Raw genomic sequence first — 95,981 nt, forward strand, 5'->3', positions numbered from 1 at the left:
TTAGGCGCGCCGCCAGCGTTCATCCTGAGCCAGGATCGAACTCTCCGTCCAAATATTCTGGGCTTCGAGCCCGTCCGGTCCTCACAACTGTTACGCTGATCGGTTCCGTTCGATTCATATGGTTTTAGTATAGGAAAAGGAATTTCTCGGGGCCGCCTCTCGGCGGCCTTGCGAAAAACAAATCCAAGTTAGACCATTTCAAATGGTTCGATGTCTGCCCGGATGCGACACTCGTAAGTGTCCATCCTCGCAGTATCCGGTTCTCAAGGTGCACGCTCTGCGGTCCATCCGGTCCGACCGGGCCGCGCGGCAAGGAGATATATTGCCAGACCGGAGGGCCCCCGGGGGCGGGAATCTGGGCGTACACATTTCCTACACATATTAAAACCCTGCTTACGTTTGCCAGCCGTTCTCTACCGCTCACCGAGCATCTCTTTATATAAGGCAGTCTCATGGTTAAAGCGGATACGTTCCCCTAGCTAAAGCACAGCCAGCATCGAGCAACTCATCACGTTCTTCCACCGAGAACCCCTCGGCGTAGACGCGCACCACTGGTTCGGTCCCGCTAGGACGGACCAGCAGCCACGTGTCATCCTCGAATGCTAAACGCAAGCCATCCATATGACTAACGTTTTGCGGCACCTTGCCACAAATCGACTTGGGGTTTACGCCCGGCAGCAGGGTTCGTAACGTTTCGGCATCTTCGGCCTCAAGGCGCAAATCGCGTCGACCGTAACTCGTCTTACCAAAACTGTCCTCGAGTTGGTCGACCAGAACGCCCAAAGGCGCGTCCGTCTTTGCCATAAGCTCACACAGAATCAGACAGGCGAGGATTCCATCGCGCTCGGGCATATGCGCGGCGATGCCGATACCACCGGCTTCCTCGCCGCCTATGAGGACGCCACCCTTCTTCATCTCTGCCGCTATATATTTGAAACCGACTGGTTTGACGGTCACGCGGCAGCCAAGCGCCTCGGCAATGCGACGCACGAGCGTCGAGCACGAAAGATTGACGACGACGCGTCCCTCCAAATTACGAAATTGAACCAAGTCGCCCAAAACGAGCGCCATGATCTGATGCGGATGTATATATCTGCCGCGCTCGTCAACCGCGCCGATACGGTCGGCGTCGCCGTCGGTCACCAGGCCAGCGCAAGCTCCGTCCTCGATAACCGTATGCTCGCAAGCGTCCACCCACGGCTCAACGGGGTCGGGGCAGATATCTTCTTGGTCAGGCGCCTGCCCGGCGTGAATCTCGTGCACCTCAACGCCAAGCTCGCGCAGCAAGTCGGCTAGATAGCCCTGGGCTGCGCCGCCCATGGGGTCAACAACCACGCGCAGGTGCGCGGCGCGGATGGCTTCGGCATCGACAAACGATGCCACCGCTTGCATATAGTCAGGAATGATATCCGCGGTGCGATATTGCCCCTCGATCCCCATTGGCTCGGGAGCCATGGTCTCTTCGAGCTCTTCGATGACATCCTGGTTGGCGGTCGAGCCGTCACCCATGCGAATCTTGAGGCACAGATAACCCTGCGGATGATGGGACCCCGTCACCATGAGCGCGCCGCACGCCTCACCGTCATAAGCCGCCGCCCACGTAAGGGCAGGGGTCGGGACAGGCCGCGAAGCAAGCACGGCGTCTAGCCCGTGCGCTGCTAGCACACCCGCCGCAAGCTCAGCGAACTCGCGCGCTAAGGGCCGAGTGTCGAACCCTATATATACCGTTTTGCCCGGATTGGTCTTTTGCCACAACTCGCCGACGGCATCGGCGATACGGGCAACGTTATCGGCAGTGAAGTCCTCATCGACGCGAGCGCGCCAACCGTCAGTTCCAAAATGAATTATCGCGCACACGCGCAGACACCTCGCAGTGTTTGGATCATGGTACGCATGAGGTATACCCGCAGCACGCACCCGGCAACCTGCCGGTACCAGCATTCACCATTTGGGCAAATGCTGCCGAGGACATGCAAGCAATAAAAAACCGCCCCGTATGGAGCGGTTTTACCCTTTATATATCGAGCGCCTCGGCCATCGCTGCCGTAGTGACTGCCGTGGTTCCACAGCAACTGCCCACCATTGCGGCACCGGCATGTCTCCATTCGATGCATGCGCGCGCGAAAGCCTCGGGGTTCTCGTGCCATACGGGGCCATCCTGAGTCTGGACCGGATCGCCCACGTTGGGACGCACCGTGACGGGAGTAGTCGCCGATGCAACCATCCTGGGCACTGCCGCGTTCGCAGCCGCAAGCGAACAGCAATTAACACCAACCGAGTTTGCGCCGTGTTTTTCGGCGTACAAAACGGCTGCCTCGATGTTGAGGCCATCGCCCAACAGGTCGCCTTTATCGTCAACGACAAAACTCACCAGGACAGGCATGCCGTCGGCGGCATCTCGGGCGCCGGCAAGCGTGGGCTGCAAATTACGGATAGACGTCACCGTCTCGATCAGCAGACCGTCAACACCAGCATTGAGCAAGGCGTGCGCCTGTTCGCGCGCAATGCCTCGGATTTCACGATACTCGACAGAGTCTTCGGCAAACCACTCAATACCGATCGGGCCCATCGAGCCCAGTAGCAGCTGAGGGTGCGCCTGGCGGGCATCGTCGACGGCCCCGCGATTGACCTCCGCCACGGACGGCGCAATCTGATCGTGCTTGAGGGCATAGCTTGATGCCTGAAAGGTGTTGGTAATGAGCACCTGCGCGCCGGCGGCGACATACAAGCGATGAATACGAGAAACGGTCTGCGGCTCTGCCAGATTCCAAAACGCCGGTGGAATGTCGGCGGCATCGTACTCACTCAACAGAACACTGCCCATGGGGCCCTGCGCCAACAAGGTCTCGCTCGACAAGCGGCGCGTAAGTTCCTCGGCACCAAAGCGGTTGTAATAACTCGTATCCATATATATCCCGCTATTCCTCGACGCTGATTCCCTGCTTTTCGAGATAGGCGAGCCAGCGGTTCATCGTGTCCTCGGATAGCGCATGCTCCATCATGCAGGCCTCGGAATCGGCTCGCTCAAATTCGACACCGAGCTCCTGAACCAAAAACGTGCGGATGAGGCGATGACGGTACCAGATAGCCGTACCAACCTCGCGGCCGCGATCGGTCAGGACTACCTTGCCGTAGTGCGATTGCTCGACAAGTTCGGATGCTTTGAGCGCCGAAACCGCTTTATTGACCGATGCCTTGGAGACGCCAAGGCGCTGCGCGATGTCGACCGATCGCACGCCGTTGGTTTCCCCCTCTTCGCTTTCAATGCGAACCATGCACTCCAAGTAGTCTTCGTTCGCCACCGTCAGATGTAGTTCGCGCGAGCTATTTGTCGTATCCATGATCTTCCGTCCCTTCTGCATTCATTGGCTGATTCTACCCCATCCAAGCGTCGCGGTATGCCGTGGCATACCGTGCTAGAGTTCTTGTTGCACACGACGACCAAGATTGGAGCGGTCTTTATGGAAAACACCACCACGAACCCCGATGTCCTCGAGCGCTTTTTGCGCTACGTCCAGATCAACACGCAGTCCGAGGATGCAAACTGCGACCAGGTACCCTCGAGCGCCGTTCAGTTTGACCTTGCCAACGTGCTAGCTGAAGAGCTGCGCGAGCTTGGTGCGAAAGATGCCCACGTGACCGAGCACGCCTATGTCTGCGCGCATATCCCCGCAAGTGTGGGCGCTGAGGACAAGCCCGCCCTGGGCCTGATCGCCCATCTCGACACCACCGAAGTTGCACCGGGCGCCGGCGTGAAGCCGCACATCGTGCACTACGAAGGCGGCGGCCTGGTCTGCGGCACGGTTGACGGTAAGCCCGTTGCCATGAGTACCGCCAAGCTTCCCGCCCTGAACGACCTCGCGGGTGAGGACCTGGTCTGCAGCGATGGCACCACGCTGCTGGGCGCGGACGACAAGGCAGGCGTCGCCGAGATCATGTCGCTTGTCGCGCGTATCGCTCAGGACCCTTCTCTGCCCCATCCCGCACTCGGCATTTGCTTCTGCCCTGACGAGGAGATCGGCCACGGAGCCGAGCTGTTGGATATCGATACCTTTGGCTGCAAGTACGCCTACACGGTCGACGGTGGCCCCATCGGCGAGCTGGAGTGGGAGTGCTTTAATGCCGCTGAGGCGACCGTCTGCTTTGAGGGCCAGTCCATCCACCCGGGCGACGCCAAAGGCCGTATGGTCAACGCAGGCAATCTGTTCTGCGACTTCAACGCGTTGCTCCCCTACGTGCAGCGCCCGGAGTATACGGAAGGCTACGAGGGCTTTTATCACCTTGAGGGTGTATCTGCAACCGTCGATCACGCCACAGCGCGCTATATCGTCCGCGACCATGACGCCGCCAAGTTCCAGCAGAAACTCGACCTTATTGATGCCGCTGCCTCGATGCTCAACCAGCGTCTGGGTGAGAGGCGCGTGACGGTCGAGATTAAGCAGCAGTATCGAAATATGGCCGAGATCGTTCGTGACTATCCCGAGCTTATTGATGTTGCCAAGGAAGCCTACCTTGCCTGCAGCGTTGAGCCCCAAGTGCTGCCGATTCGCGGCGGCACCGATGGCGCGCAGCTGTCGTTCCGCGGTCTGCCCTGCCCCAACCTTTCCACCGGCGGCTATTGCTACCACGGCGTCAACGAGTTCGTCCCGGTCAGTTCGCTCGTCAAGATGACCGACGTCCTGCAGGAGCTCGTCGCCCGTTTCGCATAAGCCTGGCTGCATAAGCCCAAAAGACGAACCGCCCCGTCCTCTACAGAGAACGGGGCGGTTTTTGATACAAGGGGAGTAGTCAACATCGCAGGTTGAGCCAACGTCAGCGAGCGACGTCCAAGGCGAACAAGTTGGCATGAAAAAGGCAGGGCATTGACCTTCTGGTCATGCCCTGCCTTTTGAATGACAAATTGTCGCCTTGGGCGGCGCGCAGCGTCGAGCCGTTACGGCGTTTGGTAAAACGCCGTAACTTAGTAGTTGGCTTCGTAGCCGTTGCCGTCACCGGTGGGCTCTTCGTAGTAGTCCGAATCGCTCGAATCGCTTGAGTCATCAGAATCGTCAGAGCTGACCGATGAGGTTGCGGTACCGTTTGCGTAGTCGTCAGACGTGTTGTTGCTGAGGTCACCGATCGTAGAGCTGGAACCGTCGGAATGACCCATGGTGTTGGGACCCTTGGGATCCTTGCCGGCATCGACGCGCTCCATCATTTCCTTGAGCTCGTCCTCGTAGACAAAGACGTAGCTCACACCATCGATCATGGTGCTGTCGTCGGCGTACGAGGGCAGGTTGGCCGAGTAGATACCGTCGACATCCATACCGCGCATGGCATTGACCGTAGCCACGATATCCTGAACGCTCATATCGGTTACGAGCATATCGGACAGCGAATTAACCAGGCCAAAGATCTTCGTGGCATCGAAGTTATTGAGAATCTGGTTGGCAAGGGCGCCAAGCACCTGACGCTGGTGGCGCATGCGCGTGTAATCGCCGTCGGCATAGGTGTAGCGGCAGCGGGCATAGGTAAGGGCGGTGGCACCGTCCATATGCTGCTGGCCAGCGGTAATCTTAATATCCAGGTGCTCGGGGTCGTCAACATCATCGGTTGCGTTAATGTCGATACCGCCAACCGAATCAATCAGCGCCTGCATACCGTCGAAGCTGACCTCGGCATAGTGGGAAATCTGAACACCGCACAGCTCGTTGAACGCCTCGACCATGGCCTCGGCGCCGCCAACGGTATGGCAGGCGTTGATCTTCATGGTCTCGCCCTTGTACTCGACCTTGGTGTCGCGCGGAACGGAAATGAGCGTCGCCTGCTTTTGCGTGGGGTCGATGCGTGCCAGGATAATCGAGTCGGCACGATACGTATCCTCGCCCGGACGGCCGTCGGTGCCAAGAAGCAGCACGTAGAACGGATCCTTTGCCTCATCGGTGTCAACCAGAACCCGACGCAGATTGTCGGTAATGACATTAGAATCGCCGAGCTTGCCCATAATGGTGGCAAACCACAGGCCGGCAGCGGTAGTGGCACTCAGCAGCACGCCAAGCACGACAATGAGCGCGACGTGGCGAATCGTGTGGCTACGACGACGTTGGCGAGCTCGCTCGGAATAACGAGCCACGTTATCGCGACTGTAGATCTTGGCCTGCGCACCAGTTGAGGGTCTTCGAGTGGTGGTATCCGCGAGGGGCTTTTTATTAAACATAGGCAACCTGTATTAGTAGATGACGGGATCGGGGACGGTAGCATGCTCGACATGCGCGCCAAGCGCCTGCAGCTTTTCGACAAAATGCTCGTAGCCGCGCTTGATGTGATGGATAGCCGAAACCTCGGTCGTCCCGTCGGCGATCAAGCCCGCTACGACGAGGGCCGCTCCGCCGCGCAGATCGGGCGAGGTAACCTGTGCACCCGAGAAGCCCTTGACGCCATGAATCATGGCATGATGGCTCTCGATACGAATGTCGGCACCCATGCGCACCAGCTCAGAGGCAAACATAAAGCGATTCTCGAAGATGTTTTCGGTAATAACGGAACTGCCGTCGGCAAGGGCGGAGAGCACCATAATCTGCGCCTGCATGTCGGTCGGGAAACCGGGGAACGGAAGCGTCTGGATGTCGACCGGCTTGATACGCTCGGCACGGTTCACATGGACGCCATCCTCGACGCGCTCGCAGTCGATACCCATGAGCTCCATCTTCTTGAGCACCATGCCCAAGTGAATGGGGCAAAAGCCCGTGACATCGACACCGCGATCGTCGGCCATCAACGCACCGGCAACGATAAAGGTACCGGCCTCGATGCGGTCGCCCACCACGCGATGGGTAACGGGATGGAGCTCTTCCACGCCTTCGATAGTCACGACGGGCGTACCGGCGCCAACAATCTTGGCGCCCATCTCGTTGAGCATGTTAGCGAGATCGACGATCTCGGGCTCGCGGGCGGCATTGTCGATAACCGTGGTGCCCTGTGCGCGCACGGAGGCCATGATGAGGTTCTCGGTCGCACCGACGCTGGCGAACTCGAGCGTGACGGTGGTACCGCGCAGACCTTGGGGCGCATTAGCGTTGATGTAACCGTGGGCGGTATCGAACTCAACGCCCAGGGCCTCAAGACCAAGAATGTGCATATCGATCTTGCGAGCACCCAGGTTGCAGCCGCCCGGCATGGCGATCTTGGCGCGATGGAAGCGGCCCAGCAGGGGTCCCATGACGGCGGTGGAAGCGCGCATCTTGGCAACGAGCTCGTAGGGGGCCTCCCATGAATCGACCTGAGAGGTATCAATCTCGAGCGTGTGCTCGTCGAGAACATCGATCGTAGCGCCCATGCCCTTGAGCACCTTGCCCATCACGTGGACATCGGAAATATCGGGCACGTTCTGCAGCGTCGTCTTGCCCGGCGCCAGAAGCGTTGCCGCCATGAGTTTGAGCGCGGAGTTCTTGGCGCCCGAGACGGACACGGAGCCTCCGATGGCGTGGCCACCCTCAACGCGGATAATATCCAAGGTCTACCCTTTCAAAAAGCATGCCCGGGGTGGCCAAGCCATCCCGGGCATGATGTGTTCGCAAATGGTCGAACGCTAAATCGTTTGACTATTGGGCAAGCTTGAGCTTACACCATGCGATTTCATTATAGAGGTAGGCGCGGCGTGCATCATCCTCCGACAAATTACCCAGCTTCTCTTCAAAACCTTGAATATCAGCTTTAAGCTTGTCGGCATCGACGGTCGCCAAATCGCAAGCGCGCTCGGCGAGAACGGTCACGACATCGTCCGCAACCTGGGCATAGCCGCCGGCCACGGCAAACGTGTGGTCGACAGTGCCCATGGCCTTATCGGAAACGCGAACGTAACCGCGGTCGATCGTGCAGATCTCGCTGGAGTGAGCAGGCAGGACGCCAAACTCGCCATCCGTGGACGGAATCGACACAAACGCAGCGTCGCCCTCATAGGCGCAGCTCACGGGGCACACGATGCGGATACGCATAACCTACTTCTCCCCCATCTTGCGGGCGCGCTCGCGCACGTCCTCAATCGTGGAAGCATAGCGGAAAGCCTGCTCGGGCAGGTCATCGGCCTTGCCGTCGACAATCTCGGCAAAAGAGCGGACGGTATCCTCGACGCGGACGTAGACACCGGGGTTGCCGGTGAACTTCTCGGCGACGTGGAAGGACTGCGAGAGGAACTGCTGAATCTTACGGGCACGGTTGACCGTAAGGCGCTGCTCCTCGGACAGCTCGTCCATACCCAGAATGGCGATGATGTCCTGAAGGTCGGAGTACTCCTGCAGGAGCTCCTGGACCTTGACGGCGACACGGTAGTGCTCCTCGCCAACGATCGAGGGATCGAGAGCGTCGGAGGAAGATGCGAGCGGGTCGATAGCCGGGAACAGGCCGAGCGACGAAATGCTACGCGAAAGAACCGTGGTGGCGTCGAGGTGCGTAAACGTCGTGGCAGGCGCCGGGTCGGTCAGGTCGTCTGCGGGGACGTAGACAGCCTGGACGGAGGTAATGGAGCCCGTCTTGGTCGAGGTAATGCGCTCCTGGAGGTCGCCCATCTCGGTTGCCAGCGTGGGCTGGTAACCAACGGCGGACGGCATACGGCCCAGCAGGGCGGAAACCTCGGAACCTGCCTGGGAGAAGCGGAAGATGTTGTCGATGAACAGCAGAACGTCCTGGCCGCGATCGCGGAAGTACTCAGCGGTGGTAAGGCCGGCCAGACCGATGCGCAGACGCGCTCCGGGCGGCTCGTTCATCTGACCATAGACCAAGCAGGTCTTGTCGATAACGCCAGACTCGCTCATCTCGAGGAACAGGTCGGTGCCCTCGCGGGTACGCTCGCCGACGCCGGTGAACACCGAGGTGCCGCCGTGCTCCTGGGCGAGGTTGTTGATGAGCTCCTGAATCAGAACGGTCTTGCCGACGCCGGCGCCGCCGAAAAGGCCCGTCTTGCCGCCACGGATGTAGGGCTCGAGCAGGTCGACGGCCTTGATGCCAGTCTCGAAGATCTCGGTCTTGGTGGTGAGCTCGTCGAAACGGGGTGCTGCATGGTGGATGGGGTAGAACTCCTCCACCTCGGGCATGGGCTTGCCGTCGACGGGCTTGCCCATAACGTTCCAAATTCGGCCCAGCGTCTTGGGGCCAACGGGCATCTTCATGGGCTCACCGGTATCGGTGGCGATGAGGCCGCGCTGCAGGCCGTCGGTCGAGGACATGGCGACCGTGCGGACGACGCCGCCCGGAAGCTGGCTCTCGACCTCGAGGATCGTGCTCAGATGACCGATCGGGGTCTCGGCCTCGACCGTGAGCGCGTTGTAGATCGGGGGCACCGCGCCGTCAAACTTGACGTCGACGACAGGGCCGATGATTCGCACGATGCGACCATCACCGGCAGTCGTCTTCTTGGTGGCTTCCTCGACCGCAAGCTTTACGGTGTTATTAGCCATTACTGTTCCTCCAATGCTGAGGCTCCGCCGACGATCTCGTTAATCTCGGTCGTGATCGAAGCCTGGCGCACGCGACTATACGTGCGGGTAAGGGTCGAGATGATCGCGGTGGCGTTTTCCGTCGCGGAGTGCATGGCCTTGCGGCGTGCACCCTGCTCGGCAGCCGCCGAATCGATCAGGGCCTGGTAGATGACCGTCAGGATATAAGACGGCACAAGCTTGCCGAGAACATGCTCGGGAGAGGGCACGAACTCGAACGTGGACGAGATGCGCTTAGGGGCGTCGGTCTCGTTCTTACGCGGACCGTGGGCCATAGCGATCATCTCGGGGTCGAGCGGCAACAGATGCTCGACGCGAAGCTCCTGATCCACGCGGTTCTTGGCGTGGTGGTAGACAAGCTCGACACGGTCAAGCTCACCGGCACGATACGCATCGCAGATATGAGAGGAGATCATGCGGGCCTGATTGAAATCGGGCTCAGAGGAGTTGCCCTCAAAGTGCATGACAACGTTTGCGCGGTCACGGAAATACGTGGCCGGCTTACGCCCGCACGCGATGATCTCGCACTCGATGCCGTCGTTCGCCCAAGAAGCGGCGAGCTTTTCGGCCGTTCGCTCCACCGTCGTATTGAAACCGCCGGCAAGGCCGCGGTCCGAGGCAATAACGACAATCAGGCCATGCTTGACGCTCTCATGCTTCTGCAGCATGGGATCGGTGCCCGAACAGGAGGCGTCGCCGGCGACCGTCAACATGACGTCGGTCAGCGCCTCCTTATAGGGCTCGGCCTGCTTGGAGCGATCGAGGGCACGACGGATCTTGGCCGTAGAGACCATCTCCATCGTGCGCGTGATCTGCTTGGTCGTGGTAACCGAGGAGATTCGCTTCTTAATGTCGCGAAGGTTGGCCATAGGGCTTAGTTCTCCTCTGATCCAGAAACATCCGAATGGTGCTTGGCCATGAACTGCTGCTTGAAGTCGCCGATGACGCGCAAGAGCTCAGCCTTGGTGTCATCATCGATCTTCTTGGCGCGAACCTTGTCGAGCAGCGAACCAAAGCCATTGTCCATGTACTCGATGAGCTCGGCACGGAAGGGCAGCACGTCGGCGATCTCCAGGTCATCCAGGAAGCCCTCGTTGCCAGCGAACAGCGTAACGATCTGCTCGCCAACCTCAAACGGCTTGTAACGCGGCTGCTTCAGGAGCTCGGTCATGCGAGCACCATGGGTCAGCTGCTTCTGAGTAGCCTCGTCGAGGTCGGAGCCGAACTGCGTAAAGCCAGCGAGCTCCTGATAGGAAGCGAGGTCCAGACGGAGGTTGCCGGCGACCTGCTTCATGGCCTTGGTCTGCGCATCGCCACCGACGCGGGACACGGAGATGCCCACGTCGACTGCCGGGCGCTGACCCTGGAAGAAGAGCTCGGACTGCAGGTAGATCTGACCATCGGTAATGGAAATGACGTTGGTCGGAATGTAGGCCGAGACGTCGCCGTCCTGGGTCTCGATGATCGGCAGTGCCGTCATGGAGCCGTAACCGTTCTTCTTGGACATCTTGACGGCACGCTCGAGCAGACGAGAGTGCAGGTAGAAGATGTCGCCAGGATAGGCCTCGCGTCCGGGCGGACGATGCAGCGTCAGCGACATCTGACGGTAGGCCACAGCCTGCTTGGACAGGTCGTCGTAGATGACGAGCACGTGGCCGCCGGGGTTGGTCTCGCTGGCGGGCTTGCCGTCCTCGCCGTTGTACATGAAGAACTCGCCGATAGCGGCACCGGCCATAGGCGCGATGTACTGCATAGGGGCGGAATCGGCAGCGGTGGCCGAAACGATGATGGTGTAGTCGAGCGCACCGTGCTGAGCGAGGGTCTCGCGGATGTTGGCAACCGTGGAGGCCTTCTGGCCGATGGCGACATAGATGCAGACCATGCCCTTGCCGCGCTGGTTGAGAATAGCGTCGATGGCGATGGCGGTCTTACCGGTCTTACGGTCGCCGATGATGAGCTCACGCTGACCGCGGCCAATAGGCACCATGGAGTCGATAGCGAGCAGACCGGTCTGAACCGGCTCGCACACCGGGGTACGGTCGATGACGCCGGGGGCCTTGAACTCGATGGGGCGACGGTGCGTAGCGACGATGTCGCCTAGGCCGTCGATGGGCTGGCCGAGCGGATTGACGACGCGGCCGAGCATGGCGCGGCTCACGGGGATATCCATAATGCGGCCAGTGGTGCGGCACTCGTCGCCTTCCTTGATGGAGTCGACGGCACCGAACAGAACGGCGCCGACCTCGTCCCGGTCAAGGTTCTGGGCAAGGCCGAAGACGGTCTCACCGGTATCGGAGCTCTTGAACTCCAGAAGCTCGCCTGCCATGGCGCTCTTGAGGCCGGAGACGCGCGCGATGCCGTCGCCTACCTCGTCGACCGTTGAAACCTCATACGTATCGACCGTCGCGGAGAGGCTCGTGAGCTGCTCCTGCAGTTTCTTGGCGATATCCTGGGCATTGAGGGTTTCGGACATTAGGCTTCACCTCCGTACGAATTAGCAGAGTTTGCGAGGGTCTCCTGCGCGATGCGCAGCTGCGTCTTGACGGAAATATCACGACGCTCGCCGCGGGCCTCGAGCACCAGGCCGCCCACGATAGACGGGTCGACCTGCTCGATAAGGAATACCTTGCGGCCGAAGTCCTGCTCGCATTTCTTAGTGATGGTTTGACGCAGCTCGTCGTCGAGCGGGATCGCCGTGGTGACGGTCACGCCCACTACATCCTCGTCTTCCTCGGCAACATACTTAAAGGCAGCTGCCACCTTGGGAAGAAGGTCGAGCTGGTCGCGCTTGGACATGGTGTCGAGCACGGCGATGATCTCGGGGCTGGCAGAAGCCAAGCGCTCGATCATCTCGAGGTCCTCGAACACATGGTTCTCGGCCTTAGCGGCTTCCAGAAGGGAGCGCGCGTAGGTCTCGAGCACCTTGTCCTGATAGCGGCTAGTCGGCATTCAGGCTACCTGCTTCCTGGATGTAGCGCTCGATGAGCTTCTTCTGCTCGGTCTCGTCCTCGAGTGCCTCGCCCACGATCTTGGTGGCGACGGCAACGGACAGGTCGGCGATGGAGCTCGCGGCACCGGCGTAAATGGACTTGCGCTCGTCCTCGACGGTCGTATGGGCCTTGGCGATGATCTCCTCGGCCTCCTTGTGAGCAGCCTCGATGATACGGGCGCGCTCGGACTCGGCGTCCTTACGGGCCTCGAGAACGATGTCGGCAGCCTGACGACGGGCGTCGGTGACGATCGAGTCGGACTCAGCGCGCTTGGCGATAGCCTCCTGCTTGGTCTTCTCGGCCTCGTCGAGGCTCTCCTCGATCTTCTTGCCGCGCTCCTCCATGGTTTTCATGATGCCCGGCAGGGCAACCTTGGCCAGCACGATCCAGATAATCAGGAAGGCGATAAGCGCCGGGATGAACTCCGCCATCTTAGGGATGAGGATGTCCGCACCGGCAGCGCCGTCCTCGGCGAACGCGGAAACCGGCATGAGCAGCGCGGCCGCGGACGCGGAGAGTGCGATCGCGCTCTTCTGGGATGAAAGATTCATACTTGACGCTCCGTGCTATTTAACGATCAGCGCGACAACGAAGCCGATCAGAGCCAGAGCCTCGCCGAAGGCGGAGCCCATGATGAAGACGGTGAACACGCGGCCCTGGACCTCAGGCTGACGGGCCATAGCACCCGTAGCACCCAGAGCAGACAGGCCGATAGCAAGACCAGCGCCGATAACACCGAGACCGTAACCGATAACTCCCACGATTCCTCCTTTGTCGTGCGTGTCTTATTTCACGCAGGATAACCTTTTTATAACTGCCGGGCTCCATGGGTACGGGCACCGGCGGTTTAACGAATTGCCTTACCTTTAAGGCGCGAACGGAAGACTACTCCTCCTCTGCGACCTCCTCCGCCTCGGAGACATACACGGCGGTAAGGACCGTGAAGACGTAAGCCTGGATAGCGCCGACCACAAGCTCGATCGCATAGATCAGGATGAGGATGGCAAGCCAGGCCAGCGAAGGCAGGGCGCCGACGGCGTGCGCCGCGGAAACCTGCTGAAGCAGCGGCTGCATGAACATGCTCGCCATGATGGCGAACGAGCCCATGACCACGTGTCCTGCGAACATGTTGCAGAACAGACGGACGGCGAGCGTGATGAGGCGCAGGAAGGTCGAGAAAAGCTCGACGACCCACACGAGCACGTTCATCGGGAAGCTCACGCCCTGCGGGGCGAGGCTCTTGATGTAGCCGATCACGCCGTGAGCCTTGCATCCGTAGTAGATGAAGTACACGAAGGCGAAAATGGCGAGTGCGGCGGTGGAACCGATTGCGCCGGTGCCGGGCTTCATTCCCGGGATCAGGCCGATCATGTTATTGATCAGGATGAACAGGAAAAGCGAGCACAGGAACGGGAAGTGCTTCTTCCAGTTCTCACCCACGACGCCCTTGCCGATATCGTTCTCGACGTACTCGATGATGTACTCGAAACCGTTGACGAAGAAGCCCTTGGGAACCAGGGTCTGCTTCTTCTTGAACACGGCCAGGACGATCAGGAGCACGATCGTGGAGACGATCAGCCAAAACGAGTACTGCGTGATGCCGCAGCTCAGATCGCCCACGACAGGGGTGGAGCTGAACTCGCTGACCAGATGATTAATCTCATCAGGCAGCTTTTCAAAAATTTCCACGACTTACCTTTCGACCTCATGAGGATCTCGCAGCGCCTTGGCGACACGAACCGCGCAGGCAGCCATAAAGGCCACGAAGCCGATCGCCTCGCCCAGGAGGAACATGCGAAATGCCTCTCCGAACAACACAAACACAACCAAGGTAAAGACGAGCAGGGCGATTGCCGAGACCGCCAGACTCACCATACCCTTGAGCATGTCCGCATTCTGTTTATCGTCAAGAACCGGCTTGAGCGTAAAGACAAAGGGAAGGAAGGCAATTGCGCCCGCGATGGCGCCTGCAACGATAGCGAGCAGATCGGCTATCTGAAACACTGGCGTCCTCACTTTCCTTTTTAACGCCTCACAGAACAGTTCCCGCCAAACATTGGTGAATATTGTACGAGCCAATCGCTAAAGTACAACCGAAAAAGCATCGGTTAATACGCACCTGTTCGTTTTCTTAAGACCTTCTTTATGCCGCAGGTACGGTAATACGTTTTTCTCGAACCCTGCAGGGCAAAACGTCCGTTAACAGGAGTGCGCGCGGTCGCCTTTTGTTCGTCCGCGCGCACCGTTTCTTCGTATTTGCAGCCGCGGCCGTTTAGCCCAGCGACTAGAGCGTGCCGTAGATGCGGTCGCCGGCGTCGCCCAGGCCGGGAACGATGTAGGCGGCCTCGTTGAGATGGTCATCGATGGCGCACGTATAAATATGTACGTCAGGATCCTTCTCGGTCAGCGACTTGAGGCCCTCGGGCGCGGCGACGATGCACAGCATGCGGATGTCCTTGACACCGCGCTCGCGCAGGTAGCTGATAGCCATCTCGGCCGAACCGCCCGTGGCGAGCATGGGGTCGACAACCAGGCAGATACGCTGGTCGATATCCTTGGGCATCTTGCAGTAATACTCATGCGGCTCGTGGGTGACCTCGTCGCGCTCCATACCGATGTGGCCCACGCGAGCGGAGGGCACCAGGTCGAGGATGCCGTCGACCATGCCAAGGCCCGCACGCAGGATGGGCACGATGGCGAGTTTCTTGCCGGCAAGCTGTTTGAACGTGGCGGTAGTGATGGGGGTCTCGACCTCGACGTCTTCCATAGGCAGGTCGCGCATGGCCTCGTAGCCGTCAAAGAGCGCAAGCTCGCGCACGAGCTGGCGGAACTGGTTGGTGCCGGTGTTTTTATCGCGCAGGATCGACAGCTTGTGCTGAACGAGCGGGTGATCGACAAGCGTCACACGGGACGCATCATAGGTGACGGTCATGGGTTGATTGCCCCTTTCGTTGCGGCCGCAAAACGGCCTTGCTGACAAGGCGCGCAGCAATGTTGCCGCCGCACGCCATACATTAGTTTAGCGGTTTGTTGTATCGAGCAGCCCATCGCAGCCCTACTGTGCGGTACTGAGCGAGCGCCTGACTGCATCACACCAGCCCGCAAGGTTTTGTTCGCGGCGCTCGGCGGACATGTGGGGAAGGAAGGTCCTAACGATCTGGGCATTTTGCTCCAGCTCTTCCAGGTCTTCCCAATAGCCGACGGCAAGACCCGCCAAGTACGCGGCACCGATTGCCGTGGTCTCCACCGTCTCGCATTGCAGCACGGGGATATCCAGCAGGTCGGCCTGGAATTGCATGATGAACTCGTTGCGCGAGGCACCGCCATCGACAGACAGGCGCTCGATCGAAAGCCCCACGTCCTGCTCCATGGCGCGCAGCACGTCGTAGCTCTGATATGCCATGGATTCGCAGGCGGCACGTACGATGGTCGCACGGCTCGAGGCGCCGGTCAGACCGCACACGATACCGCGGGCATGCGGGTCCCACCAGGGAGCGCCCAGACCCGCAAAGGCGGGAACGAAGTAGCAGCCCTCGTTGTCGCTAATCGAAGCGGCGAGTTGTGCCGACTCGCTCACGCTCGAGATGATGCCCATGTTGTTGCGAAGCCAGTTCATGGTGGAACCGGCAGCAAAGATGGAGCCCTCGAGCGCATAGCTGATCTTCCCGTTCGCAGCGATACCGATGGTGGAGACCAGACCGTTCTTGGATTCGACGATCTCGTCGCCGGTGTTCATGAGCATAAAGCAGCCCGTGCCATAGGTGTTTTTGGTCTGGCCGGGATGGAAGCAGCAGTGACCGAACAGCGACGCCTGCTGGTCGCCCGCCACACCCATGATGGGCGGCATGTTGGTCATGATGTCGCTCGCGACGCGGCCGTAGTCGCCCGAGCTCCAGCGAACCTCGGGCATCATGGAACGTGGAACGTCAAAGAGCGCCAGCAGGTCGTCGTCCCAATCGAGCGTATGGATATTAAAGAGTGCCGTGCGGCTGGCATTGGTGTAGTCGGTGGCAAAGACCTGGCCGCCGGTGAGGTTGTAGATGAGCCAGGTGTCGATGGTGCCAAACATGAGGTCGCCCGCCGCCGCGCTCTCGCGTGCGCCGTCGACGTTGTCGAGAATCCACTGTACCTTGGAGGCCGAGAAATACGGGTCGAGCGTGAGTCCCGTGCGGGAGCGCACCAGCTCCTCGCAACCCTGTTCAACCAACGCGTCGATTGCCGGCGCGGTACGGCGGCACTGCCACACGATGGCGTTATAGATCGGCTGACCGCTCACGCGGTCCCAGACCACCGTGGTCTCGCGCTGGTTGGAGATGCCGATGGCGGCAATGCGGTCGGAGTGGATACCGCTCTTAAACTGGACTTCCATCATGACGGCGATCTGGCTGGCAAGGACCGCCATGGGGTCTTGCTCCACCCAACCGGGACGCGGAAAACTGGTTTTGACGCTGCGACGTGCCTGCGCGACGATGCATCCGTACTCGTCGACGATGGTCGCAAGTACCGAGGTGGTGCCGCAGTCGAGCGCCATGATGTAGGAACCGCCAAAGTTAAACGAGGCATCTTCCATGCCCAGGCTGCCCAGATTCAACGACATCGCTTACACCTTTCTATTGCATCGGGTCGGACAGGACCCGTTCGATCTCTGATGCGGGAAGTGCGCCTTGGCGCAGGATCTGGAGCCCGCCGTGCTGGAACGACACGATGGTCGAGGCGTCGCGACACGGGGTCTCACCGGCGTCGACGGCAACATCGACCCCCTCCAGGATGCGACCCTCGACGGCGGCAAAGCTTGCCGGCGAGGGCGCGCCGTGCGTGTTGGCGCTGGTGCAGGCAAGGGGACTGCCGCAGGCGCGGATGAGCGCCTGGACCACGGGAGAGGCCGAAGCGCGCAGGGCCACGGTGTCGTCGGCAGCACGCATAAAGGTCGGCACGCAGGGGGCTGCCTTGACCACGATAGTCAGGGCTCCCGGCCAGCATCGTCGCGCGAGTACGCGGGCATCTTCCGGAATATCCGCGCCATAGCGGTCGAGCGCTTCGATGCCATCGACCAGCCAAGCGACGGTTTGCGTGAGTTCACGTTGCTTGAGAGTGAAGATGCGGCGGTAGCCGGTACCGAGCGCAGGGACCGCGGCGCCATTGACGGTGGCTTGCGGGTCGCGCGGCCACGAGGGGGATTCGCTTGTGTCTTGGGGTGCGGCGTCCGAGAAGGCATTGACTGCCACGGCGACGCCATAGACGGTCTCGGTCGGGATCAGGGCCAGTCCGCCACAGCCGAGTACCTCGGCCGTACGCTCAACGGCAAGCCGATGCGGCTCGCGCGCTCCCTCGTATACCCGATAGACCGTCTGCATGTGTATGCCAGCCCCTTACGCTCTGGTACAAGTTTGTTTACTGAGGGGCATTCTCGCACGAAACGTTCAATCCATTTGCCCACAGCGCATGTTGGTTTGGTGAGCGGCTATTGTAGTCGGTGAAAGTGAGGGGTTATTGGACCGCGACGAACTTCTTTGGCCTGCCGGCGTGGCGTTCTTGGGCGGCGTAGCGCTCGATGCTGTCTATCGTTATCATCCGACGGCCGTCGACGAGTTCAACATCGAGCTTTCCTGCTTTGACCAGCGCGGTAATCCGCGGAGCGGAGACTTTGAGGTCCAGCGCTGCGTCTTTAAATGTTCGGCACGCCGCTTCCCGAGCGTCCTCGTGGTCGATTTCGACCGAAAGGGCCACGACCTCGGCCGAGCGTTCGTACCCCGCCGGAGTCAAACCGTTGTTGAGGTCATCGGCCAAAAACGCCATCAGCGCCTCGGTGGCATGGGCAATAGCTTCTTCGCGTGTATCGCCATCGGCAAAGGCGCCGGGAATCTGCGGGAAGCTGGCGCAGTAACCGTCGTCTTCTTTTATGAGAACGCAGTCATAGGTAAATCGCTGCCTCATTTTGCCTCCAACTACCATCCAGCTTGGCGACGAATACTTGCCCACGTGCCCTTCTTTGGTCGATCACCACCAGAGCCGTTCACGGTGACAACACGGTCACCAGAAACATACTTAGCATGACTACCGACTTGCGCGACCTTCACGAATCCATCGTGCTTGAGTAGGGCAATGATTTCCCGAAAGGTAGGAGGTTGCATGGGCCGACCTCTTTCAGCCGTCCTAATTATAAACTACTTTATAATTTTTGCTAACCAGTTAATAAATATTACTGGCGCTGTTTGGGCTCGGTGACGATGGCTCGGACGATGCGGGGGCGATCGGTGAGGTCGTGGACGATGCGCACGTCCGACAGACCCGCTTGGCGGCAGAGCTCGGCCGCAGCGTCGAGCGCGCCCTCGTAGAGCTCGCAGGCAAAGAGGCCGCCAGCGCACAACATGTAGGGCGCCGCGTTGAGCAGGCGGCGGAAGATATCGAGGCCGTCGGCGCCGCCCTCGAGCGCCAGATCGGGCTCAAAGTCCTTGACCTCGTGCGGCAGCGAGCGCATGACGGCGGTCGGGATGTAAGGCGGGTTGGAGACGAGTACGTCAAAGGTGCCCCACTCTTCACGGGGAATGGAACTCACCAGGTTCGTGAGGCTGAAGGCGACCTCGTCGGACGTGAGGCCAAGCGCATCGCGGTTTTTGGTAGCAAGGTCGATGGCGCGCGGCTCGATATCGGTAGCAGTGCAGGTGACGTGGCCGCGACGCTCCCAGGCGATCGAGAGCGAGATACAGCCCGTGCCGCAGCCGACCTCGAGAACGCGGGCAGTGCGGGGCTCGGCTGGGGCAGGCGCAGCGGCATCCTGAGCTGAAACCGTCTCCTGGTCGGCACCCTCGATGGCGATGCCGTATTCATCGAGCTCGGGCTCGGTGGCTTCCGCGGCTTCGGCTTCTGCTGCTTGCGCGGCGGCTTCCTCGGCCTCGCGATCGGCAAGCTCCTCGGCATAGGCGCGGCTACCGAGCACGTCGCTACCCAGCGCAGCCTCATCGGCGGCCGTCAGGTTGGCAGCACGGCGCTCGGCGGTCGCGCGTTCGTCGGCCAGCGCCGCCTCGGCTTTGCGGGCCTGCTCGACCTCATCGTTCCAAGGCAGCTCAACACGCTGACGGGCAGCGGCCTCGGGGCTCAGCACCTCGGTATCCAGATAGTTCAGGACTTCTTCGACGAGCATCTCGGTCTCGGGGCGCGGGATGAGCACGCCGGGGGCGCACGCGACGTCGATCATGCGAAACTGCGTGCTGCCGGTGATGTACTGCAGCGGCTCGCCTTTGGCGCGACGAACGACGGCCGCGTGCATGGTCTCGAGCTGGGCCGCGTTAAGCGTCTCGTCCATGCGCATATACAAGTCGATACGCGCCAGGCCCGTGGCCGCGCACAGCAGCCACTCGGCAGAAAGACGGGGATGCTCCTCGCCGCGCTCGGCCAGGTACTCCTTGGTCCACTCGAGACAACGCTTGATGGTCCAGATCTCGTTTGCCATGGGGCCCTCCCCTCTTAAGCGCCGGGCGGCGCGCGAATGTCGGAGCAGATTGTAAGCGAGGCCAGCGCTTGGCAAGGGACGATTGAAGGCGATTATCGAGAATCAGCCCAGAATTTTGCACCGGGCTCGCTCAAAGTGTTCATTCGCCGACGTCTAGATTTGCATTCGTCAAGCTTTTGGCAAGGTTGCCCCAAAACTGACCAATATCTAACCAAACGCTTGCCACATCGCTTGACGCACGACCCATCAAAAATCGCTCCGCGACTTCTTGAACGATATTTTGAGCAATATTTTCGATAGCGGACTTATGCCGTCAATTACCTTAAGCAGGTAAGCAGCTCAAATGACATCACAGCCGACTGAATAAAATATCAAGGCAATGTCACCAATGACTCCCTACGGATCATTTGACAACCAAGGAAACGCCGATGTTTTGGCAATGTCAGCGAGCGACGTCCAGAGCGAACAGGTTGGCATGAAAAAGGCAAGGCATAGACCTTCTGGTCATGCCTTGCCTTTTGAATGACAAATTGTCGCTCTGGGCGGCGCGCAGCGTCGAGCAGTTACGGCGTTTGGTAAAACGCCGTAACTTAAACAGCCTGTGCCAGCTTCTCGGCTCGCTCGGCGGCGGCGAGCGCCTCGATGACGGTGCCGAGCTGATCGCCCAGAAGGACGCCGTTGTAGGTGGAGTTGAAACCGATGCGGTGATCGGTCACGCGGTCCTGGGGCTGGTTGTAGGTACGGATCTTCTCGGAACGGTTGCCGTGGCCGATCTGGCTCTGGCGCTCGGCACCGAGCTCTGCCTGCTGCTTCTCGAGCTCCATCTCGTACAGACGGGCACGCAGCATCTGCATGCAGACTTCGCGGTTCTGGATCTGGGAGCGCTGTTCCTGCGACTGCACCACGGTGTTGGTGGGCAGGTGGGTGATGCGCACGGCGGAATAAGTGGTGTTAACGCACTGACCGCCAGGGCCGGAGGCGCAGTAGGTGTCGATGCGCAGGTCGGACTGGTTGATCTGGACGTCGATCTCCTCGGCCTCGGGAAGCACGGCGACGGTTGCCGTGGAGGTCTGGATACGGCCCTGGGACTCGGTCTTGGGAACGCGCTGGACACGGTGTACGCCGGACTCAAACTTCATGACGGAGTAGACGCGGTCGCCCTCGACCTTGAACTCGATGGACTTAAAGCCGCCGGCCTCGCTGGGGCTGGAATCGAGCACGGTGGTCTTCCAGCCACGCGACTCGCAAAAGCGCTGATACATCTTGTACAGGTCGCCGGCGAAGATGGCCGCCTCGTCGCCACCAGCGGCGGAGCGGATCTCGACGATGGTGTTCTTGTCGTCGTTGGGGTCGCTCGGGATGAGCATGTACTTAATGTCTTCCTCGAGCTGGGGAAGCTTGGCCTCGTTTTCGGAGATGTCCATCTGGAGCATCTCCTTCTCATCGGCATCGGTAGTATCGTGGAGCATTTCCTTGGCAGCCTCGATGTCATCGAGCGCGCCGATGTACTCGCGCGAGGCGGCGATGAGGTCGGACTGGTGCGCGTACTCCTTGTTGAGACGCGTGAACTCCTTGATATCGGAGGCGACGGCCGGGTCGGAAAGCTTCTTCTCGAGCTCCTCGTAGGCCTTGATAATCTTTTCGAGCTTGTCGCGCATGGCGGGACTCCTTTATATGCGTGAAGGTGAAAATCGGCAGAGCTGATGGGGCGCACGGCGCCACTGCGGGGGTAAGCCCGGCTAGAACATGTCGATCTTCAGATACATGCGCATCCCTTCGCGTATGGGGTACATAGTTGCGGTCTAGCCCATACATGATAGCGTGCGCAGGCAAACCTGCATATAACCCGCACGGAATGAGTGGACGTAGCCGTTGGGGACGTTCCTTAACGGCTAGACGTTTAAGAGCGTCCCCAACGGCTAACAAAGGGACTGTCGCTTTGTCACATTCTAGAGCGTTTGGAGTAGAGCGACGAGGAAGCGGATACCCTGGAGGTAGGCGCGGCGGGTGATGCGCTCGTTGGTACCGTGGACACCGCGCTCGCACTCGTCATCGTCGACCACAAAGGCCGAGAGGCGAATGCACTCAGGGCAAATGTGCTGGTAGTTGGCAGCGTCGGTCGCACCGATCACGGTCGAGGGCACAATTGCCACTGGCTCGAATGATCCGTTTTCCTCCGTCCCCTCTGGATCACGGAAATAGCGGGCGGCGATGGAGCGAACCGTCTCGAGGCCGGAACCACCGATGCGCGGGGACGGAGAGGGTTCGGAGCTGCCGGGGCCCAGATCCACTTCGACACGCCCGGCAAGGTCCGCCCCGGCAACCGCCCCACGGCAGCGCGCCACAACGTCGGCCACGCTCATGCCCTCGAGCATGCGGAAGTTAATGTTGGCCCACATATCCTGCGGCATTACGTTGGCGCCGGTGCTGCCGCCCTCGATCTGCGTGGGCGCGCAGGTGGTCGTCACCAGCGGATAGAGCTTTTTGCTGGCGAGGCAATCGCGGACAATGGCATCCCCGTTGGCGGCAATTTCATCGGCGGCGTAGAGCCCCAACTCGACAAGCTGGGCGGCAAGCAAATCGGTCACGCGCGTCGGCCACTCGATATCGCAGATTGCGGTGATGGCACGGCTGAGCACCTCGAGCGACGTGCCGCCGTAGGGGTTGGAAGAATGTCCACCCGCGTTCTTTGTCTTGAGCACAATGTCGGCATAACCTTTCTCTGCCAGGTCGGCGTGCATGAGCCAACCCTCGCCCGCGCTGTACTCGGCAGCCGAAACGATGCGGTAGTCGCCCTCGTCGATCAGGTACTCAAGCTCAATGCCGCGTTCCTCGAGCGCACGGCCGATGGCGCCTGCTCCGTACTGCGTAGTCTCCTCGTCCTGGCCAAAAGCCAGCAGCAGGGTGCGCTCGTGCTCCCAGCCGTGCGCCAGCGCATACTCAACCGCCTCGAGAATGCCTGCGACCTGATCCTTCATGTCGATCGCGCCGCGGCCCCAGATGTAGGTGTCGTCCACCTGTCCGCTAAAGGGAGCATGCGTCCAGTCGGCCTCGGTGCCCGGCACCACGGGGACCACGTCCATGTGGCCCATGAGCATGACGGGTTTGAGGGCGGGGTCGGAACCGTCAAGCGTCACCAACAGCGAATGGTCGACAAGCTCGACCTCGCCCGCCGCGAACACGCGCGGCCAGGCCTGCTGCATATAGGCGCGCAGGTCGTCGAAGGGCTGCCAGTCCACCGCCTCGGCATCCATGCTCGAAATGGTCGGAAACGACAGCACGCGGCCCAAGCGCTCGCACGCGCCGACCTCGTCTATATCGGCAAAATCGTCCTCATGCGCAAAGAAGCGCCAAACCTCGGCCATGACATCCTTTCGATTGTGACGACAAAGGCCGCCCCACGGGAGCGGCCCTGCAACGTAAGCGTTTGCGGTCGGTTATTTGTCCTCGAGATAGCGAGAGAGGAACTCACGAGTGCGCTGGTGTTTGGGGTTGCCGAAGAGCTCGGCCGGCGCGGCATCCTCGAGCACCACGCCCTTGTCCATAAAGACCACGCGGTCGGACACCGTGCGGGCAAAGGCCATCTCGTGCGTGACGACGACCATGGTCATGCCGTCGGCGGCGAGCTTGCGCATGACCTCGAGCACCTCTCCCACGATCTCGGGGTCGAGCGCGGAGGTCGGCTCGTCGAACAACATGATCTGCGGATTCATGCACAGGGCGCGGGCGATGGCCACGCGCTGCTTTTGGCCGCCGGACAGACGACCCACGGCGGCGTGCGCGAACTTTTCGAGCCCCACGCTCGTCAGATGCTCCATCGCGACCTTCTCGGCCTCGGCCTTGCTCATCTTTTTGAGCGTGACGGGCGCGAGCGTGCAGTTGTCGAGCACGTCCATATTGTTGAACAGGTTGAAGCCCTGGAACACCATGCCGATGTCCTCGCGCAGCTTATTGATATTGCAGCGCTCGGCCGTGAGGTCCTGGCCGTGGAACCAGATATGGCCGGCATCCGGAGTCTCGAGCAGGTTAAGGCAGCGCAGAAACGTCGACTTGCCCGAGCCCGAGGCGCCGATAATGGTGACGACCTCGCCGGGATTGACGGACAAGTCGATACCCTTGAGTACCTCGAGTGAGCCAAAGCTCTTGCGCAGGCCCTCGACGCAGATAAGCGGCTCTTGGTTTTGCACGGCTGCTGCAGTGCCGGTAATGGCGGTATCTGCCATGATGATTCTCCTCGTCTTAAGCCTAGTTAGAGCTGGGCAGCGTGGCAGGAGCCTCGGCGCCGAGCTTTTTGCCAAAGGCCTCGAGCAGGCGGCTCGCCACGAGCGTCAGGATCAGGTAGACCACGAGCGCCACGCAGTAGACCTCCATCTGGCGGTAGTACACGCCGGCGACCGTGGTAGTAGCGTACATGAGGTCGAACACGCCGATGACCGAGAGCACCGACGAATCCTTGATGTTGATGATGAGCTCGTTGGTGAGCGCCGGGATCGCGTTTTTAATACCCTGGGGGAACACGACCTTGCGCATAGCCTGCCACTGCGACAGGCCCAGCGAGCGCGCTGCCTCGGCCTGGCCGGGATCGATGGACTCGATGCCGCCGCGCAGGACCTCCATCATGTAGGCGGTGGAGTTGAGCGAGATGGTGACGAGGCCGGCGGTGAAGGTACTCCAGATCTGGTTGGCCTGGGCGGTCTCGAAGCCCATGCCGCGCAGAACGGTAAAGCCCGCGTAATAGATGAGCAGGCCCTGGACCATCATGGGCGTGCCGCGCACGACGGTGGAATAGACGGTCGCAAAGCCTCGGCCAATGCTCTTAAAGAAGCGCACCAGGTCGTTGTCGACGCGATCGAAGGTCTGGGTGCGCAAGAACACAAAGAGCAGCGCCAAGAAGAAGGCGATGACGGTGCCGAAGGTGGCAAGCGCGATGGTGATCTCGATACCGCGGATAAAGAAGTCGCCGCTCTTGTAGGTCATGTAGACCAAGCTCGACAGAAAGTCGCTGGGATTGGAGTCCGAGACAATGCTCACCTGCACCAGGTCGACAAACGACATGACGCAGCGGTCGATAAAGAAGATCGCCGCGATGGCAACCACGACATAGCTGCCCAGGCGCGCGCCGCGACGGCAACGCTCGGATGCGAACGGCGACGTTTCGCGATAGTCGTTCCAGTGCATAAGCTTGGTGACGAGCGCTGCCACCGATACGACGATCCAGGCCCACAGAATCGCCCAGAGACAATCCTGGAACACGCCCGTGGGCGCCAAGAAGCTCAGCGGCGTTGGGTTGCGCTGGCTAAACGCCAGACCGAGCGCCGCGATAGCGCTCGTGCCCAGATACACATAACGGTGGTCGGCCTTGATAAAGGAGGCCAGACGATTGATAGCTTTCATGCTGCCTCCCTATGCCGGCTGACGGTCGAGGCACGCGTCCCACATCTGGTCGCGCTCCTCCTGGCTGATGCCCTTGAGCGTCTTATCGATAAGTTTGAGCAGCTTGTCCGAGCCCTTGCGGCAGCCGACGTTTGTCGTAACCTCCTGCTTAAAGCCCTCGCCCTCCGCAAAGCGAATGGGCACGATGCCCGGGTTTTGGGCCATATAGCCCTTCTCGTTTTCGGTGTTGTAGGTCACGGCGTCACAAGTGCCCTGCAGCAGGTTCGAGAACACCGTGGGTACCGAATCGACCGGATTTTTGTGGACGACGCCCGGAATCTCGTCGATGACGGTGTCGAGCATCGTGTCCTTTTGGCCGAGCACCGTGGCGCCGCTAAAGTCGCTGAGCTTGGTCGCGTTTTGGTAGGGCGAGCCCTCTTTTACGAACAGGCCAAAATAGCCGATAAGATACGGCTTGGAAAAGCCGACGGACTCCTCGCGCTCGGGCGTGGCGCTCATGCCGGCGATGATGAGGTCGATCTGGCCGTTGTTAAGCGAATCGATAAGGCCCGAGAAGCTCTGCTTGACGGCAACAGGCTCGCCGCCGAGGGCTTTGCAGACGATCTTGGCGATCTGCACGTCGTAGCCGTCGGCATAGGCGCCCTGCACGTTGTCGATGGGAATGGTGAACTCGCTGGCCTCGGAAACCTGCCAGTTGTACGGGGCGTAGGCTGCCTCCATACCGATGCGGATCTTGTCCTTGCCGATAACGGAATCGGACAGGTCGTCGCGACCGCCGCCCGTCGTGGGCTGAACCACCTTGAGCGTGGACGGACGCTGACAGCCGGCGAGCGCGCCGGCGACGACGGAAGCGCTCGCAGCGAGAGCGCTACCCAAAAAGATGCGACGGCTGCACACCAGCTGTGGATGCGCGTCGCGTTGATGGGGAGAATGCATAATCTGCCTTCCCTGTTGAATCGTATGCTGACGACTTAACAGGATATACGCCAGCGACCAGCAGCGCAGCACAAGCTCGAAAAATTAATAGACACACGGTAGTCATTGGGAACGTCGATGTTTTGGCAATGCCAGCGAGCGCCGCCCAGAGCGAACAAGTTGGCATGAAAAAGGCAAGGCATAGCCCGTCTGGTCATGCCGTGCCTTTTGAATGGCAAATTGTCGCTCTGGGTGGCGCGCAGCGTCGACCGGTCCACCGTTCGTCAGAACGGCGGAACCTCTAGAGCAAGGTGACGCTAAAGCTGCGGACGTCCGTCTCGCCCGGCGCCAGCGTGATGGTGTTGACCTTGTGCTCAAAGATGTCGTCCTCGGTGTCCATGGTGGTGTGGCCGGTCCAGGGCTCGAGCGCCACAAACGGAGCGTCGTTGGCGGCAGACCACACGCCGATGTACTTAAAGCCCTCAAAGTCGATCTTGACGCCGTGGCCCGACTTGCGACCGCGCAGCGTGAGCGTAGAGCCCGGGGTATCGGTGAACATGATGGCGTCGTTATCGAAGCTGCGGTGCGTGATGGGCAGCACGTCCGAGTTATCGGGGGCCTTGTAGCTGCCCTCGAACGTCATGAGGCCATCGGGCGTGATGATGGGAGCCTCGTTGGTCCAAGCCTCGGTAAACGCCAGCTCGTAATCCTCGAACGCCTCGTCTTCGGCACCGGGGGCGGGCACGTTGAATGCAGGATGACCGCCCACCGAGAACGGCAGGGCCACGTCGCCGGTGTTGGTGACGGCAAAGGCCTGCGTGAGCGTGGCGTCGCCGGTCAGGGCATAGGTCATGTTGAGCTTAAAGTGGAACGGGAACGCCTTGAGCGACTCGGGCGTGTCAGTGATCTCGTACGTTACCGAGGAGCCGTCCTCCGAAACCTCGACCAACTTGTGCTCGACGATGCGAGCGAGTCCGTGGCGCGGCATCTCGCAGGTGCCGGCCGCAGATGTCGCCATGTTGTTGCGCAGCGATCCCACGATGGGGAACAGGATAGGCGCATGCTTGCCCCAAAAGGCCGGGTCGCCCTGCCACAGATACTCGTTGCCGTTGAGGGCAAGGCTCGTGAGCTGGGCGCCCATGGAATCGATGGCCGCGATGAGGCCGCCGCGCTTGATGGTAGTGACGGTGGACATGCTACTTCCTCCAATAGTAAACAACGGTGTCGAGGGCTATTGTCCCACTCTTGGCGGCGGGGTTGAGCGACAGGTGCAGTTATTGAGCAATAGCGTAAAGGTCAAACCCGCCCTGCGGCGTGCTATCGACCGTATCGGGCGCCTGTGAATTAAAACTCACCGGAACCATGCGCTTTGAGGCACGGTAACGCGTGCCGTCGGTGGCGACGGGCGGCTCATCGACCGTGAGCTCGTAGTCGCCGGGCTTGAGCTCGATGCCGTCACCTTCGGAATTGACGTATTGGTACTCGTCGATCGCTTGCCCCTTGAGCGTGCGACCCACGATATGGACGAGCATCTGGCTGTCGCCGCGCGCGGTGTCCCACGTCGCGCCGTCCTTGACCTCGACCGATACATGCACCGAGCGCGTGCGGCTGAGCGATTGCTCGACAGACATCTCGACCTTGGCGGCGTCTTGGCGCTGCTGCTCGACATGACCCCAGATGCTGCCGATCGCCGAGCAAGCGATGACGCCGGCCATAAAGGCGATGAGAATGGGGCCGAGCGGAGAGCGACGGCCCGCGTCTTCCTCGCGAGCCAGGTTGGGGCGATGGGTGGGGGCGGGCGCCTGGGCACCCTGCGCGGGCACGTCGAGTATGCTGAAGGATGCCGTGCTGCCGGGGTCGATGGTATGGCGCGGCTGTGGGGTCTTTGCCGGCGAGATCGACATATCAGCCGGCTCGCCGAGCGTGGCCGTGGCATCGGCCTTCGCCTCGTCGGCCTCGGCCTGGGCCCAAGCCTGTTCAAAGGTTAGGGGTTCGGCGGCATCGGAGGCGGCTTCAGGCTCGACACCGGCATCGTTGCCGGTCTCGTCCTCGTCGCTCGACACGTCACACGGCGCGGGCTCGTCCCACTCTTCGTCCGGAGCCTCGCCCTCGCTATACCACCATTCAAAGTTATCGATATCCATACGGGGCGCCCCCTTGGCCTCGCAAATAAACACTTGCCAGCCTTATACCCCCAGACGGCGCTGGAGCTCGCCGGCACAGACAGGAAAAGCGTCACAACATTCGACGCTTTTCCTCGTTTTCGAGATTTTCATCGAATGTTGTGACGGTTTGGGCAGCAGCCACACCACGAATGCGACGAAGGAGCAGTCCCCTTGTCACATCTGGAGGGCGACGGGGATTTGGATGCAGCAGAAGTCCTCTTGGTGGGACTCGTCGTAGCTCGTGGTATCGAGGTAGCAAAAGTCGAAGGCGTTGCCAACGGGCTGGAGCGCGTGCTCGTCCATGCAGGCCACGATGGCGCGGATGCCTTCGGGCTCGTACGGCATGCCCCAGCGGCTCATGCACAGGTATGTGCCCTCGGGCAGCACTTCGATGCCGATCTCTGCCAGCTCGGCGGGATCGCTCGGCAGCAGCTCCTCGACACCGCGCGGTAGCACGGCAAAGGAGCCGGCGCCGGCGACGGGGTCGTCGGAATGCAGCGCCTCGCGACGCAGCATGGCGCCCCAGCCGCGCATGGGACGCGTGCCCGTCAACGTACGCATGCGCAGGATTGCCCGCATGAGCGTAGGGTGCAGCATCGAGCGGCCGCGCTCGATATCGCCCGGAAACTCCTCAAAGACCACGTAGCGACGCTCGAATTGCTTGAGTTCCGGACTGCCCTCGCGCTCGCGCCAGTAGACTGCCTCGTCGTAAAAGCTCAGGCGTTCCTGCACACTCGCGCGCTCGGCTTTGAGCCCGGCAATCTGCTCATCGAGCGCCTGCACCCGCGAGCGCAGGTGATCGGTCATCTCGCCAATGTCGAACGTCGAGGTTAGGCGGTCGATCTCGTCGAGTTCGAGCCCCAGGTCGCGCAGCATGCAAATCAGACGCATGAGCGGGATCTGCGTGGGCGAATAGAAGCGGTAGCCTTTTTCGTTGACCACGGCGGGCTTAAACAGGCCGATCTTGTCGTAGTAGATGAGCGTTTGGCGCGAAACATTAAACAAGCTCGCCATCTCGCTAATCGCATACATGCCCGTCTGCATAAGTCCTCCTGACACATCCTTTTAGCGCACAAAGCCCGCCGCCCACAGGGGCAGCGGGCTCAAACACTACTCGTATCCTACCCTAAAGACGCCTATGACCAGCGCTTATAGTTTGCGCATGACACGCCGACGGCCTCGAGCGCCTTGGCGGCGATGTGGTGCACCGCGTCATCGAGCGTGGCGGGGCCGTTGTAAAACGTGAGCATGGGCGGCATGAGCATGACGCCCGGTACGCGTGCAAGGCGCGCCATGTTGTCGACATGAATGGCGCTGAAGGGCGTCTCGCGCACCATGAGCACCAGGCGGCGCTGCTCTTTCATCTGCACGTCGGCCGCGCGCAACAACAGGTTTTCGCTGTAGCCGCTCGCAATGCCGGCGAGCGTCTTCATGGAGCAGGGTGCCACGATCATGCCATCGACCGGATAGGTGCCGCTTGCGATGGCGGCGCCGATATTCTTGTTGTCGTAGACCACATCGGCATGCGTGGCATACTCGTCAAGCGTCATGCCGAGCTCCTGCTCGATGGTGATCTCTCCCCCGCGCGTGACGACAAGCGCCGACTCGGCACCGGCCTGACGCAGACATTTGAGGCACTCAAGGCCCAGCGCGGCACCGCTGGCGCCAGACACGCCAACGACAATGCGACGGGGACGGACAGAAGACTCAGGCATGACAGCTCCTTACTTAGTTACTCGGTAGGGCTACGTACTAGAAAGCAAGCTCGGCGGCCCACTTGTCCTGGTCGATCTCCATGAACTGCGAGCGGATGAAGTTCTTCTTAAGGTTGAACGGAACCGTGCAGTCGAAGATGGCCTTGCAGGCGATGCCGTGCTCGCGGATCGAAGGATCGAACGCGGGGTCGTTGGACGGATCGAGCACGTGGCAGTGGCAACCGGGGATGGTGATGAGGTCCACGTCGGCCTGGAAGCGCGTGGTCATGGCCCACATCACGTCGCTCATGTCGAAGATGTCAACGTCTTCGTCAACCAGGATCACATGCTTGAGCTCGGAGAATGCCGAGAAGGCGAGCATGGCGGCGTTGCGCTGACGGCCCTCGTCATTTTTGCTCGACTTCTTGAACTGCATGATGGCAACGAACTTGCCGCCGCCGCAGGGGGCGGCGTGAACGTTGAGCAGGCGGCCCGGGATAGCGGTCTCGACCATCTTGTAGATGGAAGCCTCGGTGGGGATGCCCGCCATGGAAACGTGCTCGTGCGAAGGACCGATGCAGCTCTCCATGATGGGATTGACGCGCGTGGTGACGGCGGTGATCTTGATCACCGGGCAGACCTTGGCGCCGCCGGTGTAGCCGGGGAACTCGGGCATGGCGTAGCCGTGGCCGTTGACGTCCTCGTTGATGGTCTCGTCGTGCATGAGGTAGCCCTCGAGCACGTACTCGGCATTGGCAATGCACTTCTGCGGAACGGTGACGCAGTCGGCAAGCTCGACGGCGTGGCCGCGCAGGGCACCGGCGATCTGCAGCTCGTTGAAGCCGAGCGGCGTGGTGGGAGCCTCGAAGCCGCAGCACATGTACACGGCGGGGTCCAGACCGATGGAGATGGAGATGGGCATATCCTCGCCACGCTGGCAGTACTCGTCAAAGAACGCGCCCAGGTGACGGCTGCCGGGGGTAATCCACATGGCGAGCTTGTCCTTGTCGACGCAGGAGAAACGGTGGATGGTCACGTCGGACTGGGAGCCGTCGGGGCTCGTGCCGTAGGCGAGGCCCATGGTGATGTAGGGGCCGCCGTCGACGGGCGTGTTGGTAGGAGCGGGAACGATCTTGCGCAGGTCAAAGCCCTCGTCGGTCGCCTTGTACACGACCTCTTGGCAGTCGACGTGCGCACCCTCGGCGATCTGCTCGGGCGCGATCAGGTTCTCGAAGCGCTTGCCGATCTCGAGGCCCAGGTGCTCCTCGTCCAGGTCGAGCAGAGCGGCAACGCGCTTGCGGCTGGCAAGCATGCCGATGCAGACCTTGGCATCGTCAAAGCCCTTGACGTTGTTGAAGACCATCGCCGGACCCTCTTTGGTCGGGCGCATAACGGTGCCGCCGGCGCCGACGTGACGGTAGACGCCCGAGACCTCGGCGTCCGGGTCGACCTGAGTGTCGGTCTCGAGCAGCTGGCCCGGCATCTCGCGCAAAAAGTCGAGCGCGGAGCGCAGGTCGTGGATCTGGGAAGCATCGGTAGTGGACATAGCATGCTCCTTTCGGGAGAGTGCCCGGCGGCGAGGATGCCGCCGGGCTTGGTAACGTAATGGGGCCGCAGCGCTCATAGATGGGGCGCTCGAGCACTCGCAGTTCAAGCACTCGGCTAATTACAGCCAAGCACTCGACTGCTTACATCAGGCCAAAGAGGTGGAACCAGGCGGCCTCGACCAGCACGACGATAAAGACGACCGCGGTGAGGGGAATACCCATGCGCATGGCCTCTTTGGAGGTGTAGCCGCCGGCGTCCTTGCCCTCGCCGATAAGGATCGGCAGGTTGTGGAACGGCAGGATGTAGTGGATGTTGATGGACGTGAAGACGATGAGCGCCACGGCAAGCGGGCTTACGCTGGAGCCGGCCGCGAAGCTGATGAACGCCGGCACGCACACACCGAGCACGGCCATGACCGAGCCCATGAACATGTGGATGATCATGGAGAGCGCGGCGACGAGCAGGGCGAACAGGAAGATGTTCTCGGGCACGGAGCTGGGAAGCACGACATCGGCGATCCAGGCGTTCATGCCGGTGGCACCGCCCACGGAACCCACGGCCATGGCGGCCGTCAGGAACATGAGGGACTTGATGTCGACAGCATTCCAGCTGGCAGGCGTGAGAACCTCGCCGATGATGGGCATGGCGAGGCAGACGCCGATGGCAAGCGTCACCCAGCCGATGTAATCGCCCGAGACGGTGAGCCACAGCGCGATGGCGATGACAAGCCACACGATGGTGCGGATCTCCTTGACGGAGAGCTTGCCGAGCGCGGCCTGCTTGGCCACGATCTGCTCGCGATCGTAGACGAGCTCCCTGCTGGGCTTAAAGAGGAAGAGGCCCAGGAACAGGGTGCACAGTAGCGCGACCAGCATAGGCACGCTCATGTACAGGAACCAATCGACGAACGACGGGCTCATGCCGCCGGCCTCGGCGCTGTACTGCGCAACGAGCGGGTTGAGCGTGGAGTCGCCCGTCAGGAAGAACATGGAGCCCGGGGCGGCAGCGGCAAACACGAGGAAGCCGAGCTTGCCGCGGTCGTCGTCACCGTAGCCGGCGGACTCAGCGATGACCGAGACGACGGCGAGAATGAGGAAGGCGCGGGGGAACGGATGCGGGATCAGCAGCGACAGCACAAAGGTGAGCGCGAAGATCGAGATGATGAGCGACTTGGCGTCGCGCACGAACTTGAGCATAAACGCATAGGCGATGCGCTCGCCCAGGCCCGACTCCTTGACCGCGCTGGCGATGAGGTAGGCACCAATGACGAGCCACATGGTGGCTTTGGTCCACGAGCTAAACGTGGAGGCGACCGTCGCCGAGATGCTCGCGGCGCCCGTGTCGTCCACGCACACCTTGAATAGAACGAGCAGCGCGCAATAGAGCAGGCCCACAAAGCCCGGCTGCGCCACACCGCATGCCCAGAACACCACCGTGGCGAGCGTCAGTGCCAGACAGGTCTGACCGCCGACCGTGAGCTCGACCGTCGAGCTCAGCTCCGCCAAAGGAAGAAACTTCACCAGCAAAAAGACAACGATACCCAGCACAAAGCCAATTTCGCGCTTGGTGATCTTAAACGCCTTCTTTTCCGCTTCCATCTCCCCACCTTTCTTGTTGGGGGCGCTCCGGATTCGCAACCACGTTGCCGCTTAAAAAGGGGCGCCCGTTATCGGACGCCCCTTACGTTGCGCTGTGTTGTGGCAATACAGTCAAGCGGGATTTTTGGATGAGAAGCGATCCTCTGGGCAAAAACCGTCACAATCTTCGACGCTTTTCCTCGATTTCGAGATTTTCATCGAATGTTGTGACGGTTTGGATATGGCAAAGGGACTGTACCTTTGTTACATAGCGAGGGCCGTACGGATGGATGGGTCGCTGAGTGCCTCGCGGAGCCAGGGGGCCAGCTGCTCGGGGTGACCCTGCAGGTAGCCTTTGAGCTCGGACGGGGCCACGCGACGCACCTCCGAGATCTCCTCTTGGTTGATATGCAGCTCGCCCGGCTCAACATGGGCTGCGAACACCTCGCACCATTCGCACTCGCAGCGGCCGTCGCCGTGATCCTCGCGATACACCACGTGACCGAGGTGCTTGAGCTGGTCGGGCTCGCGCGCAATGCCAAGCTCTTCGTTGATGCGACGCGCCGTGGCGGCCGCGACGTCTTCCCCGGGGAGCGGATGGCCGGCGCAGCTATCGGCCAGCACCCCGCCCCACAGGCGCTTGAGCGGACTGCGGCGGCAGAGCAGCAGGCGCGCGTCCTCGCCCTGGCCCTCGACCAGAAGCGTCAGAAATGCCTGATGCAGGATGCCCTCGCCGGCATGTGCCTCGATGCGATCGACAGGGCCAAGCGCCTCGCCGGTCGCGGCATCGACCGCCACGACCTCGGCGCCTGCACCGCCCTCATCCCAGCCGGCGCGCAGGATGCGCGCGGCGGCCTCCTCGAGCGCGGCGATGAGCTCCTTGGTGGTAGCGAGCACGCGCTGCAGATCGTCCGCAGTCGCATGCTCCACATGAAAGCCCGTGCTTGCAACTACCGGCACGCCAAAGCGCGTGGCCAGCGCCGCCGCGATATCGTGCGCCGGGATCTCATCTCGATGGCACGGAACGGCCAGGATGCTCACGGTCGCCGTGCGACCGGGCTCAGGGCGCGGAATGGCCTGCGCCGTGGCGCCCAGATGCGCGTACTCCGGCGAGCAGGCGTACACCACCATGCCGCGCGGCGTCACCGTCAACTGGGCCTCGAGCGCAAACTTGCCCTCGCCCACTGCAACCTTTGTCGTGTGCATACCCATGGGATCTCCTGTCGCCCGCGATGTACCTGAGACCATCTTCGCCTGTATTGCGACTATACAGGCAAGCGCAGCCTGCGACAAAGGGGGCAGGCACCTGACACATTCTGTTAGAGTTGCAGGGATTGAATCCCGCTTATTCATGCGACATTGGAGTGACAACCTTGACCGCCGCAACCACGCCTAAAAGTAAGTCAACCGCCGCCGCGCTCTCCCCCGCGCGCACCAAGCTCTGCCTGGCGCTGCTCGTGCTGTTGGGCTTCTCGCTCGGCTGCTCGGAGTTCGTGGTCATCGGCATCGAAAGCGACTTGGCAACGGAACTCGGCGTATCACTTGCCACTGCGGGCCAGCTCATCAGCGTGTTCGCGCTCGTCTACGCTATCGCCACGCCGGTGCTCGCGCTCAGCACGGGGCGATTCCGCCGCTACCAGCTGCTCGTGTGCTACAGCATCGTTTTTGTGCTCGGCAACCTGGTCATGGCGTTGGCGCCCAACTTCCAGGTGCTGTTTATCTCGCGCATTGTCCTGGGCTCCGTCTCGGGCGCACTGCTCGCCGTGGGTGTGACGTACATCCCCGAGCTGCTGTCCCCACAGCAAACCTCACTTGCCATCTCGGTGGTATATGGTGCGTTTTCCGTGGCAATGGTCTTTGTGACCTCGATCGGCAAGTTCGTGGCCGACACGCTCGACTGGCACGTGGCCATGTACGGCACGCTGACCTTTGCCGTTCTGATCTGCGGAGCGCTCGTGGCGTTTATGCCGCGCGCTGGGCAAACCGATGAGCCTGCCACCTTTCGCGAGCAGGCGGGTCTGCTGCGCGAGCCGAGCATCATCACCGGCATGCTCATCTTTTTGTTTGGCGTAGGCTCGGTCTATGTGTTCTACGGCTACGTGACGCCTTATCTTGAGCAGGTGCTGGGTATGGGAACCGTTCAGGCGAGCACCACGCTTATGGCCTACGGCGTGTTCTGCCTGGTCTCGAACATCTTGGGCGGATGGATCGACGCGCGTTTTGGCATGAAGGCACTGCTTGTGACGTTTGTACTGCAGGCTGCGGCGTTACTCGGGCTGTTTGCCGTGGGCGGCACCATGCCGCTCGCGCTGGTCTTTGTCTTTAGCTTGGCGTTGCTCATGTACCTGTTCTCGGTGTCGTGCATCACGCACTTTATGGACGTGGCACGCAGCCGCCATCCCAAGTCGATGGTACTCGCAAGTTCGGTTGAGCCCATGGCGTTTAACGTCGGCATCTCGTTTGGCACCGCAGTGGGCGGCGCCGTGGTAAGCAGCGTTGGCATTGCCTACGTTGGCGCGGTTGGTGCCGCGTTCTCGCTTGTGGCCTGGGCGCTCACGCTGGTGACGATTAAGCTGGCACGTTGGGAGCGCAGGCGGGCAAGGGCGTAGAGCGAGGTTCCCTCTAAAACGTCTATCGTTCCAGTCGCGACGCTTACCTGACGACAGGCTAAGCCAGCCCCTTTAGCTGTGGTTCGATCTCATGTACTTCGAATGCACGATTTTCCAGTTTTCGTGTATCCGAAGTACACGAAATGTGCGCGGGGCACCTCAAAGGCGGCGGCAGACGCATTGTCTGCCGCCGCCTTTTATACTGGATTTTATAGATATGCGAGTCGTTTACTCCATACCCAGCAGCTCGCGCATCTGGGTTGCGTAGTTAGATGCCATGTTGCCGTAGACAATCTGCACGCCGCCGTTGACATGCACGATGCCACGCGCTTCGAGCTTTTCGGTAAACTCGGCGTCATCAACCACCTTGTCACAGTCATTGAGCTGGATGCGCAGACGGGTGAAGCAGGCCTCGACAGACTTAATATTGTTGTCGCCGCCCACTGCCTCAACGATGGCGGGAATGAGGTCGCTAATCACGGGCTTGGGAGCCTTTTCGGCCTCATCGTCGGACTCTTCCTCGCGGCCGGGAGTCTTAAGGTCCTTCTTAAGAATGATGAACTTGAAGACGAAGTAGTACACCACGAAGTAGATGGGGCCGAGGAACAGGATAACCTGCCAGTTGGAGCCCTTGGCTGCACCCATAATGCCGTTAAAGATCAACGACAAGAGCGGGCCGCCGAAGGACGCGGAGCCAGCCACGTTGAACTGCAGGATATAGGTCAGCGCATAGGCAAGACCAGCCATGAGAGCGTGGAACACGTAGAGGATGGGCGCGATAAACAGGAAGGAGTACTCGAGCGGCTCGGTAATGCCGGAGAGGATGCAAGGCACCACGATGGCAATCATGAGCGCTGCGGTCTTCTTCTTATTCTTGGGAAGCGCCGTCTTGTAGAAGGCGAGCGCAGCGCCAGGCAGGCCGAACATGGCGAAGATAACCTTGCCGTTCATGACAAAACGGCTGACCTCGATGTTAAACGGCGTGCTGGGAGAGCCCAGGATCGCGTTGTAGATATTGATAGCGCCCTGAACAGTCTGGCCGTCGATGGTCTCGACGCCACCGAGCGACGTGAAGAAGAACGGCAAATAGACAAAGTGATGCAGGCCAAAAGGCAGGAGCATGCGCTCGCCGGCGCCGTAGACAAATGCACCAAAGGCACCCGTAGTCTTGATGAACTCGGACAGCGCACCGAGAGCGTTCTGAATAAACGGGAAAACAAAGGACATGACCAATGCGAGGATGCTGCATGAGAGCAGCGTCACCGCCGGGATAAAGCGCGTGCCGTTGAAAATGGAGAACACGGCAGGCAGCTCAATCTTGTAGTAACGGTTATGCAACCATGCGACGATTGCGCCCACCAGAAGACCACCGATAACGCCAGTGTCGAGCGTGGTGATACCGAGGATCGTGCTCTGGCCCGTCGTAAGATTCGCGGGATCGATGACACCAGTCGCCGTAAGGAACGTGCCCATCACGGAGTTCATGCACATGTAGCCCAAAAAGCCACAAAGCGCCGCGGTAGCCTTCTCGGACTTGGCGAAGCCATAGGCGAGACAAATCGAGAAGATAACCGGGATGTTGTTCATAACGATGCTGGCAGCGGCCTTGAGAATCGAAAAGAAGATCGCAAAGCCCGGAGCAGCAAGCCAGGGAACAGCTGCCGTAAGGGTGGGGCTGGTAAAGGCATTGCCAAAGCCCTGAAGGATGCCGGCGATTGGCAGGATCAGGACAGGCGTCATGAGGACTTTGCCCAGACGCTGGAACTTTGCCAGCAGCTCATCTTTGTTCATGGGATACCCCTCTTAAAGAAACGGGGCGTGCAGTTCTACAACCCACACGCCCCATAACAGTTATCAAGCGCTATGGAACTAGCTACTTAAGCTCCGGCCAGTAATCCTTATTGGCCTCGATGAGCTTGTCGAGCACTTTGCGAGCCTTCTTTGCGTCACCGACCAGACGATTAAGCGTGAGTGCCTGCAGAGCCTTCTCGTAGGAACCCTCCATCCAAGCCTCAACAGTCAGGCGCTCATAGGCGTACTGGTTCTCCATAAGGCCGCGATAGAAGGTACCGATCTTGCCAACAGCATAGGGCTGCGGGCCATTGGCGCCCACGCTTGCCGCGACCTCGACCATGGCGTCATCGGGCATGCCCTCGATAATGCCGTTGTTGGGCACGATGACAATGAAGGTCTTGTTGGTGTTGCGATAAATGGCCGAGGTGATTTCCACGATCATATCGCCATGAGCGTCGTTTTGCACAACCGAGGAGTTCTTTGCGGTGCCGACTTTGGCAACACGCTCGCACTCGGCGAACACGCGCTTTTCACGACCGTTGATAACCTCGTCGGAGCGAGTGTAGTCGGGGTCGAGGTGAGCGACCTTGTACTCGGGATACAGATAGTACTGCAGATAAGTGTTGGGCAGATAGTCGGGGAAGTCCTCGAGCATGTCCTTGACCATGGCGTAGGTATCAAGCCAGGACTGGTCACGCTGCTCGGCATCGGCAGGAAGGAAGCCGTTCTTCTCCGTGTATTCCTTAATCTGCGGGACGAGGTCATGGCCCTCTTCATCGTAGATGTGCTTGAACCAACCGAAGTGATTGAGGCCGAAGTACACGGGCTCCGTCTTGCTCATATCGCGAGCGAGCAGGCGACCGTAAGAGCGCATGAGGTTGACAGGCTGGTCGCAGATGTTGAGGACGCGATGCTCATCGGGCAGGACGCGCTCGAGACCATATGCCACAATAGCAGCCGGGTTGGTGTAGTTGATAATCCACGCCTCCGGGCTATGAGCGCGAACGTCGTTGACGATCTCAACCATGTCATGCATGGAGCGCATACCGTAAGCCATGCCGCCAGGGCCCACCGTTTCCTGGCCGATGATTCCCATATGCAGCGGAATCTTCTCGTCCTTGCTGCGCATCTCGTAGCCGCCGGTACGAATCTGGCAGAGCACAAAGTCAACGTCGGTGTATGCCTCGTCCTTATCGGTGGTGTAACCAAACTCCACACCGGGCTCCTCCTCGGCAAAGAGGATCTTGCCAAACTCGCCGATCGGACGCTGACGCTCGGCATCGATGTCATAGAGCATCACGCGGTTCAGCGGCAGAATGTCCATGTGCTTGGTCAGGGCTTTAAGAATGCCAGGGCACCACGTGGAGCCGCCGCCAACGATCACAATATTGAGCTTATCCTTCATGTTCCGTCCCTCCAGGGTTGGCTGATCGGTGTTCTCGAAGACCTTGGGCTCCGCGGTTGTCCTCGGCTTGCTTCGTTTCGATTGATATTTTGCGACATAAGGTCATTTGCGAGTCCCCGTGTGGGCCAATGCGAAACGGGGACACATGATTTCGCTCACGACACAGATATGTGTAGGCAAACACGCGCGTTTGCCCAGTTCATAGGCAATAGGCAATCTTGACCGATTACCGATTTCTCACCTGGCTACACAAAGCGGTACCATATATACGGCGAGGTGCGAGGGGCTGAAACATCTTATGAAAGATCAAGAATCTTTTTATGATCATGTGCGAGCTGGCGAGAGCAAGCTCAACGATCTCGAAAGCGAGATCATGCGCTACATCATCGAGCTGCGTGATGATATTGACGATGTCACGCTTAAGAGCGTTGCTGAACGGTTCTTCGTCGCTCCCAATACAATCGTCAGGCTTGCCCATAAGCTTGGCTTCTCGGGGTTTACGGAGCTCAAACAATCGTATTCCGCCTCGCTCGACCGCAATCGATTCACTATCGAGGCACTTCCTCTTGATACCCAGCTCGTACAGACCAAAGATCTGCTTAACGACCGGGTCATCGATTCGGTTGTGAGTCTTATCCAGGACGCCTCGCATATCGTGTTCTTCTGCTCGGGTTTTTCGAAGTACCCGTGCCTCGAAATGGCTGAAAAGCTCAAAATAATGGGCAAGAATACCGACACGCTCAGTGAACGCCACGTCATGAGGCATTACGCAGAACTGCTTGGCAAAAACGACCTGGTCTTCAGCGTTTCAGTCAGCGGTGAGACGCAGGTGTCTATTGACGCCACATCGATAGCCAAAACGCGCGGATGCAAGGTCGTCACGCTCACCGGCTTTTCTCGAAATTCTCTCTCGAAACTAGCCGACTACCCCATCTACACCGTGCAAAAAGAAATCCGCTTGGGCAGCATGGACCTCGACAGTCGATTGATGTTCTATTACGTTTTCGAATTGATATTTGAGCGTTACTTCAAACTGGCCAAGAAATAAAACTTGGCATGCGTCCGGCTTCGACCCTTTAGCAGCCTTCTATATGAAAGGTATCGTCCTATGCAACGCGTACTGTTTATCTGTCATGGGAACATCTGCCGCTCGACGATGGCTGAGTCCGTGTTTACCGAGCTGGTGCGCCGCGCTGGGCGCGCGGGCGAGTTTGTCATCGATTCTGCAGCGACCTCGACCGAGGAGATCGGCAACCCGCCGCACCACGGTACCGTTGCCAAGCTACGCGAGGTCGGAATCCCCGTCGTCGCCCACCGCGCGCGCCAGGTGCGTCGCGCGGAGTATGGCGACTGGGATCGCATTGTCTATATGGATGCTGAGAACGTGCGCGGCCTGCGTCGCATCTTTGGCGACGACCCCGACGGCAGGATTACGCGCTTGCTCGACTGGACCGATCGCCCCGGCGACGTGGCCGATCCCTGGTATACCGGCAATTTCGATGCCACCTACCGCGACGTGCTCGCCGGTTGCGCCGCTATGCTCGAGCAGCTGTAGGTTCGCGGAGGCACGAACCTCGCGAGCCGCGTCATCGGCATACAGATCGAGCGTGGATTTTCTCCCACTTTGAGCATTCAAGTGCGCTCTAGACGGGAGAAAATCCACGCTCATTATCTCGGATAGCGGATGCGACAAAGGCACTATCCCTTTGTCGCGTCGGGGACTGTCCCTAGACCGGCTTGACCTCCAGCTTTATCCCCTCGGCACAGGAGTCACCCAAAACATCCGAAAGGGCCCAGGTCGCATATAGCGGCAAATAAAGAACAGCTCCGCTGCGTTCAACGTTGCCTCTCGAGAAAACAATCCCGAGCCTTACACCATATTCGGCCGTATCAAGCACATGGCCGAGTGCGGCGTGCGCATGGTAATAGGAGCCCGATTTAACCTCGATCGGAACAGCTGTTCCATCCGGTCCGTCAACCACAAAGTCCACTTCACCGCGCTTTTTTGTCTGATAGTAGTAAAGCTGGCGATTTTGGGCAGCCAGCTGCTGAGCCACCACGTTTTCGTACACGCCGCCGAGGTTGGGCTCCTTGCTGTCGAGGTACGCCGCCTGGGCGACCCCGATGGGATAACGGGCCATCAGCATCCCGGTATCGGACTGATACAGCTTGAACTGCGACGGCCGCGCCGTCTTAAGCAGCGGGGACTTGGGCTCGGTCACGATGTCGGTCTTGAGAGCGACGCCGGCATCGACAAGCCAGACAAAATCTCGCTGGTATTTCTCGTAATGAGCCTTGGGATCTATGGAGTTGAGCACGAAACGCTTGTTCTCGCCCTCCAGCATGACGGACAGTTGGTCGAAAATGCTCTGCACCTGGAGCGCGCGTCCGTTCGCGTATTTTGAGATATCCCGACGGTATTGCCCGTTCAACTCAGACTGGAGCTGGCGGACGGACGCCAAATCACCCTGCGTGTCGAGGAATCGCTGCACGACTTCCGGCATACCGCCGACAACGATATAGGTCCTGAAGTTCGCCATCATCGCTTCGTGAATATAACCAGGAACCGGCGTCTCGTTGCGGCACGCATTGCGAATCGAGCTTCGCGCCTCTTCGCTCACCCCAATCGCCCAGCTGAACTCCTCAAAATCCAGCGGGAACATCCTGAGCTCATGGACGTACCCCACGGGATAAGACCTGACGCCCTTGAATTGGGTCCCAAGCATGGACCCCGAGAATGCCCAGCGACAACGGCCGTCCTCGACAAGGAACTTGGCCATCGTCATGATGTCCGGCGCCTCCTGCACCTCATCGATAAATACAAGAGTTTTGCCCGGCGCTATCGACTTGCCCGTGAGAAGCGTCACCCTGCTGATGAAGTCATCAGCATCCCTCGCCCCGAGAAGGGCGTCTTTTGCCTGGCGGTTTTCCGCGAGATTGAGCTCGATATAGGTTGCGTAGTTTGACTTACCGAACTCGCGAATCGAGTAGCTCTTACCGATTTGGCGAGAACCCGTGACGAACAACGCCTTTCGTTCAATGGATCTCTGCCAACAATCAAGCTCATCAGCGATTTTCCTGCGCAACATAAGCTCTCCCATCGCCTCGATAAATGAAATGCAGATATTTATATCGACTATTATCGATGAAATGCAGAGATTTTTAGTATCGAAATCGGATGAAATGCAGAAATTTGAGCTTACTCGCGCACAGAACAACGACGCGTGCGCCTAAGCATGGGCATAAGTGAGGTCGGGATTCTCGCATACAAATCGAGCGAGGACTATCTCCCACTTTGAGTGCGAAATTGCGCCCAAAACGGGAGAAAATCCACGCTCATTTTCTCGGCGGGAGATAATCCACGCTCAACTACTCGTCGACGATCTCGGCAAGCCAGACATTCAGCGTATCGACCTCGGGGCAGCAAAACTTCGCCGTACCGGGCTCGTTGCCAGGCACGGTTCCGCCATAGCGCAGGATATCGATATAGGGAAAGCCCACGTGGCAGGCCATGGAGCACATCTTGCCGCGGTCTCGGTCAAAGTCAAAGACGTCGCCCGGCTTATGACCGTGGTGGCAGCGGCACGTCCCCAGCTGGTCCACGCAGCTCACGCGGATACGCGGCCGCTTGCCACGCGGCGCGCCGAGCGGCCCGTTCTCGCCCACAGGCTTGACGCCGCCCTCGCCAGCATTACTCATGGTCAATCACATCCAGGCAGGCCTCGATGGGCAGGCCGGCAGACTTATCCTCCTGCGCAGCATTGCGCTCGATAAGCTCGGCCACCACGCGCATGGCATCGGCCGTGGCGCGCTGAAGCGTCCAACCGCTCATCACGCGACCCATAAGCACGGCCGAGAACGTATCGCCCGTACCCGGGAAGTACACCGGGATCAGCTCGAAGGGGATCGTGAAGTACTCCCCCGCCACATGGTCGTAACCGATAACCGCGTTCGTGCCATTGACCACGGCGCTCGTAATGACCACCGACTTGGCACCCAGCTCGCGCACGGCGTCCACAAGGGCGCGGGCCTCATCGGGCGTGATCTGTTCTGCAATAGGCGTATCGGTGAGCAGACAGGCCTCGGTGTAGTTGGGCACCGCGTAGTCTGCGCACTCCAGCAGGTGCCGCATAAGGCCAATCGTGGACTCGGGCACACCGGCATAGAGCTTGCCGTTGTCGCCCATGATGGGGTCGACGAACACCTTGGTGCCCTTTTGCGCGCGGCGGTGGCAAAAGTCCGAGATGATGCGCGTCTCTTCCTCAGTCACGATAAAGCCGGTCGAGATGGCGTCGAACTCAAAGCCGAGCTCTTCCCAGATGGCAAGACTCTGACGCACGTACTCCGTGGTGTCGTGGATGTAGAACTTGGGATAGTTGAGCGTATCGGACACAAGTGCCGTCGGCAGATTGTGGATACGGTAACCCATGTGCGACAGCACCGGCAGCATGGCGGAAAGCGCGACCTTGCCGTAGCCGCACATATCGTTAATCAGCAGCAGCTGAGTATTCTTCATGAGAGTCCCCCTTGGGTCGGGCATGGCGCGGCGGCGCCACCGTGCGACTAAGTGTAGCGCAGGGAGGATTGCCGGCGAACGCCAGCACTGCGAAGAGCGCATTGTTGCCGAAAGGTTTCGAAAATGCAGCGTCGGCCGGTTACGGCGTTTGGGAAAACGCCGTAACTAATTACTTTGGTACCTTGACAATTATTTCTTGCGCTCCTAAATTAGTTAGGTACGAAACAGTCCCACTACCTAACTAAAGAAAGGAGCAGCACGAATCCATGTGCGATGAAACCATCACCCTTCGCCCGCACGAACCCGGCGGCGACCCGGCGGAGCCGGCAGACGCACCCGAGGCGTTCAACGAAGACGACCGGCTAGCCAAGCACATCCTCAATAACCTTGGCTTTTGCGGCCATCACTTGCACTTTCACGGTGGAGGTGTGTCCGGCAAGGCACCCATCATCTGCCTGCTCGCCAAACAGCCCGGCGGCGAGATGTCGCAGCAAGAGCTCGGCATGCACTTTGACCTTAAGCCGGGATCGCTTTCCGAAATCCTATCCAAACTCGAGGTCAACGGTCTTATCGAGCGCAGCCGCAATCCCAAGGATCGGCGACAGCTCACCATCCACCTGACCGAGATCGGCTGGAAAAAGGCCCGCATCGATCAGGCAGCCCGCATCCATTTTAGGGAGCAGGCATTTAGTGCACTCACGCCCGATGAGCGTAAGAACCTCGCCGATATGCTCGATAAAATCCGCGAAACCTGGGAGGGATTGGATGATTAAAACCCTTATGGGCAGCATCCGCGATTACAAGAAGGTCACGATCGCCACGCCGCTTTTGGTGCTCGGCGAGGTAATCTGCGAGATGATGATCCCGTTTATCACTGCCAACTTGATCGACGCCATCAAAGACGGCGCCACCGTGGCCGAGATACTTCCCACTTCGGGCGTCCTCGTGCTCATCGCGTTGATATCGCTCGCCTTTGGTGCGGCAGCCGGCGTCACCTGTAGCCACGCAAGCTGCGGTTTTGCCAAAAACCTGCGTCAGGATCTGTTCTACAAGATCCAGACGTTCAGCTTTGCGAACATCGACGAGTTCTCGAGCTCCTCGCTCGTCACCCGCCTCACCACCGACATCAACAACGTGCAGCAGGCCTTTATGATGCTCATCCGCATCGCCGTGCGCTCGCCACTGGTGCTGGTCTTCGCCTTCGTCATGGCTTACGCCATGGGCGGCAGCGTCTCGTTTGTCTACCTGGCCATGATTCCACTGCTGGGCTTTGGCCTGTTCTTTATTATCTACAAGGTACGTCCGATCTTTGCCCGCGTGTTCCACAAGTACGACGCCCTTAACGAATCCGTCGAGGAAAACGTCACCGGCATGCGCGTGGTCAAGAGCTATGTGCGCCAGGACTACGAGAAGGAAAAGTTCGCGACCGCTGCGCACGACGTACAGATGGACTTCACCCGCGCCGAGAAGCTCCTTGCCTTTAACAACCCCATGATGAACATCTGCGTCAACGGCGCGTTCGTCGTCATCATCTACTTGGGCTCCAAGCTCATCATCACGAGCCAAGGCACGCTGTTCGACGTGGGCCAGCTGTCCTCGACCTTTACCTACGGCTTCCAGATTCTGATGAGCCTGATGCAGCTGTCGATGATCTTTGTCATGGTGACCATGGCCGACGAATCGGCGCACCGTATTACCGAGGTGCTGGCCGCCGAGCCCACGATCACCGATCCCGCCGAGCCCGTGCACGAGGTGGCCGACGGCTCCATCGACTTCGACCACGTGAGCTTTAAGTATTCCGAGCATGCGAAGCGCCAGGCGCTCGACGACATCGACCTGCACATTAAGAGCGGCGAGACGATCGGCATCATCGGCGGCACCGGCTCGGCCAAGTCCACGTTGGTAAACCTCATCGCCCGCCTATATGACGCCACCGAGGGCACCGTGCGCGTGGGCGGCGTGGACGTGCGCGATTACGACCTGGACGCGCTGCGCCACCAGGTCGCCATGGTGCTGCAGAAAAACGTGCTGTTTAGCGGCACGATCGCCGAGAACCTGCGCTGGGGCGATCCGAACGCCACCGACGAGGAGGTCCGCGAGGCCGCGCACCTGGCCTGCGCCGACGAGTTTGTCGACGGCTTCCCCAAGGGCTACGACACCTGGATTGAGCAGGGCGGTTCCAACGTCTCTGGTGGCCAGAAGCAGCGCCTGTGCATCGCCCGCGCTCTGCTGCGTCGCCCCAGGATCTTGATTCTTGACGACTCCACCAGCGCCGTCGACACCAAGACCGACGCCAAGATTCGCGCAGGACTGGCAAGCTACCTGCCCAACACGACCAAGCTCATCATTGCCCAGCGCATCAGCTCGGTGCAGGATGCAGACCGCATCATCGTCATGGAGGGCGGCCGTATCGCGCAGATCGGCAACCATGACGAGCTACTCAAGACGAGCGAGATCTACCGCGAGACCTTTACCTCGCAAAACAAGATGTCTGCCGAGGGCGAGGACGCCGGCGACGTTTCCGGCAATACGACCACGGCGGCAGACAACACCGACACGACCGCAACGCAAGCTCAGACCCAGGAAGGAGGCGAGGCACATGAGTAAGGCAACGACCGCCGAGCGCGCGCTCAACCGCAAGGGCGGCACCCTGCCGCGCCTCATCAAGACGCTCTTTGGCTTCTATCCCGTGCTTTTGCCCCTCGTTGCCGCCGGCGTGGTGCTCTGCGCCATCATCAACGCCATCGGCCCGATGTTCCTTCAAAGTGCCCTGCAGATTATTAGCGAATCGTGGCAGTCGGGTGATTGGGAAGCCGCGCGCCCGCAGATCCTACAGCTCGTCACGACGCTCGCCTGCATCTACGGCGTCGGCGTCCTGTCCTCGCTCTTCTGGAACCGCGCCATGGCCATCATCACGCAGGGCTCGCTCGAGAAGCTGCGCGAGATGATGTTCAACCGTATGCAGGACCTGCCGATCCGCTACTTCGACACGCATCAGCGCGGCGACATCATGAGCCACTACACCAACGATATCGACACGCTGCGCCAGATGATCAGCCAGTCGCTGCCCAACCTGCTTTTGACGGTCATCATCATCTGCTCGGTGTTCTTTATCATGCTGTACTACAGCGTGTGGATGTGCCTGGTCATTGTGGCAGGCGTCACCTTTATGACCTTTATGACCAAGCTCCTCGGCTCCAACTCCGCGCGGTTCTTTATCGCGCAGCAGACCGAACTCGGCGTGGTCGAGGGCCACATCGAGGAGGTTATGAACGGCCAGAAAGTCGTCAAGGCGTTCTGCCACGAATCTGCCGCCGAGGCCGATTTCGATGAGCGCAACGAGAAACTCTTCGAAGTCTCGCAGAAGGCCAACATGTACGCCAACATCCTCATGCCCATCCTTATGAACCTGGGCAACCTGCTCTACGTGCTGGTCGCACTGGCCGGCGGCATTTTCTTGGCGCTGGGCGTGCCCAACCTGAGCATCTCGGGCATGGGCCTGTCCATTGCCGTCGTGGTGCCGTTCCTTAACATGACCAGGCAGTTCTGCGGGCAGATCGGCCAGATCTCGCAGCAGATCAACGCCGTGGTCATGGGCCTTGCCGGCGCCGACCGCATCTTTGAGCTCATCGACGAGGAGCCCGAGGCCGACGAGGGCTACGTGACGCTCGTCAACGCGCAGGTGAACCCCGAGACCTGGGAGCTCGAGGAAGCCGACCACCACACCGGCATGTGGGCGTGGAAGCATCCGCACCGCGCAACCGGCGAGATTGAGTACGTGCCGCTGCGTGGCGACCTGGTCATGGACAACGTCGACTTTGGCTACACGCCCGACCACGAGGTGCTGCACGGCGTGTCCGTATTTGCCAAGCCGGGCCAGAAGGTCGCGTTTGTCGGCGCCACCGGTGCCGGCAAGACGACCATCACCAACCTCATCAACCGCTTCTATGACATCGCCGACGGCAAGATTCGCTACGACGGCATCAACGTCAACAAGATTCGCAAGTCCGACCTGCGCCGTTCGCTGGGCGTAGTGCTGCAGGATGTGAACCTGTTCACCGGCACCGTGATGGACAACATCCGCTACGGTAACCTGAATGCCACCGACGAGGAGTGCATCAAGGCCGCCAAGCTCGCCGGCGCGGACGACTTTATCACCCGCCTGCCCGACGGCTATGGCACCATGCTCACCGGCAACGGCGCCCAGCTGTCGCAGGGCCAGCGCCAGCTGATTTCGATCGCGCGCGCCGCCGTCGCCGATCCGCCGGCGATGATTCTGGACGAGGCCACATCGAGCATCGATACCCGCACCGAGGCCATCGTGCAGGCAGGCATGGACAAGCTCATGGAGGGTCGCACGACGTTTGTCATCGCGCACCGCCTCTCCACCGTGCGCAACTCCGATGCGATCATCTGCCTGGACCACGGTCGCATCATCGAGCGCGGCAACCACGACGAGCTGATCGCCAAGCGCGGGTACTACTACCAGCTGTACACGGGAGCGTTTGAGCTGGAGTAGGAACGGTTACTGACGGAGGGTGCCCCGGGGCGTCGGGGTAATTCCTCCGTGCTCAAACATTCTCGCTTCGCTGCGAAACTGCGCGCGGAGGAAATACCCCGCCGCCCCGGGGCACCCTCCTGTGCGCAATCAGCCCGTTGTTTAAAACGGAATAAAGGTTAGTGAGGCCCTGGCCGTTTGGCCAGGGCCTCGTTTTGTTAGTCTTTTTGGGACGGGGCTTTTTAACTACTTTGAGGGTGCGCAGGCAGGGCGGCGAAAGTAGCTAAAAAAGCCCCGTCCCAAAAAGACTACCCGCGCCAAATGAGCTAGGTGAGAAGCTGGGCCATGGCGTTGACGAATTTTTGGACTTGGAGGGTTGGCTCGAACGGATAGTGCAAAAAGACCGGCACCTCGCGGCCACAAAGAAACGGCACGCCCACAAAGGCCGGGTGCACGCCCGACCACGATCCGCAGGTGAGCACCGCATCGCCCTTTTCTTCCGCATCGTTAAAGAGCGCAAAGTCAAAGCTGTCCACGTCGATCACGTCCACGCCGCCGTCGGCCAAAAGATCGATACGCAGACTGTCCATGGCGTCGTTGCCGTGACGAAGCACGCGCAGGCGCATGCCCTCGAGGTCGGCAACCGTGATGCGCTTTTTGCGCGCGAGCCGGCTCGTGCGCGGCACGTCGATATAAAACGGCACGTTGACGATGCGGAGCTTTTGACAGGCGTCGCCCCAGCGCGGGGTTGAAAAACTCGACTGGACTACATCGACCTCACGGCCAAGCGACTTCATCACGCTCTCGCGCTCGTCATAGAGGTCCCCCACCGACACAATCTCAAAACGCAAGCGCGGTTCCATATCGTGCACCTGCGGCCACAGCGCGAGCGTCTGGCGCCCCGGGCACATCATCGACACGCCCAGTCGCACGGCGCCGCCATCGCCCGCCGCGCGTCGGGCGCGGCTCAATGCATCCTCGGACTGGCGCATGATCGAGCGCGCATCGTCCACCAGCAGAGCACCCGCCGGCGTCACCTTGACGCCCGAATGCGAGCGCTCGAACAACGTGATGCCAAACTCGGCCTCGAATCCCGACACCTGTTTGACGAGCGCTGGGGTCGACATGCGCAGTTTTGTCGCGGCGCGCGAGAAGCTCCCCAGCTCCGCCGCGGTCGAAATGGCCTCGAGTCGTCGATCGTACACGTCAATCTCCCGTTTTCGCGCTTGCGGCCACGTAGTACCACAGGGGGTTGTTTTTGCAGGTCATACGCCCAATGTAGAGCAAATATCATCAAACGGTATAAACCTATGGTTCATGCCATTCTAACAAATATGCAATTCACCTGCGTAAATAATGAGCCTACGATAACCGACGAAAACCACGTGGGCCGATTAATGGGAACGGCTCACAGGGAGGCACAAGAAGGGAAGTTCCTATGAGCAACTGGCTTAAGCTCGAGGGCGATGTCTGCGCCGTGACCGGCGCGCTCGGCGGTATGGGCGTCGAGATTTGCCGCGAGTTCGCCCGCAACGGCGCCAACGTCGTCCTGCTCGATCTGGACGAGGAAAAGGTCAAGGCCGCAGCCGCCGACCTCGCCGCCGAGTTTGGCATCCACGCCGAGGGCTACAAGATGAACGCCACCGACGAGACCGAGGTTCAGGCTGCCGTCGATGCCACCATCGCCAACTTCGGCCGCGTCGACGTCCTTGTCAACACCGCCGGCATCCTGCGCTTCGCCGCCATGGAGGATCTGCCGCTGAGCGACTGGGAGCAGGTGCTCAACGTCAACCTCACCGGCTATTTCATCACCTCGCAGCGCTTTGGTCGCGAGATGATCAAGGCCGGCCAGGGCCGCCTGGTGCACATCTCGACCGTCGCTAGCCACTCCCCCGAGACGTTCTCGGGCGTGTACAGCTCCACTAAGGCCGGCGTCAACATGATGTCCAAGATGCTGGCCGCCGAGTGGGGCCCCTACGGCGTGCGCTCCAACTGCGTCGAACCCTGCTTTGTCAAGACCCCCATGTCGGCGAGCTTTTACGCTGACCCCGAGGTCGAAAAGAGCCGCAGCCGCCTTATCGCCACACGTCGCATCGGCGAGGTTAGCGATATCGCCAACGCCGTCATGTTCCTGGCGTCCAAGCGCTCGGACTTTACCACCGGCGACGCCATCAAGGTCGACGGCGGTTTCTCCAATATGATGGGCGACCTCACCGCCAAGCCAGGCGGCCGCCGAGCCTTTGCCGACAACTATCTCAAGAACAAGGGTGTCGAGCTTTGGTCCGACGAGTCCGGCGTCGCAAAGCCGACCGACCAGTAAACCAGCCTGACAGGGAGGCCCCGCGGACGCGTCCGCCCCTCCCCCGCATCGATTAGAAAGAGTCCAATGGCTTCCACCAACTCCAACAAGGGTCGCGCCGTCGTGCTTTCCGCCGCGTGCGTCACCATGTTCTTCATCAGCTCTATCGCGCTGTATTCCGTCGTGAGCAAGAACCTGCTCGCCGTCTACCCCGAGTGGTCCAGCGCTCTTACCTGGGCTTTCCCGGTCTTTCAGACCATCATGGCCGTGACAGGCATCTTCGCTGGCCGCATCTCCGATAAGATCGGCCCCCGCAACGTCGTGATCGCCGCAGCCGTGTGCTACGGCCTGGGCTGGTTCATGTCCGGCACCGTCACCGAGCCGTGGCAGTTCTACCTGTGGTTCTCGCTCGTCGCCGCCATCGGCAACGGCCTGGGCTACAACCCCGCGCTCACCACGGGCCAAAAGTGGTTCATCGACAAGAAGGGCCTAGCCTCCGGCATCACCCTGGCCGCTTCGACCGCCGGTCCCGCCGTGCTGTCCCCGGTGCTCGCCTCGCTGCTCATCCCGAGCCTCGGCATCTTTGGTGCCCTCAAGGCACTCGGCGTCATCTTCTTTGTGACGATCGCCGCCTCCGCCCTGTTCCTGAAGGCCCCCGAGGGCGGCTGGCTGCCCGAGGGCTTCGAGGCCCCCAAGGGCGGCGCACATGCCGGCACCTTCGGCGACCTCACCCCGGGCGAGATGGTCAAGACCCCGCGCTTCTGGGTCCTCATCGTCACCTTCGCCTTTGCCGCCACCGCGGGCACCCTGCTCGTGGGCAAGGTTGCCTCTATCGCCGCCGTCCAGCTCTTCGCCGACCCCACGAGCGCCGCGGCCGTCGCCCTCGGCGGTGTGGTGGTCTCCGTCAACACCTGCGCCAACCTGGTCGGCCGTCTGTCCTTTGGCCAGATCATCGACAAACTCGGCGCCTACAAGTCGCTGCTCATCAGCCTTGTCGTCACCATCGTCGCACTCGTCATCATGTCGATGAGCTTTACGCAGAGCATGTTCTTCGCGGCGCTCGCCCTGCTCGGCTTTAGCTTTGGCGCCCTGCTCGTCATCTACCCGCCGCTCACCGGTGGCGCCTTTGGCACCAGCAACATCGGCGTCAACTACGGCATCATGTTTTTGGGCTACGCCGCTTCCACCTGGATCAGCCAGCCCATCACCGCCGTGCTGTATCACGCCGAGGCCGGCAGCGCCGCCTACCAGCAGTCCTTCTACGGCGCCATTGTGATCGCCGCCATCGCCGTCGTGCTCACCGTCTACATGATGGTCTCCGACAGCAAGAAGAAGTCCGCCTAGTTTTACAGATGCGACAAAGGGACTGTCCCTTTGTCGCATTCCACCGGTCACCAGTATTAAGGAGTCGAAATGTCTGAGCTCAACCCCGTCCGCATTGCCGTCATCGGCGCCGGCGCCATGGGCCGCAACCACGTCCGCTTTGTCACCGAGGAGCCCGAGGCCGAGCTCGTCGCCATCGCCGACGCCTTTGAGGGCGCCCGCGCCACGGCCGAGGCCGCCGGCGTGCCGTTCTTTACCGATCCCGCCCAGATGATGGACGAGGTCAAGCCCGAGGCCGTCATCATCGCCACCCCCAACGACCTGCACCTGGGCGTTGCCCGCGAGGCCATCAAGCGCAACATCGTGCCACTGGTCGAAAAGCCGATCTCCAACGATCTCGAGGATGCCCAGGCCTTCGCCGCCGAGGCCGAGACCGCCGGCGTGCCCGTGCTCGTGGGTCAGCACCGTCGCCACAACCCCTTCGTCAACAAGGCCAAGGAGATCATCGAGTCCGGCGAGCTGGGCAAGCTCACCGTGTCGAGCTTCCACTACATGATCTATAAGAACGACGAGTACTTCGATGTCGAGTGGCGCCGCAAGAAGGGTGCCGGCCCGATCCTGGTCAATCTGGTTCACGACGTCGACCTGCTCCGCTACCTGTTGGGCGAGCCCGTCGCCGTCCAGGGCATGCAGTCCAGCGCCGCCCGCGGCTTTGAGACCGAGGACTCCGCCGTGGTCAACGTCCGCTTTGCCGATGGCGCGCTCGCGAGCATGACCATCTCCGACGCCACCGCCAGCCCCTGGAACTGGGAGGCGACCGCCCGCGAGGACCCGCAGTACCGCCCCTTCGACGCCGACGCCTACTTCATCGGCGGCACTAAAGGCGCCCTGTCGCTGCCCCGCCTGCACCAGTTCTCCTACGACGGCGCCTCCAACTGGCATAAGCCGCTGCAGATGGAGATTCCTGCCGTCGACCCGGCGCTGCCGCACAAGATGCAGCTCAAGCACTTTGTGAAGGTTGTCCGCCGCGAGGTCGAGCCCGTCGTGACGCCGGCCGACAACGTCAAGACGCTCACGCTTCTCAACGCCATCAAGGAGGCCGCCGAGACCGGCCAGCTCGTCGAGCTGTAATGCCTTGAGAGCGGCCGCGGCAGAAACCCCATGCCGAGTCCCTCGGTCCGCCACAAATAAGCCCCTCTTCTTTGCCCCGCGAGCAGCCTCCTGCCCGCGGGGCATTTTGCTACGTTTCCAATGATTTTCTGAGACGGGGGGCCTTTTTGCACCTCAGCTTGGTTCGTTCGCCACGAAATGTGCCTATCTACTACGTTTAACCGATCGCCCTCAACCATGCCAAATTTCGCGGAATAAAAACCGCAGGTAGACAGGTTGCGCATTTTCGGAAGATCGGGGGATGGTCGACCCACACGGTTCAAACGTAGTAGATAGGCCGCTTTCGTGGTTCCGCGCCAAAACAGTCTTTTTTGGGCGAAGTGGCAGGTGGTATCCTTGGTAGCTCTGTGCTGCAAACGCACCTTAAACGCAAGGAGTCCCATGGATCTTATCGCCCAGCTCGCCCGCGAGCTCAACCTTAAGGCCGCCAACATCGAGGCGGCCGTCAAGCTCATCGACGAGGGCAACACCATCCCCTTTATTTCGCGCTACCGCAAGGAAGCAACGGGTGGCATGGACGACGTCGCCCTGCGCGCACTCGACGAGCGCCTGTCCTACCTGCGCAATCTTGAACAGCGCAAAGAGGACGTCATTCTGCTTATCGACGCCCAGGGCAAACTCACGCCCGAGCTCGAGGCACAGATCCGCGAGGCCACGCAGCTCCAGCGTGTCGAGGACCTCTACAAGCCCTACCGCAAAAAGCGCATGACCCGCGCGCAGAAGGCCCGCGAGGCAGGCCTGGAGCCGCTTGCCAACATGATCATCATGCAGGCATCCGCCAAGGGCAGCGCGCTCGACACCGCCGCGGCATACGTTAACGAGGAGGCCGGCTTCGACACGCCCGAGAAGGCGCTTGCCGGCGCCGCCGACATCGTGGCCGAGACGGTAGCCGAGGACCCGGAGAACGTCGCCGACCTGCGCACCTTTACGCAAAACACCGCCGACATCGTCGTCGAGGCCACCGACCCCGCCGAGAAGACCCCCTACGAGCCGTACTACAGCTATGATGAGCCGCTGCGCCGTATACCCAACCACCGCGTGCTGGCTATCGACCGCGGTGAGCGCGAGGGCAAGCTCCGCGTGCGCGTGAACGTCGACGGCGCTGCCGCCACGGTGCGCCTCGGCAGCCGTTGGCCCCGACGCCAGGGCGTGTTTGCTCCCATCTTCGATGCCGCCATCGCCGACGGCTACAAACGCCTCATGGCTCCCTCGCTGGAGCGCGAGGCCCGCGCCAAACTCACCGTTCGCGCCCAGACCGAGGCCATCAACGTCTTTGCCAAGAATCTCGAAGGCCTGCTCTCGGCACGCCCCGTGCGCGGCGCCCGCGTGCTCGCGCTCGATCCGGGCTACCGTACCGGCTGCAAGGTCGCCGTCATGGACGAGACCGGCAAGTTACTCGACCACGGCGTGGTCTACCCCACCAAGCCGCGCCACGACGTCGCCGGCACCAAGCGTGAGCTCGCCCGCCTCGTCAAGAAGAACGGCGTCAACACCATCGTCATCGGCAACGGCACCGCCAGCCGCGAGACCGAGGAAGTCGTCTCGGAGTTTATTGCCGAGCAGGCGCCCAGCCTTCGCTACACCATCGTCAACGAGGCGGGCGCGTCGGTGTACTCCGCCTCCGAGCTCGCGAGCCAGGAGTATCCCGATCTGGATGTCACCGTGCGCGGCGCCATGAGCCTGGGCCGCCGCCTGCAGGACCCGCTGGCAGAGCTCGTCAAGATTCCGCCCCAGTCCATCGGCGTTGGCCAGTACCAGCACGACCTTGACCAGGCCGAGCTTTCGCGCACCCTGGGCCACGTGGTGGAAGACGTCGTCAACCGCGTGGGCGTCGACGTAAACACCGCGAGCGCGAGCCTGCTGGGATACGTATCGGGTATCACGCCGAGCGTGGCCAAGAACATCGTGGCCCACCGCGAGGAAAACGGCGCCTTTACCGATCGCCGCCAGCTTAAGAAGGTCCCCAAGCTGGGCCCCAAGGCATATCTCAACGCCGCGGGCTTTTTGCGCATCAGCGGCGGCAAGAACCCGCTCGACGCGACAAGCGTCCACCCCGAGAGCTACGAGGTGGCCACGGCCGTCCTGGAGCGCGCCGGCGTTGCGGCAAGCGAGCTCAGCCGTGGCGGCGTGCCCGATATCGAGCGCCGTCTGGGCAGCATCTCGGCACTGGCAAGCGACCTGGACTGCGGCACCTTAACGCTCATCGACATCGTCAACGAGCTCAAGAAGCCCGGGCGCGACCCGCGCGACGACGCGCCCGAGGTGGTCTTTAGCCGCTCGGCGCTTTCCATCGATGACCTGGAACCCGGCATGGAACTCAAGGGCACGGTGCGCAACGTCGTCGACTTTGGTGCCTTTGTCGACGTGGGCGTGCACCAGGACGGCCTCGTACACATCTCCAAGCTGGCCAACCGCTTTGTCAAGCACCCGAGCGACGTGGTACGCGTCGGTGACACGGTAAAGGTGTGGGTCGAAAAGGTCGATCGCGACCGCAAGAAAATCTCCCTCACCATGGTGCAGGGGAAGTAACAGCAAAGGACGAACCGCCGCTGCCCATCGTCGAACTTGCAAGTTTTTCTCGCCCAATGGGAAAACTTGCAGATACCGCAACAAAAATGGTGCCGACCCATCAAAGAGGCAGCACCAGCCAAGTCTTATTCAGCTCAGAACCTACTGGCAAGTTCGCGTCGGCAGCCCCGGCCTTTCCTTTGCCTAGCGCGACCCTCGCGAAGCGCGTGAGCGATAGGGAAAGGAAAGGCCGGAGCGAACAACCCGCGGCGCAGCCAGTGTTCGCGTTACGGCAGGATATGGAAGCCCAAAGCGGCGATATCCTTGGCAAAACCGCGCACGGTGTCGAGCGAGACCTCGTACGGGTCGCGGCCGATGTTCTTGCGCTTGGCCAAGATGCTGTTGGGCACTGTGATAATCTGGCAACCGCAGGCCTCGGCCTGGTAAATGTTAATAAGCTCGCGCGTGGACGCCCACAGGACCTCGCAGTTGGGCTTGGCGGCGGCCTTCTTGACCGACTCCGTCATAAACGGAATGGGATCGATGCCGGTATCGGCGATACGGCCGGCAAAGAGCGAGATGATAGACGGCGTCTCGGCGTCAACGGCCTCTACCATCTCGTCGACCTGCGCAGGCGTAAAGATGGTGGTGACGTTGACCTTGATGCCGTCGGCGGAAAGCTTGCACACCAGCTCGGCGGTGGACTCGCCCTTGGTGGTCACGCACGGGATCTTGACGTAGACGTTCTCGGCCCAGGTGGCGATCTCGCGGGCCTCGACCTCCATGGTCTCGGTGTCGTCGGCAAAGACTTCAAACGAGACGGACACATCGGTGATGTGGGCCAGGACCTCCTTGGCAAACGCGCGGTAATCCGTCACGCCGCCCTTCTTCATAAGGGACGGGTTGGTCGTGAAACCCTGAACGTTGCCATTCTCGTACATGTCGAGCATGCCCTCGAGGTTTGCACCGTCAGCGAACACCTTGATTGCCATCTGCCTGATTCCTTTCGCTTGCACATGGGCGTTGCACTGCTAAACACTTTACCTACGTTTATCAAGGCGTGAGCTGCGGGTTTTTATCTTCTCGGCGAACGGTATAAACACCTCAGCGTTTGGATTGATAAATCGATTGAGCATGCAAAAGCAAAGATTCGCAGTTTGAGCAAACGTCAGAACGCGAGATTCATTAGATGAGGCCGAAATGCTGCATGGCGGTGACGGTACCGTCGTGTACGACATCGTCGGTCACGTAGTCGGCGAGCGCCTTGACCTCGGGCATGGCGTTGCCCATGGCCACGGCCGTCTCGACCGCAGCGAGCATGCCCAGGTCGTTGCCCGAATCGCCAAAGCCAAAGGTGCGCGCATTTCCCTCACGGCCCAGATACTCCAGCGCTCGCGCCACGCCCACGCCCTTGTCAATGCCCTTGGGGCTCAGCTCGCGGTTTGCTTGCTGGGCTCGCTTGGAAGATCGGCGGCAAACGCGTCTCCCAGTCAATCTGGCACCGCCGAGGCAAACCCCCACACGCGCCCGCCAACGCAAAGGTCCGGCGGGACGCACCTAGCATCCCGCCGGACCGTCACTCGTCCAGAAGGCCGCCGCGACGAGCCCCTAGATCTTCGCAAGCTCCTCGGAGATGACGCGGCAGACGTCCTCGGCCTGAGGCATCACGCCGTACATCTCGAAGAAGCCGTGGTCGCAGCCGCGATAGCGAATCGCGGTGACGTCAACGCCCGCATCCTGCAGCCTCATCGCGAACAACTCGTCCTGATAGCGCAGGTAGTCATACTCGGAAGAGATGATGACCGTGCGGGGGAACGCGCTCACGTCCTCCGCGAACAGGGCAGACACCCTCGGGTCGAGCATCTCCTCCGCATTGCCGTTGGTATACATCAGCGGCAGGTCGTCGTTGGCATTGCGGATGCGATCAACCCTGCTCAGAGCCTCGGCCCTCTGGTCCTTCACGATCTCATAGAGGTCATAGGACCATTCCTCCGGAACGGGGCCGCCGTCGACGAGCGGATACAGCTCGACCACGAGCTTGATCCTGTCCGCATGAGACCCGTCAAGGACGACGGCGTTGGTCAGGCTTCCGCCCGCGGAGTCGCCAGCCACGGCGACTCGCGTCGCGTCGACACCCAGCTCATCCGCATGCTCGACAAGCCAGCCGAGCGTCTTCACGCAGTCCTCGACGCCACCAGGGAACATCGTCTCGGGAGACAGACGGTACTCCGGGTAGATCGCGACACAGCCCGTTCGCTCCGCGATGTCGCGCAGGCAGTTCTCGTACTGGCCGATGTTGCCCACCATAAAGCCGCCGCCATGGATGAACACGAGCGCGGCAGAACCGCTCTCGTGGCTCTCGGGCGTGAAGACGTGCAGGGGAATGCCCCTGTCGCCAAAGTTCATGACGACGGTCTTCTTGGCAACGCCCACGCCCCTCACGACGTGGGTCTCCTTGTTGGGCGCAGAGCGCCACGCGATCACGTCCACCGGCCCCGCCGGCGCCGGACCGGCAGCGAGCTTCGCGTGGGCGCGCGCATAGACGCGCGGATCGAGCACGTGCTCGCGCCCATCTCCCGGCACGGGCTTCAGTAGGAGCTTCAGCCCGTTGGGCTCGACGACCTCCCTAGCTCCACGCTCAAGCACTTCAAGCTCGGAAGCGGGGTACTTCCTCTCCTCAGCGCCCATGGCTAGCCGATCTTCAGCTCGTCAAGCTTGGCGTCAAGCTTGGCCATCTCATCGGCGGACAGCTCCCACTCGAACGTCTCGCAGTTCTGAATCGCGTGGGCGTCCGTGCGCACGCCAACGAGCGCGGTGCCCACGTACTCCTTCTGGGTGCTCCAGTTCACGGCGACCTGTGCCACGGGCTTGTCGTGAGCCTCGGCGATCTCGTCCATGACCTTGAGCAGCTCCTGGACGCGAGAGAACTTGGGCTCTTGGAAGTAGTCGTAGAAGCCGGCGCGGACGTCGCCCTCCCCGAACTTCGGCAGCTCGCGGAACTTGCCCGACAGGATGCCCGCGCCAAGGGAGCCATAGGTGAAGGAGTCGATGCCACGCTCGTAGCCCCACTTGATGAGGTCCTCGGAGGAGCGGTCGACCATGGAGTAGGGCGGCTGCTGGACGTCGACCTGAGCGACCTTCTCGCACTCCTCGATCATCTCGGGCGTGAAGTTGGAGACGCCGATGTGGCGAATCTTGCCCTGCTCCTTGAGGAGCTGGAGGGCGCACATCGTCTCGGAGAACGGGGTCTTGGCGTCGGGCCAGTGCACGAAGTAGAAGTCGATGTAGTCGGTGCGGAGGTTGCGCAGCGAGCTCTCGACCTCCCTCATGATATTCTTGAACGAGGAGTCGCGGTCATAGCCGGCGGCGCTGGTGATCAGGCCAACCTTGGTCGAGAGCAGGTAGCTCTCTCGGTCGATGCCCCTGAGCGCGTTGCCGACGACCTTCTCAGATGTGCCGTTGCCATAGCACGGCGCGGTGTCAATGAGGTTGACTCCGTGATCGAGCATGGTGCGGATAGCGGACATGCTGGCGGCGTCATCGTTCTCACCAAAGGAGTCGCCGCCGATCGCCCAGGTGCCCACGGCGAGCTGGGAGACGTCGACGTCGGAGTTCTTGAGGTGCGTGTAGCGCATGTTCTCTCCTTCTAATGGGGCGGCACGCGTCGAATGTCCTCGATCGCGTGCCGCCGGGAATTGCCTTGAACAAGCTTCGAATGATCCGGAAGCCGCCCTACACGATGCCCACGAGGCCGAGGACGAGCGCCAGAATCATGATGCCAACCAGGATGATGTTGACGTTCACGTTCTTCTTGCGCAGGAGCCAGAGGACGACGAGCGTAAGTCCCAGGGGCACGATGCCCTTGAAGATCGAGTCGAGGTAGGTCTGGATCATGACGGGGTCAGAGTCCTGAACCGGAATGGACAGGATCGTGTTGAATTGGACGTTCGCCGCGGTCATGGCGCCGATCATCACGAGGCCAACCGTGGAGGTCGCCTTGGTGATGAGCTTCATGAGACCACCCTCGTACATCTCGGAGATGAAGTTGGTGCCCATGCTGAAGCCGAGGTAGGTCATGAAGTATCGGCAGAGGATCGACGGGATGTTGTAGATCAGCAGGAACATGATCGCGCCGAGGGGCGAGCCGCTCATGGCGAGGTTGATGCCAATGCCAGCGGCGATGACACGCAGGACGCCCCAGAAGATTGCGTCACCGATGCCGGACATCGGGCCCATCAGGGAAACCTTGATGCCGTCGATGGACTCGGTGTCGAAGTCTTCGTGCTGCGAGTTCTCCCTCTCCATGGAGGCGACGAGGCCCATGGCGAACGTGCCGACGTTCTGGGTAATGTTGTACCAAGTCGTGTGACGCTTCATGGCATCGGCACGGGCCTCGGGGTCATCGGAGTAGTAGCGGTTAAGCGCGGGCTGGACGGAGTACAGCCAGCCGTCGGCGCCAGCCTTGACGGAACCGCCGGCGCAGGAGGCGAACACGGAGAAAGAGCGCAGGAAAATGCTGTTGAGCATCTTCTTGTCTTCAGGGCTCACATTCTTGGTCAGGTTGCTCATGCGAAGAAATCCTCCTCGTCGCTGGTTACAGAGTCGCTGGAAACGGCCTGGGTGGCCATGCCCTTCTTGGTGAGATCGAAAATCTCCTTGTCGCGGAGGGCGGAGGCAACCGCGATGATGACGCCGAGAACCGCGATGGCGATCATCGGGAGGCCGAGGTACTGGTAGAGCGTGAAGCCCAGGAAGAAGTAGATGCTGAGCTCGGTGCTCCACAGCATCTGGAGCAGGAGCGCCATACCAACGGCGGGCAGGAGGGCGCCCACGGCGTTGAGGCCGCTCATGACATTGGCCGGAATCTGGTTGACGATGGCGGCAACGGGCTCGGCGCCAAGGTAAACACCGAGGAAGGCGATGAGGCCAAAGGCGGCGTACTTAACGAACCAGAGAACGAAGTGCTGAAGCGCGAGGCCCTTCTCGTTGCCCTCGGCGGCCATCTTGTCAAAGGTGGCGGCAAAGAACGCGAGGAACACGTTGTTCATGAAGATCGAGAGGAACGCGGTGACGACGCCAACGGGAACGGCCAGCGTGATGGCGGCGCCTTGGTCGATGCCGGCGCCAACGGTGAAGGCGACGGCGAGGGCGGTCGCGGTAATGGGCTCGGCGGAGATGGCGCCACCGATGTTAACCGCGCCCATGAAGATCGCCTCGAGAGAGGCACCGATGATGACACCGGTCTTGACGTCGCCCATCAGAAGGCCCGCAACGAGGCCGACCACGAGAGGACGCTCGATCATACACTGGCCGAGAACCCAGTTGCCGCCGTAGCAAATCAGCACGGTCAACCAAGCCATTACTGCTAACCCAATCATTTGACTTCCTTTCTCTCATTTCATTTGGCCGCCTGGCCAAATCCCCTTATTTCTCCGCCGCCTCGATCAGACTCTTGAGAGGAGTCTTGGGATTGGACGGGATAAGCTGATGGAAAACCGGAATACCCTGCTCGCAAAGCTCCTTCGCAGCCTCTAGCTCATCCGGGTTGAGCATGATCGTGGAGTTGAGGGCGACCTTGCTATCCGGATCAGACTTGTCGAAGCGGCCGACGTTGGCAACGTTCACGCCCTCGATCTTGCCCGGCGCGCCCTTAACGAGCTCAAGCACGTCACGCACGCAGTTGGTGAGCGCGAAGATGCGCATGGAGTCCGCACGCGGATCGTTCGCGATGCGGCAGGCATCCGGAACGTCCTTGACGAGGAGCTTCTGGCCCGCCGGCGTACCCATGGAAAGCGTCATGCGAAGGGCGTCGCTCTCCACGGCGTGCTTGTTGGCGACGATGATCCTGGTGGTGTTGAGCTCCTTGGTCCACACCAGGGCGACCTGTCCGTGAATCAGACGGTCATCGACTCGAACCTGAACAATCATTGTTTCCTCATTCCCTGCTTGTTAGTGTTCTCTAATCGAAGAAGTCTCCGTCGGACCCCTCGTTGTCCGCGGCCTTGCTCGGAGGCTCGACGACCTGCATCGTCGCCCTCGCCAGCTCGACGCTCTGCTTGATCGAATCTGCCGTGACCGGCTCGGCGCCGAGGAGCGCCTCGATCACGAGACCGAGATTCATACCGGTGACGTGGACGATCCCGCGCTTCTCCGGTTCCATGAGGACGACCTTCTGGAAGACGGAGCCACCGTAGATGTCGGTGAAGATGATGGCCTCGTCCTCAGGGCCCACCGAGTCAATAAAGGCCTGGATGCGAGGGGTGAAATCGGAGTCGTCCACGTAGCAGTCAACTGCTTCCACCATGTCCGCCATGCCGGTCAGGATCCCGATCGAGCTCCTGATTCCACTTGCGAGGTGGCCGTGCGACGCGACAAGAACTTTCTTCATCGAGTCTCTCCTAGAGCGAATAGTGGTTGGGGTTCAGAAGCTGGATCTTGCTGGCGACGAACGCGCGCATGTCGGGGGCGGCGTCCATCAGGAGGCCAACGCCGTTGCCGTCGTTCTTGCCGGAGTTTATGTCCTTCTCGAAGGCGCGGTACATGGAACGGAAGTACTCCGTGGCGATGTTGAACTTACTCATGCCGAGGTTCACGGCCTCCTGGAGCTGCTCGTCGGGGATGTCGGAGCATCCGTGCATGACGAGGGGGACGCTGACGGCCTCCCTGCAGGCCTTGATGCGCTCCATGTCGAGGTTCGGGACCTTGACGTAGGGGCCGTGGGCGTTGCCGACGGCGATGGCAAGCGAGCCGCAACCGGTGCCCTCGACGAACTCCTCGGCGAGGTTCGGGTCGGTGTAGTGGTCGCTGTTCACGAAGTCGTTGGCGTCGGAGCCGTTGCCGACATGGCCAAGCTCGGCCTCGATGTCGACGTCGAAGACCTTGGCGACCTGGACGACGTCCTTCGTGAGCTGGAAGTTCTCCTCATAGGGAAGTGAGGAACCGTCGACCATGACGGAGGGGAAGCCAGCCTTGACGCCCTTGACGGCGATCTCGTAACCAGCGGAGTGATCCTGGTGGACGGCGATGGGCACGCTCGCGCGCTCGGCGTAATAGCGGGCGGCGAAGGCGATGATGTCGAGGGCGCAGTGGCCCTCGAAGCCGGGCCAGTACTGGATGATGAGGGGCATGTGCTCATCCTCGGCGGCCTGGATCGCATAACGAATGGTCTCCGTGTTGATGACGTTGATCGCGGGCACGCCATAGTGGTGCTCGGTCGCATGTTGAAGAAGCTCGTTGACCTTGATGAGAGACATCTTTCCTTCCTTTCACCTGGATAATCATTGGATCGGACAGTTCTCAGCTCGTCAGCTGGTTGAACACGAAGCGAAGCGCGAGGCACGCAGGCGCTTGCGAACCGCGGCACCACAGCCTATGCGGCCGCCTGGCCCTCAGGCTGTAGCGCCGCGCCTCGACGCCACAGCACGTACGCCACAAGAGCAACGACCGCAGCAATCGTTGAAGCGAGGGCGAAGGCCAGGAAACCCGCGTGCGTGCCGAGCGCGTCGCACGCCCAACCGCCAAACAGGTTCGCAACCACGACGGACAGACCGCTCTGGACCATCGCGAAGGCGCTCTGACCTCGAGCGCGACAATCCTCGTAGGTGTGGTTGGCAATGTAGGTAACGCAGGAGTAGTAAACGGTCATGTAACTCACGCTCTGCAGCAACTGGCCGCAGATCATGACCGGGACGATGCCGGTGCCCACGAGCACGAGCCTGAGCGCCGCCATGAAACAGGAAAAGATCAGGAGGTTCATCTCGCCGAAGCGCCTGACCAGCTTGGAGGAAACGAGCAGGATGGGGATCTCGCTCGCAGCGGAGACCGCGCTCAGGACGCCCACGAGGTTCTGGCCCTCGCCAAGCTCGACCGCGTAGCGGCCCAAGAACGCCCCGATGAAGCCAATCGCGGCCGAGCTGATGAAGGCGAAGACCAAGACGAAGGCGATCTCGTTGCTGGTGAACAGCGAGAGGAGGCCCTTTCCGTGGGAGACCTTGGGATCGTCCGCGGCATTGGCGCGAACTCCCGCCTCGGGGAGGCGCCACATGTGAGCCGCGAAGGCCACCAGCACCGCGGAGACCACCGCGAACTGGATTTGAGGAGCCGCGTCAAGCAGCCTGCCGACGATCAGGACGACGATGGCGTAGCCGATGGTGCCACCCATGCGGATGCGAGAAAAGTCCAGGCCAGAGCGATCCGCGAGCTCAATGACGAGGGAGTCGCTCAGAGGCAGAAGCCCCGAGAAGAACGCCGAGAACGCAAAGGTCACGAGAAGGACCGGGGCGAACGTCGACGCCAGGTAATACAGCGGAGCGAGTACCGCCGCCGCAAGGCAGAGGGCCACGATGACCGCGCGGCGGCGCCCGAGCTTGTCGGCGATCGTCGACCAGAGCGGCTGGATGGCGAGCGCGCACACCGGGGTCGCCGCGAGGAGGATGCCGGTCTGGGCCGCGCTGAGGCCGAGGCTCGCGTAGTGAGCGGAGAGGAACGGCGAGTACACGCCCGCGCAGACCCAGTAGAGGACGTTCGCGAAGAACAGCGAGGTCATGCTTGCGTTTGCCTTCGCGTTGTGCATCGCGCTTCCTCCTTCTTGCTCGCCGGGCGCCCGTCTGGGCTTCAAAGTGATTCGCCATCAAGCGTGAAACGGAGTTTCGAGGCGTTGGAACGATGTTCTGTTGTTTCATCGTTTTCGTGCCGTTGTTTCACGGCTCATAAGATAGCAGCTCAAGCTGAGATTGCGCCGGAGAAGCACCGATTTACCGTGAACGGTAGGAAATGAGCGGTGAAACGCTTTTTCGCCGCTCATGAAACATTTTGCCTAATTTTCATCTCTCTTGACCTAAGATACAAAGCAAACCAAGGCCAAGGAGTAACCATGGATAAGACAGGGGATGTGCTCAGCCACATCTGCGCGGTCATGAGCAGCCTATCCCCCTCGGAGAAGGCAATCGCAACGTATGTGCTCGACCACCCGTCGGACGTCGCAACGATGACCGTCCGCGAACTCGCCGCAGAAACCGGTACGTCACCGGCGTCTGTTTCGAGATTCGCAAGGACGCTTGACTACCGAACCTATTCGGATATGCGCTTGGCGCTCGGCATATCCATCAGCAGGGCATCCGGCGAGGAAAAGGCCACGGGCGGCAAGGTTACTCTGGATGACGTCGAGGGCTCCATTAAGTACGTCCTGTCTCACAAGGTCAAGGAGCTCTCCCAAACCACCTCGCTCATTGACCCCGATGACTTTTCGGCAGTCGTCAATCTGCTCCACAACGCCAACCTCGTCCTGATCGCGGGCGTCGGCAACTCGATTAGCATGGGCGTAAACGCGGCGTTCAAGCTCTCGCAGGTTGGGGTCAGGGCGTTTTGCCCCAGTACCACCGAAGCCATGGTCTCCGCCGCAACCAGCCTCAAGGAGAATGACGTCCTACTCGTCATTTCGACGTCCGGATACTCGAAGCGCCTCGTCAACATATTCGACTCTGCCGAGGATTCGAACACCCCCATCATCATGATCACAGACAACCCGGATACGCCGCTCGCGAAGCGTGCCACACATATCATCCGAGCCATCTCGCGAGATCAGGCCATCATCGGAACCGAGGTCGCCTTCTCGCACAGCTCGATCAACTTCGTCATCGAGCTGCTGTTCCTCTTCCTGACCTCTTGCTGGGATGACCCGGTAGAGTTTAACAGGATCATCTCGAAGAATCTCTTGGGAGACAAGCAATACAGCTAGAACGACGCACGCCGGCGCACCGATGCCCAGACCGAAACGGGAGGACCCCTTGATAAAGCTCATCCTCGCAGACATGGACGGGACCCTGTTGCCGTTTGGCTCAAGGGTCGTATCGGAGCGCACGCACAGCGCGATTCTTTCGGCGCTTGATGCGGGCATCGCGTTCGGCCCCGCAAGCGGCCGCGACTACGCCGACCTGGCCGATGCCTTTGACGGCGACGCGCGCTGTTTCTCGACCGGCATCATGGCCAACGGAAAGAAGGTCTTCTCCAGCGGCGAACTCGTATTCAAAAAGACGCTCTCGACGGAGGCCCTCGTCAAGCTCGATAGCGCCGTACGCCCCTACGCGGGAACGTCACTCTGGCTAGTCGCCGATGTCGATGAGACTGGCAAGCGCTGCGAGCAGTTCCTCTGCGCCGTCGAGCCTGGCGACGAATTCGCCCTGGAAGTCGTTAAGGACTCCGGAAGAGACATGGCGCTCGGAGACGTGCCCGCGAACCGTGACGTCATCACCGCCGGCATCTTCGTCAACGTCAGCTCCGCCCCGACGGAAGTCGTTCGGAGTCGATGCAAGGAAGCCTGCCCAGAGCTTGATTTCCCCTCGCCCGTCCCATTCTTCCTCGATGTTGTTCCGGCTGGCTGGAGCAAGGTAAACGGACTCGACGCGCTTCTCAGCAGCCTTGGGGTCACGCTGGACGAGATCGCTTTTATCGGAGACTCGGAAAACGACGTGACGCTCCTCGAAAAGGTGCCGAACTCCTACGCAGTCGCAGGCGCGATGCCGGAGGCAAAGGCCGCGGCCCATCACCTGATCGGGGACGCGGCCGAGGACTCCGTCGCGAAGCTCATCGAGCAGATTGTCCAGCAGCGAGGTTAGGGTTCCGCCAGCGCGGCATACGCCGTACGCCTCGCCATTCGCTCGTGGCGCGCTACCTCGTGACGATCCAGAGCGTGGCCATCGTCGCGATGCCGATGCCCACGATGAGCGCGACCCACAGGACACGGACCACGGGGTTCATGTCGCCCGCCACAGCCATGTCGTTCGCGCGTCAGAACCAGCTCTCGTTTGCCTTGCGCATGATGACCTCCCTTGGTCTCGATTACGCCATCTATGGTCGAGTAATCGCAGATCACGTGCCATCGATTTGCCTAACGCCCAGCTTTCAGTTCTTTAAGGCGGCGGGAGCCCGCGTGCAGACTCCCACTTGCGGCACCGAGCCCTGGCGTTCGGGCGTCCGGGTGGCGACGTGTCGCCTCCCCACGCGCCCCTGGTCACGGTCGAGGGCGACCTGCCGAGCTCCGTGGCGATCTCGCGGGCGCTTCGATTGCGGTCGAGCATCCTCTCTATCGCATTCCTCTCGTGCCTCGTGAGCCTCCCGTACGACCTTCCGGACGGTTTCAGTCTGGACATGCCGGCTTCCCTCCATCGAGGGCCGGGGGATTCCGGCGCCTCTGAGGTTGCCTACCCGGATTCGAGCCTCAGGGCTCAGCGCAACGCGCTGCGCTGAGCCCTGAGACTGTTGCAATGAAAATGAGAATCGAGGGGCACGCATCAATCATATGGGTTCCTTTCGAGGATAAGGGCAAACGAAGCATCCATCATATAATGGAGCGACGCAACCAGAGAGGTCACCCATGGAATTTTACGCAAGCTGCCCCGAGGGCTTTGAGTCCGCACTCTCCGATGAGCTTAAACGCCTCGGGCTTTCGCATGTCCGCCGCCTGAAGGGCCGCGCTACGTTTGAGGGCGAGCTCGAAGAAGGCTACCGCGCCTGTCTGTGGTCGCGCCTGGCGAGCCGTGTGTTCGTAGTACTCGGGCGCTTTGAGGCACAGGATGCCGATGAACTGTACGACAGCGTTTACGACATCGCCTGGGAGACCATCATCCGCCCCGGCGCCACCATCGCCATCACCGCCCGCGGCGTGACCGAGCAGTTGCGCAACACGCGCTTCTCGGCCCTGCGCGCCAAGGACGCGCTGTGCGACCGTCTGGCCGAGACCACGGGCCGTCGCGCCGACGTCGATGCCGCCGACCCCGATGTTCACCTACTGCTTTCGCTGCGCCAGCGCCGCGCGAGCATAAGCCTGGACCTTTCGGGCGACCCGCTGTTCAAGCGCCTGCCGCCCGCGGCGACCCGTGCCGGCGAGGGTGCGCACGTGTTGCGCCCCGACTACGCCGCCCTGGTGCTGGCGCAGGTCGGCTGGACCGCACTGTGCGAGCGCGAGCTGACGGCCGATGATTACGAGAACGAAGCCCTGCCCACGCTGATCGATGCCTCGTGCGCCGGCGGCGGCCTGTTGCTGGAAGCCGTGAACATTCTGACCGACCGCGCCCCGGGCGCCACACGCGAGCGCTGGGGCTTTGAGGGCTGGCAGCTGCACGACGCCGCCCTGTGGGAGCAGCTGCTTGCCGAGGCACGCGAGCGCGAGGCGGCAGCGCGCGAGCGGCAGGCGCGCATCGTGGCTGTAGACATCGACCCCGCCGCCCGCAAGACTGCCGAGCGCATGGTCAAGTGCGCCGGTTACAAACGTTTTGTCGACTTTTGCGCTGCCAAGCCAGCCACTGTGCTGGACCATGCAGGCGCTGTCGCCGGCGCCGCCGTGGTCGCAGACACCACCGAGACCCCGCTTTCGCTCATGCACGACGCCATGACGCTGGTCGGCGAGCTGCGCCGCGCGCCCGAACTCGCTTCGGCACCGGTCGCCGCGCTCACCCGCGACGGATTGCTGGCCCGCGCGCTCCACGCTGAGTCCGAGCACTCGATCGCCGTCATGCCCAATAACGAGGAAGCAGCTATCGAGGTTTGGCCCTCGCTCGACCACGCCGCGGCAGTGTTTGAGGCTGCGACCAGCGCGAATGCTGAGGGCGAGACCGCGGACGCCGACGACGTCATCAGCGACGAAGCCCCCGCCCCCGCCATGCCCGAGTCCGCCGCCACGCTCGACCTGGGCGACGGCAAGCCGCTGCCCGTGCTCATCCCCGAGTCCGAGCAGTTCGCCAACCGCCTGCGCAAAAACGCCCGCCTGCGTCGCAAGTGGGCAAAGCGCGAGGGCGTGAGCTGCTACCGCGTCTACGATGCCGACCTGCCCGACTACTCCGCCGCCATCGATCTGTACGAGGGTTGCCCGCAGACTCCGGGCCGCTGGCTCGTCATCGCCGAATACGCCGCGCCCAAGACCATCGACCCCGCACTGGCTCAGGCCCGCATGCTCGACATTCTGGCTATCGCGCCGCGCATCCTAGATGTTCCCGCCGAGCATGTGCACGCCAAGGCCCGCATGCGTTCGCGCGGTGGCTCGCAGTACGGCAAGCAGGGCGCCGGCAAGGGCGGATCGGGCGAACGCGCCAACATCGCGCGCCGTCGCCTCCCGCTCATCGAAGAGGGCGGCCTCACCTTTGCCGTCAACTTTGACGACTACCTGGACGTGGGCATCTTCTTGGACCACCGCGTCACCCGCAACCTGGTGCGCGAGCACGCCAAGCAGGCGCGCCGCTTCCTCAACCTGTTTGCCTACACCGGCACTGCCACCTGCTACGCGGCCGATGGCGGCGTCGAGGAGACCGTGACGGTCGACCTCTCCAACACCTATCTGGACTGGGCCGAGCGCAACATGTGCCAGAACGGCTTTGTGGGGCCTCAGCATCATTTTGTGCGCGACGACGTGCTCGCCTGGATTCGCGACCAGCGCCAGACGCGCAACCGCTGGGACCTGATCTTTGTCGACCCGCCCACGTTCTCGAACTCGTCCAAGATGGGCCGTCGCACCTGGGATGTCCAGCGCGACCATGTTGAGCTTTTGGCCGGCGTATCGCGCCTGCTCGCGCAGGGCGGCCATGCCATCTTTAGCTGCAACCTGCGCGGCTTCCGCCCCGAAACGCGCAAGCTCGCCCGCGCGGGCGTGGTGCTGGAGGACATTACGGCGCAGACCATCCCCGAGGACTTCGCGCGCAACCAGAAAGTGCACCACTGCTACATCGTGCGCCGCCTGCCCATCGAGGACGCCATGGCCGAGGTCGGCTTTAGCGCCGAGGAAATTGCCGAGCGCGTCGAGGAACTGCGCAACCCCGAGGCCCGCAAGACACGTGCGGCAGTACCCGCGCACGCGCAGGCCGGCAACGGCAAGTCCAACTTTGCCGGCAAGCCCTTCCCCGCCGGCAAGCCCAAAAAGAAGAAGTTCTACGCCAGCAAGCCCAAGGGCAAATAACAAAGTTGCTGTGGAATACGGACTGTTTTGCCTGGAATTAGGCAAATTTAGACCGTATTTCACCGCAACTCATATTGGGATGGTGGTTGGCGATCTAGCCTTGGATGACCAATCGGTAACCAATACCCACGTGCGTCTGGATATAGCGCGGATGCGCGGGGTCGGACTCGATCTTCTTGCGCAGCGTGCCCATAAAGACGCGCAGGCTCGCCAAGTCGCTCTTGGTCGCCGTGCCCCAAATCTCGTGCAGGATAAACTGGTGCGTCAACACCTTGTCGGCGTTGTGCGCCAGCAGACACAGGAGCTTGTACTCGATCGGCGTCAGGTGCAGTTCCTCGCCATCCATCATGGCAATGCCGGCATCAAAATCGATATGCAGCTCACCGGTATCGAACGAGCCCTCGGAGGCAACGCCGCCCGTTTGCGCATACGAAAGGCGCCTGAGCGTCGTGCGAATGCGCGCGAGCAGTTCCTCGACCGAAAACGGCTTGGTCAGGTAGTCGTCGGCACCAGCATCGAGCGCGCGGATCTTGTCCGCGTCCTCGCTGCGCGCCGAGACCACGATGATCGGCATGCCCGACCACGTGCGCACCGACTCCACCACCTTGACGCCGTCCATATCGGGCAGGCCCAGATCGAGCAGCACAATGCTCGGCGCCTGCGACGAGGCGGCGGCGATGGCAGCATGTGCGGTCTCCACGGCCATATGGCGCAAGCCGTGCGCCTCGAGCGCGGCGACGATAAGGTTGCGGACGGCGGGATCGTCCTCAACGACCAAGATGAGCGGTTTCACGGCAGAGTTCGGCACAGCGCTACTCCTTATCAAACGAAACGTCGGCGGCGGGAAGCTCGATCGTAAAGACCGAGCCGTGCGGGTCCGCCGCGGCAACCTCTATGCTACCGCCATGCGCCAGCGCAATGGAGCGGCAAAGCGAAAGCCCCAGGCCCACACTGCGTCGGCTATCGGCCAAACCATGGTTGGCGGTGTAGAACGACTCAAAGATACGCTCGCGGTCCTCGGGAGCAATGCCCGGGCCGTCATCGGCCACCGAGCACGCCACGCGTCCATCGCCGGCGTCAATCGAGATCACGATATGCGAGCCTGCGGGCGTGTAGGTAATGGCATTGTTCACCAGGTTTACCACCAGCTGCACCATCAGGCGCGCATCGACATTGACGAGCGCCGGCTCATCGCTCGCCACCACCTTAAGGTCGTGCTCGCGCACGGCCGGATTAACATGGCGCAGCGCCTCCTCGACGATATCGTCCATAAGCTCGAGCGTGGTCGACAGATGCATGCCGCCGCCCTCGAGTTTGGTGATGGCGAGCAGGTTCTCGACGGTGGCGTTGAGCCACAGCGCATCCGAGCGAATTGATAGCAGCAGGCCGCGGCGCGTCTGGGCATCGAGCACCGCGGTGCCGGTCGAACCCTGATCGAGCAGCACGTCGGCATTACCCGAAATACTGGTAAGCGGCGTGCGCAGATCGTGCGAGATGGAGCGCAGCAGATTGGCGCGCAGCTGCTCATTTTTGGCAAGCACCGCCGCCTCCTCGCGGGCCTCCATGGCGCGGGCGCGATCGAGTGCCAGCTCGCCTTCGCTCACTATGGCATCGGCAAGTGTCCGCTCCTCGTGCGTCAGCACGTCGGGCTCGGCAACGATAGCCAGCACGCCCACCACCGAGGCGGGATCGCCCGCGCGCACCATGGTGTCGCCCGAGCGCACGGTCAGGTAGATGCCGTAGAACGCCGAGCCGCCGTAGGTGGCATCGAGCGGCGTTCCCACATAGGCGGACGCCGAGAGCCGCGGCGGCATCTGCGGCGCCAGTTCGTGCACCGGCGCGGCATCGCCCACGGCCGTGTATGTCGCACGCGGCAGCAGGTCATCGCCCTCGGCGTCGGCGCTGTACCACACGACAGGACAGCCCGAAAGACGCGCCAGCTGCGTTGCCATGGCATGGACAATCTGCTGCTTATCGGCGCAGCGCTGCAGCATGCGGTTGGTCTCGAGCACCATCTGCGTGCGGCGGTCGCTGGCGGCGGCCTGCGCCAAGGCGCGGCGCAGGGCCAACGCAATCGAGCTCGACACGAGCGAGACCGCAAACATAATGAAGAACATGCCGGGATAGACGCGGTCGATAAACGACAGCGCGTAGCGCGGGTCGACAAATAAGAGGTTGTAGAGCGCCACGGCGGCAGCCGAACTCAGCAGGCAATACAGGCGGCTCCAGGTAAAGAATGCGCACAGCTGCACGGCGAACACATAGACGATCATGATGCTCGGCGCGAGACCCGGATGGTCGAGCAGCGCGCCCACAATCGTCGCCGCGACCAGCAGTCCCGCCGACACGCAGGCGTCATACAGAGGGCTGCGACGCGTCAACGTCGTGCGCCGCCACCAAAAGTTCTCGGCCATATCGCCGTCCGTACGGACGTCCATCAGCGCCCTGCCCCTCTCTCAAAAACAAAAACCACCACAAAGGGGACTGGCACCTTTGCGGTGGTGGCCTCCTTGTGGTGGTTTCAAGTGTATAGCCTTTGCAGCCTGCGGTCGCTAGACAAACAGCAGACGTCGACTACGGACGCTCGTCGGGAGCCAGGCGCTGCATCTTGCTCACGGCCTTAAACTTGGTGAACAGCGGCACGTACTCAAAGCTCACGTTGGAGTTCTCCAGGCCGTACCAGCGCGCGGGGGTGCCGGCAGCGCGGCGGATGATGTACTTGAGCGTGATAGCCGTGCGCTCACTCGGCTCCACGTCGCTCTCGGGCGCCAGAAGCTTACGGATCATGACGAACTTGAACGTACCGATGTTGCCCGGGTCCTTGTAGACCGAGTAGTCATGCGTCTGTGCCGGCAGCTCGCCGCTGGCAGCCAAATCCTGAACAACCTGACGCAGATAGGCATTGACGCGCTGGTTGATCTTGTAGCCCAGATACAGATGCACGCGGAACACGTAGTCGGTGCCGAACGTCTCGACCGAGTAGGCAAAGGTATGCGGCTCCTCCATGGTCTCGACATTCACGAACCACCAGGCGCGAGCGCGCTTGGGGTGCTTGTCCAAGATCGAGTAGACGATATCGCGGTCGATGTAGTCGGTATTGGTGTCCTTGGTCAGGTACACGATGTTGTCACTCATAAGCTCGTAGCGATCGTCGTCGCGCAGGCGCTTGAGCTGCGGCAGGTAGCTGCGCAGCGGCAGCAGCGTAAACTGGCGCTGCTCAACAGCCGTACCGTTGTACCAGCACACCATGATGCCCATGATGAGCGCGGCCATGAGGATGGTGAAATAGCCACCGTGGAAGAATTTGGTGAGCGAGCTCACAAAGAAGAAACCCTCGAGCATGAGGAAGAAGACGGCAAAGATCCACGGCGCGATCTTGAGCTTGCGCTCCACGTGCAGATAGAAGAAGAGCAGCAGCGTCGTGCACATCATGGTCAGGGTAATAGCCAAGCCGTACGCAGCCTCCATGTGCGCCGAGTTCTGGAACAACAGCACCACGATGACGCAGCCGACAAGCATGACGTTGTTGACCATGGGGATGTAGAGCTGGCCCTTGGTCTCGGCAGGATAGAAGACCTGCATATGCGGCATGAGGTCCAGGCGGCTGGCCTCGGACACCAGCGAGAATGCGCCGGTGATGAGCGCCTGCGAGGCGATGATGGCCGCGACGGTGGAAAGGCCGACGGCAAAGGGGCGCAGACCCGGGGCGAGCATCTGGTAGAAGGGGTTGAGGTCGGCGATACCCATGAGCTCCGGGTTGCCGGCGTTGTTGATAAGCCACGCGCCCTGGCCCATGTAGGACAGCAGCAGGCAGCACTTAACGAACGGCCAGGTGGCGTAGATGTTGCCGCGGCCCACATGGCCCATGTCGGAGTAGAGCGCCTCGGCACCGGTGGTGGCAAGGAAGCAGCTGCCCAGAATCATGATGCCCGCATGGTTGTTGGGGCTCAGCAGAAAAGCGATGCCACGCAACGGGTTGAGGCACAGCAGCACCGCGGGATACTGGCAGACAAAGAACAGGCCCGTGCCGCCCAGGAACAAAAACCACAGCGTCATGATGGGGCCGAAGGCGTGACCGATCTTGGCCGTGCCGATGCGCTGCACCAAGAAGAGCGCGATGATGATGGCGAGCGTGATGGCGACAACGCGGCCCTGGTCGTCACCGAGCACGGCGTGAACCGCCGGAATGGTGCGCAGGCCCTCGATGGCCGTGGTCACGGTAACGGCAGGCGTCAGGATGCCGTCGGCGAGGAGCGCCGCGCCGCCCAGCATGGCGGGGATGATGAGCCACTTGCCGCAGCGCTTGACCAGGCTGTACAGGGCAAAGATGCCGCCCTCGCCGTGGTTGTCGGCGCGCAGCGAGATCAGCACGTACTTGACGGTCGTTAGCAGCGTGACCGTCCACACGACAAGGGAGAGCGCGCCGAGCACGAACTCCTGCGTGACGCTTCCGATGCCGCCGTTGCCGGCAACGAGCGCCTTGGTTACATACATGGGGCTGGTGCCGATATCGCCATACACCACGCCCAGCGTGACGAGCATCGCCGAGATGCTCACAGGAATCGCAGCGTGCGAGGCTACTTCCTTTGCCTTTTGTTCCATAAGCCGGTTTCCTCCCAATTTTAACGTTCGACGGGATTATAGGTAATCAGCCCATATTTTAATGGCACCGTTTTCCCAGCTAGATAAACATTTATGCGGCCTTTAGGCCACCGCGGCGATATGGAATGTGACAAAGGGACGCCCCCTTTGTCACATTCGTCATTTTCCGAGCCAGTTTTTGAACCACCACTCCATAGAGCGGCTCATCTCGGCCATAAAGGGGCTCGTGTGCTTACGGGTGTAGATGTCGATGACGCGCTCGCCCACCTCGCGGGCGTGCGGGCGAAACATCGCATCCATCTCGGCCACCTGCGCATCCATCGTCGCGGCGTCGGCGCGGCAATAACGCTCCTCGTGCACCAGGTTCACCACGGGATGCGCGATTGCCGGGCGCTCCTTACGGGGCGTGCCGATGATGAGCATCGACAGCGGCATGGTATAGGCAGGCAAGTCCAGCAGTGCGGCAACTTCCTCGGCGTTCTCGACGATATCGCCGATATAGCAGCTCCCCAGCCCCAGGGCCTCGGCGGCAACCACGGCGTTTTGGGCGGCGATCACGGCGTCCTGGGCCGCGATGGCAAAGTCGCCCAAACCCGGCGCACGACGGGGCGACTTGCCCGTGCGCTCGACAAACTCGGGCTCAAAGCAACCCACATGCTCAAACAGATCGATCCACTTGGCATAATCGACCACAAATATGAGTGCCCAGGGCGCCTTGGCGATCATGGGCTGGTGGTCGCACAGGTCGGCCAGACGGTCCAGCGTAGCCTGCTCGCGAATGCTCACGATGGAATACATCATCATGGCGCCCGCCGACGGCGCGCGACTCGCCGCATGCAAAACCGCCGCCCGCTGCTCATCGGTCACCGCCACGGAACGGTCGTTGTCATCGCGCGCAAAAGCGCGCGTAGAGGAACGGTGCTCCAACGTGTCCAGCACCGCATTGCCCGTGGTCTCGACCGGATAGCCGCACGTATCCACAGCCTTGGTGCAAACCTGCTCGCTCATCGCCTCATCCTCGCTAATTCTTTAAGAAGCCTTTACGTTTCCGTGTAATTCCCGTCCATTATCGCGCAGGTGGGCACTCAATTGCGCAACACCGCCATACTCGCGCGTTATTATGGCTGGTTGTTGTACGCAGCCGTCAAATGCTGCGCATATCTCGGTAACAATCGGGTTAATCCCCGCTTTCGTAGGTTTTAAGTTTGTGAGGAGTCTCAGCATGTTCGCTGCCGCCATCTCGCTCGTCGGTCTTGCGGCGACCGTCTACCTTGTCTTGCGCGAGGCCAAGGCCATTCGCGCACAGTCGGGCACCGTTGCCAAAAGCGCTCTTGGGTGGAGCGTCGTCTTCGGCCTGTTCCAGCTCTTTTTGACCGTCTGGGGCGCTATTGGCCTCGTCGCCCAAAACGAGCCGCTCGCCTTTGTGATGCTCATCCTGACCAACGCCATCCTCACCGGCTGCGCTTGGGCCAGCATCGCCCGCGACCGCATCGCCCCGCGCATCTTTGCGTTCGCCTCGGCCGACGCCCCCGCCCCCACCGGCAAGCTCGCCCGCCTGCGCGGTGCCTTTGTGGGCCGCCCGCTCGTCGCCGCCGTCTTGTGCCTGCTGCTCGCCGGCGTCTTTGCGCTGCTGGGCATGGAGGTCTCGTCCAACCACGACTTTACCTGGGTCTACCCCCTGTGCATCCTGCTCGAGTGGGCCATCATCACCGTGCTCATGGTCGGCCTGTTCTTCCTATTCCAGCGCCACGGCGCAGCTCCCGCGGTCCTGGCCTTTGCCCTCTTTGTCCTGGGCATTGCCGAGTTCTTCGTCATCACGTTTAAATCCATGCCCATCCAGCCGGGCGACCTTTCGGCCATCTCCACCGCCGCCGCGGTCGCCGGCAATGGCTACACCTTCTCCATCTCGCTGTTCTGCGTGCTGTCCATGGGCTTTACCGCCATCGCCATGCTGCTATGCGAGTACGCCGGCCTGGTGGCGCCGCATCGCCAGAAGGGCGCGGCCAGCGCCAAGCGCATACTGCTCACCAACCTGCTCGTGGCGGTGCTGTGCCTGGGCGGCGTGACCGCACACGTCACGCTCATCGACTACTACAACACCCTCGGCATCACCGTCTACACCTGGCGCCCGCTCGAGAGCTACTGGCGCGAGGGCTATCTACCTGCCTTTATTAGTGCAGCACAGTCCATCAAGCCGCCCAAACCCGCCGACTACTCCGTCGACGACGCCAAGGCCACGCTCAAAAAGTACGCCAAGGCCTACGACAAGTCCGATGCCGCCAAGAGCGACGAGCGCACCGCCGCAAAGGAGCAATTCGACAGCGAGAAGCCCACGGTCATCGCCATCATGAACGAGACCTTCTCGGACCTGTCCATCTACCAGAACATGCGCGCCGGCTACGAGGGCCCGCAGTACTTTAAGAACCTGTCCAACTGCCTCAGCCGCGGCAAGCTCTACGTGAGTGCCTACGGCGGCGGCACCGCCAATACCGAGTTTGAGTTTATGACCGGCAACTCCATGGCCAACCTGGGTTCGGGCGTGTACCCCTACACCATCTACAACATGGAGACGACCGGGAACCTGGCAGAGCAGTTCAAGTCGCTCGGATATTCCACCACGGCCATGCACCCCAACCACGCGACCAACTGGAACCGCGAGAACGTCTACAAGGACTTTGGCTTTGACCAGTTCCTGTCCATCAACGACTTCCAGGGTGCCGACACCCTGCGCGGCATGGTGACCGACCAGGCAACCTACGACAAGATCCTTGAGCTGCTCGATCAGAACGCCGATCCGCAGTTTATCTTCGACGTGACCATGCAGAACCACTCGGGCTACGACACGGGCCTGCTGCCGGTCGACAAGCAGATGCACCTGAACATCGACACGACGGACCTGGACGCCAAGACCGTCGAGGACGGTACGCTCTCCGATGTCGACGAGTATGTCTCGTGCATCGAGCAGTCCGACCAGGCGCTTCGCTACTTCCTCAACGCCCTGAGCAAGCTCGACCGTAAGGTTGTCGTGGTGTTCTGGGGCGACCACCAGCCGTTCTTCCCGTCCAAGTTCAACGACAAGTGGTTTACCGGCGAGGATGATGCCACGCACCAGGAACGCCTGTGGCAGACTGACTACATCATCTGGGCTAACTACGACGTTGCCGGTTGCGACCAGACGAGTGAGGTCGACGACCTGTCCACCAACTACCTGTCCACCCAGCTGATGCAGCTGATCGGCGCCCCGCTTTCCGACTATCAGAAGGCGCATATGACACTGCGCGAGTCGCTGCCCGCCATCAACTCCGTGGGCTACGAGGACGCCAGCCTGCGTTGGGCGCTTTCCTCCAACGTCACCGGTGACGACGCCGCTGCCGCTGCCGCCACCAAGGCGCGCGAGGATTACGCCAAGATGCAGTATTACGAGATGTTCCGCGACGGCAAGAACGTGTATACCGAGCACTTCCAGACCGAGGCCAACGAGACCGACCCCAACCTGGCACCGGGCACGACCAAGATCAAGTAGCGGGTCTATCGACCTGGTTCGTCCGCCCGGGCGGCGCGGAACGTAAGGTTCCCTGCTCGGACAGTCCTGCTCGCACGGAGAGCGCATTAAGTGCTCTCCGGCTCGTGCGGAACTCGCGATGAACCTTACGTTCCGCGCCACCGAGCAGACGCCTCGGTGTTGAGGCGCGGCTTGTCATGAGAGCATCCGCAACATATGTAAGTTGAAGGCCACATTAAGTGGCCTTCTTTGTATTCGGAAAGCCCGTCCCGCTCTGAATACATCCGGGCATGGAATATCCGCTTATTAGGCCTTCCATCAATAAAGGGGCGCCCTCCCGGGCGGCGGGCACGAAGTTCATCGCGAGTTCCGCACGCAAAGAAGGCCACTTAATGTGGCTTCCTTTGCGCAGGACTGTAGAGCAGGGAACTTCGTGCCCGCCGCCCGGGAGGGCGAAGCATTTAGAAGATGGACCTAGCGCTTATCCCTCCGGGATAAAAGCAGCGCGGCCATGAAAGCAATGATTGCAAGCGTCAGCAACACCAAGAGCAATGCGAGCGTGCTGTCGCCGGTTGCCGCCAGGCCAAACAGACCGGGGCTCTTACTGCCAACAGGTTGTACGGGGATCTTCTCGCCATCGTCTTCGGCGGTGATTTCCCAGCGAATTGCCTTGTTTGCGTCGGCAAGCTCGTTGCCCACCGACGTCGGGACACTTAGTTGCAAATTGAGTACCGTGCTGCCATCGCTCGTAAACGTTGCGACCTGCGTGGGATAGGCAAACACGCTGCCCGGCGTTCCTGTCTGGAGCCAACCTGCAGAGGCATCGCCCACAGTCGCCGTTAAGGTGGTGGGAGACAGCATATGTGCCGTCTCGTGATCGACAACAGCCCGCACAAACACACGTACCTGGGACTTTACACCCGTGGCACGAACCCCAATCTGTTGCTCGCGTACATCGCCGGGCATTAGATCTTTAAAGGCTGGAAACAGATCGGGCTCCCCCGAGGAGTCCGTCGCTCCCGATACCGTTAGCTGGCGTGCATTTCCGTCATAGGCAATCGTGGGAACGTCAGCAAACGCACGTGCAGGAACGGCAAGCGCGATAAGGCAGACGATTGCCGCCATCACGCAGCGCAAGGAACACACAACGTCTTTACGAATCGGAGAAGCCATACCTACGCACCTCCATGCGGCGGCACCAGCACGCCATCCTTGACTGTACAGCCCCATGCCTCTGCAACTGCATCGTCGGGCGTGGATTGAATTGCTTGGGTCGAAATGTCAACGACCAGGTTCTTCCCATCTGCCTTCTGCTCAGTCACGCTCTTGATGAGCACATCGGTTTTGCCCATCGAAGCAACGGGAGACGTCCAGTAGTAGTATCCGTCGGACGCGACAACCCAAGATGAGGCGGTGTTGGAAGCAGATGCCTTGGACACACTGCCCCAGTCAATGACGTAGTCGGTGCCGGCAACCGGCTCATCCCACAGGCGCGCGCCATCCTTATCCTGCCAGTAGATATTCACCGCGACACGCAGGTATGCCGGAGCCGAGCCCGTATTTTTTACCGAGACATCCCTTTTCACGTTGTCCTTGAGCGTCTCGTCCACCGAAGGCGCCACCGAGCCAAAGCCAAACTTGTTGACCAGCACGCCCGTAACCGAAAGCCACGCAAAGGTACCAGCGGCGCCAGCCAACAGGAGAACGCCGACAAGGAGGGCGACGATCTGCTTGCGCTTAGTCATCCTAGTCCTCCCTCCCCAGCGTGCCGTTTTCCCAAACATTCTTGGCACGCGAGCCGCCATCGACCCATTTGTCCTTCGCGCGCGTGTTGACGCACGTCACCATCGCATCGCCCGCGCTCGAAGCAGACGAAATCGTCAGCTCGGCAGATTTACCGGGCGCCTTGCCCGGCGTGCTCAGCTCGCCCTCGTAGCGCCATGCCCAATTCGTGTCTTCCTCGACGGTATAGGTGCCCGTCGGCGCGGCAAATTGCACGCTGCCGACATACCAGGTCTCGCCGTCTTCGTCGCGCCTCTCGCTAACTTTCACCTCGACCATGCGCGTCTCGGCAGGAGAACCCTCCGACGCCTTTCGCGTTACCTTAAAGCGGAACGTTTGCCCCATTGCGCTGGCGTCGGTAGTCTTTTTAACGATCGTCAGCGCATGAGTCTGGGCAAATTTGAACACGGCATTACCGGGACCTTGCTCGCCTTCGCCTGTCTTCTTGGACTCCAGGCGGTTGACCAGGTCGAACGAGCCGCCACCCGAACCCAGACTGTAGAGCGAGACAAACTTGCCGTTCACAGGCTTTTCCGCCGCAGAAACGCCCTCTGCACCAGGGCCGTAGCTTGCCTGCGTTACCGTAACAGTCAGTTGCGTCCCCATAAACGGCTTGGCAAAGCAGACCTTAAACGGCGCATTGTCGGCACTGTCACCGACGGTGTTGGCCGCGGCGGGATCGAGCAGCCACTTAAGCTGCGCGGTCATAGTTACGGGGCTCGCGGGATCAGACGTATCGTTGGCAACCACGCGATACGTCACAGGATACAGGTCCATGTCACCCTTGACTGGCTCGCCCTTGAACTCATCCCAAGACTTTGCAGTGCCATCGGCACCCACATATCGCCACTCCAAGAAGAGCTCGCGCTTATCGCCATTGGCAGCAGCCTGTTCATCGAGCAGCGCGACGATCTTGGAGTGGGCGTCCGGGTCGTACGCCACGGATTTTTGCTCCATCACAGGGTTGCCGCTCTCGTCCATTTTGGGAACATCGACCGTGTAGACAAAGCCAGGCTTACCGTCCTGCGCGCGCTCGTCGCCCGAATCGACCGTCGCCGTAAAGATGACCGCCCCGTCGACGCTGTGATAGCGCACCTTATACGGCGTGACCTTGTACACCGCGGTATACGTCGCGCCCTTAAAGGGTTCACTACCCTCGAGGGGATACTTATCGTCTTCGGTCATCAGAGTGTATTTACTATCGGATTCATAGTCACGCGACCAGCCGACAAAGTCGTACTTGGTGCCATCCTTGCCGACAACCTCAGCTGTAGCTCTTACTTCCAGCGAAATTTGATCGCCAGAGTCGGTGCGCGAAAGAGAACGCACGGCATAGGGATCATCCAGATTAGCATCGATATTCGATTGGACAATTACCGCGCTGGCACGGTAGACCGGGTACAGCTCCATGGGGGCGTTAACCACAGTGTTTGTATTCACCATGGGGAGGCCGTCCGACCAAACGACATAACCGTTGCCGGATGCCGGTTTAGTTTCCGTCCAGCCTACGAAGGCATTGTATGCGTTCGTTGCAGCATCGATGTCGCCAACGTTATACGTCGGCAGCGGCATGCCATCCTTAAGGCTGCCGAGAGAATCGCCCTGCTGGGCTACCTTACCGTCCACATCCCTGGCATTGAGATGGTACACAACCGCCAACGGCGAATAGTACGCCACAAATGTATAGGCCCCACCGGGTTCCACCTGATGGGAATACGAGTTATCGCCGTTAGGTTCGATGTCTTCAACTTCGCCATTCGGAAGCTCGATCTCAACCTTCTGCAACTTATACAGCTCACCGCCTGCTTTATAAACCGGAGTCGTGACGTCAGGGGTCACCGTTGCCGTAGCAGGGTCGGTGCCCGCGTTGATAACGGGATCGATGTCGTACCTAGGCACATTAACCTTGTCCGTGCCCTTAAAACCGGCGCGATACAGGTTGGTGGTGTACCTAACATCGTACTTCGCGTACACCGGATAGGCATCCTGCCACTGGGTGACCTTAAAATCTGGTTTCACCAGATACGGTTCGGCCTTATCCGGGTCAGAAGTGGTGAAGGAATCGCCCTCGACATCGTAGATATACTTCCAGACGTCAGAACCCTTCTGGACCTCGGCGGTCGAAATCCAGCCCAGGAACTTATAGCCCGGCACCGCCATCTCGGCATCGGTCGGAGAGGCTTCGAGGGTCAGGGGGCTCTCATACGATCCCTTCTCACCATCTTCTGGCTTTTCGGCCACTTTAACCGACTTATTAACATGCGGGTAGTAATACGTGAACGTCGGATCCGCCCCGTTCACCTTGGTCTGCAGCAAGTTACTCTCATAGCGCCGCGTGGCAGTCCTCACGACATTATCGCCCTTGTTGTAGAAATTAACGTCCGTGGTAATCATCGCGCGAACGTAGTACTTCTTATCTGTACGCACCATGCTCTCGATGGGATTTTTCACATATGTCCAATATTCACCATCGCGCTCAAGCGTCCAGAAATTCAGGAGATAGCGATCATTCACCGGTTTGACCGTTACGTTCAGCGAAGCCGAAGTCCAAGTATCGCTTAGCGTTGCAGCGCCTGGAAAATCGGTATCGGCATAGAGGTTTTTTAGAGTATCGGCTCCCGTATCGTTTTTAACGTTGTGCGAGTACGCGTTAAGGGGACTCACGACAAGGGTTTCCTTCGTGAAGCGCGTGCCACACGTTTCATAACTATCCTTTATACCGTGGTCAACATGCTCCGGGCCCCAGTGGACGACGTTTTCACGCACGAAGGTACTACCGACGTTTTCCTCAAAGGGCGTTTGATAGCGATTCCAAACGGAACAAAGTAGCTTGCTGTCCGTAAACTCATGGTTGGTATAAGCCCGAACGTAATAATCCACGCGGTACTCAAAGCGGGCGATGTAGGTATGCGGCGCGGTTAAATCGACATCGGCGGGGAGCGTATAGCTGGGATCGCGGCTTACGCGCACCTCGAGCGGGGCATCCTCGGTTCCCTTGTTTTCGTACCAACCCAGGAAGCGGTAGCCATCGGGCAGCGAGCCGCCTTCGGACAAGGGCTTGTTGTCCACGCCGCGCACCTGCACCGTGTAAACGCTGGCCCCATCCTCGGCAGTCTGGACATCGACATGAGTGTTGCCCACGTCGACACGCTGGGTCGCATCTTCAAGCCCATCCTGCTCATTACCCTCGAACACCGTCATGATGTTCGAGACGTAGTCGCTGTACACCGGATAGAAGTCGGTCGGACCGACGACGGTGATCGCCGCATCGGCGGGATAGAACGCGTTTGCGTTTTTAAGCTCGGCGAGCTGGGTCGAGGTAATGGCCGCATAGCCGCCGTTCATCCCAGCCTCGCCGCTCGGCTGCGTCGTCCAACCGATAAAGGTGGCGCTGGGAGACAGAGCGCCGCGATCCGCAGGGGCAGCCGGCGTCAGGCTAACACCATAGCGGTACCAATCCGCCGACCTGTCGTGCGCAGCACCGCTCTGCCAATCGAGCGTTTTGCCCTTGACGTTATAGAACAGCACTTGCGCCTCGTACGAAGCGATGAACAGGTCGTTGCCCTTAAAACCGTCGGCCCCGTTCGCATTATCGGCGGTATAGGTCGACGTTTTCTCGTGCGTCTCGTTCTTCTGGACCTGCTTGCCAGCAGCCACAGCATCGGCATCGGTCTTGCCGTCAAACCAGCTGTTGTCTTGTCCAATTCGGTTCACACGCACGTCGGGCTCGCGGAACCAGCCCATAAAGCGGTAGCCGCCGTTGGCCTCGGTCAAACCCTCTGGCTTTGCGGAGGTATCCTGCTTAAACGTTACCGATGTATCGCCCTGGGCCAGGCCTTGGGCCGTTCCCGCCAGCACGGCGCTCACGGCAAAGGCGTACGGATCCGAGGTCGCCTGGTCTTTGCCAAGTTTGGTCTTCTCGATTGTCGCGGTGCCCGCACCGGGAAAATCGATCGTCGCCTTAACGCTTTGGCCATGCACGGGAATTTTCAGCTTGTAATCCATCGCCCACTCATTGGGGTGCGGGGCACCCAGGGCCTTGTCGTTAGCGGTCGAGCGCATGGTGCCGGCACAGAAGTCGTAGTCGTGCTCTTCCCACAGCTCGCGCGTGGTGTAGCGTTCGTCATCCCACGGACCATAGCCATCGCCCTTGATGATGCCGTCGCCGCCAAACGAGGGGATTTTCTTTTTGGCAGGGTTGCCCTGGCTGCTGCCGTTTAGGCTCACGCTCGGCTTAAAGTAGCATTCGGTAACCGTGGCGTCACCCTTGTTGGCGCGCGCAGCAATACCGCCCAGGTTCACATCGTTTTGAATGATGGGGATCACGGCGATGGGATTATACTGACGCGAGCTCAAGTCACCCGCAAAATGGCTTCGGACGAGCTCGTTGCCCTTTTCGGTTAGAATACGACCCGCCAAGCCACCCGTCCACGCGCGCGTCACGGCGACGACGCCCACGTACGACGCGGCATAGCTGTAGCACTGCGCCGTCGAGAAGCAGTCGATAATCTTGGCGTCACCCGCCATACAGCCCACAAAACCCGAGGCATACACGTTGTTGCCGCCCAGGGCGCCAATGGCCACGTCGTACTTATTGGTGACGTCGGTCATGCCAATCGAGCCATCGTCTTTGCGCGTAGGCGTAACGCGGCAGTACTCAATCGTCGAATTTGTAACGTAGCCGGCAAACGCCGCCATATACAGACCCTCACCGCCGAGCGCCTGCACGCCCGAGGTCGTGTTGTTAACGGCGCGGCCACCACGTACCTCGCAGTTGTAGAGGGTGCAGCCGTCGAGCTCGCCGGCGATGAGACCGCCCTCAAAGCCTGCGTTGGTAATGAGGTTGAGAGCATTGTTGGCGCAGGTCACGTGCAGCGTGCTCTCCATGACCATAACGTTTTCGAAGCGCGTATTGACGGCCTTGCCCACGATAATGCCACCGCGGAAGTCCGCCCACACGTTGGCGTCCTTGACCAGGAAGTTTTTGATGGTGGCACCGTTGGTCTCGGCAAAAAATCCCGTATCGCGCTCGGGGTCAAAAGCGTCTTTATCGTAGTTCAGGCCCTCAACGGTGTGGTTTTGACCATCGAACACGCCCTTAAACGGATGCTCCTTGTTGCCAAACGACAGATGCTTAACGGTGTTTGCAACGATGGCTTTCATGTCGTCGCTGTCGAGCTCAATGTCGTTATCGAGATAAACGTGCCAGCCGGACGTATCGCGCTCGCGCGACAGCGCCACACGCGACAAAAAGTCAGCCTCGTTTTTGATGTGGAATTCGTTTTTGTTCTCGGGCACGTCCTCGGCATGCACCACCGTTGGCAGCGCCATAACGCAGCAAAGGACAATCGCTGCGACGGCAACCAGCCTGCTAAGCATGCCCCGGTTTATGTTCTTGATCTTCATAGGCTAGTTCGCCTCCGGCCAGCCCACGACGTCAAGTACGTCGAGGGCGGTGTCGCTTGCCTGCTGGTTTTTGGCCTGCACGGCCTGAACATCGATATCGAGCCTGAATGAGCCGCCGCGCGCGGCATCGTGGTAGTCGCCCACAAAGCGCAGCGAGTCCATGAGGCTTTCCGTCATGGCGCCGGGGTCGAGCATGCCGCCACGCCCGGCCAATCCACGGTAGTAGTACCACCCATCGCCGCCGTCGATCCACGGGGACCCCTCGTCCGCGTTCACATGAAACGCAACGCTGCCCGAGGCATCCGCACTCGAACCGTCGGGTGCCATTGACGTCATGCGTAGACGAGCGCGAACGTACTCAGGCTGCGCGCCGGCGTTCTCCACGCGCACAATGCGGCTGATGTCAGAGCCACTGGCCTTGGTGTCGGGATAGTCCCCGTGCTCGTCGGCCTCAAACGGAATCTCTTCGCCTTGCTCGTTGAGGGTGTATTCGCAGACTCGTACCTTCACGCTGCCAAACGATAGGACGTTGTTCGCCGGAACCATATCAACGGTAAAAGCCAGCGTGCCGCACAGGCACGCCAGGGCCAACAGCGCCATCGCGGCAAGCGCCAAGGTGCGTTTCTGATTGTCGGAAAGATTGTTGAGCATTACGTTCGCCAATCGTCGATAAAAGGGGGACCGAGATCCCGGCCCGAATATAGGGGTGGGGGCGGGCCGAGATCTCAGTGGGGGGATTTTAAGCCTGAGCCTGAGTCTTAGCCCATTCCTTGGCCTGCTTAAGGGCATTCTGCGCGTCAGCATTTTCACCCTGCTCGGTGCCATTCTGGCCCGCGCCAAAGATGTAGGCAGAGACCGTCATCGTGGGAGCCTGTTTCGGGTCAGTAGTAGTCTCGACAACATCGGTGTTGTTCATGGCAGAGGGAATCGTCACGGCAGTGAAAAGCTCATCGGTATAAACGTCCTGCGCTGCTTTGTTGGCTTCGAGCTTTGCAGGCAGGTTCTCTGCGGCAGAGTTCTTGGAGTACATAAACAGACCGCTCACGTACTGGTTGCCAGAGTTGTCAGATTGGTTGGTCTTGACTTGACCCTCAACGGGCTTCCAATTCGTATTTTTGAGCGTAAAGTACGGGGTCTTTTCAAGGCTGGTGCCAGGCTTGACGATGGCATTCTTTACGTAAATGAATACGTATGCATCATCAGAGCCAGCCTTGATGCCGACATTGGGGTTCTTGGCCACAGTGGCGCCAGGTACCATCTTGGAGTTGGCAACCCACTGGGTCTCGAACAGGTAGGCCTTTTCAGTGTTCGGATTATCGGGGTCCGGTTTCTCGGGATCGGTCGGATCAGGCTTGTTTTCCGGGTGGCCAAAGCTACCCACCGTGAACACGTTGTCAATGTGCTCCTGCGCCGTCAGCCATGCATAGGTACCCACGCCGGCGGCCAGCACCAGCAGCAGCAAGGCGGCAATGATGCCGTAGCGTTTTTTCTTCTTGTTTTCCATCGTCCTCTTCCTTTCGAAAATCGACTTCCCCGGCAACGGCCCTTGCCGTTGCCGACACCTCTCCCCTGCCGCTATGAACGCCGCTCCCTCGCATGCGCGCGGGCATGCTTGCCCGCAGGCTCGTCGGGAACCATCCGATCGAGCACAATCGACGCCGCGACCAACAGCGCCAGAACGGCCACCACAACAAGCAAACCGGGCATCGTCGTGCAATATGCGTTAACGAAGCCCAGGTAAGGGACACAAAAAGAAACGACGCCGATCACGCGTGAAAAAGGCGTCTGCTCGGCGTCGTGCATGATGGTTCCATCTGCATTTTTGTTTGCGATTCCCTGCGTGCTGATCGTCTGCGCCACAGGGTCGACCTCGTACACCTGGTGAGTCACCACGGCGCCGTCCGATCGGTAAAAAGTTGCATTGTCGCCCATGGCAATATCCGTTGGATCAACCTGGTAAACAAACACCATGGAGCCGACGGGAAGCTCGGGTTCCATAGAGCCCGAAAGCACTGCATAGGGCGTGTATCCAAATGCGCGGGGAGCAAAAGAAACAACGGCAAGGGCTATGACAAGCGCGAACGCCAAGCTACTCAAAAGCGTAATAAATCGTTTGAGTCTACGCGCCGTCAAAGTGATAATTCATCCCCCTTGAGGACCTATTCGACCCATCCAAAGGTCAGCAAGTTTCAACAGGAACCGCAAGGCGCTTGAAAAGTGAGTCCGAAATAAGCCAATTTGGAATCTTTTCGTAATAAAAACATAGCAATGTGCTACACATTTTTCAATGTTTTGTCGCTAAATGCTACTTATTTTGGCGTAAGTGGTCATTTATCCCCAAATTAGTCTGTTTTATCCAATATCTGTGACTAACCCCCTACGCAACTTCCCCATAGAGGGATCATTTTTTTGCGAAACTAAAATAATGGTACCCCCCCCCACATTAAAACAAACTGCTGGAAGCGCCATTTATTTCCGACCCCTTTTACTGGAGTTTTATGACAACCTCATGTAGTTCGCAGCCCATAACCCTCTGAAAACCGTGTCCCAGAATTCGCTTGCGAAATGGGATGCGGTTTCCGCTTGCGGCCCCGTTGGGAAGCCGCATCCCACTCCGATCACAAATCCCGGGTCGTACTTTCCGCCAAGACCCTCAACCGGAAAGCACATCCCGTTTCTCAGCCGAATACTGGGATGCATTTTCCACAGAGCCCCTCAACCGGAAACCACATCCCATTCCAAAGGCAAATTCCGGGACACGGCTTCCGCAACCCCGCCCATCCGGAAAGCCCATCCCACTCTGGATACATTTGGGTATGGAATTATCAGCCACCTGCTAGGCCTAGGTTCTGCAACGTGGCGCCCGCCCGGCGGTGTCTTACTACATGAATCCCATCGGATGGTGCGTAAAGAAGCCCGGGCACGTTTTGTAGCCGTACTCCATCTGCCTATACATCCAGCTGATACAGGAGACCGTATCTTCCAAAACCGACTCATCGTCCGGATGATGGAAAATGTCGCCCCAGACGCTTGCCACGGCGCACCCCCGTGTTAAGAAAAAAGCCTCGAGAATTTCGAGGCTTTCACGTTTGTATTATTTCGAGCGCGCGACGGCGATTATCTACTCGCCCAGCACAGCCTTCTTGGCGGCTGCGGCCATGTTGTCAAGATCTTCCTTGGTGGGATGGTCCTTCGCGGCAACCCAGTTGTCGAGCAGCATCTTAAAGCGGGCGTTTTCGGGATCTTGCTCAAGCATGGCCTCGTAGCGCTGCTTGACCGCGGGGCCCATCTTGCCCTGGCACATCGCCCAGCCCGCAAGCTCGGCATCATTGGCCAAGTTAGACGATACGCGGTCGATAATCTGCCTAAAGTACTCCTCGCTGGCACCAAAACCGCAAGTGCCAAACAAAAAGACGCGCTTGCCGTGCAAGGCAGAGAGCAACGCCGCGACCGAAGGCGTGCACGCGCCCTTGTCACACCAAAAACCGACGAGCACCGTGTCGGCCGCGCAGGCGCCCTGCGCCTCGAGCGCAACCTGATCTGCATCCGCATCGTCACTCAACGCCGCGGCATGGACAAACTCAACGCCCGCAGCCTGCAGAGTGCGCTTGATCGCACCCGAAACCATCCTGGTATTACCGCTCTTGCTGTTAACCACCAAAGAGCACGTCATAGTCACGTTGCCTCGTTTCCCCCGAAACTCGAGCCATTAATGCAATTTATTAGATGAATATCTTAGTACTAACGTGACAGATGTAAACCACCGTCTGTCGATTGGCGACGCAGACGACATCTTTGGACAGATTTCGAACAGTCTGTACTTCGGATTGAAACCGCCGCAGAACGTTTCACGAATGGCCGAAAAATGTTTCACAAAACGCCGTCAAATTGTGCCACGGAGTATCGTCAAAATGTTTCACGCGCTGGTAGAACGCTATATAACAAGATCGCTCTATGGGACAAACAAACCTGATTTATTTGCCCCACGGGCTTGCTCACTGGGCGAATTGGCTACGATAAAGCTCGGCGTAGAAGCCGCCTGCCGCTAGCAGCTCGTCGTGCGTGCCGCGCTCGATAATCTGGCCGTCGCGCATCACCAGAATGCAGTCGGCGTTGCGGATGGTGCTCAGGCGGTGCGCCACGACAAAGCTTGTGCGACCTGCCATGAGCTCGTCGAATGCCGCCTGAACCTGCAGCTCGGTGCGGGTATCGATACTCGAGGTCGCCTCGTCCAGCAGCAGAATCGCCGGGTCGGTGAGCATGACGCGCGCGATGCACAGCAGCTGTTTTTGGCCTTGGCTAAACGTGCCGCCGTCCTCGCCGATCACCGTATCGTAGCCGCCTGGCAGCTGCACGATAAACTTATGCGCATGCGCGCGCTTGGCGGCCTCGATAACCTGCTCGCGCGTGGCATCCGGGCAACCGTGAGCGATGTTGTCCGCCACCGTGCCCTCGAACAGCCACGTATCCTGCAGCACCATGCCAAAGGCGCGGCGCAGGCTCGCGCGCGTGTAGTCACGCGAGGAGCGACCATCGACCGCGATGCGCCCAGCATCGATATCGTAAAAGCGCAGCAGCAGATTGATGAGCGTCGTCTTGCCACAGCCCGTGGGACCGACGAGGGCAAAGCGCGTACCGGGTTTGGCCTCGATGCAGATATCCTGCAGCAGCTTGCGGTCGGGCACATAGCTAAAGTCCACGTGTTCAAAGGTCACCTCGCCCTGCGGGGCGACAAGCTCCACGGCATCCGCCGCGTCGGGCTCCTGCTCGCGCGCATCAAGCAACGCAAACATGCGGCGCGCCGAGGCGTACGCGGTCTGGATCTGCGTGATGACGTTCGTGACCTCGTTGAACGGCTTAGTGTACTGGTTGGCGTAGGACAGGAAGATCTGCACGCCGCCCACCGTGAGCGCCGACGGCACGCCCGTGATCACGCCCACGCAGCCGATCACGGCGACCACAGCGTAGATGATGTTGTTGATAAAGCGCGTACCGGGGTTGGAAAGCGAACCCATAAACTGCGCGCGCTCACCTGCCGTATACAGCTCGGCGTTGAGGGCATCGAAGCGCTGCTGAGCGCTCGGGCCGTAGGCAAACGCGTCCACGAGCTTTTGCTCGCCCACATACTCCTCGATATGGCCGCCGAGCTGGCCTTGAATGCGTTGCTGGGCCGTAAAGCTCTTGTTGGAGAGCTTTGCGATGGCGCCGGCCGCAAAGATGGAAAGCGGCGTGACGAGCACCACCACGAGCGTCATGGTCAGGTTGATGGAGAGCATAAACGCGAGCGTGCCCACAATGGTGATAACGCCGGTAAAGAGCTGCGTAAAGCCCTGCAGCAGACCATCGCCCACCTGGTCGACGTCGTTGACTACGCGGCTCATAAGGTCACCATGGGCATGGCTGTCGATAAAGCTGAGCGGCATGCGGCTTAGCTTGTCGCTCGCCTCCACGCGCATGTCGCGCACTGTCTCGTAGGACAGGCGGTTGACGCAGTAGCCCTGCAGCCACTGGAAGGCCGCCGCGCCCACCACGACAATCGCAAGCTTGGTAACGAGCGGCAGCAGCGCGTCAAAGTCCACCTGCCCGGCGGCAACGATGAGGTCGATACCCTCGCCGATGAGGATGGGCGTATAGAGTTGTAAGATCACCGAGATGGCAGCGCTCACAAACGACGCCGTAAACGAAATGCGATGCGGACGGACGTAGCCCAGCAGGCGGCGAGTTACCGCGCCCACGGGGTAGCGCTCGGGGTCGCCGGGCTGACGCGGGCCGTCACCCAAGTTGTTGAGGTTATCGTTGCCGGACACGTTGGCCGTCATCGTGGCGACCGAACCGGAAGAAGTATACGGATTCATTTAGCAGCCCTCCTTTGCGCAAGTGGATGCCGGGGCAGCCGGGGCGGACGCGGGACTTGGGACGGACGCGGGCGTCGCGCTCCCCTGCTGACCCTCGAGCTCCTCGCGGCGCAGCTGCGACTGGCAAATCTCGCGGTAGAGCTGGCAGCTTGCGTACAGCTCGTCATGCGTGCCCAGGCCCGCGACCGAGCCGTGATCGAGCACGCAGATCATGTCGGCGTCGCGCACGGTCGAGACGCGCTGGCTCACGATCACCGTGGTCAGCGGCAGCCCACCCTCGGCGGCACCGCGCATGCTTCGTTCGCGAATGGCATGGCGAAGCGCCGCATCGGTCTTAAAGTCGAGCGCCGAGGCGGAGTCATCCATAATCAGGATCTGCGGCGAGCCCACCAGAGCGCGCGCAATGGTCAGGCGCTGGCGTTGGCCACCGCTGAAGTTCTTACCGCCCGCCTCGACCGGAGCATCTAAGCCCTGCTGCTTGTTACGCACGAACTCGCTGGCCTGCGCCATATCGAGCGCCGCCCAGAGCTCCTCGTCGGTCGCCGACTCGTCACGCCAGGTCAGGTTACTGCGGATGGTGCCGCTCACCAGCGACGCGCGTTGCGGGACGGTCGCGACCACATGGCGCAGCTGATCGAGCGGCCAGGCACGCGCGTCGGAGCCCATCACGCTCACGCTGCCGGTGCTCGCATCGTACAGGCGCGAGATAAGCGAGACGAGTGTGGACTTGCCGCTGCCCGTGCCGCCGATAACGCCGAGCGTCTTGCCCAGTGGGAGTTCCAGGGTCACATCGTTGACGGCATTTGCCGCGCCCGCGCCAAAGGAGAAGCTCGCATGGTCAAAGCTCAGCGCGGGAACTGGGGCGGCATTGCCCGGCTTGGGCAGCGCGACCGGCTGGTTGCCCTCGTCGGTGATGCTCGGCACGCAATTGAGCACCTCGTTGATACGCGACGCACTGGCGCTCGCCTTGGTAAAGACCACAACCAGGTTGGCGACGTACACGATGGAGGTCAGGGTCTGCGTCATGTAGTTCACAAACGCCATGACCTGACCCTGCGTGAGCTCACCCACGTTGACCTGGATGCCACCCACCCACAGGATGGCGCACACGCCCAGGTTCATCACCAAAAACGTGACGGGATTAAGGATCGACGAGAGCTTACCCACCGCGATGGCAGTATTGGCCTGGTCATCGGCAGCTTGGGCAAAGCGCTCGCGCTCGTGGTCCTCGCGCACGAAGGCGCGAACCACGCGAGCGCCTGAAAGGCCTTCGCGGCAGATAAGCGCGATGCGGTCGAGCTTTGCCTGCAGCTGCTTGTAGTAGGGAATGCAGCGCGCCATGACAAACCAAAACACCAGGCCGATGGCGGGCGTGCAAATCAAAAAGATCATGCCGAGCTTAAGGTCGATGGCAAGGGCCGCGACCATGGAGCCCACCGCCAGGAAAGGCCAGCGGATGAGCATGCGTACGCCCAGCGCCACGGCAAGCTGCACCTGGTTGACATCGTTGGTGATACGCGTGATGAGCGACGGCGTGCCAAAGCGATCGAGTTCGGCATAGCTCAGCTTGTTGATGTGCTGGTAGAGTGCGCCGCGAATGTCAGTACCCATGCCCTGCGAGGTCAGCGCCGCCATCTTTTGGCAGACGAGCGTAAACGAGATACCGATCACAGCCATGGCGCCAAGTACCATGCCATAGTGGACGACGGCACTCACGTCGTGCGCACCGATACCTTTATCGATCATCTGGGCAATCACCAGCGGCGTCAGCAGGTCAAAGATCACTTCGATCAGCTTGCACGCAGGGCCAATCACCATATAGCGACGAAACTTACCACCAAAACGCCTGAGCAGCTCAATCATAAAAAGGCGCTCCCTATCATCATCTCTCTTCAATCTGATTCATGATAGTACGGCGAACCCTGAAGATGCGTAAGCAACTCGTTACAGAAGAGTCTTGAGCGGTGGTAAAAACCGTCACTGTTTTGGCGCAGTTAGCAAGCGACATAACGCCAGGGATTCAATTATCAGATAAATGTGACCCTTCAGGCGGTTTTGGTCGGCTACCCGCGAGTGCCGGCAGGGCGTTTGGTAGTCGAGCGATTCCGCAGGCAAAGCCGAGGACCAGCGAGACACCACTCCATCACGCCCGGACCACGTGGCCGCCTATGTTTTGGCAAAGCCGGCGAGCGCCACCCAGAGCGAACAAGTTGGCATGAAAAAGGCAAGGCATAGACCTTCTGGTCATGCCTTGCCTTTTGAATGACAAATTGTCGCTCTGGGTGGCGCGCAGCGTCGAGCATTGCGCGGTTTGGTAAAACCGCGCAAAAAGAAAGCCCGTGCGCTCGATGGATTCGGATGCCCGACAGAGGCTCCTTATGGCTGCTTCCTTCCGGACCTGACCAGATTCGGAACATGTCGTCATCCGAACCCATCGAACGCGCTAGGCGCTCGATATATCTTACCCGCTCCCGCCCGATGGGGCAAGGTAGCTAATTTGGGACGAGGCTTTTTTGACTACTCGGGCAATCGGATCGGCAAGTAGTCAAAATCGCCCCGTTCCAAAAAGACTGGTCTGACGCTGTGCCACGAAAGTGGCCTATCTACTACGTTTAGGCCGCAGGGGTCAACCATAGCCGGCTTTTTCGAAAACCGGCAAGCTCTCTACCTGCGGTTTCATTTTTGCAAATTCCGAGATGGTCGAGGGCGGCCGGTTAAACGTAGTAGATGGCCGCATTTTGTGGCGGACGGTCCGACCCAAGGCACAAGGCGGCCAGCCTCGGATGACCATTCACGAAGTTGCGGTGGAATACGGACTGAATTGGCCCCTTAAAGGCAAAAACACTCCGTATTTCACCGCAACTTATAGAGAGATAGGTTTTAGACACGGCCGAGGTCGTAGGCTTGGGCGGCTGCTTCACCGGCGCAGATGAGGTTGGTTGTGGCCTCTTGCACGCCGAGCGCCTGGTCGAGGGGCATGGGCTTGCGGCAGATCAGAAGCACCAAGTCGATGCCCTGCCCATACACCGCATCCAGGTTGTCGGCACGACCACCTACGACGGCAACAACCGGCTTGCCATAGCGCTTGGCACGGCGGGCCACGCCCACCGGCGCCTTGCCGGCGGCAGACTGCTCATCCATGTTGCCCTCGCCCGTTATGACCAGGTCGACATCGCGCACGTGCTCGTCAAACCCAATCAGATCAAGCACCGTCTCAACGCCCGAACGCAACTCGGCACCAAGCGCCAGCAACGCGGCGCCCAGACCGCCAGCGGCACCGGCGCCGGGCACGCCGAGCACCGAGCCAAACGTCCGCGCGCCCTCGGGCACGCGCAGTAACCCCTGGGCCCGCGCCTCGGCAATCGCCGTATCGAGTAGGCGACCGTAACCGACCATCCAGCCGTCGTACCCGCCCAGCGCTTCGACATCGTCTGTCGGCAGGCCCTTTTGCCCGCCAAACACCGCAAGTGCCCCGCGACGCCCCACGAGCGGATTCTCGACATCGGAAAGCACGACGATGCGTGCGCCGCCCAAAGCCTGCAGCGCTGGCGCCAAATCAACGCTCGCCACCTGCTCAAGGCCCACAAGACCGGGGGCGATATTGCAGCCACACTCATCGACAAGGCGCGCGCCCAGCGCCTGCAGCATACCGGCGCCACCATCGTTGGTGGCGCTGCCGCCCAAGCCAATATAGATAGTCTTTGCCCCGGCACGAACCGCACGGAGCATCAGCTCGCCCACGCCATAGGTCGAAGCCGCAAGCGCCGACGACTCCGTGCAAGGCGAGTACCCGATGCCCGCGGCTTCGGCCATCTCAATAACAGCCGACTCGTGCTCGACATCAACCAGCATCCGAGCAGGCACACGCTCGCCAAAGGGCCCTGCAACCTCGCAGGTCACAATCTCACCGCCGCGCGCGGCAACGGCATCGAGCGTTCCCTCACCACCATCTGCCAGCGGCAACGTGGCCACTTGGGCATCGGGCCATACACGGCGCACGCCTTCGACAACGGCCTCCTCCGCCTGTGCACTCGAAACGCTACCCTTAAAGGAATCGATCGCCAACAGCACACTGCGGGGCCGGCGGCACGCGGCACCAAAATCGACCGCCGTGCCAGCATCCTCACCGGCACCCGCAAGCGCTGCGGCGTGAGCGGCATGTGCCTCAAGATCTGCCCCACAACCGCAGCCAGCACCAGCGGTGCCACGCAGCCCACTAAAATAGCTGCTCAACACCTCACGACACTCATCTGCCAGCACGCCGGCGGTCACATTAAACCGATGATTCAGGCGCGAGTCGGCATTCAAATCGTATAGGGATCCCAACGCGCCCGCCTTGGCGTCGCTCGCGCCGTACACGCAGCGCCCCACGCGCGCGTTAACCATAAGCCCCGCGCACATGCAGCAGGGCTCAAGCGTCACGTAGACCGTACAATCGGAAAGGCGCCAGCGACCGAGCGACTGCGCGGCGGCGCATAGGGCCGCAAACTCGGCATGCGCCGAAGGGTCCTGGTCAAGCTCGCGGCGATTATGCGCCCTCGCGACGATCTCACCCGCGCGCACCACTACGGCACCAATCGGCACCTCGCCCACCGCCGCGGCGGCACGCGCCTCCGCCAGTGCCTCGCGCATGAACTTCTCATCGATTCCGGTGCTCGTCATCGTTCGCCTCCCCTGTTGCAAATCCAAAACGATGCTATCATTACGACTCACGGAGAGATGGCAGAGCGGTTGAATGCGGCGGTCTTGAAAACCGTTGAGCGCGAGAGCGTTCCGGGGGTTCGAATCCCCCTCTCTCCGCCACTCTTAGTGACTCACCGGCGTCATAGTCCGCTCGAACAGCGCATCGACCACGTCGGCGATTTCGGATCGGCGCTCTAGTACGTGGCCCGATTCCCACCACATGGTAAAGAGCCGAATAATGCCGCCGGCGACAAACTCAGACGTTGTCTCGAGCGATACGGGCGCGAGCGCATCCTCGTCAAGCGCGCTCATCACGCGCCCGCGTATGGAGCGCGCGATGCGGTCGCAAATCATGCTGGTCAGCATACCCGACATACTGCTCGCCAAAATGTTATCCATGAGCTGCTCATGCGCCAGAATCAGATCCATGGCATCAGCGAACACTTCGTGGCGAAGCGCTCGCACGTCCTCGGCGCCCTCCGCGCCATCCGCATCGGCTCGCTTTTGCGGTAGGCCCGACATGAGTTCATCGATATAGAAGGCAAAGTAATCGTTTTTGTCGCGGAAGTGCTTGTAGAACGTCGTCCGACGAATCATAGCGCGGTCGCACAGCATGGCAACCGTCACGTCCTCAAACCGATGCTCTTCGAGCAGCTCAGTAAAGGCCTCGAACAGGGCCCGATAGGTTTTCTTGATGCGAAGGTCCATACGTATCGCCCTCCTCAAGGAAAAGACAGCGCTCACTAATCTGTCGCATATCTTACACCTGTATCGCCCACCCTTGGCGAATGGCCTCACCTTGGTGGAAACATAACGCTTACCGGAAAGTTCGCCTTGATTCTCATTTTCATTGCAACAGCCTCAGGACTCAGCGCAACGCGTTG

80 protein-coding genes, 1 tRNA gene and 1 other RNA gene are annotated in these 95,981 nt (G+C 60.6%); 16 read left to right on the forward strand and 66 right to left on the reverse strand.

The genetic code is table 11. The features are described 5' to 3' along the window. Positions 1–456: 456 nt before the first annotated feature. The 3 genes from DWV32_RS05180 to DWV32_RS05190 form a co-directional block, all read right to left on the reverse strand. Positions 457–1,857 (reverse strand): phosphoglucomutase/phosphomannomutase family protein, encoded by a 1,401-nt coding sequence (locus DWV32_RS05180; RefSeq protein ID WP_117630036.1) that lies wholly within the window; start codon positions 1,855–1,857, stop codon positions 457–459. A gap of 157 nt (positions 1,858–2,014) precedes the next feature. After that, positions 2,015–2,908, reverse strand: a complete 894-nt coding sequence (locus DWV32_RS05185) for a homocysteine S-methyltransferase family protein (protein ID WP_117757462.1) — start codon at positions 2,906–2,908, stop codon at positions 2,015–2,017. A gap of 10 nt (positions 2,909–2,918) precedes the next feature. After that, a complete protein-coding gene (locus DWV32_RS05190; protein ID WP_035138800.1) occupies positions 2,919–3,341 on the reverse strand; it encodes a metal-dependent transcriptional regulator in 423 nt (140 codons plus the stop codon). A gap of 120 nt (positions 3,342–3,461) precedes the next feature. On the opposite strand from DWV32_RS05190, the gene pepT reads away from it, so the two are divergent. Further along, positions 3,462–4,709 (forward strand): peptidase T, encoded by a 1,248-nt coding sequence (pepT, locus tag DWV32_RS05195; RefSeq protein WP_117757463.1) that lies wholly within the window; start codon positions 3,462–3,464, stop codon positions 4,707–4,709. 251 nt (positions 4,710–4,960) lie between these two features. Here the strand turns inward: pepT and DWV32_RS05200 are convergent, their stop codons facing one another. The 29 genes from DWV32_RS05200 to idi all read right to left on the reverse strand — a co-directional run bounded on the left by DWV32_RS05200 (position 4,961) and on the right by idi (position 34,415). Further along, complete coding sequence (locus DWV32_RS05200) at positions 4,961–6,196, reverse strand: LCP family protein (protein ID WP_117757464.1); 1,236 nt, start codon at positions 6,194–6,196, stop codon at positions 4,961–4,963. Positions 6,197–6,208: 12 nt separating this feature from the next. Then, the gene (murA, locus tag DWV32_RS05205; RefSeq protein WP_117757465.1) at positions 6,209–7,492 is read right to left on the reverse strand and encodes a UDP-N-acetylglucosamine 1-carboxyvinyltransferase; all 1,284 of its coding nucleotides are present in this window, start codon (positions 7,490–7,492) and stop codon (positions 6,209–6,211) included. 88 nt (positions 7,493–7,580) lie between these two features. Then, positions 7,581–7,973 carry an ATP synthase F1 subunit epsilon gene (gene atpC / locus DWV32_RS05210; RefSeq protein WP_006235718.1) on the reverse strand — a complete coding sequence of 131 codons (393 nt, stop codon included), beginning with the start codon at positions 7,971–7,973 and terminating at the stop codon, positions 7,581–7,583. A gap of 3 nt (positions 7,974–7,976) precedes the next feature. Continuing rightward, complete coding sequence (atpD, locus tag DWV32_RS05215) at positions 7,977–9,431, reverse strand: F0F1 ATP synthase subunit beta (RefSeq protein ID WP_006235717.1); 1,455 nt, start codon at positions 9,429–9,431, stop codon at positions 7,977–7,979. After that, on the reverse strand, positions 9,431–10,339 hold the full coding sequence (atpG, locus tag DWV32_RS05220; protein ID WP_006235716.1) for an ATP synthase F1 subunit gamma: 909 nt from the start codon (positions 10,337–10,339) through the stop codon (positions 9,431–9,433). The genes atpD and atpG overlap by 1 nt, the downstream gene beginning before the upstream one ends. 5 nt (positions 10,340–10,344) lie before the next feature. Then, entirely contained in the window at positions 10,345–11,943 is a 1,599-nt protein-coding gene (gene atpA / locus DWV32_RS05225; protein WP_117757466.1) for a F0F1 ATP synthase subunit alpha, read from the reverse strand. Further along, complete coding sequence (locus tag DWV32_RS05230) at positions 11,943–12,419, reverse strand: FoF1 ATP synthase subunit delta (RefSeq protein WP_006235713.1); 477 nt, start codon at positions 12,417–12,419, stop codon at positions 11,943–11,945. The genes atpA and DWV32_RS05230 overlap by 1 nt, the downstream gene beginning before the upstream one ends. Beyond that, positions 12,409–13,011 carry a F0F1 ATP synthase subunit B gene (gene atpF, locus DWV32_RS05235; protein WP_117716380.1) on the reverse strand — a complete coding sequence of 201 codons (603 nt, stop codon included), beginning with the start codon at positions 13,009–13,011 and terminating at the stop codon, positions 12,409–12,411. The genes DWV32_RS05230 and atpF overlap by 11 nt, the downstream gene beginning before the upstream one ends. Before the next feature lie 15 nt (positions 13,012–13,026). Then, positions 13,027–13,221: an ATP synthase subunit C gene (locus DWV32_RS05240; RefSeq protein WP_022094262.1), complete on the reverse strand. Its 195-nt coding sequence runs from the start codon at positions 13,219–13,221 to the stop codon at positions 13,027–13,029. Between the two features lie 124 nt (positions 13,222–13,345). Further along, entirely contained in the window at positions 13,346–14,149 is an 804-nt protein-coding gene (gene atpB, locus DWV32_RS05245) for a F0F1 ATP synthase subunit A (RefSeq protein ID WP_022094263.1), read from the reverse strand. A gap of 3 nt (positions 14,150–14,152) precedes the next feature. Beyond that, positions 14,153–14,464, reverse strand: coding sequence for a hypothetical protein (locus DWV32_RS05250; RefSeq protein ID WP_035138788.1), 312 nt, complete (start codon positions 14,462–14,464; stop codon positions 14,153–14,155). A gap of 280 nt (positions 14,465–14,744) precedes the next feature. Then, positions 14,745–15,392, reverse strand: coding sequence for a uracil phosphoribosyltransferase (upp, locus tag DWV32_RS05255; RefSeq protein ID WP_040359658.1), 648 nt, complete (start codon positions 15,390–15,392; stop codon positions 14,745–14,747). A 123-nt stretch (positions 15,393–15,515) separates the two neighbouring features. Beyond that, complete coding sequence (gene glpK, locus DWV32_RS05260) at positions 15,516–17,057, reverse strand: glycerol kinase GlpK (RefSeq protein ID WP_117757467.1); 1,542 nt, start codon at positions 17,055–17,057, stop codon at positions 15,516–15,518. A 13-nt stretch (positions 17,058–17,070) separates the two neighbouring features. Further along, complete coding sequence (locus DWV32_RS05265) at positions 17,071–17,814, reverse strand: L-threonylcarbamoyladenylate synthase (RefSeq protein WP_117757468.1); 744 nt, start codon at positions 17,812–17,814, stop codon at positions 17,071–17,073. Between the two features lie 133 nt (positions 17,815–17,947). Then, positions 17,948–18,439, reverse strand: a complete 492-nt coding sequence (locus DWV32_RS05270) for a type II toxin-antitoxin system HicB family antitoxin (protein ID WP_128620077.1) — start codon at positions 18,437–18,439, stop codon at positions 17,948–17,950. Beyond that, positions 18,406–18,591 carry a type II toxin-antitoxin system HicA family toxin gene (locus tag DWV32_RS10550; RefSeq protein WP_089573106.1) on the reverse strand — a complete coding sequence of 62 codons (186 nt, stop codon included), beginning with the start codon at positions 18,589–18,591 and terminating at the stop codon, positions 18,406–18,408. Before DWV32_RS10550 ends, DWV32_RS05270 begins: the two co-directional genes overlap by 34 nt. Before the next feature lie 68 nt (positions 18,592–18,659). Continuing rightward, entirely contained in the window at positions 18,660–19,910 is a 1,251-nt protein-coding gene (locus DWV32_RS05280) for a HemK/PrmC family methyltransferase (RefSeq protein WP_117757469.1), read from the reverse strand. A 590-nt stretch (positions 19,911–20,500) separates the two neighbouring features. Continuing rightward, positions 20,501–21,568, reverse strand: coding sequence for a peptide chain release factor 1 (gene prfA / locus DWV32_RS05285; protein WP_055252487.1), 1,068 nt, complete (start codon positions 21,566–21,568; stop codon positions 20,501–20,503). Positions 21,569–21,859: 291 nt separating this feature from the next. Beyond that, positions 21,860–23,275 (reverse strand): M20/M25/M40 family metallo-hydrolase, encoded by a 1,416-nt coding sequence (locus DWV32_RS05290; RefSeq protein ID WP_117757470.1) that lies wholly within the window; start codon positions 23,273–23,275, stop codon positions 21,860–21,862. 72 nt (positions 23,276–23,347) lie between these two features. Beyond that, positions 23,348–24,133, reverse strand: coding sequence for an amino acid ABC transporter ATP-binding protein (locus DWV32_RS05295; protein WP_055252429.1), 786 nt, complete (start codon positions 24,131–24,133; stop codon positions 23,348–23,350). Between the two features lie 22 nt (positions 24,134–24,155). Then, a complete protein-coding gene (locus DWV32_RS05300; RefSeq protein ID WP_117757471.1) occupies positions 24,156–25,304 on the reverse strand; it encodes an amino acid ABC transporter permease in 1,149 nt (382 codons plus the stop codon). 9 nt (positions 25,305–25,313) lie between these two features. Beyond that, positions 25,314–26,240, reverse strand: a complete 927-nt coding sequence (locus DWV32_RS05305; RefSeq protein ID WP_117757472.1) for a transporter substrate-binding domain-containing protein — start codon at positions 26,238–26,240, stop codon at positions 25,314–25,316. A gap of 280 nt (positions 26,241–26,520) precedes the next feature. Next, positions 26,521–27,414 carry an aldose 1-epimerase family protein gene (locus DWV32_RS05310; RefSeq protein ID WP_117757473.1) on the reverse strand — a complete coding sequence of 298 codons (894 nt, stop codon included), beginning with the start codon at positions 27,412–27,414 and terminating at the stop codon, positions 26,521–26,523. A gap of 79 nt (positions 27,415–27,493) precedes the next feature. After that, positions 27,494–28,363, reverse strand: a complete 870-nt coding sequence (locus DWV32_RS05315; protein ID WP_117757474.1) for a hypothetical protein — start codon at positions 28,361–28,363, stop codon at positions 27,494–27,496. Positions 28,364–28,558: 195 nt separating this feature from the next. Continuing rightward, on the reverse strand, positions 28,559–29,428 hold the full coding sequence (locus DWV32_RS05320; protein ID WP_117757475.1) for a MerR family transcriptional regulator: 870 nt from the start codon (positions 29,426–29,428) through the stop codon (positions 28,559–28,561). 92 nt (positions 29,429–29,520) lie between these two features. Beyond that, the gene (locus DWV32_RS05325; protein ID WP_117757476.1) at positions 29,521–30,099 is read right to left on the reverse strand and encodes a UbiX family flavin prenyltransferase; all 579 of its coding nucleotides are present in this window, start codon (positions 30,097–30,099) and stop codon (positions 29,521–29,523) included. A 37-nt stretch (positions 30,100–30,136) separates the two neighbouring features. After that, a complete protein-coding gene (locus DWV32_RS05330) occupies positions 30,137–31,624 on the reverse strand; it encodes a UbiD family decarboxylase (protein WP_117757477.1) in 1,488 nt (495 codons plus the stop codon). 142 nt (positions 31,625–31,766) lie between these two features. Continuing rightward, positions 31,767–33,224 carry an SLC13 family permease gene (locus DWV32_RS05335; RefSeq protein ID WP_199576992.1) on the reverse strand — a complete coding sequence of 486 codons (1,458 nt, stop codon included), beginning with the start codon at positions 33,222–33,224 and terminating at the stop codon, positions 31,767–31,769. Positions 33,225–33,467: 243 nt separating this feature from the next. Continuing rightward, positions 33,468–34,415, reverse strand: coding sequence for an isopentenyl-diphosphate Delta-isomerase (idi, locus tag DWV32_RS05340; protein WP_158566082.1), 948 nt, complete (start codon positions 34,413–34,415; stop codon positions 33,468–33,470). Positions 34,416–34,567: 152 nt separating this feature from the next. Here idi and DWV32_RS05345 point away from each other — a divergent pair, with 152 nt between their 5' ends. Further along, positions 34,568–35,812, forward strand: a complete 1,245-nt coding sequence (locus DWV32_RS05345; protein WP_233540415.1) for an MFS transporter — start codon at positions 34,568–34,570, stop codon at positions 35,810–35,812. A gap of 228 nt (positions 35,813–36,040) precedes the next feature. On the opposite strand, the gene DWV32_RS05350 is transcribed toward DWV32_RS05345, so the two are convergent. Further along, positions 36,041–37,603 carry a PTS transporter subunit EIIC gene (locus DWV32_RS05350; RefSeq protein ID WP_117757478.1) on the reverse strand — a complete coding sequence of 521 codons (1,563 nt, stop codon included), beginning with the start codon at positions 37,601–37,603 and terminating at the stop codon, positions 36,041–36,043. Positions 37,604–37,685: 82 nt separating this feature from the next. Beyond that, entirely contained in the window at positions 37,686–39,011 is a 1,326-nt protein-coding gene (locus DWV32_RS05355; protein WP_117757479.1) for a 6-phospho-alpha-glucosidase, read from the reverse strand. A 298-nt stretch (positions 39,012–39,309) separates the two neighbouring features. Here DWV32_RS05355 and DWV32_RS05360 point away from each other — a divergent pair, with 298 nt between their 5' ends. Both DWV32_RS05360 and DWV32_RS05365 read left to right on the forward strand, forming a co-directional pair. Then, a complete protein-coding gene (locus DWV32_RS05360; protein ID WP_117757480.1) occupies positions 39,310–40,059 on the forward strand; it encodes a MurR/RpiR family transcriptional regulator in 750 nt (249 codons plus the stop codon). A gap of 60 nt (positions 40,060–40,119) precedes the next feature. Beyond that, entirely contained in the window at positions 40,120–40,566 is a 447-nt protein-coding gene (locus tag DWV32_RS05365; RefSeq protein ID WP_117757481.1) for a low molecular weight protein-tyrosine-phosphatase, read from the forward strand. A gap of 172 nt (positions 40,567–40,738) precedes the next feature. Here the strand turns inward: DWV32_RS05365 and DWV32_RS05370 are convergent, their stop codons facing one another. From DWV32_RS05370 to DWV32_RS05380, 3 genes are all read right to left on the reverse strand, one after another. Beyond that, entirely contained in the window at positions 40,739–42,100 is a 1,362-nt protein-coding gene (locus DWV32_RS05370) for an ATP-binding protein (protein ID WP_117757482.1), read from the reverse strand. Between the two features lie 280 nt (positions 42,101–42,380). After that, the gene (locus tag DWV32_RS05375) at positions 42,381–42,710 is read right to left on the reverse strand and encodes a TIGR04076 family protein (RefSeq protein ID WP_117757483.1); all 330 of its coding nucleotides are present in this window, start codon (positions 42,708–42,710) and stop codon (positions 42,381–42,383) included. After that, entirely contained in the window at positions 42,703–43,527 is an 825-nt protein-coding gene (locus tag DWV32_RS05380; RefSeq protein ID WP_117564361.1) for a PfkB family carbohydrate kinase, read from the reverse strand. The genes DWV32_RS05375 and DWV32_RS05380 overlap by 8 nt, the downstream gene beginning before the upstream one ends. Positions 43,528–43,793: 266 nt before the next feature. Between DWV32_RS05380 and DWV32_RS05385 the strand changes: the two genes are divergently transcribed. The 3 genes from DWV32_RS05385 to DWV32_RS05395 are packed head-to-tail and all read left to right on the forward strand — an operon-like array spanning position 43,794 to position 48,046. Further along, the gene (locus tag DWV32_RS05385) at positions 43,794–44,300 is read left to right on the forward strand and encodes a MarR family winged helix-turn-helix transcriptional regulator (RefSeq protein WP_117757484.1); all 507 of its coding nucleotides are present in this window, start codon (positions 43,794–43,796) and stop codon (positions 44,298–44,300) included. Beyond that, positions 44,293–46,134 (forward strand): ABC transporter ATP-binding protein, encoded by a 1,842-nt coding sequence (locus tag DWV32_RS05390; RefSeq protein ID WP_117757485.1) that lies wholly within the window; start codon positions 44,293–44,295, stop codon positions 46,132–46,134. Before DWV32_RS05385 ends, DWV32_RS05390 begins: the two co-directional genes overlap by 8 nt. Continuing rightward, positions 46,127–48,046, forward strand: a complete 1,920-nt coding sequence (locus DWV32_RS05395; protein WP_117757486.1) for an ABC transporter ATP-binding protein — start codon at positions 46,127–46,129, stop codon at positions 48,044–48,046. The genes DWV32_RS05390 and DWV32_RS05395 overlap by 8 nt, the downstream gene beginning before the upstream one ends. Before the next feature lie 305 nt (positions 48,047–48,351). Here DWV32_RS05395 and DWV32_RS05400 read toward each other — a convergent pair whose 3' ends face one another. After that, positions 48,352–49,230 (reverse strand): LysR family transcriptional regulator, encoded by an 879-nt coding sequence (locus tag DWV32_RS05400; RefSeq protein ID WP_117757487.1) that lies wholly within the window; start codon positions 49,228–49,230, stop codon positions 48,352–48,354. 233 nt (positions 49,231–49,463) lie between these two features. Between DWV32_RS05400 and DWV32_RS05405 the strand changes: the two genes are divergently transcribed. From DWV32_RS05405 to DWV32_RS05420, 4 genes are all read left to right on the forward strand, one after another. Beyond that, a complete protein-coding gene (locus tag DWV32_RS05405; RefSeq protein WP_117757488.1) occupies positions 49,464–50,345 on the forward strand; it encodes an SDR family NAD(P)-dependent oxidoreductase in 882 nt (293 codons plus the stop codon). 66 nt (positions 50,346–50,411) lie between these two features. Beyond that, the gene (locus tag DWV32_RS05410; protein WP_117757489.1) at positions 50,412–51,668 is read left to right on the forward strand and encodes an MFS transporter; all 1,257 of its coding nucleotides are present in this window, start codon (positions 50,412–50,414) and stop codon (positions 51,666–51,668) included. A 69-nt stretch (positions 51,669–51,737) separates the two neighbouring features. Further along, positions 51,738–52,778: a Gfo/Idh/MocA family protein gene (locus tag DWV32_RS05415; protein WP_117757490.1), complete on the forward strand. Its 1,041-nt coding sequence runs from the start codon at positions 51,738–51,740 to the stop codon at positions 52,776–52,778. 420 nt (positions 52,779–53,198) lie between these two features. Continuing rightward, entirely contained in the window at positions 53,199–55,346 is a 2,148-nt protein-coding gene (locus DWV32_RS05420) for a Tex family protein (RefSeq protein ID WP_117757491.1), read from the forward strand. Between the two features lie 266 nt (positions 55,347–55,612). On the opposite strand, the gene DWV32_RS05425 is transcribed toward DWV32_RS05420, so the two are convergent. From DWV32_RS05425 to DWV32_RS05470, 10 genes are all read right to left on the reverse strand, one after another. Beyond that, entirely contained in the window at positions 55,613–56,317 is a 705-nt protein-coding gene (locus tag DWV32_RS05425) for a transaldolase (protein WP_187361827.1), read from the reverse strand. Positions 56,318–56,510: 193 nt separating this feature from the next. After that, complete coding sequence (locus DWV32_RS05430; protein ID WP_233540416.1) at positions 56,511–56,819, reverse strand: HAD family hydrolase; 309 nt, start codon at positions 56,817–56,819, stop codon at positions 56,511–56,513. A gap of 114 nt (positions 56,820–56,933) precedes the next feature. After that, positions 56,934–58,013 carry an alpha/beta hydrolase gene (locus DWV32_RS05435; RefSeq protein WP_117757494.1) on the reverse strand — a complete coding sequence of 360 codons (1,080 nt, stop codon included), beginning with the start codon at positions 58,011–58,013 and terminating at the stop codon, positions 56,934–56,936. A gap of 2 nt (positions 58,014–58,015) precedes the next feature. Beyond that, the gene (locus DWV32_RS05440; RefSeq protein ID WP_117757495.1) at positions 58,016–58,960 is read right to left on the reverse strand and encodes an aldo/keto reductase; all 945 of its coding nucleotides are present in this window, start codon (positions 58,958–58,960) and stop codon (positions 58,016–58,018) included. Between the two features lie 97 nt (positions 58,961–59,057). Then, positions 59,058–59,894 carry a PTS system mannose/fructose/sorbose family transporter subunit IID gene (locus DWV32_RS05445; RefSeq protein WP_117757496.1) on the reverse strand — a complete coding sequence of 279 codons (837 nt, stop codon included), beginning with the start codon at positions 59,892–59,894 and terminating at the stop codon, positions 59,058–59,060. After that, on the reverse strand, positions 59,891–60,703 hold the full coding sequence (locus DWV32_RS05450; RefSeq protein ID WP_117757497.1) for a PTS sugar transporter subunit IIC: 813 nt from the start codon (positions 60,701–60,703) through the stop codon (positions 59,891–59,893). The genes DWV32_RS05445 and DWV32_RS05450 overlap by 4 nt, the downstream gene beginning before the upstream one ends. Positions 60,704–60,749: 46 nt before the next feature. After that, the gene (locus DWV32_RS05455) at positions 60,750–61,253 is read right to left on the reverse strand and encodes a PTS sugar transporter subunit IIB (protein ID WP_055251944.1); all 504 of its coding nucleotides are present in this window, start codon (positions 61,251–61,253) and stop codon (positions 60,750–60,752) included. Positions 61,254–61,284: 31 nt separating this feature from the next. Continuing rightward, the gene (locus DWV32_RS05460) at positions 61,285–61,713 is read right to left on the reverse strand and encodes a PTS sugar transporter subunit IIA (protein ID WP_117757498.1); all 429 of its coding nucleotides are present in this window, start codon (positions 61,711–61,713) and stop codon (positions 61,285–61,287) included. A gap of 10 nt (positions 61,714–61,723) precedes the next feature. Next, positions 61,724–62,578, reverse strand: a complete 855-nt coding sequence (locus DWV32_RS05465; protein WP_117757499.1) for a class II fructose-bisphosphate aldolase — start codon at positions 62,576–62,578, stop codon at positions 61,724–61,726. 116 nt (positions 62,579–62,694) lie between these two features. Then, on the reverse strand, positions 62,695–63,897 hold the full coding sequence (locus DWV32_RS05470) for an MFS transporter (RefSeq protein WP_117757500.1): 1,203 nt from the start codon (positions 63,895–63,897) through the stop codon (positions 62,695–62,697). Positions 63,898–64,197: 300 nt separating this feature from the next. Here DWV32_RS05470 and DWV32_RS05475 point away from each other — a divergent pair, with 300 nt between their 5' ends. Further along, positions 64,198–65,061 (forward strand): MurR/RpiR family transcriptional regulator, encoded by an 864-nt coding sequence (locus DWV32_RS05475; RefSeq protein WP_117757501.1) that lies wholly within the window; start codon positions 64,198–64,200, stop codon positions 65,059–65,061. Between the two features lie 49 nt (positions 65,062–65,110). Next, on the forward strand, positions 65,111–65,938 hold the full coding sequence (locus DWV32_RS05480; RefSeq protein ID WP_158566084.1) for an HAD hydrolase family protein: 828 nt from the start codon (positions 65,111–65,113) through the stop codon (positions 65,936–65,938). A gap of 294 nt (positions 65,939–66,232) precedes the next feature. Here DWV32_RS05480 and DWV32_RS10490 read toward each other — a convergent pair whose 3' ends face one another. Further along, the gene (locus DWV32_RS10490; protein WP_255413143.1) at positions 66,233–66,472 is read right to left on the reverse strand and encodes a helix-turn-helix domain-containing protein; all 240 of its coding nucleotides are present in this window, start codon (positions 66,470–66,472) and stop codon (positions 66,233–66,235) included. Between the two features lie 224 nt (positions 66,473–66,696). Here DWV32_RS10490 and rlmKL point away from each other — a divergent pair, with 224 nt between their 5' ends. Next, complete coding sequence (gene rlmKL / locus DWV32_RS05490; protein WP_117757503.1) at positions 66,697–69,267, forward strand: bifunctional 23S rRNA (guanine(2069)-N(7))-methyltransferase RlmK/23S rRNA (guanine(2445)-N(2))-methyltransferase RlmL; 2,571 nt, start codon at positions 66,697–66,699, stop codon at positions 69,265–69,267. 94 nt (positions 69,268–69,361) lie between these two features. Here rlmKL and DWV32_RS05495 read toward each other — a convergent pair whose 3' ends face one another. The 4 genes from DWV32_RS05495 to DWV32_RS05510 all read right to left on the reverse strand — a co-directional run bounded on the left by DWV32_RS05495 (position 69,362) and on the right by DWV32_RS05510 (position 74,877). Then, positions 69,362–70,075, reverse strand: a complete 714-nt coding sequence (locus tag DWV32_RS05495) for a response regulator (RefSeq protein ID WP_199407905.1) — start codon at positions 70,073–70,075, stop codon at positions 69,362–69,364. A 4-nt stretch (positions 70,076–70,079) separates the two neighbouring features. Further along, positions 70,080–71,705 carry an ATP-binding protein gene (locus tag DWV32_RS05500; RefSeq protein WP_117757504.1) on the reverse strand — a complete coding sequence of 542 codons (1,626 nt, stop codon included), beginning with the start codon at positions 71,703–71,705 and terminating at the stop codon, positions 70,080–70,082. Positions 71,706–71,841: 136 nt separating this feature from the next. Beyond that, positions 71,842–73,869, reverse strand: a complete 2,028-nt coding sequence (locus tag DWV32_RS05505) for a KUP/HAK/KT family potassium transporter (RefSeq protein WP_117757505.1) — start codon at positions 73,867–73,869, stop codon at positions 71,842–71,844. A gap of 159 nt (positions 73,870–74,028) precedes the next feature. Further along, on the reverse strand, positions 74,029–74,877 hold the full coding sequence (locus tag DWV32_RS05510; RefSeq protein WP_117757506.1) for a nitroreductase family protein: 849 nt from the start codon (positions 74,875–74,877) through the stop codon (positions 74,029–74,031). Positions 74,878–75,091: 214 nt separating this feature from the next. On the opposite strand from DWV32_RS05510, the gene DWV32_RS05515 reads away from it, so the two are divergent. Beyond that, the gene (locus DWV32_RS05515; protein WP_117757507.1) at positions 75,092–77,392 is read left to right on the forward strand and encodes an LTA synthase family protein; all 2,301 of its coding nucleotides are present in this window, start codon (positions 75,092–75,094) and stop codon (positions 77,390–77,392) included. A 453-nt stretch (positions 77,393–77,845) separates the two neighbouring features. Here the strand turns inward: DWV32_RS05515 and DWV32_RS05520 are convergent, their stop codons facing one another. The 12 genes from DWV32_RS05520 to tadA form a co-directional block, all read right to left on the reverse strand. Further along, on the reverse strand, positions 77,846–78,544 hold the full coding sequence (locus DWV32_RS05520) for a hypothetical protein (RefSeq protein WP_117757508.1): 699 nt from the start codon (positions 78,542–78,544) through the stop codon (positions 77,846–77,848). 2 nt (positions 78,545–78,546) lie between these two features. Next, the gene (locus tag DWV32_RS05525) at positions 78,547–79,116 is read right to left on the reverse strand and encodes a hypothetical protein (RefSeq protein WP_117757509.1); all 570 of its coding nucleotides are present in this window, start codon (positions 79,114–79,116) and stop codon (positions 78,547–78,549) included. Position 79,117: 1 nt separating this feature from the next. Beyond that, positions 79,118–84,559, reverse strand: coding sequence for a hypothetical protein (locus tag DWV32_RS05530; RefSeq protein WP_117757510.1), 5,442 nt, complete (start codon positions 84,557–84,559; stop codon positions 79,118–79,120). A 3-nt stretch (positions 84,560–84,562) separates the two neighbouring features. After that, complete coding sequence (locus DWV32_RS05535) at positions 84,563–85,210, reverse strand: hypothetical protein (protein WP_117757511.1); 648 nt, start codon at positions 85,208–85,210, stop codon at positions 84,563–84,565. Positions 85,211–85,298: 88 nt separating this feature from the next. Further along, positions 85,299–86,063 (reverse strand): SipW-dependent-type signal peptide-containing protein, encoded by a 765-nt coding sequence (locus DWV32_RS05540; RefSeq protein WP_117757512.1) that lies wholly within the window; start codon positions 86,061–86,063, stop codon positions 85,299–85,301. A 71-nt stretch (positions 86,064–86,134) separates the two neighbouring features. Beyond that, the gene (locus DWV32_RS05545; protein ID WP_316242589.1) at positions 86,135–86,692 is read right to left on the reverse strand and encodes a signal peptidase I; all 558 of its coding nucleotides are present in this window, start codon (positions 86,690–86,692) and stop codon (positions 86,135–86,137) included. Between the two features lie 748 nt (positions 86,693–87,440). Further along, entirely contained in the window at positions 87,441–87,596 is a 156-nt protein-coding gene (locus DWV32_RS10230) for a hypothetical protein (protein ID WP_158566088.1), read from the reverse strand. Positions 87,597–87,680: 84 nt separating this feature from the next. Next, the gene (gene bilS, locus DWV32_RS05550; RefSeq protein ID WP_117757514.1) at positions 87,681–88,232 is read right to left on the reverse strand and encodes a flavodoxin family protein BilS; all 552 of its coding nucleotides are present in this window, start codon (positions 88,230–88,232) and stop codon (positions 87,681–87,683) included. A gap of 322 nt (positions 88,233–88,554) precedes the next feature. Next, complete coding sequence (locus DWV32_RS05555) at positions 88,555–90,414, reverse strand: ABC transporter ATP-binding protein (RefSeq protein ID WP_117757515.1); 1,860 nt, start codon at positions 90,412–90,414, stop codon at positions 88,555–88,557. Next, the gene (locus DWV32_RS05560) at positions 90,415–92,277 is read right to left on the reverse strand and encodes an ABC transporter ATP-binding protein (RefSeq protein WP_117757516.1); all 1,863 of its coding nucleotides are present in this window, start codon (positions 92,275–92,277) and stop codon (positions 90,415–90,417) included. 479 nt (positions 92,278–92,756) lie between these two features. Next, positions 92,757–92,852, reverse strand: an RNA gene (gene ffs, locus DWV32_RS05565) — signal recognition particle sRNA small type. 442 nt (positions 92,853–93,294) lie between these two features. Further along, a complete protein-coding gene (gene tadA, locus DWV32_RS05570) occupies positions 93,295–95,076 on the reverse strand; it encodes a tRNA adenosine(34) deaminase TadA (protein ID WP_117757517.1) in 1,782 nt (593 codons plus the stop codon). Between the two features lie 51 nt (positions 95,077–95,127). On the opposite strand from tadA, the gene DWV32_RS05575 reads away from it, so the two are divergent. Further along, positions 95,128–95,217, forward strand: a tRNA-Ser gene (locus DWV32_RS05575). A gap of 3 nt (positions 95,218–95,220) precedes the next feature. Here DWV32_RS05575 and DWV32_RS05580 read toward each other — a convergent pair. Continuing rightward, the gene (locus DWV32_RS05580; protein ID WP_117757518.1) at positions 95,221–95,805 is read right to left on the reverse strand and encodes a TetR/AcrR family transcriptional regulator; all 585 of its coding nucleotides are present in this window, start codon (positions 95,803–95,805) and stop codon (positions 95,221–95,223) included. Positions 95,806–95,981 lie beyond the last annotated feature (176 nt).

The organism is Collinsella sp. AF04-24 (assembly GCF_003465685.1).
Lineage (GTDB): Bacteria > Actinomycetota > Coriobacteriia > Coriobacteriales > Coriobacteriaceae > Collinsella > Collinsella aerofaciens_AP.

Coding starts and splice junctions, on each gene's coding strand:
- DWV32_RS05185 (WP_117757462.1), bottom strand. CDS start 2,908: ATGGATACGAGTTATTACAACCGCTTTGGTGCCGAGGAACTTACGCGC.
- DWV32_RS05190 (WP_035138800.1), bottom strand. CDS start 3,341: ATGGATACGACAAATAGCTCGCGCGAACTACATCTGACGGTGGCGAAC.
- pepT (WP_117757463.1), top strand. CDS start 3,462: ATGGAAAACACCACCACGAACCCCGATGTCCTCGAGCGCTTTTTGCGC.
- DWV32_RS05200 (WP_117757464.1), bottom strand. CDS start 6,196: ATGTTTAATAAAAAGCCCCTCGCGGATACCACCACTCGAAGACCCTCA.
- atpC (WP_006235718.1), bottom strand. CDS start 7,973: ATGCGTATCCGCATCGTGTGCCCCGTGAGCTGCGCCTATGAGGGCGAC.
- atpD (WP_006235717.1), bottom strand. CDS start 9,431: ATGGCTAATAACACCGTAAAGCTTGCGGTCGAGGAAGCCACCAAGAAG.
- atpG (WP_006235716.1), bottom strand. CDS start 10,339: ATGGCCAACCTTCGCGACATTAAGAAGCGAATCTCCTCGGTTACCACG.
- atpA (WP_117757466.1), bottom strand. CDS start 11,943: ATGTCCGAAACCCTCAATGCCCAGGATATCGCCAAGAAACTGCAGGAG.
- DWV32_RS05230 (WP_006235713.1), bottom strand. CDS start 12,419: ATGCCGACTAGCCGCTATCAGGACAAGGTGCTCGAGACCTACGCGCGC.
- atpF (WP_117716380.1), bottom strand. CDS start 13,011: ATGAATCTTTCATCCCAGAAGAGCGCGATCGCACTCTCCGCGTCCGCG.
- upp (WP_040359658.1), bottom strand. CDS start 15,392: ATGACCGTCACCTATGATGCGTCCCGTGTGACGCTTGTCGATCACCCG.
- glpK (WP_117757467.1), bottom strand. CDS start 17,057: ATGTCGTTGAATCTGGGCAGCCTGGGCATGGAAGATGCCTCGTTTAAC.
- DWV32_RS05265 (WP_117757468.1), bottom strand. CDS start 17,814: ATGCAGACGGTCTATCGGGTATACGAGGGAGCGCGCGAGCCGCATCGG.
- DWV32_RS10550 (WP_089573106.1), bottom strand. CDS start 18,591: ATGCAACCTCCTACCTTTCGGGAAATCATTGCCCTACTCAAGCACGAT.
- DWV32_RS05280 (WP_117757469.1), bottom strand. CDS start 19,910: ATGGCAAACGAGATCTGGACCATCAAGCGTTGTCTCGAGTGGACCAAG.
- prfA (WP_055252487.1), bottom strand. CDS start 21,568: ATGCGCGACAAGCTCGAAAAGATTATCAAGGCCTACGAGGAGCTCGAG.
- DWV32_RS05290 (WP_117757470.1), bottom strand. CDS start 23,275: ATGGCCGAGGTTTGGCGCTTCTTTGCGCATGAGGACGATTTTGCCGAT.
- DWV32_RS05295 (WP_055252429.1), bottom strand. CDS start 24,133: ATGGCAGATACCGCCATTACCGGCACTGCAGCAGCCGTGCAAAACCAA.
- DWV32_RS05300 (WP_117757471.1), bottom strand. CDS start 25,304: ATGAAAGCTATCAATCGTCTGGCCTCCTTTATCAAGGCCGACCACCGT.
- DWV32_RS05305 (WP_117757472.1), bottom strand. CDS start 26,240: ATGCATTCTCCCCATCAACGCGACGCGCATCCACAGCTGGTGTGCAGC.
- DWV32_RS05310 (WP_117757473.1), bottom strand. CDS start 27,414: ATGTCCACCGTCACTACCATCAAGCGCGGCGGCCTCATCGCGGCCATC.
- DWV32_RS05315 (WP_117757474.1), bottom strand. CDS start 28,363: ATGGATATCGATAACTTTGAATGGTGGTATAGCGAGGGCGAGGCTCCG.
- DWV32_RS05320 (WP_117757475.1), bottom strand. CDS start 29,428: ATGCAGACGGGCATGTATGCGATTAGCGAGATGGCGAGCTTGTTTAAT.
- DWV32_RS05325 (WP_117757476.1), bottom strand. CDS start 30,099: ATGCCTGAGTCTTCTGTCCGTCCCCGTCGCATTGTCGTTGGCGTGTCT.
- DWV32_RS05330 (WP_117757477.1), bottom strand. CDS start 31,624: ATGTCCACTACCGATGCTTCCCAGATCCACGACCTGCGCTCCGCGCTC.
- DWV32_RS05335 (WP_199576992.1), bottom strand. CDS start 33,224: ATGGAAGCGGAAAAGAAGGCGTTTAAGATCACCAAGCGCGAAATTGGC.
- idi (WP_158566082.1), bottom strand. CDS start 34,415: ATGGGTATGCACACGACAAAGGTTGCAGTGGGCGAGGGCAAGTTTGCG.
- DWV32_RS05350 (WP_117757478.1), bottom strand. CDS start 37,603: ATGAACAAAGATGAGCTGCTGGCAAAGTTCCAGCGTCTGGGCAAAGTC.
- DWV32_RS05355 (WP_117757479.1), bottom strand. CDS start 39,011: ATGAAGGATAAGCTCAATATTGTGATCGTTGGCGGCGGCTCCACGTGG.
- DWV32_RS05360 (WP_117757480.1), top strand. CDS start 39,310: ATGAAAGATCAAGAATCTTTTTATGATCATGTGCGAGCTGGCGAGAGC.
- DWV32_RS05365 (WP_117757481.1), top strand. CDS start 40,120: ATGCAACGCGTACTGTTTATCTGTCATGGGAACATCTGCCGCTCGACG.
- DWV32_RS05370 (WP_117757482.1), bottom strand. CDS start 42,100: ATGTTGCGCAGGAAAATCGCTGATGAGCTTGATTGTTGGCAGAGATCC.
- DWV32_RS05375 (WP_117757483.1), bottom strand. CDS start 42,710: ATGAGTAATGCTGGCGAGGGCGGCGTCAAGCCTGTGGGCGAGAACGGG.
- DWV32_RS05380 (WP_117564361.1), bottom strand. CDS start 43,527: ATGAAGAATACTCAGCTGCTGCTGATTAACGATATGTGCGGCTACGGC.
- DWV32_RS05385 (WP_117757484.1), top strand. CDS start 43,794: ATGTGCGATGAAACCATCACCCTTCGCCCGCACGAACCCGGCGGCGAC.
- DWV32_RS05390 (WP_117757485.1), top strand. CDS start 44,293: ATGATTAAAACCCTTATGGGCAGCATCCGCGATTACAAGAAGGTCACG.
- DWV32_RS05395 (WP_117757486.1), top strand. CDS start 46,127: ATGAGTAAGGCAACGACCGCCGAGCGCGCGCTCAACCGCAAGGGCGGC.
- DWV32_RS05405 (WP_117757488.1), top strand. CDS start 49,464: ATGAGCAACTGGCTTAAGCTCGAGGGCGATGTCTGCGCCGTGACCGGC.
- DWV32_RS05410 (WP_117757489.1), top strand. CDS start 50,412: ATGGCTTCCACCAACTCCAACAAGGGTCGCGCCGTCGTGCTTTCCGCC.
- DWV32_RS05415 (WP_117757490.1), top strand. CDS start 51,738: ATGTCTGAGCTCAACCCCGTCCGCATTGCCGTCATCGGCGCCGGCGCC.
- DWV32_RS05420 (WP_117757491.1), top strand. CDS start 53,199: ATGGATCTTATCGCCCAGCTCGCCCGCGAGCTCAACCTTAAGGCCGCC.
- DWV32_RS05425 (WP_187361827.1), bottom strand. CDS start 56,317: ATGGCAATCAAGGTGTTCGCTGACGGTGCAAACCTCGAGGGCATGCTC.
- DWV32_RS05435 (WP_117757494.1), bottom strand. CDS start 58,013: ATGGGCGCTGAGGAGAGGAAGTACCCCGCTTCCGAGCTTGAAGTGCTT.
- DWV32_RS05440 (WP_117757495.1), bottom strand. CDS start 58,960: ATGCGCTACACGCACCTCAAGAACTCCGACGTCGACGTCTCCCAGCTC.
- DWV32_RS05445 (WP_117757496.1), bottom strand. CDS start 59,894: ATGAGCAACCTGACCAAGAATGTGAGCCCTGAAGACAAGAAGATGCTC.
- DWV32_RS05450 (WP_117757497.1), bottom strand. CDS start 60,703: ATGATTGGGTTAGCAGTAATGGCTTGGTTGACCGTGCTGATTTGCTAC.
- DWV32_RS05455 (WP_055251944.1), bottom strand. CDS start 61,253: ATGATTGTTCAGGTTCGAGTCGATGACCGTCTGATTCACGGACAGGTC.
- DWV32_RS05460 (WP_117757498.1), bottom strand. CDS start 61,713: ATGAAGAAAGTTCTTGTCGCGTCGCACGGCCACCTCGCAAGTGGAATC.
- DWV32_RS05465 (WP_117757499.1), bottom strand. CDS start 62,578: ATGTCTCTCATCAAGGTCAACGAGCTTCTTCAACATGCGACCGAGCAC.
- DWV32_RS05470 (WP_117757500.1), bottom strand. CDS start 63,897: ATGCACAACGCGAAGGCAAACGCAAGCATGACCTCGCTGTTCTTCGCG.
- DWV32_RS05475 (WP_117757501.1), top strand. CDS start 64,198: ATGGATAAGACAGGGGATGTGCTCAGCCACATCTGCGCGGTCATGAGC.
- DWV32_RS10490 (WP_255413143.1), bottom strand. CDS start 66,472: ATGTCCAGACTGAAACCGTCCGGAAGGTCGTACGGGAGGCTCACGAGG.
- rlmKL (WP_117757503.1), top strand. CDS start 66,697: ATGGAATTTTACGCAAGCTGCCCCGAGGGCTTTGAGTCCGCACTCTCC.
- DWV32_RS05500 (WP_117757504.1), bottom strand. CDS start 71,705: ATGGACGTCCGTACGGACGGCGATATGGCCGAGAACTTTTGGTGGCGG.
- DWV32_RS05505 (WP_117757505.1), bottom strand. CDS start 73,869: ATGGAACAAAAGGCAAAGGAAGTAGCCTCGCACGCTGCGATTCCTGTG.
- DWV32_RS05510 (WP_117757506.1), bottom strand. CDS start 74,877: ATGAGCGAGCAGGTTTGCACCAAGGCTGTGGATACGTGCGGCTATCCG.
- DWV32_RS05515 (WP_117757507.1), top strand. CDS start 75,092: ATGTTCGCTGCCGCCATCTCGCTCGTCGGTCTTGCGGCGACCGTCTAC.
- DWV32_RS05520 (WP_117757508.1), bottom strand. CDS start 78,544: ATGGCTTCTCCGATTCGTAAAGACGTTGTGTGTTCCTTGCGCTGCGTG.
- DWV32_RS05525 (WP_117757509.1), bottom strand. CDS start 79,116: ATGACTAAGCGCAAGCAGATCGTCGCCCTCCTTGTCGGCGTTCTCCTG.
- DWV32_RS05530 (WP_117757510.1), bottom strand. CDS start 84,559: ATGAAGATCAAGAACATAAACCGGGGCATGCTTAGCAGGCTGGTTGCC.
- DWV32_RS05535 (WP_117757511.1), bottom strand. CDS start 85,210: ATGCTCAACAATCTTTCCGACAATCAGAAACGCACCTTGGCGCTTGCC.
- DWV32_RS05540 (WP_117757512.1), bottom strand. CDS start 86,063: ATGGAAAACAAGAAGAAAAAACGCTACGGCATCATTGCCGCCTTGCTG.
- bilS (WP_117757514.1), bottom strand. CDS start 88,232: ATGACGTGCTCTTTGGTGGTTAACAGCAAGAGCGGTAATACCAGGATG.
- DWV32_RS05555 (WP_117757515.1), bottom strand. CDS start 90,414: ATGAATCCGTATACTTCTTCCGGTTCGGTCGCCACGATGACGGCCAAC.
- DWV32_RS05560 (WP_117757516.1), bottom strand. CDS start 92,277: ATGATTGAGCTGCTCAGGCGTTTTGGTGGTAAGTTTCGTCGCTATATG.
- tadA (WP_117757517.1), bottom strand. CDS start 95,076: ATGACGAGCACCGGAATCGATGAGAAGTTCATGCGCGAGGCACTGGCG.
- DWV32_RS05580 (WP_117757518.1), bottom strand. CDS start 95,805: ATGGACCTTCGCATCAAGAAAACCTATCGGGCCCTGTTCGAGGCCTTT.